Genomic DNA, 115,343 nt, shown 5'->3' on the forward strand with positions numbered 1-115,343 from the left:
TTGAAACCACTACCGTCCTGAAAGATGCCGCTTCGGCTTCGATCTATGGAGCACGGGCCGCTTCGGGTGTGATTGTCATCACCACCAAGAAAGGTCAACGTCGGGCTCAGAAGCTGAGCGTGAGCTATGATGGTCTGTACGGCGCTACCGATCCCGGTAAGAGCTTACCGATCCTGAACCCCCAGGAGCAGGCCGACTGGACCTGGCAGGCCCGTAAGAATGACATCTACCAGGGCACCTACCCTTCCAACGATTTCAAAGGCTTAGCCGGTGGTCAGTATGGCGAAGGGGCTACACCCGTATTACCTGATTACCTGCTGGTGGGTAGCCGTTCGGGTCTGTCGGCTTCACAGGTGGATCTGACCGCGGAAGCCGCCAAGTACAACGTCAACTCGGCTAACGGCGCTATTTATAACGTCATTCCGTCGAACAAGGCAGGCACCAACTGGTACAAGGAGATCACCCGGGTTGCTCCCCTGATGCGCCATAACATCGGTTTCTCGGGTGGTACCGAATCGAGCCGGTTCTATGTGGCTCTGGGTATGCAGCAACAAGCTGGTATCATTACCTATAATGACTACTCCCGTTATACCCTGCGGGCCAATACCGAATTTGACGTTACCAAGAAGCTCCGCTTTGGCGAAAACTTCCAATTGGCCTATGTGAAAACGAAAGGTCTCTTAGGTGGTGTTGGTAGCATTCTGGGTAACTCGACCAACAACAACTCGTCCTCGTCGTCGGACGAAAACGAAGTGTTGTCGGCTTATCGGATGCCACCGATTATTCCGGTGTATAACTCCTTCGGAGGCTATGCGGGTACCGCTGCGCCGGGCTTCAACAACCCACGTAACCCAGTTGCCGATCGTCAGGCACGGGCTAATGATGCCGCCTTCCAGATTTTCGGTACCGGTAATGCCTACCTGGAGTATGATGTGATTCCATCGCTGACCCTGCGCAGCAGCCTTGGTGGTACTTACTTCACCAACTACTTCAATAGCTACGGTCGGGTACAGTACGAAAACTCGGAAAACAACACGACCTACACCTATAGTGAAGGCGCTGGCTACGGTCTGGCCTGGACGTTTACCAACACGGCTCACTTCAAGCAGAAGTTTGGCATTCATGACATCGACGTACTGGCTGGTATCGAAGCCTTGAATACAGGCGCCGGACGGAATATCAACGGCTCGGGTCAGAACCCCTTCTCGACCGATCCCAACTACGTGACCATCAGCACCACCACCCCAGGAGCAACCCGTGGAGTAGGCAGTGGTTACAGCTTAGGTAACAAGTTCTACTCGCTGTTTGCTCAGGCTCGGTACACCTTCAATGACAAGTACATCATTACGGGCGTCGTGCGTCGGGATGGTTCCTCGCAGTTTGCGGCCGCTGACCGCTACGGGGTATTCCCCGCCGTGTCGGCTGCCTGGCGTCTGTCCTCGGAAGAGTTCATGAAGAACCTGCCCTGGGTATCGGATCTGAAAGTTCGCGGTGGTTACGGTATCATGGGTAACTCCAACTTCCTGAGCGCAACCAACCAGTATAGCCTCTACGCAGGGGGTGCGGGTCAGGGTTACGACATCAATGGAACCAACAACTCGATTGCGGCTGGTTTCTATCGTAGCCAGATCGGGAACCCCGCTGCCAAGTGGGAATCGAACGTGACCAGCAACATCGGTATCGACGGAGCCTTCTTCAACAACAAACTCGAAGTGGTGCTTGATTTCTGGCGCCGGGATACTAAAGACCTGCTCTATCAACTGGCCCTACCCGGCGTAGTCGGTGTGCGGTCGGGGGCTCCCTTTAAGAACCTGGCCAGCATGCGTAACGAAGGGATCGACATCTTAGTGACCAACCGGGGTAACATCAGCAGCGATCTGAGCTATGAAGTAACAGCCATTGCCGGTTTGCTCAACAACAAGATCACGGCCATTGACCCGCTGGTTCCTTACTTCTACGGTGGGGGTACCCGTCTGAGCGGTAACGTGGTTCGTAACGAGCCCGGTCATGACCTGTCCTCGTTCTACGGCTACAAAGTGATTGGCCTGTTCAATAGCAAGGAAGAAGTAGCCGCTGCCCCAACGCAGGAAGGCGCGGGTCCTGGCCGTTTCCGCTATGCTGATACGGATGGTAACGGTAAAATCGATGCCAACGACCGGCAGTATCTGGGCAGCCCCATTCCGAAGATGACGGGTAGTATCACCCTGACCTTGAAGTACAAAGGCTTCGATCTGAACACCAACCTGTACACCTCCCTGGGCAACAGTATCTTCAACAACCAGCGCTGGTTTACCGACTTCTATCCTTCGTTTACGGGGGCTGCCATGGGCGCTCGGGTGAAAGATTCGTGGTTACCAAGTCATACCAACACGACGGTGCCCATTTTCGAGAGTGCGTCCAACTTCAGCACCAACACCCAGCCTAACTCCTACTACGTAGAGAACGGCTCGTATGCTCGGATGCAGTACCTGACCCTGGGGTATACACTCCCATCGACGATCCTCAACAAGATCAACATGAACCGGCTGCGTATATCGTTGTCCGCTACGAACCTGTTCACCATCACCAAGTACACTGGTATGGACCCAGGTGTAGGTGGCTCGGCTGATACTAACTTCGGTATCGACGTAGGTAACTACCCGGTACAACGTGGCTATAACGTAGGCTTAAGCTTCGGTTTCTAATAGGCTATGGAAGAAGGTTAGTCAAATTCTATTACTTATTCTATAATTTGGCTAACCTTCTAAAGACTCACCTTGATATCTTTTTAAGGCTCAAAAGCACAATGAAAACACTGATTACCAAAGGCACGCTGACCGCCACTCTGCTGATGGCCGTCTCCTTCGCCTGTACTGACAAATTCCTGGAAGTGCCCGCTACCGGACAGCTTTCCGGTGCCCAGCTTACTACCAAAGCGGGTCTGGATGGACTGCTGATGGGCGCCTACGCCCAGCTCAACGCCCGGGGCTTCTCCCAATCGGCCTCTTCCTTCAACTGGGTACGAGGTAGCGTATCGGGGGGTGAAGCCAACAAAGGCTCCAACTCGGGCGACTTTAACGCCCTGACTCCCTACGAGACCTACCAGCTGCTGCCCTCCAGTGGCGAGGTCAACGCCAAGTGGAATGCCATGTACGAAGGCGTAGCTCGTTGTAACTCCGTGCTCCGCTCACTGGCCACAGCCGGTTCCGATGTAACGGCGGCTCAAAAAACAGGCCTTCAGGCGGAAGCCCGCTTCCTTCGTGGGCACTATTATTTCGAGCTCAAGCGCAACTTCAACATGGTGCCCTTCATCGATGAGACCGTCGACTATGGCACCGGCATCGAGAAAGTAGCTAACAACGCAGACATCTGGCCCAAGATCGAAGCCGATTTCAAGTTTGCTCAGGACAACCTGCCTGCTACTCAGTCGTCGGTGGGCCGGGCCAACAAGTGGGCGGCTATGTCGTATTTGGCCAAGACGTACCTCTACGAGAAGAAGTATGCCGAAGCCAAGGCCCTGTTTGATCAGGTTATCGCCAGTGGCGTCACCAGCAATGGCTTGAAATACAAATTGCTGGACAGCTACTCGGACAACTTCAATGCGGCCAAGGACAACGGCTCGGAGTCAGTATTCGCCATCCAGGCGGCTGCTAATGCTGGTAGCTCGGACAACGCCAACCCCGATCTGGTCCTGAACTTCCCTTACAACACGGGTTCCAACGGTCCAGCCGGTTGCTGCGGTTTCTTTGCGCCTAGCTTCGAGTTAGCCAACTCTTTCCGGGTGGATGCCAAAGGCCTGCCCCTGCTGGATGGTTCGTATAACACGGGTGCTAACCAGCTCAAAACCGATCAGGGTATTGCCTCGAGTGCCGCCTTCACCCCCGATGCAGGTCCGGTGGATCCTCGTCTGGATTGGTCGCTTGGTCGTCGGGGCATCCAATACCTGGACTGGCAGCCTCACCCCGGTCTGGACTGGATTCGTGACCAGAGCTTTGCGGGCCCTTACTCACCCAAGAAGTTCGTCTTCTACAAGTCGCAGGATAAAGTGCTGACCGATGGTAGCTCGTGGACGGATGGTTACTCGGCCATCAACTACAACATCATCCGCTTTGCTGATGTGCTGCTGATGGCGGCTGAGTGTGAAGTCGAAGTAGGTAGTTTAGCTACTGCGTTGAATTACGTCAACCTGGTTCGCACGCGGGCGGCTAACCCAGCGGGTTTTGTTACCCAGGGTGGCAAACCAGCGGCTAACTACGTAATCAGTAACTACACCTCGTTTGCCGACAAGGCGACGGCTCGGGCAGCGGTACAGTTCGAGCGGAAGCTGGAGTTATCAGGCGAAGGCCACCGGTTCTATGATCTGGTTCGCTGGGGCACGGCGGGTACAGTACTGCCTGCGTTCCTGGCTTACGAAGGCAAGCTGTTGCCAACGGCTTACTCGGGGGCTAAGTTCACGGCGGGCAGAGATGAGTATCAGCCTATTCCACAGACCCAGATCGACTATCAGGGTAAGGATGTGCTGACACAAAATCCTGGCTACTAAGCCTAAAAATACAATGAAGCAAAAAGGCCACTCGATTTCGAGTGGCCTTTTTGTATGTAAACATTATGCTGTAGTAAAAGTTGTTTTTAGACAACAAAACAAACTAACGTTATGGCTAATCATAAAACCACAGACCAACCAGGCTCCAATGATAAGCAGCCCAATCGGGAACGGACGCGTAACCAGCAGGCACATGACACAAGCGGTCAACGCCCAAACATGGAACAAGAGATGTCGAATGAAAACAAGAGCAAGCAGGGTCCTGAAAACAAGCACACGAATCAGGACATGAACAAAGCTGAACTTGCTGATGAACGGGGAGGCCACGGCCATTCAGGCCATAGTAACAGCCGCAATGGAAGCCGTAAATAATGATGAATGATGAATGATTCTACAAAAAATTGTTCATCATTCATCATTCATCATCCTTCTTGAACCCACTTATACTCTCTTCTGTTATCTCTATGGATATATACTAATAACCTGTAGCTTACAGCATTCTTATTGCTGAACAAACTGATTAAATGCTTTACCCGAATACCTTAGAGGTTAAACTAGGTTTTGATACGATCCGTGAACGACTCAAGGAAGCCTGTGTGAGCCCATTAGGCCAGGACTATGTTGAAAAGATTCGCTTCACGGATAATGTCCAACTGATTGATAAACTGCTCCGCCAGACGACTGAATTCAAACATATTGTTCAGTACGAACCTGATTTCCCCAATAGCAACTATATCGATGTCCGGGCGCATTTGGGCCGCGCCCGAGTAGAAGGATTAGCCCTGACCGAAGCCGAATTTTTCGATTTAAAATTGGCTCTTCGGACTGTGCAGGAGTGCTTACGCTTCTTATCCCGGCATGGAGATGCCCGGCAGAGTGATTCCAGCCGGAATGAAAACGGCAGTTTCCCATTTTTGCGTGAATTAGCTGGCCCTGTTAGTCTTGACAAGAGACTAACCGATTCGCTTGAACGGGTTATCGACGACCGGGGAAATGTTCGGGATTCGGCTTCACCAGAACTGGCCAGCATCCGTCGGCGGATTATTGGTGAACAGGCAAATCTTCGCAAACGTCTGGACAGTATTCTGCGGCAGGCCAGGCAGGCTGGCTGGATACCAGACGATCTTTCTTTAACTGTACGGGGTGGGCGTCTGGTCATTCCAATTGCTGCCGAACACAAGCGTAAGATCAAAGGCTTTGTACACGACGAGTCCCAAACAGGACAAACCGTATTTCTGGAGCCTGCCGAAGTCTTCGACGCCAACAACGAAATCCGCGAACTTGAGTACGAAGAACGTCGAGAGATTTACCGGATTTTATTGGCCCTCACCGATCAGATTCGCCCGCACCTGGACGACTTACGGAAAGCAGTTAACTTTCTGGCACAAATCGATTTCATTCGGGCAAAGGCCAAATTAGCGATTCAACTGGATGCTTCCATGCCCAAATTGCTGGAGCGTCCTTTTGTTAACTGGACGAATGCCCGGCATCCGTTACTCTACCTGTCGTTTATGAAGCAGGGCAAACCGGTGGTTCCACTGAAGGTTCGACTGGACGAAAAGGCCCGGATTCTCATTATTTCGGGTCCAAATGCCGGTGGGAAATCGGTAGCTTTGAAAACGATTGGCCTATTGCAATACATGCTCCAGTGTGGATTGCTTGTTCCGATAGATGATTATTCTGAAATGGGTGTTTTTCAGAATCTGTTTATTGATATTGGCGACGAACAATCGCTGGAAAACGACCTTAGTACGTATTCGTCGCACCTAACCTCCATGAAGCAATTTCTGATTGGAGCCAATAAACGGACGCTATTTCTGATCGATGAATTTGGTACCGGTACAGAACCTGGTCTGGGAGGAGCCATTGCAGAGTCTATTCTGGAAGACCTGGCCAAGTCAGGCGCGTATGGTGTTATCAATACGCACTATACCAATCTAAAAGTCCTGGCCGATAAAACGCCGGGACTGGTTAATGGCGCCATGCGCTTTGATGGCGAACACCTCGAACCAATGTATCAGCTGGAAATCGGTCGGCCGGGTTCATCCTTTGCGTTTGAGATCGCGCAGAAAATCGGCTTGCCCAAAGGCGTAATTGATCGAGCGAAAGAAAAGTTGGGTACGCAACAGGTAAACTTTGAGAAACTGCTGAAAGAGCTGGATATCGAAAAGCGGGTTTTCTCGGAAAAAAATCTGGAAATCAGCATCAATCAGCGTAAACTGGCTCAGCAACTTGCCGAATATACAGCTCTAAAAACCCGGCTCGACAACGAACAGAAGAAGATCGTTAATGACGCTAAGCTAAAAGCAAAAACGCTGGTGCAGGAAGCCAACCAGCGGATTGAAAACACCATTCGGGAAATCAAAGAGAACAAGGCTGAACGAACAGCAACGAAACAGGTTCGACAGGAATTAGAGCACTTTGAGCAAAAAGAACTCAAACCTGAACCCATAATTGCGGAGACATCTAAACCGCTTGAAGAAGAATTCGAGATAGACAACGGTGCCATCGTCGTGGGCAGTTATGTCCGAATTGTGGGGCAAAATGCGGTTGGCGAAGTGATCTCGCTTCGGGGTAAAGATGCCGAAATCCGAATTGGCGACCTGAAATCGACCGTGAAGCTCAATCGGCTTGAAAAAGTCAGCCGAAAAACGTTTAAAGACGCTACCGAAGTTCGCGACGACCGGCCACGTAGCCAGGGCGTTGACATGAATGAGAAGATGCAGAATTTCAGCTTTAACCTCGACATTCGGGGTAAACGTGGCGAAGAAGCGTTAGGGGAAGTTGATCGTTTTGTCGACGATGCGCTCATGCTGGGCTATCCCGAATTGCGGATCGTTCATGGCAAAGGCGACGGTATTCTGCGAACACTCGTTCGGAATCACCTGCGGGGCTATAAGCAGGTTGCCCGAATGGAAGACGAACACGCCGACCGAGGTGGTGCGGGCGTGACCATTGTGAAAATGAAATAAAGGCATATACTTGTCAGGTGTGGTCAGATGTAGTCAAGAATAGTCAAATGTTGTTCCTATGCCTGACTATTTTAGACTACATCTGACCACATTTGGCTACACTTGACTATACATATGAAAGCCGTAATTTTTGACATGGATGGCGTGCTGGTCGATACCAACCCACACCATCACATAGCCTGGCGCGAGTACTACGAACGAAACGGTAAAACCCTGAGCGATGCCGATTTCGTTCAATACGTTTCTGGCAAGCACAACAAAGACATTGTCGCCCATTTATTCGCCAATCAACCGCTCACTATAGAGGAAGTCATCCGGCTGAGCAATGAGAAAGAAGCACTATTTCGGGAGCTCTATAAGTCAGTCATTACACCGGTTCCGGGTCTAGTATCTTTCCTGGAATCACTTAAATCAGCCGGTATTCGGATGGCAGTAGCCACATCGGCCCCCGTTGAAAATCTTAATTTTGTCGTCGATACGCTGAACATTCGGTCGTACTTCGATGCGCTACTCAATGAGAGCATGGTCAGTCACCCCAAACCCGATCCGGAAATTTACCAGAAAGCGATGGCTATGCTTGGTGTGGAACCGGCCGAGAGTGTCATTTTTGAGGATTCGATGACCGGCATTCAGGCGGCTAAGGCGTCAGGTGCTGCGGTGGTCGGTATGGCAACAACGCAAACACCCGACGAGTTACGTCCATTCGTTGACGATACGGCATATGACTTCACCGAACTGACGCTTGACCGTATTCAGCGGCTAGTTAATGTTTTTTAACAGCATTGCCTTCAACCATTGTACTAGGGCAGTTAGGTTGAAAAAGCTTATCTCATGGCTGGAATCTATTCCATTCCACATTTTGTATAAGGCTTTGAAAAGAAATTAGCTTTTTTTATATTTGCATCGACAGTACACGCCACGCTACCCATAAGAACAGCGTCCCAGGGCGTGTCTTTTGCTTTTATAGATGCCTCGTAATCATACTATTGTACATTGCGAGGCTTATTTTATGAAGTATATTTATGTATAATAAAGGCGCTCTCACAATAGATCAGCAGATTAATCAATTAGTAGAGCGTGGTTTAAAAATAACAGAACAGGATAACGCCCCTCATTTACTTAGCCAAATAAGTTACTACAGGCTGGCTGGCTACTGATGGCCAATGCAGGAAGATAAAGTAACTCATAAGTTTAAGCCAAATAGCCGCTTCTCTGACGTAATTGCATTATATAACTTCGATAGAAAACTACGAGTACTCCTCTTTGATATAATAGAGAAGATAGAAATTAGCTTAAGGACAAAATTGATATATCATCTGTCGAATGATGAAGATCCTTGGTGGTTTCAAAATACAAGTTTATTCCAGGATACCCGCGAGCTTGTTAAGTTTTTATTTATTCTTGACGAAGAAATAGAACGTTCAAAGGATATATTCATTAAAGAACACAAGAAAAGGCATAAAGACGACTTACGGTACCCTCCAGCCTGGAAAACTCTTGAACTAACAAGCTTTGGCAGTTTATCAAGGCTATATGGTAACCTGAAGAATAACATCAAAGCTAAAGATACAATCGCCAAGGAATTAGGCACAGTTAATCATACCTATTTACCTAGCTGGCTTCAATCGATTGCTCAAATCAGGAACTTCTGTGCGCATCACAGCAGACTATGGAATAGAAACTTACCAGGCAAACCTAAACTATTACCTAATCCACCTTATCAATGGGTTAACGATGTGCCAAAAGAAAATGAATTCCATATGCTATACGTACATTTATGCTGTATGAAGTATCTTTTAAACATAATCGATCCCGAAAATAAATTCAAAGAGAGATTGATAAGCCTATTATCAGAGTATCCAAACGTTGACCCTAAAGCGCTGGGATTAAAACCTGATTGGGAAAATGAACCATTATGGAATACCATAAAATGACTTACTAACCTGTCACTAGTAATGGGCTTTAGACGATATTTAGTAATCCAACTTAATGTTTTTTAACAGCATTGAACAGAATCAATCTGTATTTTTGTGAAATCCCGCCTTTGAAAACGGTTTGTCAGTCGGGTAGGATGGCTCATGACTACAGGGGCAGACCATTAAACCAAGTTTGATCAGTACAGTCAAAACCAAACACGTATTAATCGGTTCACGATGCTTAAACAATTCCTTTTTTGTCTTTGTCTGGTTTTGCTGATCAGTAAATCAAATACCGTACGGGCGCAGGGGAAATACGTTATTGGAACGGTCGTTGATCAAACAACCAGAAAGGCGGTCGATAAGGTATTTGTGGTCAATCAACGCACTCGTCAACGGGCTCGTACCAACGCTTCCGGGCGATTCTTTCTGACAGCACAACCCGGCGATTCATTGATTCTGACCAGCCAGCTTTATAATCGAATCGGAATTCGATATGATGGTTCCGACAACCCAACGCTGATTGCCAAAGCCCTCCCTCCTATGCCCTATCGTGTGGTGGATCTGGATGAGGTAACCGTAACCGGGAAGCGCTATGAAGAGGTAAAGCGCGAAATCAAAGAATTATTGGAAGAGCCAGAGGCTACCAAAAAAGTTAGTGGTGAACAGGCATTTGACCGGATTGCCGATGGCGCTGGGGTTACGCTGCTCTATGAAGTATTCGGTAAACGCCCAAAATCGGACCGGAAGGCGTACTACATTATGCAGCAGGACCGTCGACATGAACTGGCTGTTGAGCGGTTCCGGCTACTGGTTGAACAATCGACCAACCTAAAAGCCGACGAAATTGACCGTTTCTACGACTTCTGCGACCTCGACGAAGATTTTCTCCTCAAAGCCGAAGACTACGACCTGATCAACACAATTCAGCAGCTCCGAAATCGCTATCGTCAGGGAGTAAATCGTCCGAGTCGGCTGGCCCCTGACCCTAATCAGTCGACACCGAAACCTCGTCCGTAATCAAAACTGTTACGGCATCTCCCACCTGGATTGTTCCACCTAGAATAACTCGCGCGGTTAATCCACCATGACCGCGCATGGCATTGTATCCGCCAGGGCCCAGAGCCGTTTCCATTTTTGAGCAGGGATGGCACTGACCAGTAATCTCCAAAATAACATCGCCAATCTGAATCTGATGGTCTTTAAGGGCCGTCAGATTCAGGCCCGAAACAACCAAGTTCCGACGCAGAAGAGCCGGATCGACCTGATCATGTCCCGTCAGCGACGCCACAACGGGTAAGTACTCGGCTTGAATAAGCGTCACATGCCGGTTGCCACTGCGACCGCTATAATGATCGCCTATCAGGCCTTTCTTCTCTAAAACTTCCACTGAATCAACCACATTCATAAACGCATCCCGTTCGGGTCGAAGGCCAATCCATTCTACCCGGCCCGAACGGGGAAATGTATTGAGTAATTCTTTGATAGTCTGCATTGTAAACCGGGATTTAGCTGATTTTACTGATAAACTATGATTTTTAAATTCAGTTCTAATATAGAACCTGTTTAAACTTTTCCTTTTACAGAAAAATTAGGTGTGAATTTGTCATTCCGACCGTAGGGAGGGATCTCAACATCCCTATAAGGTAAACTTGAGATTCCTCCCTACGGTCGGAATGACAAATTCACACACTTATTGGTCGAACAACATAAGTTTAAACAGTCTCATAAAGGGCTAATCATAGTCAGTCACTAGAATCATAAAAATCCTGGTTCGGATTACCGCCCGAACTTCAGCGTCGTGCCGATTCGGAAACCAAGGCCCTGGTATTTAGCATCCTGCCATTGCGAGATGACCTCTACCCGGAAAAACGGGAACACCTGCGGAATCAGTCCATCCAGGCCATACCCTACTTCGGTGTAATTCTTCGATGCGGGCGTGTAGAGGTAATGTACGAACAGGTTTTCTTTCAAACCGATGAGCCTGACCAGCGTTAACTGCGTGATAAAGAACTTTCTAAATTCAGCCAGCACATGCGCTTCGGCAAAGCGCTTGCCAGTGCTGTATTGATAATAGGGCAGCAATCGATAGGTTGAGACCACATCGCCCTGCTGGAAGAAAAATTCGTTACCGGCAAAGTGCTTGAAATCTGGAAAATACACCTGCCGATCATTCAGAAAACTACCAGCGCTCAACTGATAATTCAGTCGGCTGCGGATGCCCGTTTCGAACGAATGGCTGATGGTAGCCTGTAGAAAATCATAGTCAGCATCGGCCATGCCTTTCCGGTAATTCAGGGTGAGTAAGGGCGCATCGTTGTCGCGTCGGGCAATACGTCGTCCATTGCGGATGATGTACTCCGTTGACCCTAAACGGGCCGAAGCAGCTAAATTTAAGACTAGTGCATTATGCGTCGGAAACGTCGTGCTGGCAACTTCGGCATTGTCGGGGCGGTTCGATGTATAAGCACGCGTACGCCAATCGATCCATGGTTTGAGGTCTTCCCGGTAATTAGCCAATTCAGTTCGTCGGGCGTATTCCAGACTTCCCGTTAGCTTCAGCCGGTCGTGAAACGGCGAGGCATTGACGGTCAGATTCAGGTAATCTTTCTGGTAAAGCTTGATGAAATTCTGCTCGAACAGCAGCGTCGTCAGCGAATTCAGAAAGGGGCTGATCGGATTATCAGGATTGAACTGATACAGGTACCGACCTCCCGAAACCCCTATTTTTGTATTCTTATACTGGTAGCCCAATTGGCCGTACCCAACGAATTGTTTCCGACCAAACTGGTAACGACCTGTCCCGCCCAGTGTCCACTCCCCAAGCGGAATCTTCACAAACCGATTCACGGAGTCAACTTTAGGGCTATACCGCAGGTTCAGCGCTCCTTCAATGGTATAGCCTTCTACGGTATTGTATTCAATCCGTTCAATGGGGCTGGTATAAGCCAGCGAGGTTCGTTTAGCCAAACGCCAGGTATGCCCGAACAAAATGTGATCGACGCCAAACTTTTTGGGCGACTTTTTCTTGTTAATGCTGTCCTGCCGGACACTGTCGGCTTTTAGCTCAACTTTGGTTTTGATCTGACGAATCAGGCCCAGACTATCGGCTTTATTGTAACTTTTGATTTCAGCCGTTGTGAGCGGAACCGATCGCAGCGAGTCCCAGAACGTATTCGACCGTTTACGTGCCAGCGAATCCACAACCATCGAATCGTTTCGGACAACGGCTACATCTTCTTTACGTTTTTTTCGGGCCTCCTTTTCCTGTTTTTCGTACTCTTTCACCATTTGCCGAAGGTTTTTAGTCGAAAACTCCTTCTGCTTTTTTACCAGATCATCTAACTGAGCGCCTTTAATTTCTCCTTTTGATAGTGTTTGGGCAGGTGGTGCTTTCTTTTCGTCGGCCACTTCAATATCCTCCACAAAGGCCGGATTGACCACGAACTCGCTGAATGTAAGATTCCTGATGTAATACCCTTCAGCCTTGACGCCTAGATACGAACCTTTACCACTATACCGCTGATTGACAGGCATCCAAACGCCCTGTACGGGACTGCATATGTGCCGAATCGTAAACGAGATGCCTATGTTATTGACCGTTTCCAACTGTAGACTATGAATGGCCCAGGTGTTTTCAAGAATATAAATAGTACCCCGAAATACGCCCTCGCCATACTGACGCGGAATGACTTGAATTTTGCTTACTTCAACCGGCGTACCACCCGGTCCGGTCTCTCGAAATGTTCCTTTATACTCGAACTTGTAATAGGCAAACGCCTTGGGCGATAAGGGCGATACGGTCTCTGCAATAACCGGATCGTAAAAACTGGCGTTAAAGAACCGGCTCGGGTTCAAAAAATCACCCTGCGAATTTCGATTAGCAATAATTCGTTGTCGGTAGGTATTGGGCTGGGTAAAGATTACTTCAGAAACCGTTTCGTTCAGCAAAGGTACGCCCACTTTAAAATTGGCCTCGCGTTCGGCTTCTTTGAGTTGCTTCTTGAACGCCATCTCGGCCAGGTTCGGTAAATCCGTGACAGTGATCGACGATTTGGTGTATACCCTAGCCTTAAATCGCTGAACCTGAAGCTGATGAAATCGGCTTTTGGCAATAGCCCGACGCATAATGGTATAGGCAGGGTCTTCGTTGCCCGCTTTGGTCTGCACTTCCGCCAGTCGCAACGCCTGTTCTTCAAGGGTTGCATCCAGCGTGGTGAACCCCGTGCTGACCTCCGTCGATTTTTGAATGGTCTGAAAACCCAGATACTGAAATACGATGTCATACTTGCCGGGAGCCAGCGCAATTTCGTACCGGCCTTCGGCATTGGTGATGGTCCCGCTGGGCCGGGCCGACGTTTCGGTTCCTTTCACGATTACAGCCGCAAAGGGCAACACCTCTCCCTGCTGGTTTTTGACGGTTCCCCGCAAGCCCGTACTACCGCTTTGCGCCAGCGCAATTAGTGAATAGCTAAGAAAAAGTAAACTGAGTAGGACTGATTTCATAAAGTAAGGCTGCATTCTGTAACGAATATACTAAACTAGTGAATGGGAACTTTAGCCAGGTAATTTGGAAGGTCTACTAGCTATTATCGTATGCTGAAGATGCGTATATAAATCAATGGGTTGCCTGATCCGATTGTTAAAAAACTTTAACTCTTTACGTATCTTGCCCGTAAACTGCTATCAACCTGAATACTATGTCAAAACCAGTACGCTTCCTCGTCAACTTACTCTACCTTAATCTAACGCTCATTACCTCGGTTGCTATTGCCCAGCCTTCGCCTTCCAGCGTTTTGCCCGAACGCGAGCGGGCGCGGGTCATCGACGAAATTCTGGACGATCGCTTCGCCAATCTCCTCCCTCAATTGATGCGCCGGGAGGGTATCGATATGTGGATCATTATCTCCCGCGAATATAACGAAGACCCGGTGTTGCGAACCATGTTACCCAGCACCTGGCTATCGGCCCGCCGACGAACGATCATGGTCTTCTTTGATAATGGTAAAGAACGGTCCGCCGATGCGGTGGAGAAACTGGCCATTGCCCGTTATGATGTAGGTAACCTGCTCAAAGGGGCGTGGGACATTGACGTTCGGCCCAACCAATGGGAAGCGCTGACGAAAGTGATTGAAGAACGAAAGCCCAAAAAGATCGGCCTGAACATGTCGCCCAACTATGCCCATGCTGATGGTCTTTCGTTTACAGAACACGACGAATTTCTGAAAAAGCTCCCCGCCGAGTATCAGAAGCGAATCGTATCGGCGGAAAAACTGGCTGTTGGCTGGCTCGAAACCCGTACCGAAAAAGAAATGGCGATTTATCCGCTCATTTGTCGGCTATCGCACCAGATTATTCAGGAAGGCTTTTCGGAGCAGGTCATTCAGCCGGGCGTAACCACTACCGAGGATGTAGTCTGGTGGTTTCGTCAGCGCATTACGAATCTGGGTCTGGACACCTGGTTTCACCCAACCGTCGACATTCAACGTGCCGACTCGCAGGATTTTAACCACCTCCGCACCTTCTCGAAACGGGCCGACAAGCAGGTGATCATGCCCGGCGATTTACTTCATGTTGACTTTGGCATCACCTACCTGCGCCTGAACACCGACCAGCAACAGCATGCCTACGTACTGCGCCCCGGCGAAACTGACGTTCCTGAATCCATTAAGGCCGCTTTCAAACAGGGCAATCGGCTACAGGACATTCTGACTGAGCAGTTTAAGCTGGGAAAAACCGGCAACCAGATGCTGCTGGCGGCACTGGAGCAGTCGAAGAAAGAAGGCATTAACGGCACTATCTATACGCATCCGATTGGTGTTCATGGGCACGCGGCAGGCCCGACGATTGGCTTGTGGGACCAGCAGAAAGGTGTTCCCGGCCCCGGTGATTACCCCTTGCTGGCCAACACCGCCTACTCCATCGAGCTGAATGCCGCTGTCGAAATTCCTGAATGGAAAAAAGTGGTACGCATCATGCTCGAAGAAGACGGCTTTTTCGACGGGCAAACGTTCCGTTACATCGACGGCCGCCAAACCGAAATCTATACCATTCCCAGGAAATTAGGCTATGTGAAGTAGACTAACTAGAGTGGAAACATCATGATTATACCACAGAAATAGCGTTAAAATTGACAGAAAAGTATTTTAACTAACACAGTCATGGGACTCATAAAAGAACCTCTTGATGTAGATTTTGTAGTTGCCCCCAAGCCGTTGACTCAAGCAGAAGAAAAAGTTATCAACGACTTCATCCGCGCTGACAAAGAAAAACGTAAAGAACTCAAGTAACAACAGACTAGGAAACGAAAGATAAAACAACCTGCCTGAAAACGATATAAATCACGAAGATCTGTTTGGTAATGTCATAACTAAACTGCCGACATTGGACCAGTCGAAGAAGGAGGGAATCAACGGCACTATCTATAGCATCCGATTGGTGTTCATGGAACCGTTGCCGGACCCACCATTTGTCTATGGGGTCAGCAGTAATACAAACAATCTGATAAATGCTAAAGAACTTTCGTACATTCAAGAAGTATGCATAATAGGCATTTGCGAGAGATGATTGACAAAGGAGAATTCTTATTAATGAACAACTCAATAAAGAACAATATTGAGCTTTCCTACAACGAACTTAAAATCGAGCTGACTCCAAACCCTAAGAATGAAGAGAGATTAAGGAAACTAAAATCATTGCTTAAATTGACTGCGGAGACATCCAGTCTTATAATAGACGGCCCCGCAGAACAAGGCAAACTACTAGAAATTGCCATTGATATTAAAAACCTACTATCCATTGCGCTTGGGAGAAGAGTGACATTCGACCGACAGATATATTGGAATGGACAGGCCAGTAATCTGGAAGAAAGAGAAATGAGTAAAAACGAAAATAAAGGAGAACAAATAATTCCAGACTTCGAAATTGCTAAATACTTATCGACAACCTTGCCTATCTGGACCAATTTAAGTAAGATTGAAAAGGACGATATTTTCACTATCACCGACTACTTAAATCAAACTCGACATGGCTTTATCGAAGACCGAATTTTGAGGGTTGTACAAGCTTGGGAATGTTCTGCATACAATTGGACTCAGGAGCCGGCCTTACCCGAAGATCTTGTTGACTTAAAAGAAAAAATAAAGGCCGTATATCGCATTTGGAAGGATGAGAATAATTACAACGACATTAATGGAGAATTAGGAACACGATTGACGGCTCCGCTTGATCAAGAAAAATTAATGTTGCGACTTCAGAGACTTCTAAAAGACAGCGGATTAAATACCAATAAAATCAAATTAGACCTCAAAACATTGAAGAATTTGCGAGACCAAGTTGCTCATACGGGACGAATAAAAATTAAGGGAGAAGAGGCAATTAATTACCTACAACCTGGAGTTAAGGGACTTCAATTAATTATTCTAAAACGACTTGGGTTTGATGGCAAAGTAAGAGGGGAGAAAGATGGTTGGGCTACAATTGAAGATATAAAGGACTATTTTGTGTAAATTCCTACTATGTACAAAATGGCTTTTGAGTTAAGTGAACTGATATGCCAACTTGAAATTTTGTGCTTCTAAACCCGCCACATCGCTAAGCCATTTCCCGTTAGTGGCAAGTGTAACAGAAGACAATAACATATAAAAACAATGCAAGACACATTATTTGACTTTATTTCAAAATACATTACTGTAACAGAAGATGAGAAGAATGCAATCCTTTCTTTGGACCTATTTCACTCGGTAAAGAAAGGGACGATTTTACTCAAAGAAGGACAAAAATCGAAAGATAGTTACTTTGCCCTGAAAGGTTGTATTCGAACCTATTATGTACTAGATGGCGAAGAAAAAACGACTGCTTTCTACACAGAAATGGAGGCTTTAACACCTCCTTGTGTCATCAGTAAAACTCAGTCCGACTATTATATAAGTTGTGTAGAAGACAGTATACTTCTAATTTCAAATACGGATATGGAAGCAGAGGTAAACAGCAAATTTCCAAAGTTTGATACCATGTGTAGAATCCTATCGGAAGAACTGTTAGCCAAACAACGAATTGACTTTGACGAGTTTAAAACGTCTTCCCCCGAACAACGCTACCTGAACTTACTACAAAACAGACCAGACCTTATCCAACGTATTCCACAGCATCAATTAGCGAGCTACTTAGGTATCAAACCCCAATCGTTAAGCAGATTAAGAGCCAGGATTGTAGAGAAAAGTAAGGGATAGGGTTCATTTCTTAACTTAAGTGAACGAATGATGGTATCCCGCGAATCTTCCTTTGCATTATCATTTAACAACAAATTGATATGCAAAAGAAAATTCTATCGTTCGCTTTGACCTTACTACTAGCAAGCAGCTTACAAGTTAACGCGCAAAGTGCCCGACAAGACAGTACGTACAAACGATGGTTCGTTGGGAGTACACTCTGGCTGTTAGGAAATTGTGACCAAAAAGATAACCCTGAGTATATACAATTAAATGTTGGATACAGGATAACGCCTAAAGATGTTGTTTCCTTTCGGTTTAAACGATCCATTTATTCCTGGCCCATAGGTATTCCTTTTGGACCAACATTTCGTAAACCAGGAGGAGAATATTCCGGGCATGCACGCATACTTGCCCCTACAGTAGGATACCAGCGATTTTGGTATAAAGGAGTCTATACATCCGTCCAGGCGTTGAATGCTTTTGAAAAATATATGGATGAGAATAATAAAAAGATTGGTAATGGATACACGTTATATATGGACTTCTATTTGGGTTACCAGTTTAAGTTTTTTAAAAACCGGGTCTTTTTCGAGCCAGCTATTGGATGTAGTTATTGGCCTATAAGAACCAAGGTACCAGAATCATTTAAATCAGTAGAACAAAAATGGCCTAACTATTTTATTCAGCCTGGGTTCGATTTTGGATTTAATTTTTAACAATGAACCTGTTTAAACTTTCTATAATTGAGTTGGAATTGCTGTAATTTGTCATCCCGACGCAGGAGGGATCTTCGGAGAGAGCTAATGGATTAGATCATTCGAAGATCCCTCCTGCGTCGGGATGACAAAACACTCATTTTAGTCTATATAAAAAAGTTTAAACAGTCTCAATAAAATCGTTTAACGAAAGCAATTATTTGCATTAACTATGAGCTTCCTGAACTAGTACTAGATCAGGAAGTTTCTAAAGCAATACCAAAAGATAGCCAAGTTCATGTTAAAAGAACTGCTTCTACCATCAACTTCATTTCTTAACTTAAGTGAACGATTCTAGGCCTATTGCCAGTCCACTTTTGCATTATCGTTTAAGATAAATTAAAACAGACATGCAAAAGAATATTTTATGGATTGGATTAGCTTTAGTGCTGGCAAGCAGTTTACGGGTGAATGCACAATATGCCAGACACGACAGTACGTACAAACGGCGTTTCGTTGGCAGCACACTGTTTTTATTGGGTAATTTGGCTACTACAAACAGTCCCAACTTCGTTCAACTCAATGTAGGATATTGGATTACAGGGAAAGATGTAATTTCACTTGAACTAATAACCTGGAAATATGCCTGGCCACTTGGCATTAACCCATTTTTAAACCAATCATACGGAAAGCCAGAAGAGAAATTTCCTGGTTATATAAGAGACTATAGTATTGCTCTTGCTTATCAACGATTTTTTTGGAAAGGTCTTTACGCAGCCGTACACGTAATGCCTATGTGGCAAACATTTGTGATTGACGCCGGTGATAAAGTTGATAATGGTTTCCATATTTTCAACTCGTATCGAGTTGGCTATCATATTAAACTCGTTAAGGATAGGTTTTTTATACAACCATCACTTGGTATTGCTGGCCGTCCTTATCACACTAAAATACCTGATGGTTTTAACGTAAAAGATGACAAGTGGCCAAAATACACCCCTGAACCAGGGCTACATTTCGGATATAACTTTTAGTTTTAACAAATGCCCCACCATCGCCAACACGTAAACCGTTAGTGGCTTCTTACTAATCAGAGACTAGCCAACAGTAATTCCCCCTCTCTAATAGCTTTTCTAGTTGCATAATATCCTCCTTCGCCCACTTTATGCAAACTAAGGAAGCCGTTCAGAATGAGGCAGTCAGCAGCCTATACCGGAACTATGTTCTGATGATGCTGACGCTGGTATATGTCTTCAATTTTGTGGATCGGCAACTCCTTGTTATCCTTCAGGAATCGATAAAACGGGACTTGAACCTGTCCGATACGCAGCTTGGGTTGCTCTCCGGGTTCACGTTTGCTCTGTTCTATGTTACGCTGGGCATTCCCATTGCGCGTTTTGCCGATAAAACGAATCGCAGAAACACGGTGGCTGTATCGCTGGCTATCTGGAGTATCATGACGGCTTGTTCGGGTCTGGTCAGAAATTTCATTCAATTGCTACTGGCCCGAATTGGTGTGGGCATTGGAGAAGCTGGGGGTAGTCCTCCGGCCCATGCCATGATCTCCGATTACTTCCCGCCCGAAAAACGCTCCACAGCGCTCTCGATTTACTCAACCGGCATCTATTTCGGAATATTGGTTGGGTTTTTAATGGGTGGCTATTTGAACCAGCACCTTGGATGGCGCACGGCTTTTTATGTGGTGGGTATACCAGGGGTAATTTTCTCGTTGCTGTTTTATATAACCGTGAAAGAACCCCGGCGCGGGGCCACAGATATAGAGCGAACGTCGGCTATCGAGTCACCTTCGTTACGCGAGGTGGTAAAGCGGTTGTACGCGACCAAAACCTTCGTTTATCTGGCATTCGCCACGGGTCTGCACGTCTTTTGCATCTATGGGCTGAACAACTGGGCGCCCTCATTTCTGGCGAGACTCCACGGCATGAAAAACGCTGAAATAGGAGCTTTACTGGGTCCAATTTTTGGTATTGGCGGAGCGCTGGGTTCATTCGCGGGAGGGCTTCTGACCGATCGTTTTGGGAAAACGGATAAACGGCGATACCTGACGATTCCAGCGTATGCCATTATAGCCTCTATTCCGTGTGCGGCTGGTGCTGTTTTTCTACAAAATACAGCGTTTGCAATCGTCTGTTTAGGATTGACTGCCTCGCTCCAAAGTATGTATTTAGGCCCGTCGATTGCTGTATCCCATAGTCTTGTGCCCGCGTCGATGCGCTCGCTTACCTCCGCTATTCTGTTTTTTGCCCTCAACTTTATTGGGTTAGGGTTTGGTCCGCTGGTCGTTGGTATGCTTAGCGATAGCCTTATTCCGTCGCTGGGTACCGAATCTCTACGCTGGGCCATGTCGATCATTATCCCGATCAGTTTTGGATCAGTTGCGCTGTTTTTGATCTCCGCCAAAAAGCTGACAATGGATCTATCAATGACGAACTGACCGCACTAAATTAGTCTCTGATACACACCGCTTTCATGACCTGACGATTGCTGTTACTAATCCTACCCTAAAATCATGCATCGAAACCTAATCGCTTTACTAATTTTATTTGCCGTCATCAGTCGCAACAGCATAGTACAAGCCCAAGTAAAAGCAAACATTCTGACAGAAGCCCCCCCTGCAGCCGGTGGGTTCTCGGCGGATCGACTGGGCCGTCTGGATGCAGGGATGAAAGATTGGGTTAACCAGAAATGGGTGAATGGGTCGGTTGTCCTGATAGCCCGGCACGGTAAAATCGTGTTCTACAAAGCGCATGGCTACAATGATCCCGACAAAAAAGTACCGCTCGACAAAAACGGCATCTTTCGGCTTGCTTCCCAGACCAAAGCCCTTACCTGTGTAGCCGTCATGATGCTCTGGGAAGAAGGAAAATTTTCACTGGACGATCCGATTTCTAAATTCATTCCATCCTTCGCCAATGGAAAAGTACTGGCGACATTCAACCCGAAAGATACTACCTACACGACCGTTCCGGTTAAACGTCCCATTACCATCCGCGATTTGCTAACCCATACTTCGGGTCTGGGCTATCCGGCAATTGGTACTCCGGCCGAAAATGCCATTTATGCGAAACACAATATTACAGGCGGTGTGGGCGTAAGGGGTCCGAAACAATCCGACGTTATGAACCGACTGGGTAGCTTACCCCTCTTTTTTCAACCCGGTGACCAATGGAAATACAGTCTGGGAATGGATGTACTAGGCCACCTGATTGAGCGTTGGTCGGGCCTGTCGCTGGAAGACTTTTTTCTGAAGCGTATCTGTCAGCCATTGGGCATGAAAGATACGTATTTCAACGTACCGCCCGAAAAAGGCCCACGGCTGGTCAACTTTTTCTTAGGCGATTCTACCGGAACGATCCAAAAACAGGCAGCTACGTTCGGTGGCGCCCTCGACATGAATTATCCGCTACGAAAGACGGATTATTTCTCGGGCGGTGGCGGGTTATCATCCACCATTTACGACTATGCGATTTTCCTGCAAATGTTGTTGAACGGTGGCGAATACAACGGTGTTCGACTACTGGCCCGCAACACGGTACGCCTGATGACCATGAATCAAATCGGTGACCTGCATCCCAATATCGGTGACCATGCTCGTGACAATACCTTCGGCTTCGGCTTTTTAGTCGTCTCCGAAAATGGAAGCAAGTTCACGCCCAGTCAGGTTGGTACGTATGCCTGGGGTGGTGTGTTTTCAACCTCCTACTGGGTCGATCCTAAAGAAGATATGCTGGTGTTGATCTACCGACAAATGTGGGGTCCGTACGTGTCAAATACCGACAAAGCCTTTAAGCCCTTGGTTTATCAGGCAATCAATGATTAAGTCTATTACTTCACATTGACCGGCGCTCCATCGCGGATTTCCTCGCTGGCAGTCGTTACAAGTTGATCACCTTCGGTTAGGTCGCCGAAAACTTCGATTTTGTTGTCGGCATCGAGCCCTTTCTTGATCGGCACCCACTCCGCTTTCTGGTCTTTCACCCGAATCAGGAAGACACCCGTTGTTGAATTGACCAGCGCTGATTTCGGCACAATAAAGGTGTTGCTTTGAGTCGGTAGCGGCAGTGTCACTTCAGCCACCATACCCGGCAGGAGTTTTTTATCGTTGTTAATCACATCGACCTCTACCCTCTCTGATCGTAGCCGTTTATCCAATGCACCCGACAGCCGTTTGATCTTTCCGGTAAACGTACGGTTCGGAAATGTTTTGACGGTAAAACTAACTTCGCTGTTCTGATTCACATAACCCGTGTACGCTTCGGGTACGGCCACCACCAAACGCAGGCGCTTCTGCTCGGTCAGCACAAACAGCGGGAACTCCGACCCTTTCCCAGCGGGTCCTATATACGCTCCCGTACTGGCGTTACGCGCACTGATGATACCGTCGAACGGAGCCCGGATGGCCAGGTAATTCCTGAGCGTCGCCACTTCCCGATAGGCCGATTTAGCGGCTTCCAGTTGCGCCAGATCGGCATTTCGTTTGGCAAGCGCCTGATCGACATCGTTTTTCGAGACGGCACCGGAGAACTTACTGGCTTCCAGAACCCGTTCGTAGTTGGCTTTACTCGCAATAGACAGCGCTTCCTGTGCTTTCAGTCGTGAATCGGCAGAGGCCAGTTGGGCACTCAATTCAGGAGCTTCAGCCATGGCCAGTAACTGTCCTTCGCGTACCTCTGAACCCACATCCGCATTAAGCGTTTTGATAAATCCACTTACCTTGGCATAAATATCGACATCCCGATAGGCGATCAGTTCCCCGGGAATGTCCAGCGAAGAAGCCAGCTTCCCTTTCGATAACGAAAACACTTCGGTTGGGGCTGGCGCTGCTGCCGAATCAACCTCGGCCTCTTCTTTTTCAGCTTTACTTTCGGATGAATGGCACTGGGTAAACAAACTGGTCAGCAGGAGGCCACTGGCCAGGACACACAAATTACGGACTGAGGTTTGACGATGCATTTCTAGTAATTGTTACGAAACGACTCGCTGTTTCGATAGAATGGGGAAATGGGATTTCTGATGATTTGGTGGATTAGCTGGTTCGCTATCTAATTCAGTAAATCCACATTTGTGTAGTACTTACTCTCTTTGTCTTCGGGGTCGAGCGATACAGATTCAGTAGATGTTTTTTCCTGCACCCAGGCAAACGCCAGCGGCAGAATAAACAGAGCGGCAAAGGTTGACGCAATCAATCCGCCAATCACGGCCCGGCCCAGCGGAGCAGCCTGCGAACCACCTTCACCTAAGCCAGATGCCATCGGAATCATACCGACCACCATCGCCACGCTGGTCATCAGAATAGGCCGAATCCGAATGGAAGCCGCTTCCCGAGCCGACAGCAGGGCGTTACCGTTGCGCATTCGAAGCTCTTCGGCATTGGTCACCATCAGTACGGCGTTGGAGATGGATACCCCCACCGACATGATCATGCCCATGTACGATTGGAGGTTGAGCGTTGAACCGGTCAGCATCAGCAAAACCAGCGAACCGACCAGCACGGCTGGCACCGTACACAACACCACCAGCGAGACTTTGAACGACTGGAAGTTGGCGGCCAGCATCAGGAAAATTACGACAATGGCCGTCAACAGCCCCGTTTGCAGGCTGTCGAGCGTATCGATCAGTACCTGCGTTAGTCCCTGCATTTTGATGGTTAATCCACGTGGCAGTTCGCCCAGTGAGTCGATGGCTTTTTGCACGTCGCGGGCGGCAGTTCCCAGGTCAATATCGTTCAGGTTGGCCGTGACTGACAGCACCGGAATAGCCCCGATATTGTCGTTTTCTCCGTAAGCGGTGCCCTTTTGTAAAGTAGCTACATCACTCAACACCGGCCGGTTCGTATTCGGCAGCACGGGAATTTCACCCAGGTCATTGATACTGGTCATCCGGTTTTCGGGCACCTGAACCTGTACGGTGTAGGTCTGGCTTGATTTCGGGTCGATCCAGACACTTTTCTCGGTATAGCGCGAGGAAGATGTTGCGGCAATCAACGAGCGCGAAATAGCCGAAATATCGGTGCCTAGCTGGGCAGCCCGCGTCCGGTCGATGTTGACGTTGATGGTTGGGTATTTGGTGGCCTGTCCGATCTGAACATCCCGCAGGTAGCGAATCTTATTCAGCTTCGCAATGACCTTGTTGGCGTATTCTTCGTTCTGTTTTTTATTCTTTCCCGATAGTTTGACTTCAATAGGCGTTGGTGAACCCTGACTCAAAATCTTATCCGTCAGCTCAATGGGTTCGAACGACAGTTTGACATCGGGCAGAGCTTTTTTCATGCTGGCCCGGAACCGATCTTTCAGTTCGTCCAGTTCAACATCGTAGTCTTCCTTTAGGCTTACCTGCAACACCCCTTCCTGCGGCCCCGCCATGAACAGATAAATCGGGCTGGTCGAAAACTGAGCGCCGTGCATACCGACCATCGCCGAGGTGATTTCGATATTTTCCTTACCAACCATTTTCTTCAACACATCGATGGTTTTCAGCATAGTTGCTTCGGTTTTTTCGAGTCGCGTACCATCAGGATTTCGCAGACGAACCTGAAACTGATGTCCGGCCACTTTCGGCAATACGTCCCGGCCGATGTTGGTAATGAGCAACACCACAATCGCCATCGAGCCAAGAATGTAAGTCGTCACAATCACTTTTCGATAGGGCAGAATCCGTCTGATAAATCGGGTAAACCGGCTACGCAACCGTTCGAAATAGCTGATCTTACCATCGTTATCCATGTCCTCCCGTTCGGCCAGGGCCTCTTTCGACCGCAGCAGGGCTTCTTTTTCGTTATAGCCATTTCCATTGGTCGACACCACCGCATGTTTGAACTTGAACAGTTTCCGACCTTTTCGCTTCGGAGCCTTACCATTACTGACATGACCGTGTTCTTTCATCATCCAGTTGGCCAGCACCGGCACCAGCGTCTGCGCCATCAGGTAGGAGGTGATCATCGAAAAACCAATGGCCAGCGCCAGCGGTAGGAACAGTGCACCAGGGATGCCTGTCATGGTAAAGGCCGGGGCAAACACCGCCAAAATACAGAAGAGAATCAGGAGTTTTGAAAAGGCGATTTCCTTACAGGCATCCCAGATCGCCAGGGCTTTGGGTTTACCCATATCCAAATGCTGGTGAATATTCTCGATAGTTACCGTACTCTCATCGACCAGAATCCCGATAGCCAGCGACAGACCGCTCAGGGTCATGATGTTGATCGTTTGCCCAAATAACGACAGGAACAAAACCCCGGAAATGATACAGGTTGGGATGGTAATGATAACGATCAGGGCCCCGCGCACATCGCCCAGGAAAAGCAGCACCATCAGGCCCGTCAGAATAGCGCCAATGGCTCCTTCGGTCATCAGGCTCTTGACGGCATTGATCACATAAACCGACTGGTCGAAGGTATAGGTCAGCTTCACATCTTCGGGCAATAGGGCCTGGAAACGCGGCAGGGCAGCCTTCAGATTCTGCACCACCTCCCAGGTCGAGGCATCGGCTGATTTCGTAATGGGCAGATACACCGACCGTTTGCCGTTGACCAGTACATATCCTTGTGTGATGTCGGCCCCGTCTTCGATGGTAGCCACATCTTTCAGGTACAGGTTCTGCACCGTGCCGGTATAGAGCGGAATGTTGCCGAAATCTTCAATGTTTCGGACCGTGGTGTTGGCGGGTGTAAAGTAATTGTAATCCCCAACCCGAACGTTTCCGGCAGGTGTGGCGGTGTTGTTGATGCGCAGGGCCGCTACCAACTGATCGGGCGTGAGGTTGTGCGCCCGCAGGAGTTCGGGATCGGCTTTGATGACAATCGAGCGGGCATTACCACCAAATGGAGCGGGCGATACCAGCCCTGGCACCGACGTAAATCCCGACCGGATGTATACGTTGGCCAGATCCTGAAGTTCGTTATTGGTTCGTTGGGGGCTACTTAATACCAACTGCCCGACGGGCAGCGTGGACGCATCGAACCGGAGAATGAACGGGGGTTGTGAACCAGGGGGAAAACTCGCCTGCGCCCGGTTCGAATAGGCCGACACCTCCGCAGCCGCCTGTGCCATGTTGGTCCCTTCGTAGAAAGACAGCTTGAGCAGCGTAATGCCCTGAATATTTTTGGTTTCAATACTTTTTACGCCTGATACGTATAGCAACAGGTTGACGTACTGTTTCCCAAAAAACGATTCCATCTGGTCGGGCGTGTAGCCGCCAAAGGGCTGTGAAATGTAAATAACGGGCAGGTTCAGATTGGGGAAAATGTCAATCTTGATGGTGCGAACGGCCCCAATTCCAAAGTAGAACAGACTGGCAACAATCACCAGAATGGAAATGGGTTTCCGCAACGCGGCTCTAATTAAATCCATAGTCTATTAAAATCTCCTTAAATACAGGCTCGCTCTGGTTCAATCGCTGCTTTTCAGCATTTAACCGAGAACTAACTCTTATCCTGTTTGACTAAAAGTCAATTTTTTCCACAATCTATCCCATACAATGAATAGCTCTCTTAAAGGTAGTGAATTTAGTGGTGAAATTATTCGCCTGAAAAGTCCTAAGTCCGGGCTTTTCCATAAGCCAACCATCTGAATCCCAGTACGCATTCTGAGTAAAAACACTCAGCTACTATGCGCATCGTGTACCCGGAAAAGCCGGTAAAAATCAGCTTCTGCTTCCTCAAACTTTAGCCATTCGCTGTCCCTTTACGTCACTATCGCCTGGCCTGAAAACTACCCACTAGTTACGATCCATATCATGCTCAATAAATTCTTTTGGTCTCGGATTTTTCATCACATTGGCCTGTCATCTTCTTCTGCTTCCAACTAAAAATGGAGTGATGTCGATATCAGTGGTGTAGTACCAGTGATGTCGGTTACTAATAACCGCCACAGCGAGGTTTTGAGAAACCTTGCTGTGGCGGTTATTAGTAACCGACATCACATCTGCCAATGCTACTACTTTGCATTAGCGCAATACATTCAATTTATATTTTCATTATAGGCATTAAATGAAAATAATATTTTTATATTTGACTAAATCACCTAATTAAATTTTTCTATAAATGTGGTTTTTTAGGATTTCTACAAGATACTTCTTTTCTCATCACTCCTTCCCGGCACTCATCGTTCATCTACACCGCTACCCAAAACTCCGCTAATCATTTCCGCTAACAACTAACTCACTCACTGTAATGACATTTCCGAATGAAAGCTTTCTACTCAACCGCGTTTCGACTGGCGATGAAAAAGCATTCCGTAAGCTGTACGACTTTTATCGACCCGACATTTATCGCTTCGTTTATAAATTCATCAAATCCGATGAGCTATCGAACGATATATGCCAGGAAGTATTCATGAAAATATGGGAAGACCGCTGGACGATGCAGGAAGTGGGCTCCTTCAAATCGTATTTGTTCACAGTCACCAAAAATCACACCTTCAATATGCTGAAACGGGCGGCTGTGGAAGATCGAATTAAAGGGGAAGTCTTACGGAGTTATACCATCTCCAAAAACGATACGGAAGAAAATCTTCAGGCCAAAGAGTACCAGCAGTTTTTACAGCGTGTATTGGATACTTTGCCCCCACAAAGTCGGGAAGTGTTTAAGCTCTGTCGGCAGCAGGAAAAGAGTTACGAAGAAGCGGCTCACATTCTGGGCATATCGAGCAATGCCATCAAAAAGCATATGGTTCGCTCCATGAAAGTGCTCAAGTTTGCCGTCGAAAAAGATATGGGTATTGCCTTTAGCGTATTTCTGGAAGTACTGGCCCAAACCGGTGATTTGCTGTTCGTACTGGAAGTCTGAACCCACCTGTATTCAGATCATTCCGGTTGATTCTACTGCCTGCAGCCACGCATCAGTTCGGCTGGGCTACGCCCTGTCAATAGCCTGTTCACAGCCAAGTTGGGTATATCAGGAAGATACTCCTAAACCCTTAATTAACTGTGTCTTCATGGGTAACAAATCTCTTCCTTTTGCTATGCTCCTGGTGGGCTTGTCGCTCGGAACCTCCTGGGCCATTCGTGGACAGTTTGGACATGAATATGGTGCAGCCTGGGCCGGTGCTATTGGCTCGCTGAGTGTTTTGCTGGTTGCTAAACGCACCGATTGGTACGCCAGAGCGTTTGCCATCACGCTGGCAGGGGCTATTGGCTGGGGATTGGGCGGGCTCGCAAGCTACGGAATCGTGGTAGGCTATGGCCGCGACACCGAATTTATCAATGTGTTCTACGGGCTTACCATGCTGTTTGTTATTGGTGGTTTGTATGGGTTTATAGGTGGGGGATTATCTGGATTGGCCCTGACCGACTCCCCCACCAAACCAGTAAAGTGGCCTGAAGTGATTGTGGAGATGGTAGTTGGCGGGGCTTTGTTCTACTTCTTCCTGATCGAGGAATTTGACTGGCGTATGACGCCACCCCGCTCGGAAATGTGGGCGGTTTGTTTTGGAGCCGCCGTAGCGCTAACCTGGTATCTGGTACGTCACCGACACTATTCGGCTTTACGGGTCGCTGTATTCGCCGGTTTAGGTGGGGGCTTCGGTTTTACCTTCGGTAATTTTCTCCAAGTTCTCGGTCATCTGACCGAAATTAAATTCAACTTCTGGAACGTGATGGAATATTCGCTGGGCTTTTTCGGCGGACTGGGCCTGGCCTACGGTACCCTTACGTCCGAATGGGAAGCGAGCGAGCCGACTCAACCCAAACTCCAGGTCTGGTTTCCTCTATTGATGGTGATGCTGGTGATTCCGTACATCGTATGGCAACAATCGTTTGAGTTCGAACGCCTTCAGGAAATTTTCAGCAAGATCGGCGTGGCTCCTGACAGTCCCATTATTGGGTCGGTTCAACTAGTTGCCATTGGCATGGTACTCGGTATGACTGGCTGGTACTGGTTTCGTTATTACCAGGCTAAAGCCAACCCTGTCTCCTATTCACAAAATGATGTCTTTGTCCTCTTTCTGAGCTATTGGGGGCTGTATATTCTGTTTAGTTTGTTCATAACGGGGGCGTTTATTAGCGGCTATCGGATAGAGCAATACCTATACATCGCCAATTGGGTAGTAGTGGCTTTTCTGATTGGCAAAACCCAGCCCGCTTTCGCACCCAGACGTTTAGCCCCTAAACAATGGACGATCAATTTTGGGGTTGTCCTTATGTTTTTCGCGCTGCTTACGACTATACTTATCCATTCACACGGCGAATTGAAAGGCTCACACAAGCGCTTTGGTGCCCCTCCCCCTACCGAAAATCCACAGTAGTTAAACACTGCTCGTCCTCCTGTCGAAAATCCATAGTAGTTAAACCCTTTGACATTGCGACGCAGGAGCAATCTTCGGGAACAATAAGAAATGCCTTCTCCGAAGATTGCTCCTGCGTCGCAATGTCAAAATCGGCTCTCCTGCTCATCCGCGATTGTAGCACAGACCAGAAGTGGGCTAAACAAGTTGATAACTCAGCTATTTACCCGATTTCGGAAAATAACTCGCTTCAATCAGTTCTTTTACGTCTTTGAATTTCTTGTTGGGTTTCAGGTACTGCGCCAGGAAGTTATAGATTTTCATCCGGCTTTCCTTGGCACCATACGAATCGATTCGGTTGAAGGTATGACCACCAGGAGCATCCTTATAAATTTCGTATTCGAACTTCTTGCCTTCAGCTTTGAGCGACTTGATCAAATGTTCTACTTCCAGCACATTCACGTCCTCATCGTTAGTGTTGGTATGAATCAGCAGGGGCGTTTGTAGCTTATGTGCCTGCCAGGCCGGAGAGCGTTTACGGTATTCTTCCACGTTCTGATCGGCGGTTTTGCCCAGGTGATAATCAGCCGAATAGGCATCCCGATAGCTCTGGCTCTTATAACCCATCCGGGCAATCAGATCGCTAACGGGTACACCTGCATAGCCAACGGCGTAATCAGATTGATAATTGAACAGGTTGAGCAGGGTAATCATACCGCCATGACTCCAGCCGAGAATACCCACCCGTTTTTTATCGATGAAGTCATAGTTCTCGAGCATGTAATCCCGGCAGGCTTTGGTGTCCTCCACTTCCAGACCACCGTAATCGATAAGCTGGTAAAACCCCTGTCCGTAGCCCGTACTTCCGCGATAATCAGGCGCAATCACTACGTATTCCTGAGCCGTCAATTCTTTAATGATATGTGCATAAGCCGTGTTGAAATTACTATGTACACCTCCATGCGGCAGTACCAGCAGCGGGTATTTTTTCGACGGATCGATTTTGGTGGGGATGAACACGTAAGCCGAAAACCGAACAGGGTTTTTCGCGCCCTGCCCGGTCGGGTTTTTGATCACAGCCGGAGGTGGTCCGGTGATAATGATCTTATCGACCAGAACGGCATCGCCCAGCCGCTGCGACCAGGTGAGGTCGTCGATGGTTTTGTCGAGTGCATCAAACTGGTGCTGCATACTGGCCAACTGCCGTTGCAGGGCTGCCACCTGATTGCCCTGGTTACCTTCTGAGCTTTGGGCCTTCGTCGGGCCATACAGCAGTGTTCCCGCAAAAAGAGAAAGGACGAATCCAGTAACTTTTTTCATTGGTTGTAAAAAAGAGGAAGATGTAAAAGGTTTACGGTATTTGGTATTCAGTTTACGTTTTACGATGAGCCTCCCCGTGGTCTGTGAGGACACAGACCACGGTTATAGAGTTGCTTTCGGCCAGCCCACTGTAAACTGATCATACAGCATCGGAAAGGCTGCTGAACGTAAAATCGCGAATGCGTAAGGGCGGCACCATGTTGCCTCGGGTGCGCTCAGGAATGCCAATAGCTTCGAGGTTGTTGAGCATGATGACTGGGCTTTCGTTGAACCGGAAGTTTTTGACCGGGTGCTTAATCTGCCCATTGTCGATGTAGAATGTTCCGTCGCGGGTAAGGCCCGTATAGAGTAAGGTTTGCGGGTCCAGCCAGCGCGTGTACCAGAACCGAGTGACCAGAATTCCTTTCTCAGTACCTTTGATCATATCGGCCAGCGACTGAGTTCCGCCCGTCATCAGAAAGCCAGTGGGTTCGGGAAGTGGTTTAACTCCTTTTTGCTTCGCCCAGTAGGGGGAATACGACAGATTTTTGACCACTCCTTTATCGAACCAAACCACTTTTTCATGCGGATAACCATCACCCGAAAACGGCGAACTGGGTATTTGCGAATCGGTTGGATCAGAGTAGATGGTAACGCGTTCGTCCAGTAGTTTTTCACCCAGACGCGTTCCCCCACCTTTCTTACTCAGAAAACTTCGCCCTTCATCGGCTGTACGAGCGTCCATGGCCCGCACCATAAACTGAATCAGTTCGCCAGCCGCCAACGGTTCCAGAATCACGGTGTATTTACCGGGTTCCAGCGCAACGGCCTTTTGCGAAGCACGGGCTTTCTGAATGGCGATGTCGGTTAACGCGCCGGTTTTAAGTTTGCTGACATCGTTGAAATCGCCCGCAGCATAGCCCGAGCCGGTTCCGTCGGGCGTACGAATCGTCAGCGAGAAATTGGCGTTGGTGCTTTTATGATACCCGAACAGCCCTCTGGTATTGCCAATAGCATTGAACGTAGCCGAATCATCCAGAAAACCTGCCCCGCTTAACTGACTGGCCATGATGGACTTGATACTGGCTCCGGCAAGCCTGGCCCGATCAGGCGCTTTCATGGTAGCTGTGGTTTCGACAAATGCCTGCGGACTGCTGTAAGTCTGTGGCCCCGGCATAGGCATGTACTCCGGATTTTCGGGAGCCAGCCGGGCCATTTCTTCCGCCCTACGAACCGCCTTTTCGAGCGAAGCATCATCGAACTCGTTTATATCTGACGTGCCGATCCGTTTGCCCAGCACAGCCGTCACCGATACGGTCAGGTTGTTGGTGGCTCCAGCCGTAGAAACGGAGTTCCGCGCAAACCGGATATTACCCGTTCGGCCACCGTTTAGCTCCACCTTCATCTCGTCGGCCTTCGAATAGCTCAACACTTTATCAATAAGCCGCTTGGCTTCTTCCTGCGATAAAATAGCCATTTGTTTTTATGGAGTATTAGGAGCGAGGAGCGAGAATGCTGGCGCAAGCCAGAGAGTAGGCGTCAGCATTCTCGCTCCTCACTCCTAATACTATTTTTTTAAATCTTCCGTCCGGTGTTGATTACGTTTACGCCATTGAAGCGGGTGGTGGGGCAACCGTGCGAGACGGCACTGGCCTGCCCCGGCTGACCTTTACCGTCGAAGAAGGTGCCAAACAAGCGGTAGTCGTCTTTATCGCAGATGCGGGCGCAGGAATTCCAGAACTCCTGGGTGTTGGACTGATAGGCGACGTCGTCGAGCATACCCGCGATTTTGCCGTCTTTGATTTCGTAGAAGAGCTGCCCGCTGAACTGGAAATTGTACCGCTGCTGATCAATAGACGACGACCCACGACCCAGAATGTAAATGCCTTTTTCGGTGTCCTTAATCATATCGTGGATACTGTATTTGCCTTCCGATGGCTGAAGCGACACGTTTGGCATCCGCTGGAACTGAACACCGTCCCAACTTTCGGCAAAGCTGCACCCCTGCGACTCTTTTTCACCCAATAAATGCACCTGATCGCGAGTGGCCTGGAAGTTGACCAGAATGCCCTTTCTGACCAAATCCCACTTTTTACAGGGAACGCCTTCATCGTCGTAACCGACTAACCCCATCGTATTGGGCTGAATCTTATCCGCTACCAGGTTAACGATGTTGCTACCATACTGGAAGTTTTTCGACTGCAGCTTTTCCATCGTCGCAAAGCTGGTTCCGGCCAGATTGGCTTCGTAGCCAAGCACCCGGTCGAGTTCCAGCGGGTGCCCGACGGATTCGTGAATGGTCAGGCCCAGATTGGACGGGTCCAGAAGCATATCGTACTTACCAGCCGGGACCGATTTGGCCGAGAGCTTTTCCTTTGCCTGCAAAGCCGCTGCCGTAGCGTCTTCGATCATGTTATAGGCATACCGGTAAACGGTTGGCCCGTTTGGGATCACGATTTTTTCAGCTGGGTTGTCGGACAGATACTCGTATCCCATCCCAATGGGAGCACTGAGTGCATCGCGGGATTTGAAACGACCCGTTTGTCGATTCACCGCCGATACCGTAAACGTCGGCCACATCCGATGCACATCCTGATCGATATACGACCCATCGGTTGAAGCAAAATACTTCTGTTCGTTGACGAAGAAGAGGTTCGATGTGACGAACGAAGCGCCATTTTTGAGGGCGGCCCCATTCACGTCCATCAGCAGGTCGATCTTTTCCTTAACCGGAATTTCAAAAGCATTTTTCTTGATAGGCGTTTTCCAGACCTTTTCACCTACCCCTTTCTGCGGGGCCAGCACCACCGGTTCTCGCTGGATTTCGGCATTGGCTTTGGCCATATCTACAGCCATGGCGGCACATTCGGCGATGCTTTCGGGCGTCATAGTATTGGTCGACGCAAATCCCCAGGTGCCATTGGCTATGACCCGAATACCAATTCCATATGACTCCGAATTGACGATATTCTGCACCTTGTTCTCCCGCGTGAACAGGTACTGCCGCAGATACCGCCCTATACGCACGTCGGCATAGGTAGCCCCTTTGCTTTTAGACGCATTGAGTGCCACATCGGCCAGTCGCTTTTTGACCGTTACGTCCATCCCCGGATTCAGCAGTTCCTCCGCCGAAATCGGATTCCCGGCTATCAGTCCGGCAGGCAGCATGGTTGCTCCAAGCCCCATACCAGACAACTTGACAAAATCACGTCTTTTCATACGATTACTTATCGCCTGGGTGATAGATTTTTTCGGCGTGTTTGTACACGTCGTCTTTATAGAAATAGATGTCTTTGTACGTACCGTCGATATAGCCTTTCACCTGGTCGAGGTAGTGGGGCGACGATGGATCGGAGCTGGCTCCTCCTGTCAGGATGGTTTTAGCCCGGAGCTTATCGCCAAACTCAACGGCAGCTACGAAGGTATTGCCCGTAATGCCGTATCGTTTGTGTGTTTTAGCCGTTTTTCGACTCACATACGCATTCAAAGACCCCATAAAACCCGGTGTGGCCGGAACACCCCAACTGAGTTTGTCATCACTAGGCTCCGAATCGGCTATGCGCTGGAACCGATTATCCATACCCCAGGGCACCTGCCAGGTTCCAAACTCTTTTTCAAGCTCAGCCACCACCTGTGCTAAGGCTGTAACCTGCTCTTTCGACGATAAAAACTCGGTTGTCACAGCGGCCCCGTTGGTCAATGAATACTGTTCTTCAGTAGTAGCGGGTTTCGCCAGTCGGGCCATATCGAGCTGAATGATTTTTTCCAGCCAATGCACCGTCAGGGTCGTAGCGACCGAGTTGGTATCTGTCCGGAAATTCCAGGCTTTCAGTGTTTCGATGGGTTGAGCCAGTTTTGCCTTGAGCGAATCGCCTACCAAATTATAGGCAGCAATCAGACTCGGCACAAAGCGTTCGCCACTGGGCAGATAGGTATCGTACGACGCCTTGATCACATCGTCCATCGTTGCGTTTTTTAGTGGCGTCAACACCTTTACGGCATGAACGGCGCGGGGTGTATGTCCATCGGGCAGCATGTAGGACGGTAGCTTGTTTAACATGTCTGTATTCAATTCACCGGCACCGTACAATGGCGTTGAGTTACAGTTCTGTAGCCAGCCGTTGGCCGGATTGATGTAATGCGGAAGTTCGGTCAGTTCGTGTGTTCCCTGCCATTCGGTGGCCGAGGTGGTGCCATCGACCGGCCGACGCCAGTCGAGTAAAGGATTTTTCTTCGGTACAAAATTGCCGTGCCAGTAGGCGATGTTTCCTTCTTTATCCGCATAGACAATATTGCTGCCCACCATAGCCCTGGCGTTGATGGCACTGGTAAACTCCTTCATATTCCGGGCCTTCATTTTCAGCCAGTGCATGCCCAGCAGTTCGATGTTTGGCTCGTAGGTTTTGAGGGTAATCCAACGGGTTGCGGTTGCGTATACTACGGGGCCATGATGCGTGCGGTAGGTCACGAACTTCTTTGTTGCCCAGCTATCCCCTTTCTTGTAGCGGAGTTCGATCGTCGTGCTATCGACCGGTTTCCAGGCACCGTCGTAGCGATACATCCATTTCCCTTTTTTCCACTCCACATCCTCGGCATATAAATCTTTAGCATCGGATAGCGAGACGGGATGCATCCAGCCCAGAAACTCGTTGAATCCCTGAAATATGCTAAACTGACCCAAAAACGGCGCTCCGTACGAATTCAACCCTTCTTCACTGACCAGATGGATTTCGATACGGCCGTAGTACTCCGCATGGGGATTGATGAAGAGCATCGCCTTTTTGCTCTGCGTACGGGACGGAGCCAGCGCAAAGCCGTTTGAACCGTCGTTCTTGGGTGGCTCGGCGGTAAAACTTCGGCTACCGGTAGCACCCTGAGCCGCTTCTTTCAGGTAAAACGCTTTGAAATCGGCTTCGGTAACGTTACTCCCACCCATGGCCGGAACGTTGTTCATCAGGATCATCCAGGGTTCGGCACGGGTAAGCAGTTTGGGCTTTACGGCCGGATGCGTAATCAGGTAATAATTGATCCCACCCGCATAGGCATCACATAGTTTTTTGAGCCAGTCGGGCGTTTTTCTGTACAACTGAACCGCTTGTGTCGAGTCGATAAACATTCGCGTCCAAAGGTCTCTGTAGATAGCAGACTCCCCTTCCAGTTCGGCCGACCGGCCCAGCCGTCCAATCAGCGACGTTTCGACCTTCTCAAAAAACTCTTCGCACTGAATGTACATTTCGCCAAACACCGCGTCGGCATCGGTTTTGGCGTATACGTGCGGAACACCGTAAGTATCTTTGACAATCTCAATCCCCTTCGCCTGTTTTTGCAGCGCCTTTACCTCCTGCGCCGAAAACGGGGTCTGAGCCGAAACCGAACGGGCAATCAGGCCAGCAAGGATAAACAGCCAATAAATGTGTCGATGCATTTCTGTTCGATCTAATAGTTTCTTACGGATTCACCGCTCGTCCGCGATTGCATCGCGGATGACTGAGGTTCGCGTCTGTGACGCTATTGCAAGCTTATTCTTTTACCTGAAACCCCTCTCCTCTCGCGTCACAGACGCGGGCCTCACCCATCCGCGATGCAATCGCGGACGAGCCTAAGAGCCTAACTACTTGTAAATGGTAACGGACTCAAACAAACTCGGTGCTGAACGCGGGCTGTTTGGGTTTGAGTTGAGTTCGTTTTGCGAATAGATAAACCGACCGGGCAACTGGCTGCCGTTGTTTGGCTTCAATTTAACTCCTAAGCCTTCAGCACGGGTACGGCGCTCATCATTCCAGCCAAGGTGCTGACCGTAGAAGGTCACATAGCGTTCTTCCAGGATTTCGCGTAATAACGCCTTATCGGCAGCAATACCATCTTTGTTTTCAATCCCACCAACGGCAAAGTCCTCCGCAACATACGGATCATATTTGTAAGTACCGGCCACTTTATACGTTGCATGCAGGTAACCCCCGCTGTTCAGAAAACTCCGGTAGGTATTCAGGTGGGCCAGCGCAGCGTCGAAGCCTTTCCCCGAACGTAATGCCATTTCGGCCAGCGTCAGGACGTTTTCCTGATAGGTGACGAGCGGAAAACTGGCGTCGCGGGCAAAAAAGCCCCGGTTTGTTGTGGTCGTCAGCGTGTTGGGCTCAATGACGCCCGGTGCATTTACGCCATTTTCGAGGTAGTAGAATTTGAACCGGGCCGTTTCATTGGTTTTCGCATTGCCCCGGTACGTAGCTGTTTTGGCTGGATTGAGCAGTTCGGCATTATAAGCCCCTTCGGCCGTGATACTCCCGGCCCGAATGTTGGTCAGGAAGCTGTAATTCTGGTTTTCATTGGCACTGGCAACGATTCCGTGTGGCGAATACATCGAGTTGGCATAGGTGCTCACCCCGGCCTGAGCCGCTGTATAGGCTTCGTTATACTGCTTGAGATCAATATACAAGCGCGCTTTCAGCGTGTTAGCCACCTGTTTCCATTTCGTCAGATCGCCCGCAAAAAACAGGTCTTTTGTACCGACGGTCCCGATGCCTGATTCCAGATCGGCAATGCCATCGTTCAACTGAGCGATCAGCTTGGGAATCAACTCCGCTTGGGCTTCAAAACGAGGATTGGGAAACTTCGTGGTATTGGCCGTTTCGGTAAATGGCACATCGCCCCAAAGCTCCGAAGCGGTACCGATGTTCTGCGCCTGAATGATTTTGGTGATCCCGGCCATGACGCGGTTGCCCAACTGATTCGCCTTGTCCAGCGTCCGAACCGCATTTTTATTGGTCCCGGTAAAGAACAGGTTCCAGTCGTCGTCGAAATTAGCGGCCGTAATCTGATATTGTCCCCAGGTACCAAACTGCTGGAAACTTCCGAACCCGTAGCCCGTCCAGACAATGGTGAGCCGACTAGCCATGCCTTCCTGCGAAGCCATGTGGGCAACCTGTGTGCCGGTAAAAAGATATTCGGCCGACGCGTCGGTGGGGTTGTTGGGGTCCTGGTTCATATCCGACACCAGCGACTCACAGGAGGAGGAAGCCAGCCCAATCAATACGGCAAAAATGGCTTTATATCGTAGTTTCATGGAAGTGATATGTAACGCGGGTGGAAACCCGCGAAAGTTTAAGTTATAATCGCGGGTTTCCACCCGCGTTACAACCAACATTGATTAATAGTTGATTTTCAGGCTAAACACCAGCGATTTAGTACTGGGATTGTTGAAATAATCGACTCCACGGGCATTACCTACTCCCGATACGTTAGTTTCTGGATCGATGCCCACGACCTTAGTCCAGAGCACCGGATTCCGGGCCGTAACCGCGAAACTGACCGATTCAAGTTTAGTTTTCTTGCGAAAACCGGCTGAGTTGAGCTGATAGCCGAGTGTGATTTCCCGAATCCGGGTCCAGCTCCCATCGCGAACAAACTGCTCGGTCAACTGCCCCGAGTGGCCACCAATAGAGGTATAGAACGACTGGTCCAGCAGAACAGGTCCCCCGCCGTAATCTTTCACATTGCCACGCAGCGTTGTACCCGCTTTGAACAGCGTTCCGGCGTAGTTGTACATATCCTTCGACAGAGTCACTTCGTTACCCACATCGGCATAGGTTCCGAAATTGACCAGCACACCACGGGTTCCTTCGTAGAAATCACCGCCCTGAAAGGTTTCGAACAGCACATTCAGCGACAGTTTTTTGTACGAAAGATTGGTACCAAAACCACCGCGCCAATCTGGATTCGGGTCACCAACAATGCCCAGCGTGGTTCCCAATTTCGGGAAGCCGGTCGGTGTCAGGTTCATGGAACCATCTTCATTCCGTTGATATACGCCACCATAGAAAGACGAAAGCGCGTCGCCTACGTGCGCTACAGTGCTGAGAGCCCCGCCCGTAAAGGTGATGATTTCAGTACCTCCTAAGTTGGTTACCCGGTTTTTGTTACGGCTCCAGTTGGCGAATACATTCCACTGGAAGTCCGTTTTCTGAAGCACATTCAGGTTGAAGTCGACCTCCATCCCTTTGTTTTCCATACTCCCGGCATTGGTGTATTTCTGGCTAAAGCCCGTCGACCCCGCTGCCGAAACCTGCAATAACAGGTCGCGAATCTGGTTCTGGTAATACGTGTAACCAATGGTCAGCTTGTTTTTGAAAAGTCGTAGGTCAGCCCCAATTTCCCACTCCGTTTTGCGCTCGGGCAGGAGGTTTGGATCGCCCTGGGTAGCACTTTCGACATAAGCCCCACCATAGCCTGAACTGGTCAGTGCCGTGCCCCAGTCGGTAAACGAGGCCGCAATGTATGGGGTTGTGTTTCGGTAGGGTTCAGGCTGGATACCCACGATACCATACGATGCCCGCAGTTTTCCGAACGATAGCGGAGTACCCCGAAAAATGGGTAATTGGCTGAACTGCCAGGCCACATCCGCCGATGGGTAGTAGAACGTCGATTTGGAAGCGCTGCCAAAGGTTGACCCCGATTCACTGGCGAGCGATCCGTTGACAAACACCTGGTTAAAGAAGCCCAGATTGAGCGTGGAGTACAAACGCGCTGTCCGGCGATGAGATTCGGTATTGAACGGCGAGTTGTTGGCCGCTGTTGAGTTAGCGAAATTGGCGGGCGCTTCTTCCAGGATGAAGTTATTCATTGTACCACCCAGCAGGTTCGAAGAACGATCGTTGATGTTGAAGCCCAAGATCAGCGTACTGGTTATGTTCTCACCAAAATCTTTGCTGGCCCGGCCAATCACGTCCAGGTTCAGTTCTTTTTCGGAGATAATCCGTTGATCGTAGGTTCCTGCGCCTGAGTTTTCGACCGAGTTTACTGGATTGTTCGTCACCCGACGGTCACTGAACATATCGATGCCACCCCGAGCCGTAATACTGAACCAATCCTTCGGTGTAATCACCATTTCGGAGTTCATAATCAGGCGATCCACTTCCGAAAAGTTGGTCAATTCATTGATCGTCCAGAGCGGGTCATTATAGCTTGGATTGGCCGAAGCGCCCAGGTAATTCCGGTAGGCACGTTGCCGGTTCCGAATGCCAGCTGCCGTGGGTGAAGCGTAATACGTCCCTTTCCAGTAACGGCTGTCGAAATCGGGCGCTGAACGCAGCATACCCAGATAGAGCGCACTGGTGTTGTCGCCTTTCTGAATCCGGTTGGAGGTGGTTCGAATGTAGTTTGCATTGGCCGACGCCCGAACAACATCGTTGAATTGACGCAGGGCATTGAACCGGACTGAGTTGCGCTTATAATCACTTTGCCCGGCAAAAATCCCCTTCTGCCCTAAATTGCCCAGACTCAGGTAGAAATTCCCCTTGTCATTGCCTCCACTTAAGCTGATGTTGTTGTCCAGATAGGTTCCTGTACGAAACACCGCATCCCGACGAGCTTCGTTGAAGGTTTCTTTCGAATTTTTGGTAAGGATGGGGTAAAACGTTTTACCCTGATACGATTCAAAACGGGCTCCGTTCATGTTGACCGCATCGTCGCCCCCCGCCCGATTGGCAATTTTATCACCCCAGGAATACTGGGTGGTAGGGTTGTAAACGCCACCCGTTCCTTGTCCGTAGGCTTCCTGAAGCGGATGTAATACGTTCACTTTATCGAAAGAAACCGTCGAGCTGAAACTGACATTCAACTTATTATCGGTAGCGCCCCGCTTGGTGGTAATCACAATAACCCCATTGGCCGCCCGTGACCCCCAAAGGCCAGCCGCCGAAGCGCCCTTCAGGATTTGCATACTGGCAATGTCTTCCGGATTGATGTCGTTTAGCCGCGACTGTTGCGCTACGCCACCTCGTGAGTCGCCCGTGGTGTTGTTGCTCATCGGCACCCCGTCGATGATAATCAGGGGCTGGTTCGAGCCTGTAATCGTGTTCTGACCCCGAATCTGGATGTACGAACCGGCACCCGGATCGCCGGTAGAGCGTGAAATCAGAACGCCAGCCGCTTTACCCGCCAGCCCGTTGATGACCCCCGTCTCACCCGAGCGTTTGATATCTTCCGGCTTTACGGCCGATAAGGTAGAGCCCAGCCGGTCTTTTTCTTCTTTAAAACCGAGCGCCGTAACGACCACTTCGTTCAGAATTTTAGAATCAGGGGCCAGGGTTACGTTGATGGTCGTCTGACTACCTACTTTAACCTCCTGAGATACATAACCGAGAAATGAGAAGATCAGCACGCTTTCTGCCGAAGGCACATTGATGGAGTAATTACCATCGGCATCGGTTGTCGTTCCCGTTGTGGAGCCTTTAATAGCTATATTGACACCTGGTAGTGCAATTCGGTCTTCCTGAGCCATTACTTTTCCTTTGATGAGCATAGCGGCCTGTTCTGCTGAATTACCCCGACGTACTGTTTTGGTTGGCTGTACCGCTTTATCTCCTTTTTCCGCTGGCCGGGTATGGGCACCGGCTGTAGTGATCAGCGAAGCGGAGATCATCAAACACCCTAAGGTCCGTATTCTCCTTTGTAGTGATAATCCCATTGCTCTCTTTCTGGTTAATTGGTTGTATGAATTGACAAAAGCTCGGTTTACCATACCGTTGACAGGCATGGCATGGAATAGACTAGATAACAGACCGTTACCGTAAAGTGCTACCAGATCATCAGTATGATAGAAGCGGCTATTTTCAGCCACTGGTTCCAGGCTCGAAAGCCATTCGTCGATGCTGACTGAGCAGCCGTTTTCTGAATGAGCTCAGCTTCCTGCTCCATGTAGGTTTTGGCCAGCTCGTCCAACTTTCCTTCCCTGAGCAGTTCCAGAAATACCTCCAGCTCATCGTCCGTTGCCCGATTGGCGAGGTACCGTTCCAGTAAAGTTGCCATCATCGTTTGCTCATCCATAAGGTTCTCGTTAAGTACCCATAAGACAATCGAGACCCCGGACGAGGGTACCCCTCCCATTAAAAATTTTTAATCTTCGGGCATAAAAAAAATGCCGGACCCCTCAGAGCCCGGCATTTTTGAAATTGTATGGTTATAACCGATAGCTACGCCAGTCGGTTGATGCAGTTCAGATCTTCGAACGCTACTTTCAGGCGTTGCACCATGCTTTCTTCGCCTTTACGCAGCCATACACGAGGATCGTAGTACTTCTTGTTTGGCGAATCAGGTCCTTCGGGGTTACCCAACTGCGATTGCAGGTAGCCTTCTTTGGCCTGGTAGTATTTCAGAATCCCTTCCCACATCGACCACTGCATGTCGGTATCGATGTTCATTTTCACGGCACCGTAGCGGATGGCTTCGCGGATTTCTTCGCGGCTGGAACCTGAACCACCGTGGAATACGAAATTCACTGGCAGCGGGCCTGTGTTATACTTTTCCTGAATGTATTTCTGCGAGTTGTCCAGAATAATCGGCGACAGCTTCACGTTGCCGGGCTTATATACACCATGCACGTTACCGAACGCAGCCGCGATGGTGAAGTTCGGCGATATTTTGCTCAGCTCTTCATAAGCATAGGCCACTTCCGAAGGCTGGGTGTACAGCTTGGAATCATCCACGTCGGAGTTATCGACGCCGTCTTCTTCACCACCCGTTACGCCGAGTTCGATTTCCAGCGTCATGCCGATTTTGGCCATCCGCTCGAAATATTTGGCGCAGATTTCGATGTTTTCTTCAATCGGCTCTTCCGACAGGTCAAGCATGTGCGAAGAATACAGGGGCTTGCCGGTTTGATCAAAGTGTTTCTCACCAGCAGCCAGCAACCCGTCGATCCAGGGGAGCAGTTTTTTGGCGCAGTGGTCGGTATGCAGAATAACCGGAACGCCGTAGAGTTCGGCTACATGGTGAATGTGTAGCGCACCCGAAATGGAGCCCGCAATGGCCGCCTGTTGTTTGTCGTTAGGCAGGCTTTTGCCAGCATAAAAAATTCCACCGCCGTTCGAGAACTGGATGATAACCGGTGAGTTAACAGCTTTGGCTGTTTCCAAAACAGCATTTACGGAGTTAGTCCCAACGACGTTGACGGCCGGAAGGGCATAGTCGTTCTCATTGGCATGACGAAAAATTTCGGTGACACCTTCGCCGGTCACAACACCGGGGGCAAAACGGGCGGCTACTTCGCTCATAATTAGGTCTAATTTTGGATTCGTTCAAGAAATAGTTTACCGAAAGTGCGACCGGTTAACCTATTTAATTTCGAAGGGTAAAGTTGGGGATATTAGCCGAATTTTGCTACAATTGATTTACAATCAACGAACATCCGCGCCTATTAGCGCAGTACTTCAATGACTCCTTTTTTGGTAAACCCGGCCGGGTAAGTCGCATTTTTCATATCGAGCCGATACACGTACAGACCATTGCCAACGGGTTGTCCTTTAAACGTGCCATCCCAGGTCGACCATCCTGCCGAAACGGCCGTTTCGCTGATGCCTTCATATACAGGCTCTCCCCAACGATTGAAAATAGTTAACGTCATACTGGCTGTTCCTGAACTATAGATCACCAGCGTTTCATTCATCCCATCCCGATTGGGTGTAAACAGATCAGGTACATACGCTATGGGTGGTGCGGGCGGGCAGTTGGAACTGACCTGAATGGAATCGCTCACCTGACATCCAGCCGAGGAGCGAACGCTAATGGTATACCAGCCGTAGTCGTTCACGTCCAGTACCTGCTCTGTACCGATAATTCTTCCAGCCTTCGACCAGCTATAGACAACATCCGGTAAGGCTCCGGCATTCAGGGCAATGTGGTCTGCGCTGGCAAAACAGGTGTCGATCTGCCAAGTAGCTAGTTGTAGTTTCGGATAGGGATTCAGCGTCACCATCTGCGAATCGCGACTGACACACCCCGTTTTTGTGCTGCGGGCGATTAGGGTGTATTGACCATTCTGCCGGGCTAACATGGTAGCGCCATTCATTGAACGCCCATCCGGTAATTGCCAGCTAAACGTATCCCAGTCGGTATTGGGTGTCGCCCGGAGCGTAAGTGTATCTCCACAAACGGTTTGGTTTGGAGTTACGAATCGAAACGGCGACGGGCGGGTAAAGCTGGCTGATACGTCTTTTTCAGCAAAGCAGGATGCATCTTCGGCACTGGTGACCCGCACCCGGTACGTTTGTACGCCGTTCACGTTCGAGACAACCAGCGAATCCAGCCGGTCGTTGGATATATTAATGCCGGGTCCGGTCCATTGCGGTACGCCACCGGTTGCATGAGCATTGAGCCGAAATCGGCCACAGGAGTCCGGTATGATCGTCGCCGTTGGGTTGACCTCAACCAAAATGACGGCCAACTCTTCGGTAGATGTCAGGTGGATGTCGGCACATTTGCTTTCACGGACTTTCAGCAGGTAGGTGCCTGACTTGGTGGGTTTCAGGGTTGAGAATGTAGCACCTGCAACCGCTGTTCCATTCAGATACCATTGGTAAGTCAGGTAATTCGCATCCAGATTCTGAGTCTTCGACGAAAGTAGAAAATTGTTACAACCACCGAGTTTAGCCAGCTCAATGTTCACCCTAGGCAAAAGCCGGGGAATGGTATCCACATTGAACGGTAATCCAGCCAGTGCCGTTCTGCCCCCGAGGTTCACTGCCTGCGCTACCAGGTCGCAACTGGCCCCTTCCTGATTGGGTTGGTTGATCGCCATCAGATACTCTTCGCCCGGCTGAGAACCATAAATTTTACCATCGGGTCCAATTTGCAACGCCCCTACACCGGGCGACGCATTGCGTAGAGCCTGTACATTGAGCGTTGCCGTAATGACCAGATCACTAACCCGTATCTGATAGATCTTTTTACTCGATATAGTGGATAAATAAATCAGTGAATTGTCGGGCGAGAACTCAAGCCCGTAGGCGCCAACCGTGGCCGGTACTTCCAGCTTTCGGGCATTTGAGATCACTCCCGCCTGGTTGTCGAAATCGAACAGTTCCACAAATCCACCTTCCACACTGTCCGAAACAGCAACGGCCAATTTTTTACCATCGTGCGACGGTTTCATATACCCCTTACTCGCCCGATGTGGACTACCCGCCCGGTATAGCGATTGGTGTACCGATCCTACGTTATACACCTTAGGGGTAAGAATAAGGCCATTATCGTTGAGCAGATAAACCCGAAACGCATTCGTCGTTAGTTCATGGGTAATGATCCAGTGATTCAGGTTATTGCAGTGATAGATGGTCGTAATCTTTTCGGACGATGGCGACAGGAGCGGTTTATTCTTAACAGAAAGTCCCCCCAAACCACCATTCAGGCTCATATTGACGATGGCATACTGAATACCGATCGGTTGATCTGAACTGCCAACCGAAAAGACATAAAACTGCTCGGTACTATTCTGATACGGCACAATCAGCGCCGACTGCGTACTTCGGCTACTTCCACCCAGATTGACCGCACCTGGCATGATCTCATGATTTCGGTTCCAGATGATACTGCCGTCGGTGTAAAATAACAATTGCCCATTGGCATCAGACTGGGAGGCACACCCCTCCTGCACACGCAGTTGGCCATTGATTACAGCCTGCGGAGAACCACTACGAAACGTAACCCCTGCGCCATTTCCAAAATACCAGTTATTGGCATTCGCTGGCACCTGTGCTTTGGCGGTACTACTCAATAGACCATTAGCCAATAGCCCATAAACAATCAAACTGGTAAAAAGAAAAGTACGAACGCGCAGAGAGTAGTTATTCCAAGGGTTCATAGGTGTGCACAACGGATGAGTAAGAACAGCGCCGATGGCTCGCGTCACACACTAGACCACCGGGCTGCTAAGGTCGAAATACACATATGACCTATTTATTACTCAAGCCGTTGTAAATTTTAATCTCCGCTTTACGAAACCCTTGAAAAAGCAACATCAACAGCTAGCCTGGCAGACCAGGCAGTTGATGATTACCCCTGCAATCGTTGCTGGGCCTCTGCCGTGATTGGCGTAAAAAAGTTGACCAGATTACCGTCGGGATCACGAAACAGGAGCGAACGGTTTCCCCAGGGCATAGTCGTAGGTTTCTGCACCACAGAATCATCTAGAAAATCCACCAACTTTTCGTATTCAGCATCCACATCGTCAACGCGAAATTCGATGATTGCCGAGCGGTTACTGGCAGCTTCAGCCACATCCTCCCCTCCGAATAGCGCCAGAGTGCGTGTACTCCCAATTGCCAACGTAGCCGAAGGGGTACGCAACTCCGCGAAATCATCCGTATACTGTGTCACGGGCATACCCGTAACCTGCTGATAAAACTGAACAAGACGACTGAGGTCGGCGGTAATGACCCGAACCGAGGAAAAATTCATAGCGTACAGACGTTTATTGGTAGGCTACAAAGAAAATCACGCTTACTGACAGCCCTATGTCAGTAGATAAGGAGTTATTTATGGAAGTATGTAAAGCTTCCTAAAAGGCACCGGATAAAAATCGGGACAAGTTGCGTTTTCTGCCGGTATAGAAAAAAGAGCTGGGAAACCTCGTTTTTTCCACCAACTTTGAGCAGATAAACTAAGCCCTTTACATTCTTGAAAACACTCTTCTTTTGCCCGATGTGGGGCATGGAAAATCTCTCCTATACCGAAGCCGCCAAACGGGTGAAAGCCGTAGGTTACGACGGCATGGAAATTGCGGCCGGTCCCGACAAACGAAAAGAAGCCACGCAGGTCATGCGCGACCACGGACTCGAACCAATTTTAATGGCGTTTGGCGGAGGCAGTAATTTTGCTGAACACAAGAAAAAATACCACGACGACCTGCTCGACATTGCCTCGTACAAGCCCCTGTTCATCAACGTCCATACCGGTCACGATTACTTCACCTTCGAGCAAAATGTCGAGCTGATTCAAACGGCTATCGATGTCCAGAAACAAACCGGTGTTCGGATTCTGCACGAAACGCACCGGGGTCGTTTTTCCTATAGTGCTCCGGCCATTCAGTACTACCTGCTTAAACTCCCCGACTTGCGATTAACCGCCGATTACTCGCACTGGGTCAACGTAGCCGAGTCGTATCTGGCCGATCAGGCTGGTAATGTGGACCGTGCCATTGCCGTCAGCGACCATATTCACTGCCGGGTGGGTCAGCCTGAAGCCCCGCAGGTTACCGATCCAAGAGCGCCCGAATGGAAAGATGCGCTGGAAACTCATGCCAAATGGTGGGACGCTATTCGCAATCGACTTCAGCGTGCCAATGCCCCCATGCTTACCGTGACCTGTGAGTTTGGGCCAGCCCCCGGCTATCTGCCTACCCTGCCTTACTCGAACCTACCCGTTGCCAGCCAGTGGGATATCAACGTATTTATGAAGGATTACCTGAAAAAGCGCTGGCAGGTGTAGAGCACCCGAAATTTCTGTAGAACAGTATGATTTTTGCTGGTGAGATTTCAGTATTCAGTTTTGACAGTACAAGCGATACGTTGATAATTTTTTCTGTTAGCCACCTTATACCGTAAGCCCAAACCTGTAAACTGTAAGTTGTAATTCGTAAATTTGATTATATGCTTCGGACGCTCTACATAGTCACGCTGTTTTTGGTCGTTGTCTGTACCCCTGTGCTCGCGCAGTTGGCCCAGTCGCTACGGCTCGAAATTCCATCGGACCCCAACGAAGCCGAAGCGTTTGACGTCACCCCTTTGAACGACAAGGGACTTTTGGTCACTATTCGAACGGGGGCTTTTTACGACAACACCCCTGCCAACCTGAATTTCCAGAAATACGACGTCAACTTAAAGCTACTTTGGAAAGCCCAGTTCAAACAGGACTATGATTTTACGCCCGTACTCGACTGCAACACAGATCAGTACGTGTATCACCTGTTTCGCGACTACGACAGGGGCAAATTCCAGTTTCTCCGGCTTCATCTCGATGATGGCGTTATTGAAACCTTCGACGGTACCCTGCTCGATCAGTTCGATGTACAGTATTTTAAGGTATTGGGCAGCCAGGCGTACGTGGGTGGATATCGTCATGGGCGCCCGGTCGTGATGGCGTTCTCGTTCTTCGACCACTCGGCCAAAGTGCTTCCCGGCATGTACGTGAATCGGATGGAACTCAGTGGGCTCGAAATCGACGAATCCCGACGGGAGGTTAATGTGCTGGTGCATTCATTGAAACGACACTGTCAGTTCTCGATCCGAACCTATAATTACGACTGTAAACTGGTCCGTACGCTCGATTTCGACGGAGCCGAAAAAAGCCTGGTTTCGGGTAAACTGTTGCCCGTCAATGAACAGGAATCGTTGCTGGTGGGCAATTACTCTACCGATTGCACCCCCTATTCGCAGGGAATTTACGTGACCCGAATCCATCATGGCGACCATGCCGACGAAGCCAGCAAGTCGATTCAGTACATTGAGTTTTCGCAATTGCAGCACTTTTTCGATTACCTGAAACCGCAGCGGCAGCAAAAATTGCTGGCCAAAGCCAACAAAAAGAAAGAAGAAGGCAAAGATTACAAGTTTCATTATCGGCTGCTAGTCCACGACCTCCAACCGACCCCTACAGGTCTGACACTGGTATCCGAAGTCTATTATCCACAATACCGGGGCAGTACGCTAGTCTACGGGGGCATCGTTCGGGGATCGGATCGCTACGAAGGCTATCGGTACACACATGCGTTTATCTGTGGCTTCGACAAGCAGGGTAACCTCCTGTGGGACAATTGCTTCCCCATCAAAGAGCTGGTTAGCAAGGAATTAACCGAAATGGTGCAGGTGTCGCATCAGGACGACCGTATGGTACTGGCCTATCCGAACGATGGCGAAATTACGACTGAGGTGATTCAGGAAAGTAAGGTGCTGAAGGAAACCGAAAAGTTCAAGCTGAAAACGGCGGCTGAAAACGAAAAAGTAACGTTCTCAGCCCAGGACAATCTAATGGCCTGGTACGACCGGCATTTCCTGGCCTGTGGTTTTCAGAAAATAGCCCCCTCCAGAACCTCAGGCAGCCAGCGCGAAGTGTTCTATCTAAACAAATTGACGTATACCGAAGAAAATGCCGCCCAACCCGCTAAATCGACTAGTGCTAAGGCCCGAAAAAGCGACGGATCAGAACGATAATCAGGTTGAGGAGCACGCTTACCACAATACAGGTCACGATAGGAAAATAAAACCCGCCCCCATTTTTGCCCTCAATCCGAATATCGCCCGGCAGTCGGCCTAACCAACTGAGTTTATCACCAAACAGATAAACGACAACGCCAACCATCACAATGGCCGCTCCAATCAGGATGATGTATTTGCCAATGGTAGGATTCATGAGTCAACTCTTATCTCTTTCGCAGAACAGATTACCTGATAATTATAACAAATTAAGAGGCTGTTTAAACTAGCTTTTGGGCTTTACCCCCAACCCCTAACAAGAATTAACGCAAACTATGAGATTTTTGACCACGTAGCGACGGCAACGGCACTCAATTAACTACTAATCAATGACTAAATCTCATAGTTCACGACAGCTAGGTCTTTCACGTGGATATAGCCTTATACCCGCAGCGGTCCAACAGGCCGATAGGTATTTATGATCACCCCCGTAGGAGTAACCTTCGTGCTAACGAAAGCAAGTCTACACGGGTCAACACTGTCCGAAAAAAAGCGTTTTCCTCGGCCCAGCAAAACCGGGTAGACCAGCAGGACAACCTCGTCGGCCAGTCCCTGCTCAAGCAACACCGGCGTCAGCGTTGAGCTTCCCCAGACGATCAGATCAGGGCCATCCGTTGACTTGATAGCGCGAATACCCTCAATGATGTCCGTACTTAAGTTCTCAACCGGGCCCCATTCGAGGCTGTCCGGCCTATGAGTAGCTACGTATTTGGTCGCATCATTTATACTGTTGGCTATTGGGCTATTACCAGCCTTAGGCCAGTATCCGGTCCAGAGATCGTAGGTATGGCGGCCTAGCAGCAGATCGAAACGACTGCCCTGGGCCTCCATAACGGCCTCTAACCCAGCCGGACTTTGAAAAGGCATCGTCCAATTGCCATAGGCGAAGTTTTCGCTGTTTTCGTGCTGGATTATACCGTCCAACGTAACATGTGCCATAATTCGGATCGTTCTCATGTCGTTCACTATTGGTTTACTATTCACACAAAGTTAAATCAGACGAGTTAAGTGGATGGAGGGCAATCGCGACAATATGAGGGCTTTTTATGCCCATTAACAACTTCGCAAACCGGCAGTAACACGTTAAAACCGGCGAATAAGTTAACGGGATAGGGGGATGCTTTTAGACCATAGATCACGCATAACAATGTCATTTTGCAGTACCAAACTACTTACTTTATCGCCACAGGCTTTGTTGGGTCAATGCGGAGCCAAAGCAGAGCACTCACCAGCAAACAGCCCGCAATCATAAACAGGGGATAGTTGAAATTGTGCGTTTGCTTGACGATGATTCCAAACAGAATGGTAATGAAAAAGCCACCCAACTGACCAGCAAAATTCATAGCGCCCGTTACGGTTCCCGAATTACGCTGCCCGATGTCGACACAAACGGCAAAAGCTACGGGTAAGGCCAAATCTTTCATCAATACGCAGGTAGCCAGTAAATAACCAGCCCGTTCATTGTCGGTAGTCAATCCGGCCAGCAGGAAGAATAAACTTGATAAGCCCAGCCCACCCAGGCCAACAGCCCGCCGACCGATCTTAAGGCCATAGCGTTTGGTCAGGGCATCGCTCAAACCACCACCTACCAGACAACCGACTGCGCCCAGAAAATACGAAAGCGAAATGAAATTTTTGGTCTGATCTTCAGTCAGGCCACGCCCTTCCTGAAAATACACCGACGACCAGTTCGTGAAAAAATAAGAGCCGTAGAAAAATAAGTGGCACATCAGCATCAACGCCCACAGGTCTGGGTTACGGATGATGGTTGTCCAGGGAATGCGATGATCAGTATGTTTAATCCGTCGGCCCGACTCAATTTCCTGCACTTCGGCCTTACTGATACCTTTTTGTTCGGCCGGGTCATCGCGAAACAAGGTATACCAGCCAATAGCCCAAAGGACACCCACAATACCCAGCACGGCAAACGCCCATCGCCAGCCCGCATAATGGACCAACGGAATCACCAGCAACGGTGTTAAAGCTCCGCCCAATCGACCTGCCGCCCAGATAACGGACTGTGCCCGCCCTACTTCAACCGCCGGAAACCACCGGGCAATTACGATTGAGGCATTGGGATAAGCGCCCGCTTCGCCAGCCCCAAACAGAAACCGAACGATCAGCAGATAGAGAAAATTAAAGGCCGTACCGGTAAGGGCCGTAAACCCAGACCACCAGAATACCACCCGTGTCAGCACACGCCGGGGTCCGATTTTATCGCCGAGCGTACCCGTTGGAATTTCAAACAGGGCATACGACAGCGAGAAAGCGCCCAGAATCCAGCCAAACTGCTCATTGTCGAGGCCCAGATCGGCTTTGACATATTTGCTGACCACGTTCATGCAAACGCGGTCGAGGTAAGTGATGGTAGAAAGCAGAAACAAACCGGCCAATACTCGGTAACGAACCTTCATAGGGCTTAGAGGAAAGAAGTAGGGAGAGAAAGCCAAAAATACTTACGGTCTTGACTTTATCCCAATCGAAGACTGATGTACTTTTACAGCATGTCAACCGTAGCCATTGCCCCAATCACCGAAAGCCTGCCTGCTTTCCTGGATGCGCACAATTTTTCGGCCATTGCCGTCATTGTCGATAACCATACGTTTCGTTTCTGTTACCCTGAACTAAAGTCCCTACTTCCCAAACATACGCTGGTTCGGATCAAAGCCGGCGAGGAGCAGAAACACATTGCTACCTGCGAACTGATCTGGGATGCCCTCACACGCGCTAATTTCGACCGTCATGCACTGGTACTGAACCTGGGCGGGGGCGTCATTGGCGATATGGGTGGGTTTTGCGCGGCTACGTACAAGCGAGGCATTGCCTTTGCCCAGATACCCACTACCCTCCTGGCCCAGGTCGACGCCAGCGTGGGGGGCAAACTCGGCATCGATTTTAATGGATACAAAAATCACATTGGTGTATTTAAATTACCCGATGCTGTACTCATCGAGCCCCATTTCCTAACAACCCTGCCCGAGCGCGAGCTTCGTTCAGGTTTTGCGGAAATAATCAAACACTGCCTGATTGCGGACGCCGACATGTGGGACGAAATCCGTCGACGCGATCTGGACGAACAGGACTGGCCTCGACTAGTCGCTCACTCGGTAGCCGTTAAACAGCGCGTCGTGGAGCAAGACCCGACCGAGAAAGGCCTGCGTAAGATTCTGAACTTTGGCCATACCATCGGCCACGCTGTCGAAACTTACTTTCTGACCCAGCCCCGCAAGCGATTATTACACGGCGAAGCCATCGCTGTAGGCATGATTACAGAGGCTTTTATCGCTTTTCAAAAAAAAATGATCGATCAGTCGCTATTGACCGCAACCGAAGAGTACATTTTTTCCGTATATGGGAATGTTAAGCTGAACGACGAAGATATTGATCCAATTTTGGCGCTGACGTTGCAGGACAAAAAAAACCGGGGGCGGGATATTCGTATGGCCTTACTCGATGGGCCGGGAAGTTGTGCCTATGATGTGTCGGTTACAAGTGCTGAAATGCGCCGTGGACTGGATTTTTACCGGGGAATAAACAAGAATTAAAATTTGGCCCTATACTATTGTTTGCCAAACATTTACGATTATATTTGAGTTCGGTCAGAATAACCACATAGAGTCAATTCATTTTATAAAGCTTATTGATTGAAACTTTTACAAATGCCCGTATGAGAACGTACATCGGAATTCTGTTTGCAGTAGCCGCAATGGCTATGGCGGGGTGCTCATCGACCAGATTGTTTGTGGAGCACGACTATAGCTACGAGGGTCATTTTAAAAACTACGAATCATTCAATTTTCTGGAGTGCGAATTCGTCGACTCAACCCTTCTCTGTTCCGATATTCAGGATGCAATCCGGCACCAGATGGAAGCCCGTGGTTACCGGGTTAGCAACCGTAGCCCGAATCTTCTGATTTCTTATAACATCTTCCGTTCCGACCTGCGTTTCCGGGGCTATCAGCAGCCGGTTATCAAAGATTGGGTAGTTCGGGAAGATGACGACGCTACCTACAAGCGCATCGATTATAACCTGGATGAAGGCACGCTGATGATCTCGCTCATCGATGCCGAATCGTATCAGGTAATCTGGAAAGGTTATGCCTCGAAGATGATGCGCAACCAGAACTTTAAGAATAACTACTTCAAGGGCATCGTGCGGTCCATTTTCGACCAATACCCGCTCATGGCAGCCGCAAAGTAACGCGGACATCTTGTCCGCAGATTTTATTTCCAATGCGGATATTCTGTTAGCAGTACCTATTTTAGGCTACTTGCGGGCAGGATGTCCGCGTTACTTTTTCTGCTCGTTTTCGTATAGTGTTCATGCACGAACCCTATCGCCGACGCTTACCACATATCATGCCTCCGGGAGAAACTTTATTTATTACGTTTCGCCTTTATGGGACTGTGCCTTTTGCGGTACTACTCCAACTACAGCAAGAACACAGCAAACTAATTCAAGAGCATATTTCGAGTCAAGAGTCGCTGGAAATTATCAAAAAAAGGCTGGAAGGCAGATATTTTATATCCTTTGACAAGTACCTAGATCGCTGTTCAGGGCATGCTAACTGGCTACAACAGGATGAAATAGCGCAATTGGTTAAGCAAAGTTTACATTTTGGGCATAATTCAACGTATAATCTTCACGCCTACTGCATCATGCCTAATCACGTTCATGCATTGCTAACGCCACTAGAAGACGATGTGCCTTTCTATAAAATACTTCAGCGCATAAAAACGTACACCTCGGTCCGGGCGAATCGTATTCTCAATCGTGTAGGACAGCCGTTCTGGCAGGCAGAAAGTTACGACCATGTGGTACGGACTCATAAATCATTTGGCAGCATTATCAATTACATTCTTCAAAATCCAGTAAAGGCAGGATTAGTTGAAAATTGGGAGGACTGGCCTCATAGTTATTGTCGGTATGAGTAACGCGGTGGTGCGGCATTCCGACATCCGGTCCGCAGGGTATGGATATAGGCTACTATTTAGAACCTGCGGACAGGATGTCCGCGTTACTTTGTCAATTCCTTAAAAATTCCTTCCAGCGAATTTTCCTGCTGACGTAAGCCAACGAGTGTTAGGTTCTGGTCGGCTGCGAGTCGGAAAATGGTGGCTCGTAAATCAGTATTGGGCCGGGCCATGATTCGATATTGACCGGCTCCTAAGGGTTCTACCTGTTCTACTCCCGCGAGTGCGGTCAGTAAAGTAGGATTTTCCAGTTCTCCTTCAAATTCAGCCACAACAACTATACTATCGCCACCGGAGGCACTTCGGAGCTGGTTTAGCGACCCGTCAGCGACGAGTTGCCCGCGATTGATAATAATCACCCGGTCACAGATTGCTTCGACTTCCTGCATGATGTGGGTCGAGAACAGGACTGTTTTATCACGTCCGGCATCGCGAATAACCTGCCGGATTTCGGCTAGCTGGTTCGGGTCGAGGCCCGTGGTGGGTTCGTCCAGAATCAAGACAGGAGGGTTGTGCAGTAGAGCCTGGGCCAGCCCGACACGTTGACGATACCCTTTCGACAGTTGCCCAATCCGTTTGTGCTGTTCGCGGCCGAGCCCAACCAGTTCAATCATATCGGTAATTCGCCGATTCAGACCAGCGCCCCGCAGACCGTGTAGCGATCCTGCAAAACGTAGATATTCTTTTACGTAAAGGTCCAGATAGAGCGGGTTATGCTCCGGCAAATAGCCTACACTCCGGCGGACCTCCATAGGCTGTGTACGAACATCAAAGCCGTTGACCTCTACTGTTCCTTCCGTAGGTTGAATATAGCCCGTAGCAATTTTCATGGTCGTGGATTTACCGGCTCCATTTGGCCCCAGGAAACCGACGATTTCGCCGGGCTGTACGGCAAAGGAAATCTGATTGACAGCCCGTTGCTGATTGTATTCTTTGGTAAGATTCTGAACCCGAATAGACATAGTTAACTGCGCTACTACCACATCAACGAAAGCCGATGGCTAATTGGCATAGGACGAATGTACAGGTAACCGATTAAAAACCGGAAAGAATTTCTATTTTTAGCGGTTTAACGTCCATAGAACGCGTTTTCTCCCGTCTATACATGTCGATTTTTCGAAAAAAAACCGTTACACAGGCCATCGGCGATGCTGGTTCAGGCGACTCCTCGCACCTGATGAAAGTACTTGGTGTCCGTGATCTGACTTCACTGGGTATTGCTGCCATCATTGGAGCCGGTATTTTCAGTACCATTGGCCGGGCCAGTTTCAATGGAGGTCCTGCGGTATCGATGCTGTTCGTTTTTACCGCCATCGCCTGTGTATTTACGGCCCTGAGTTATGCGCAGTTTGCCAGTACGGTACCCGTAAGTGGTAGCGCCTACACCTACGCCTATGTGTCGTTCGGAGAAATTTTTGCCTGGATCATTGGCTGGGCGCTCATCCTCGAATATGCCGTGTCGAACATGGTGGTAGCCATTTCCTGGTCAGAATATTTCACGTCCATGCTATCGGGCTTTGGAATCAACTTTCCCGGCTGGCTGGCTACCGATTATGGATCAGCCCACCGAGCCTACGAAGAAGTGCAGGCCGCCCGACCAGCCGCAACGGCTCTTCCAGCCAATCTGTTAGCGCTGGCGACTGCCTACGATCAGGCTCCTTCACTGGGAGGGTTAAAAATCATCATGGACTTACCGGCCGGTATGATCACTGTGCTCATTACAGCCCTGGTGTACATTGGTATCAAAGAATCGCGAAATGCCAGTAACTTCCTTGTCCTCCTAAAACTCTGCGTGATCGGGCTGGTCATTGGTGTGGGCGTATTTTATGTAAAACCGGCCAACTGGTCGCCCTTTGCCCCGAATGGCGTAAAAGGGGTATTAAGTGGGGTGGCTTCGGTCTTTTTTGCATTTATCGGTTTCGACTCCATATCCACTACCGCCGAAGAATGCCGCGACCCCCAACGCGATTTGCCCCGTGCCATGATTTACTGCCTGGTTATCTGTACCGTTCTGTACGTGCTGATCACACTGGTCCTGACAGGTATGGTCAATTTTAAAGAACTGGGTGTCGACGATCCGCTGGCGTATGTGTTCCAAAAGTTGAATTTGAACTTTATGGCAGGGATTATTTCGGTCAGTGCAGTGGTCGCCATTACGAGTGCGCTGCTGGCTTATCAGCTAGGGCAACCCCGTATCTGGATGACCATGAGCCGCGATGGGTTACTGTGGCCGAAGTTCTCCGAAATTCATCCGAAGTTCCGAACGCCATCGTTTGCAACTATTATCACCGGCATTCTGGTAGCTGTCCCTTCATTGTTTCTGGACATGCAGTTCTTCATCGACCTGACCAGCGTGGGTACGTTCTTCGCGTTTATTCTGGTGTGTGGTGGCATTTTATACCTGGATGCCAAAGGAATCTCGGCCCAGTCGAAGTTTCGGGTACCTTATGTAAACGGCAAATACATCATTGGCATCGGTTTTCTCCTGCTATTCGGCTATGTCGTGTTTACAGGAAATCTGTTGCCAGGCATTGAAGAAAAACCATTGGTAGCTGTTTTCTGGATTACCTGGGCCGTTTTGTCGGTATTCGCTTTTCAGCGGAATTTTTCACTGTTACCCGTACTGGGCATCCTAACAAACCTCTACCTAATGACGGAATTGGGCGTAACCAACTGGCTTATTTTCGTGGTATGGCTGGTAATCGGGCTGGTGATTTACTTCTCATACGGTTTCCGGAAAAGTAAGTTAGCGAAGAAGGAGTTACTCGCTTCCTGAATGTTATCGGCCAAAGAACATAATGTGCTGTTGCGGAAGTCGGTCATCGTTTTTCAGTAACCGTAATCCGGCCGCTTTCATTTCCCTGGTGGCTTGGCTTACACTTAGTTTATGAAGTTCTTTGATGGGTACCGCTGGGTCTTCAGCCCGGTATTCAACCAATACAACGCGACCAGTTGGCTTTAGGGCCGATACGATATGCTCCATCATTTCGCGTGGATACGAAAACTCGTGATACGCATCAACCAGAATGGCCATGTCAATGCTGTGCGGCTTGAGTTTCGGATCGGATTCAGTACCCAGAACAGGTTCTACGTTAGCGGCTTTGCGTTTGGTTTTGCCCTGATTCAGGTAAGTAATCATTTCGGGTTGAATATCCACTGCGATCACTTTGCCATTAGGGACTTCAGGTGCTATCCGAAAGGTAAAAAATCCTGTTCCGGCCCCGATGTCGGCCACCACATCGGTTGGTTTCAGATCAAGGGATTTCAGAAGCAGATCCGTGCGCTCTTCACGTTCGCGCTCCGGGCGTTCGAGCCAGGCCGCTCCCAGATGCCCCATCACCTGCGCAATCTCACGGCCCTGATAGATCTTACCAATACCGTCGAGACTGGGCTTACGAATCTGATAAACCGACGTTGAATCGGCCTGTAAGGCACTAGTTGTTTGCTGTTGGGCAGATTGTTGTCCACAGGCTGCCAATGAAATAACGAGTAAAAGTCCCAGTTGCTTCATACTAATCGAATGTTATAGGCTAAAAACTATCCGTGCACCGAAACGGTTGTTCCACTAAATCAAATACCTGTCAATGAATCTCATCCTTCACTTATTGCTCGATGCGGCCGTTATTTTCGGCTTAGCTTACCTAATGCCTCAGGTCGATGTTAAAAACTTTGGAACGGCAGTCCTCATTGCGCTGATCCTTGGCCTATTGAATTTCTTTGTCGGCTGGATCATCCGGTTTCCACTTAACCTATTCACGTTTTTTCTGCTAACGGGTCTGGTCCGTGTTATCGTCACGGCCTTGCTCCTTAAACTAATCGACAACTTTATGGATAGCTTTACCATCGTCGGTTTCTGGCCTGCTCTCGTTATCGCTCTGGCAGTTGCGGTAGCCGGAACGCTCATTGATCGCTCCGCCCCTACTCCCGAAATGGTCAATTCAGGGTATGTTGTATCGGTGATGTCAAGCCTACGATTGACATAAGAAACAGTTACCAAAATAAGTGCGACCCCGATGGGGTCGCATGTTTATAGCTCATGTGCGTTTCTATAGACATTCGACCCCATCGGGGTCGCACTATCCCAAACCACAGTTAGACAAACACATTCCTTAGACAGTTCCAAAACAAAAAGCCACGTCGTTGCTGACGTGGCTTTTTGTTTAATAGGTTGAAAAACTAGTCGCTCCGACGACCGCCAAGCAGTAGGCTCGCGTAATACAGCAGCGTAGCCAGTGAACCCAGCGCAGCTACTACATACGTCATAGCCGCCCACCAAAGCGCGTCTTTGGCGAATCCGTATTCCCGTTGATTCACGACACCCCGGTTCTGAATCCAAGCCAAGGCCCGACGGCTGGCATCGAACTCAACCGGCAGGGTAATAAAGCTAAATAGCGTGGTGAGGGCAAACATAGCTACCCCAATCGCCAGCGGAATAGGTGTGGTCCGCAACAGTAAAACACCTGCCAGCAGCACCCACTGCATGTACTGCGATGATACCGTCAGGACAGGTACCATCGCTGAACGAAATTGCAGTGGTCCATACGCCAGTTTATGCTGCACAGCGTGACCGCATTCGTGTGCCGCAACAGCCGCAGCGGCTACGCTACGCCCGTAATACACGTCGGCGCTGAGGTTGACGGTTTTCTCCTGCGGATTATAATGGTCGGTCAGCATACCCTCGACCGAAACGACCCGAACATCGTAGATGCCGTTTTCGTTGAGCATTTTCTGCGCCACTTCGGCTCCGCTCAGGCCATTACTCAGACCAATTTGTGAATATTCGTTGAATTTGCTTCGTAAACGCCAGCTCACAAAGGCACTAGCGCCGAAGATGAGAATCATTATTAACCAGATCATCGATAGTTAGTCAGGTTTATGGTTCATTCTGACGGCCAACTTACTCGTCCGTCAATAGTAAAACAACAGTTTTACCTAAAAAGTATCCCGTTCCCTTACCATTTATCAGAGTATGGGGCCATTCATGGGAATGAATAATGTAAAATGAATAATGAACAATTGCTGGAAACGGCCATTATCCATTATCCATTATTCATTAGGCTAATAGCTCTGTTTGATGCGCTCGATGAGCTTGGTAGTTGAATAGCCAGGTACTAAAGCAATCGTTTCCACCCGACCACCGCGCCCCATCACGAAATCGGCCCCTACGATGGTGGCTACGGAGTAATCGTTGCCTTTGACAAGAATATCGGGCTTTACAGCTTCGATCAGTTGGAGGGGGGTATCTTCACCAAAGAGGGTTACGGCATCCACAAATTCAAGAGCGGCCATCAATCGGGCGCGGGCGTACTCATTCACCACCGGACGGAGTGGCCCTTTAATACAACTCACCGACGCATCGGTATTTAGCCCCAAAATTAGTCGATTACCCAAGCTTCGGGCCTTTTCCAGGTAATCTATATGGCCTAAATGAACAATGTCGAAGCAGCCGTTCGTAAATACAATTTGCTGGCCTTGAGTTCGCCATTGGTCGGCCTGCTGAATGGCCTGTTCACGCGTAAGAATTTTCGATTCGGTCATATAAGGTTACTGCTCCAGTTTAAGGGCTTTGGGGTCGTCGAGTACGTCGGGCAAATCAGTTGTTTTATTCCGTCGAAGCAAGACAACGAGTAAGGCCAGAATTCCCAGAATAATGATCATCACGGCCGAAACGCCATGAATGAACGTCGCCAGTATCTGCCCATCCTGACTGGTTAAACCGTATAATAGTGCTACCTGACCGACCAGTAAGTGGAACGAACCAATCCCCCCCGGTGTAGGAGCCGCCATCCCCAGCGAACCAACAACCAGAATTGTTAATCCGGCCAGCATACTGAGTCCGGCTGTGGCAGGCATAGCAAAGAATAAGGTATACGACATCAGGTAATACATCGTCCAGATGAGTAGGGTATGAAGTACAAACGCTCCTGGCCGACGTAATTTTCGAACACTCAGCAATCCCTCCAGCAACCCTTTCAGAAATCCACTAACCTTCTGATACAAAGGATGTCTGCCTAACGCTTCGCGGTAACGATTGAACAAAAACCAGACTAATAAAGCTCCGCCTAGAGCGACTGCTCCTCCTAATAACAATAGGCTCGATCCACTTGACCCTTTCGGAAGTTTACCCCCCAGAAACTCCATAAAGAATTGGCTTAGGCGATCAAATTCTAATATAAATGTTGCGCCCAGCAACAGGATCAGCATGAGTAGATCGAATAATCGCTCGGCCACTACCGTACCAAAGCTTACATTGACAGGCACAGCCGACAGTCGATACAACGTGCCACAACGGACTACTTCGCCGGCACGCGGCAGGGCCATATTGGCCAGATACCCGGTCAGTACGCTCACGGTAGCCTCCAGTGAAGTCGGGCGCTGCGGTACAACAGGTTCCAATAAGACACGCCAGCGTTCGGCCCGGCTCCAGTGTGCTATAATCGTAAACAACCCGGATAACAATACCCACCGATAGTCAGCTGCGCTTATTTTTTGCCACAGATCACCAACATCCAGATGACTTTGTTGAAACGTAAACCAGAGAAGTCCCCCGGCAATGGCCAGCGAGATCAGGTATTTGAGTATATTTTTGAGATTCATGCGAATGTAACGCGGCAGGAAAGCCGCTTATGTAGTCTTTCAATGCGGTTTCCCAACCGCGTTACATAAAAAACTCCGCTACAAAGTAACGGAGTTTCCCTCAAACGAGTGGTAATAGCTTAGCAAATGGATAGAACCCGTCCACTCAATACACGGCCATTTCGGGTTCAATATCCCGCGCCCAGGCATTGATTCCTCCGTCGAGGTTATACAAATTGGTCAGACCATCCTGTGCGTAGAGGTATTGCGCCACATTCGCCGAACGGATGCCGTGATGGCAATAAATGACGACAGGCCGGTCTGTTGGGATGCGTTTGCGGTTGTTCGGGATCATACCAACAGGAATCAATACTGCTCCTTCCAGATGGCAAAGGTCATATTCAGGGCGCTCCCGCACATCAAGGAGGAATATATCCTCACCCAGTGCTAATCGATTGGCAAGTTCCTCAACCGACATTTTTTGCGGCCCCGATGCACCAGGATTTGATCGGGTGCTGGCCGAGGTTAGTCCCTGTCGGGCTAGCTCATCGGCTTCAGCCCGTCGTTTGGTTTTAATTTTCTGCTGATTCATCGACAGCAGGTCGATCATCAATAACTGTTCAGTAAGTGGCTCACCGATACCCGTAATGAGCTTGATTACTTCATTGGCCTGATACGTACCAATCACACCCGGCAATACGCCCAGAACGCCCGTCACATTACAGTTTGGAATCTCAATTTCGTTAGGGTAATCGGGAAACAGGCACCGGTAGGTGGGCCCTCGCTTTCCATCACCAAGATTGGCATTCAGAACGGCAACCTGTCCTTCAAAACGGTGAATCGCTCCGTAGACAAATGGTTTACCTAAGGTTACGCACACATCATTGACCAGGTAACGTACTTTAAAGTTGTCGGTACAATCGACCACAACATCATACGCTTCAATAATTGACCGGGCATTGCTAATGTCCAATGCCATCGTATAGGTATCGAACCGAAGTTCAGGGTTGAGCCGATTCAGATGGCTCACGGCAATTTTAGCTTTGGGTTTGCCAATCTCATCGGTCGTATACAGCACCTGTCGTTGTAGATTGCTCAGGTCGACTACATCCGGGTCTATTACACCGATTCGCCCTACGCCGGCAGCCGTCAGATACAGCAATACCGGACAACCAAGGCCACCAGCGCCAACGACAAGTACACGGGCATTCTTAAGTTTAAGCTGACCAGCAGATCCGAGTTCGGGTAAATTTAAATGTTTCTGATAACGTTGTTGTTCGGCAGGCACTAGCGTTGTTGTTTCCATAGTCGTACAATATACAACTTAAATCGTTAAGGGCGTTGCTTTAAACCAACAGATTTAGTGTACTGAAAATTGCATAGCCAGAAGCCCCCGAACAAAATATTTTTAGGCATCGGTTTTTAAAATGTTTCGAGTTTCAGGTTTAAGTAAGATCATGGTAGTAAACCTGAAACATGGTACTCGAAACGTTACCATTGTATGCCCTTTTTTAGTACTATTGCCCCGTAAAATCCAAATGTTTCTCAACTATGTATACGTATTTTTCGATGGCAGGTGGCATTTCGGCCAGCCTGTTAGCCTTCACCCTGACGTTCAATGCAAATCCAGTCAACACAGCACCTATAAACCCAGCGGGTACCTATGAGTCACCAGCGAAAAAAGGTCCCTGGGAAACTCTATTTGATGGAAAGACTTTAAAGGGTTGGCATAATTACCTGAAAACCGGTCAGTCTGTATCGGATAAATGGACGGTCGACGATGGGGCTATTCATTTGACAGCTGGTGGCGCTGGCGATCTGGTAACCGATAAAGAATACGGCAATTTTGAGCTGGAAATCGAGTGGAAAATTGCCGAAGGCGGCAATAGCGGTATCATTTATCACGTGCACGAAGACCCAAAATTCAAAGCGACCTACCAAACCGGACCCGAAATGCAGGTATTGGACAACGAACGTCACCCTGACGCCAAACAGGGTCGTGATGGAAACCGCACAGCAGGATCACTGTATGACCTACAAAAACCCGTTACGCCCAATGCTGCAAAACCGGCTGGTGAATGGAATAAAGCCCGGCTGGTGGTTAACAATGGCAAAGCCGAACAATACCTGAACGGAAAGAAAACGGCGGAGTATCCAACCAGCGGTCCCGAATGGGACAAAATGGTATCGGAGAGTAAATTCAAGGGCTGGGAAGGCTTTGGCAAGTATTCGACCGGCCATATCGCCCTGCAAGACCATGGCAACAAGGTCTGGTATCGCAACATCCGAATTCGCGAATTATAATTTTGAATGATAGAATGATTGAATGATAGAATGGCTTAGCCAACTACGCTTCTATTCAATCATTCTATCACTCTATCATTCAATTATTCTATCACTATGCAACGCCGAACGGCTCTCAAAACCTTAACGGGCACAGCGCTGACGCTCCCTGCCCTGACCAATTCGTTAGCTCAGCCAATGACCGCATCCGAACAAGCGCCTACCGTGTTAAAAGGCAATATCAATCACGCCGTTTGCAAATGGTGTTACGGCAAAATTCCGCTCGAAGATTTTTGTAAAGCCGCTAAAGAAATGGGCATTACAGGTATCGACTTACTTGATCCCGATCAGTGGGCGGTTGCCAAAAAATACGGCCTGACTTGCTCAATGCCGCAGGGAGCGGGTAAAGGCATTACCCAGGGTTTCAACGATCCTAAACTCCACGACGAACTGGTAGCTAGCTACGAAGCCATTTTCCCGAAACTGAAAGAAGCCGGGCTTGACCGGGTCATCTGTTTTTCGGGAAACCGGCGGGGCATGAGTGATGCCGAAGGTATGGAAAACTGCGCGGTAGGACTGAAACGCCTGATGCCCAGTGCCCAGAAATATGGTGTAACGATGATTATGGAGCTGCTCAACAGCAAAGTAGACCATAAAGATTACATGTGCGACCACAGTGCCTGGGGCGTTGAGCTTTGTAAAAAAGTAGGCTCAGAAAACTTTAAACTGCTGTACGACATCTACCACATGCAGATCATGGAGGGCGATATTATCCGTACTATCCGCAACAATCACCAGTACTTTGGTCATTACCATACGGGTGGCAATCCTGGCCGTAACGAAATCGACCAGACGCAGGAACTCTACTATCCAGCGATCATGAAGGCCATTGTCGACACCGGTTATAAAGGTTTTGTGGCACAGGAGTTCATCCCCAAACGCGACCCGCTCACCAGCCTGAAAGAAGCCGTCATTCTGTGTGATGTGTAATTTAAAGTAATAGGAGCGAGGAGTGAGTAGTAGGAGAAATGATGCTTCAGCAACTCCTACTACTCACTCCTCGCTCCTATTACTTTAAAAGAACATAATTCTTATACTCCCCTACCCGCCAGCCGGTTAGCTTTTCGATGAAGGTTAGGAAACGTACCCGGAGTGTGTAGTGTTTCCGACTGGTGTCGAATGTAAAATTCCAGTTCAGGCGGTCGACACGGGGCTGCATCACGGCTGGATGCTTTCCCTTAAAAAGGGCTAAGGAGTCAATTTCGCTATAGTCGAAATTTTCCTGCGAGGCTTCTACCTCCGCAATTTTTCCGGGGTCGGTATGCCAGAAGTGATTGGCGTAGCGGAGACGGTTTTTCTGTAAGTCGGGGGGTTTCACCCAGCCGTAATGGTAAATGTAAGCGTCAATCAACTTTACCTTCAGCTTCTGATTATCGCGCGTACGGAATCCCTGTGCATCCTTGTACGACACCACATTACCCGTGTTTCGAACCACTCGTATTTCGCGCCGATACCAGCGTCGGGAATCGCCCACGTAACTATACGAGCCGAAGAAGTGTACGTACTTAAACAACAAACCGTCCACGCTTTTGTCGGCCAGATAACGCTGCATGGCCTCCCGAACGGCCGGAATGGACTCTTCGTGCAACACCTCATCGCCCTGAATATAAAAGGCCCAGTCGACATCGGGCGATACAGCCGCCAGTGCTTTGTCGGTTTCCTGCGCCATTACCCGCCCGCCAGCTCGTGCTTTCTCATCCCAGACTGTCTGAACAATGCGGATTTTATCGGACGGAATGGATTGAATTAGCTTTAGGGTATCATCGTCTGACTCACCAACGGCAACGACAAACTCATCGCAGAGTGGCAAAACCGACGTAATGGCTTCGACTATCGGGTAATCGAATAAAATGGCGTTACGGATAAAACTGAATCCGGCTACTTTCATGAAAACAGATCAATTGACTACGAGCCGGTAAAGATAAGGTTGTTCTAAGGCGTTTCGCTTCCTGCTCCCCAAAAGATGGCGTTTCGAAGGATTTTAACGTAAGCGTCATTTTTGAACAGATCGGGGTGGTGCCCCATAAAGATATAGACATTCCGCGCTTTCATTCGCTCGTTCGACCAGATTACCGGATGATCACCGCCCATTTTTATGTTCGAGTCGGGTGAGTAAGTTGATTCATCAACAGTGGCCAGAACCTTCACATTTGGTCGCGGATTTTTGGTATAGGTATACCACTCTTCTTTCTCGATCTCAAATGTAGCGGGTAGCCCCTTCATACAGGGGTGACTCGTTGCTTCGATATGCACAGTCGCTCTGGCAAAACCAGGAATGTAATTTTTGTACCGGATACCGCCCATAAATTCCGAAAACCAGGGCCACATCGCGTATCCGTCGAACTCACCCAGCAATGATGCATGATGAAGACCAACCCAGCCTCCGCCTTTGCCTTCGGTAATGTATTTCTGAAAAGCCTCCTTGGCTGTATCCGTCCACATATACGGCGGATAATTCAATTGTAGAAAGAGCTGATAGTTAGCCAGAAAAGCATCGTTGATCGGCTCGGTGTTTTCAATATAATCGATGGTGAAATTACCTTCTGCAGCCTGTTGGGCGAGCCACTTTTTCGCTTCAGCCACAAACGGAGCATGAACACCGCCATCTTTCTCGGCAATAGCTACGACTCGAAAGCGAGGTTTGTCACCCTGGCCCCATGCTGAGAAACTGAGACTAAATAGAAGACTGAGGAAGCTAATAAACGTAGATGCCTGTATGACTGGGCGACTAATCATGAGTAACTGAAAGGGATGGAGAAGATGGCTGTTCGACTAAATGGTATGATTCTAAAGGTATAGAATTGCGTAAGCTACCGTTGAACAAGGTGCCTTTCACAGCTTACCAGTCCGCATACCGGAACTGGCCTGAAGGCAGAAAATAATAGTAAAAGATCAGAAACAGCAGAAGTAGATACCAGACAGCGGTCAGGAATCCAGCCGTCTTTACCCCAACGTATTTTCGTAAGAACTGATACATAGTCTTAGTGTACGAACAGTTGAGCCAGCGTTTGCCCAACAGCCTGCCAATTATCTTTCTGAATAATGATGCAGGTGAAACAGAAATAATGGAACGTAGCCAGCACCCCCAGCCAATGCCTGGCACTTGCCCAACTAACAGTCGAAGAGGCTGGGCCCGATGGCCGTTTGAACTGACGCCAGATCAGCACACCTAGTCCCTGCAAAACTCCCCACACTACATATTGGCTGGACCATTCATGCCATAAACCCAATACCAACATGGCCCCCAACGTAGCCAGAACGGGTTGCCGGGTCAGGCTGAGCAAGGGCGTAAATACATAATCCCGGCACCAGCTCGACAGCGAAATATGGTATCGTTTCCAGAATTCGTTCAGATTGGAAGCCAGAAAAGGCGACTGGAAATTTTCGGGCACCCGGATACCCACCAGCAGTGAAAGCCCAATGGCTATATCCGAAAAACCCGCAAACTGAACATAAGCATTGGTCGCAAAACGAACAACGGACAGGTACGTAGCTAATGCGGGGTGATGAGGTTGAAGTTGGGGGATTAAATGTCCTAGCTTAGTCGTTATCAGCATATTCCCGATGAGCACAATCTTTGCGTAGCCGTACAGAATTCGCTCCAGACCTGTCGAAAATAAGGCCGAATCCCAGCGTCGACGTCGGCTATCGCGATAGAAATCGGGAAACCGATTGATGGGGCCAATCAAGAGCGTTGGCAAAAAAAACAGATAGGTTAAATAATCGGCATAGGAATGAACGGGCAACGTTTGCTTGTAGCGCTCAATCGCGTAATGAATCTGTCGGAAGGTATAGTAGGATAATCCCAGCGGAACACCAACTGAGGTTTGCCATCCCTGCTGAACCGGCCATTCGGATTTAAAAACCACCCAGACGGCGATTGACTGGCAAATTGCTAACACGACACGCCAGGCCGGTGTTAACCCGCTTAGCCGAAATATTCCATAACTCAAGCTGGCCGTTAGAAACAAACTAATTGCCGACAAGGGAGAGGCAACCAGCATAAAGCCAGCTGTAAGTACCGATACCGCCGGTAATTGCCAGCGACTGGGCAAAAGCCAGGCCATTGGAACCAGGCCCACAGCACAAAACGCTATAATCCAGTTGAGTTCAGTCATTTTACGGTAGGTACTGATGCCTGGCAGATTTTGTCGGCTAACCAGGCTGAATAAACGGGGTTGCCTATATGATTCAGATGAGCCTGATCCACAAAATACCGAAAAGGCATGGATCGATTAAAGTGCCAGTACGCCATCTGATAGTGTTGCTGATAATACGTAATCAGTTGGCGTACCAACGGAGCCCGATCTTCACCATGAATAACGGATTCTAAAACTGCCGGGCGTGGCAGGTGCAACAGTACAAGCCGAGTGCCCCGTTGACCGAGCCGCTGTAAAGAACCATACAAAGTAGGCAGTTCTGTTTGAGTGCGTATATCCCGATGCCTGATTTCGGCAAGCGTAGTCGCCAGGTCGGTCGTATCAATCTGATTCAGTAGATGCTGCTCGCGTGGAAAACCCTGAAATAATTTTGGTTTAGAATGAGGGGGTACCCAGCCTATTCGAATTTTTATGGCTTCAACTTGGATCAATAGGTGTCGATTAACAGCATTAACCACATTTTCTACCTGACTGGGGTTTAGAAAATAGGGTAACCGAAACAGTAGTAAATTTTCTTCAATACACAGAACGTCAGGCGGATAACGTTCCAGAAGTTGGAAGATAGGGGAATCTTCAGTAAAAGCATGTATGTTGACGGCTTCCCGAAACAGTTTTACAACCCGTACTCGTTTGCTGCAACGACGCTCGAAAAACTCGGTGTCAGCCACGCCGTACTCGACCAGCGAAGTACCCAGCACAACGACACGAGTAACTGAATCCGAACGCATAGCCCATTCCCGCCGGAGAAGCGTCTCGGCATCCTCCATAAATTGCCGACTCAACTGTTTCTCCGACCGAACCGCCATCATGAACAACAGACCCAGGCTGAGTAACGCAACGACTCCCGTAACCATCCAGACCCACAACGGGGGCGTTGCAGCAGGAGACAAACGATTAACGGGAATTGGTTTTGCAACCGGCAATACATTCGGCATTTTTATATTATTCATGACTATACGGATGGCTCCCTTCGGTTATGCCATCTGAAGAATCGATCCGGTCCAGCTTGTTTTTATACCAGCATTGAGCAAAATGACTGCCAGTCTGTTAACCAACAGCGATAGAATTCTCAGCATTGAAGATGGCTTTTACAGTAAGGCTATATCCTGTCGAGTTTGGTTATGGCGTGTTGGTGTGTAAACAGATTTGATCGGCAAGCCAGGCCGAATATACGGATGTCCCCAGATGGTTCAAATGGGCGTAATCGATATAGTAACAAAAAGGCATGGAATAAGGATATCGCCAGTAATCCACTTGACAGCATTCTCGGTAATTAGCAATAAGACGGGCTAATAATGGTGCCCGCGTTTCTCCCTGAATAACCGTTTCCAGCGGGTAAGGTCTGGGAATATTGAGCAGAACAACCTGCGTGCCTTGTTGATGCAGTCGCTGTAAGGATGCGGATAAGGCAGGAAGTTCGGTTTCTGTCCGTACGGGGCGACTGCGAATATCGGCTAGTGGTTGCGACAGGTGTAGGGTATCTTTCTGGTTGGACTGAAAATGGGACGGATGAAAGCCCTGAAAGCTAGGGGCTGTTTGTCGGGCCAGGCCAAGCCGGACTTTCAACGCCTGTAACTGTCGCATAAAGTGCCGGTTTATCCACTCCACAAAGTGATTATGGGGCGTAGGCTTTTCGTCATGGGCCAATCGAAACAATACCATATTTTCTTCCAGACAAAGCACATCGGGTGGGTAGCGTTCGATGAGTTGCACAACGGGTGATTCATTCATAAAATCCTCCATGTTGGCACTGTAAAGAAATAGCTTGACGACACGAATCGGCTGGGGGCATCTGCCGTTGAAAAAAGCGGTATCGGCAATACCACTCTCCACCTGCGAACTACCTAGCACAACTACCCGTGTGATGGAGTCCGCACGAGCCGCCCACTCTTTTTGCAAGACAGTTTCAACCCGATGAGTGAACTGATCAGCACCCTGACGCTCAGACCAGAAAGCCAGGGCTATCAGCAACGAAAAAACTACTAGCGCAGCGACACCCGTGAGCAGCCAGACCCACAAAGGGGAAGGCTGACGATTAGCGGGTACTGACTTTTCGACGGGCAATAGATTCAGCATTTTGCAGACTGTTCATTACCATAATTTCGGCGGTATCAAACTCTACACCCAGCGTTTTTTCGAGTCGGATCACAAAGTCCAGATGCGCCATCGAATCCCAACCGGCAATCGTTCGGGATGTATCGGTTGGCTTTAGTGCGGAAATGGGTACTTTAAATGCCTGCGATGCGGCATCCATCACCAGCTTGGCGTAATCGGGGCCGAAGGTAGCTGCCCGATTACCGAGCTGATGAACTACGTCACGCATCGCGCTGAGCTGGACTTTGCCCGATGGTCCTTTCGGCAGGCTATCGAACTGATAAATGGCGCTGGGAATTTTTCGCTCTTCCAGATGGTCCCGGCAAAAGGCAGTCAACATCAATTCAGTCAGCTCACTGCCTGATCTGGGGACAACACAACTAATCAGCCGTTCACCAAAAACCTCATCGGTAATGCCAAAACTTATACTTTCTACAACGTCGGGATGGGTATTCAGAATTTCGGTCACTTCTTCGGGATGAATATTGACGCCACCCGATACAATGATGTTTTTCAATCGTCCCGTGATCTGGTAGAAACCGTCGGTACTACGAGTCGCTATGTCGCCCGTACGGAGCCAGCCCTGTTGTAGGACAGCCGCTGTAGCTGCTTCGTTATGCAGATAGCCTTTCATCACATTATTACCCCGGAGCAATAACTCACCCGCTTCGCCATCCGGCACCTCCCGACCAGCTTCATCCACAATACGGGCGTCCATATCGACCGGCTTTCCAACCGTCCCAATTCGATAACCGCCGTCGGATGGACCGCTGAACAAGCCCCCGGCTACAGTTTCGGTCAGGCCATAAACGTTCACGATTCGGACGCCATAGCGTTCGGAGAAGGCCCGCCACAGGGCTTCTTCCAGATGCGATGACACCGAAATGATAAACTGAAAGTCGCTGGTCCGGAAACTATCTTCATAGCCATCGGCAAACCGCTGAATCAGCGCCAACATCGTCGGAACGGCCACAAAATGTGTAATCCGGTATTTGTAAACAGCATCCAGCAATTCGCCAATCCGATTGATTTCGAAGGCAAACGGACGAACGCATACCGATGCCTGATAAGCCGCCAGAACCGGCCCCTGAATGATGCCATCGGCGTGGTACAGTAGCAGGTTATTCAATATTCGTGACTCGGAAGTCAGGCCGTACACCTGGCTGAGCGTGTGCAAATGACTGAACAAGCCCTGATGCGTGATCTGGACTCCTTTCATGTCGGAGGTTGTTCCCGACGTAAACAGAATGTAGGCTACCGTTTCTGGGTCAATCTGGCGGGGTAAAGCGCCAACAGGTAAAGCCTGAAGCAAAGTCGGGTAGGTGCCCGAATCGGTAGCTGGAGTCGACTGCCCTAACAGTTTCCGAAAAAGCTGTCCTTTTTTAGGCTGTTCCGGTTTGACAGATACCGCTAGTGGCAATACGCTGGCCGTGGGCACCCGGTCAAAAAAGTCGGCATCGGCGATAACTCCTTTGGGCTGTGCCATCTGGAGAATCGATTCGGTACGGCTGGTTTTTGTCTCGGGGTCAAGCAAAATGGCCGTCAGTCCATTGGCCAGCAGCGCCATAAATGTCAAAATGGTTTCCTGTTCATCAGCAATGGAGACAACAATGCGGTCACCTTCTGCCAACCCATACTGCTGGAATAGCGTAGCGGCTTTTCGGATGCGTTCGCTCAGTTGGGCATAGGTGATTCGGTAGTTGGTGGTTTCGACAAACAAGGCCGATGCATGAGAGGGGTCGGCCAATTGGGTAAACAGCGTTACGGTATCAAGGTAAGGATTAAGTACAGTCATTCCTGGTGGAGTAAGGCGAGTAAGGTTTGTTTGGCAGTTTTGCCGCCAGTTGTACGCGGTAGGGTTTCTAACATTCGAAAAATAGCTGGCAGTTTACGGGAGCCGACGCGTTCCAGCAGGTACGTTCTTACATCGGCAACCAGATCGGCGGCAACCCAATCGGGTCTGACGGTAAAAAAGGCGGCCATTGATTCCGTATCGTGTCGAAGGAACGAACATACAGCCGCGTCGCTAACAGCCGGATGCGTAAGTAACTGCGCTTCAATTTCTGACAAATACACAAGTTCACTATAGGCATTTTTGATGCGTTCATGTTGGCGACCGCCGAGCGTCAGGCTTCCATTGGTATTAACAATAGCCCGATCACCCGTATAAAGCCAGCCATCGACAATGGGTGATTCGGCAGCTACTGGACCGATATAGTTACCAGTCATAGTATTTTCACTATAAATCCGCAGTTCACCAATCTGGCCAGTGGGTACAGGCTGATGTTGCTCATCCACTACCTGCGCCAGACAGCCAACCGGCCAGCCAATTGTGTCCTGATCTACGTGACCCTGGCCCGGTCGTTCGGCCAGACAGATACCAGCCGTTTCGGTTAAGCCATAGTAATTGACGAGAGGCCGATTAAACGCTTTATGAAACGCCTGGCGCAAATCCGTTGAGAGGGCGCTGCCGGTACTCATCACGAGCCGAAGGGAATGTAAGTTTGAAGCTACCCGCCGATCATACTGTACCCATTGCCGTAACAGCGAAGGGTTTGTCGCAACTAAGGTAGCCTGCCCTGCGGCTATAGCTTTAGCCAAACCTTCACCTGACTGTCTATGAACCAGGGAAGGAATAACGACCGCAGCGCCAACTTCGGCAACGGCACTAGTCACGTTGCGAAGTCCACTCATAGCATCGAGATTACCAGTTGCCAGAAAGCGATCGGTTTTATCCCAGCCGAACGTTTCGGTCATCAGTCGGCCACTACGACAAAGTTGGCCATGCGTCAGAGGGACACCTTTAGGCTGACCAGTTGAGCCTGACGTAAATAAAATAGCCGCTACATTCTCAGCATGGCAGTCAATAGGATCTACTTGTGCATAATCCTGAGCAATCCAATCCATAAACCATTGGGTAGTTGAAGGAGGCTCGTTGGGAGAGTCGGTATCCAGCCAGATGATGGGTATTGAAGAATTTTCGATAAACGGATAATCGGCTGTGGTGACGACAAGCGATGGCTGAACGGAATCGATAATCGCTGCCAGAACCTCGGCTACAACCTCGGAACTTACAGGAACGATGATTAGACCCAATTGCCAGCAGGCCCAACTCAGCAGAATACTTTCGACATGCAGAGGGGCTACAATCAATACCCGATCACCCGGCTGCCGTCCGTCGTTATACAGTTTAGCCCGTATCTGACTGATAATCTGGTCGGCATCGGCATAGCTAAACGTACTATCATCATCCAGATTGATCAGAGCCGGCAGATGGCTATACAAGTTGATTGCCCGTTGCCAGAGGGTAGGCAACGTTTGCTCGGTATAAGAAACCTCATACGTCTGGAAGCTAAGGTAATGTTGCAGCCGTGCACCTGATGCACTGATGTAGGCTAACTGAATCAGATCTCGCTGGGCCAGTTCATCAACTAATGGTTGAAGTTGATCAACAGACTCACCCAGACGAGCTGCGATGTCGGCAATGGTCAATTGTCGGGAAGCCCAGTACAGTAAAAGTAGGGCTCGTTCCGAAAGGACATAGCCATTCGATTCCCGAATCAATTCGCTGTAGACCGGGTGCCGTTCCAGCAGATGGCCAACAATGCCCGAAAGGTGATCCGGCCGACATTGAATAAGTCCTGAGCCATAGTCGATACAAACCAGTGGATTTACCAGAACCCGTCCTGTAGACCAATTGGGTTCTTCATGGAAGCGAAATGGCGTTAGAGACTGACTACTCCAGTCACCTGGCAAAACCGCGATCAGGGCATTGTAAGCGGCTGTATCGGGTGTGCTTTGTATAGCCAGGCAAGTACCCGCTGGAGCGAGTCGATTGAACTGAAACAGATCAGGTTCTGAAAAAACGAAAGCTCGTCGATTTCCCAGCTGCTTGATCTGAGCAATCTGTTCTTCATACGTACGCCCGGTTCGCAATTGACCACCTCGTTTGAAATAAGGCACCGGTTCTGCATTGGCTAAGTGTACATGGGGAAAAATCAACGCCCCATCGGCCTGTAGAATGCGCGTCAACTCACTAAGAAAACCAGACAACTCATATCGATGCAGTACATCCATGCCCACAACCAGAGCCGCGCTCTGATCGGGCAATGGGAGCGGTTGATGCAAATCGTGAAAGAGGATCTCTACGTTCGTAGGCGCTTCCACCCCTGAAAACCAGAACGCATACCCTTTATGACCCAACACATCACGATCACCTTCCCAGATGGTCAGGATTTTCTGTTCAGGAAAGAGTCCGGCCAGCAGGGAGGTAAACCAGCCCGACCGATCCCACAGATTCAGAATTGTATCGCCGGGTTTTAAGCCCTTTTTCAGCAAATGAATAAATAAAAAAAAGGCTTTTGTGGCTTCATTGAACGGTTGAAACGCACTGTAGGCATCCACCAAAGGGCGCCGACTTTTGCGACGAACGAACTCCTCGTAAACGTTTAACTCTTCTTTGTTCATGTAGGTTGACGATCACCGAATCAGGCTCAAAGGTCCATGTTCCTGCAACTGTTTGACTTTTTGACCGTGCTTCAGGTTGTAAAAGATATGCCAGGCATAGACCCCAATTTCACAGATTTCGCCCCGGTAACGGCCGTCCCACTGGAAAGGAGCCTGGTTAGTCCTGAAAATGACTTCGCCCCAGCGGTTATAAATCGCCATTGAAGTAATCGTAATGTCACCACACCCATAGGCCAGAAACACATCATTCCGACCGTCGCCGTTGGGCGAGAAACTATTGGGGGCATACAGCAGGCAATCACAGGCACCGTAGTCGATCTCAATAGAATCGGTCACAGTGGCACAGTCATTTTTAACGCGCCCCCAATATACGCCCGAAGTCGCTACGGTCCGATCGTCGGTGGAAAAACCATCGAGCCAGCTGAATTTTCCGTCCGATACTGTTGGTTTAATGGTGAAGGATTCAGCACCACAAAGTTCCTTATCGGGCCCAAGGTCAAGTGTAGGTGGACGAATGAAGCGCACATTAATGGTGTCGGTGGCCACGCACTGAGCTTGTTGGACCCGAATGCTATAGGCCCCCTGCTGTTTGACGGTAAATGTGGTTTGTGTTGAACCGTCCTGCCAGCGATACCTTGACGCCGAGTCGTACGGGACTTTCAGCGTCAGGGTTTGGGCATTGCAGATTGTCGTATCGTTACCCAGATCGAAATCGAGCGCATAATTGATCGTGATGGAATCCTTTAAAGTTCGGCAGGCCGTAACGGCCGTAACTGCGTATTTACCAGGCTTTGTGACCTGAAACGTAGCTTTGGTGCTCCCATCCTGCCAGCGGTAGTCGATAGCACCGGGCGTAGTGGCATCAAGCAGGTAGGTATCTTTTCGGCTGCACAGCGTACTGTCGCGACCCAGCTCAAGTTTGACTTGCCTGAGCGATACATCGTCGATGAAAATATAATAATACCCCAGAAAACCCGGCTGGGTCGTAAAACTGCCAATAGTCAGGTAACGTTCGCCCCCATCGGCATTTATTACACCCGAAACGCGCTGCCATTGCAGGTTGCCTATGCTAGCTCGGGGGGTATGATCCAGTACCTGAGGCCGGGCTTTTAGCATACCGGTTGTAGTGCCCGTCAGGGGCTGGGGCGATACAAAAGCGCCAATCGTTTCGGGAATGAATTTTCCGGGCGTATTGGTCGCAATGTACATTTCGAAGTAGTAGCATTGGTTGGCCGTCAGGGGTTCGGTCAGCTCAATACCCAGGTACTCGATCCAGTCAACATCGAAAAACAAATGCGCTACGCCATTGCCCGAATGGGGCGGTAAGATCAACTGGCCGAAGTCGAAGCAGTGATGGTAGAAGTCGGGGGTAGCTTTATTGGGGTTGTACCAGGGAATAGCTTCCTCCAGCTGGTTGTCGTGATGCGGGCAATCCCGAAATGTTTCAAAGCTGCCATTCTGAACCAGATTCTGGCCAATAGCCAGGCTAGGCAAGTAAAAAACGAGCCAGACAACAGGTCGGAACAGTCCTCTCAGCATAGCCTTACTGTACGCTATCCAGGTTTAGGAAAAAAGGTATCGAATATACGATTTTTTCGGGCAATACGATTGAGAATCAGGAAAGGTTGCTTTACACGCGCTTCCCGTCGGCACTGAACGTAATGAGCTTATCGAGTCGACTTTGCCGGGTAGTTGGTTGTTTGGCCGTCATCACCCAATTGGTTACCAGCTTTCGGTAGGAAGGAGCTTGTTTCTGAAAAAACGTCCATGCTGTTTCATTGGCCCTGAATGTCTGCTCGAACTCTTCAGAAAAACTGACCTCTTTTTGCTCGTAGGCGTAGATTTTGGACTTATGTTCCTGACGCTTCGCATAAGCAGCTACCCCGGCAGGATGCATTAATCCCTGGCGCGTCAGGTCCTCAACTTTCTGGATATTGATGTCGCTCCAGATACTCGTTGGCTTGCGAGGAGTAAACCGGATGGTATAGCTATCTGCATCGTACGATTTACGAATCCCATCAATCCATCCGAAACAAAGTGCCTGATCGACCGATTCTGACCAGGTCATGCTGGGTTTACCTGACCCTACTTTGTAAAAACCAACCAGCAATTCGTTCTGCTTATCATGGTTTTCGACCAGCCACGTCCGAAAATCAGCCTGAGTTGGAAAGAACGTGGGGGTCATTGAGTTAATCCGATTGTTGTTGGCAGGCCGTCGAGGCTAATCAGATTCTTTTCCTGCATGTAATCGACAAGGCCGTCTTTCCCTTGTTTCTCCGCCCAATCGAAGTGAATATCGCGTTCACCCGTGTAGTCGAACAGTGGTACCCCAAAGCCACAGGACGTTTGTACCAGGCTAATGTCGGCTACGATGAGCTGGCGGGTGCTGGGGTAAATGGTAAAGTGCGGAGCGTATTCGGCCCATTCAGGCGTGCCAGGCAGTACGGTAGTACCTTTGCCATATAAACGGAGAATATTGGGAGCTCCCTGAAACGAACAGAACATAAAGGTAATCCGCCCGTTTTCAAGCGTATGGGCCGAGGTTTCATTGCCACTGCTGATCAGGTCCATGTAGGCGACTTTACTTTCGGACAGAACCCGGAAGCAATCGAGCCCTTTGGGCGACAGGTTGACATGCCCATCGGCACTAAGCGGGGCTGTTGCGACGAAAAAGATATGCTGCTCTTCGATAAACTTCTTATGAGCAGGCTTAATGAAATCGTGAAATTTACCCATAGCTGTAACTATCTGTTTGCTGTAGCGTGGCTGGAAAGCCGCGATTATGGAATATGAATCGCGGCTTTCCAGCCACGCTACAATCCCAATTGATTAAAATCGAACCAGCGTTTGATTCGCAAGTTAATAAATCGCTTCAGGTACATCTCGTTCAGGAACGCGTTCGACCAGTTTTCGAATCGCTCGCACTGCACACCGATGTAAAAAAAGTAGATGCTTTCGCCCAGCATAGGTAAAAGCCGTTTTTCTTCATCGCTGATGGGCGTGAGGGATTCGTACCCGCGCAGGAAGCTCTCTTTCTTTTTATAAAACTCGGCTACATCAGTTTCAGTACTGTGAATTTGCAGGATGTAATAGGCAATGTCGAAGCAAAGCAGGCCATTGCCACAGAAATCAAAATCGAACAGCGTAATGGTACTGTCTTTGGCAATGTTCAGATTGTCGAACCAGATGTCCAGATGTACTACGCCCTGGCGGGTTTGGGAATGGTCGATGGAGGCAAACTGATTGAGCAGATATTGCTGTGTCGATAGCATAAACTGCATTTCCGGCGTATCGGCGGACAGAAACGGCCTGAACTTCTCTATCGAATCGACCAGTAAAATCTCTGGGCTGTATGTTACCCGATCTAGTGTCAGATTGTGCGTCAACCGATGAAAACGAGCCATAATCTGCCCGATTTTGTAATGTAGCTCTTCCGAAAATGTTAGTAGTTTTTCACCTTCGGCAAACGAGAACAGCACACCAAAACGGATACCCTCAGGAGCATTCAACTCCTGTATATAGTTACCAGCAGCATCGATGATCGGGTAAGATACTGAAATCCCCGCATCCCTGACCAAATTCAGGAGCCGGATTTCTTCCAGGATGTCGGTTTGGGTCCGCCAGTTCAGGCTATAAATACGAAAAACTGCTTTGGTCGTTCCGTCGGTAACCAGATAGGAATGATTAACCCCTGCTTTCAGCAACTGGCAAGTGGTATCAGGACCAAACTGGTAGGTTTTCTGAAGAAACTGAGCGAGATGAACCGGAGAGAGAATAGAGGAAGAAACAGGAAAAGCATGCATGGCGCAAAGGTAGCCCAAGCAAAGCGCTTTTTCAGAGATCTATTAAGAATCGATTGATACTATCCTTTGAATCGAGCTGCATCCAGAATAGACCAGAGGTGGATGATCCAGCCGAGCATAAAAAACCAGAGAATACCCGCCAGCACAAACTGAATGATGGCAATCAGCAACCGTCCCTGCAACAATTGCCCTAATCCTGGAATAAAGAAACTACAAAGGGCCGCCAATACATTTCCGCCCGATCCTTGCCCTGCCATAGTGTTTGTTTTTAATTTTATTTTTTTGTTGCTGTTTTGTTGTTGCCTCCCGATTTTCCAAATAGTGGATTTAAATCTTTATGAAGCTGATCTTCAAAGTATTGGATTATTAGCTGATTTTTGATTTGTACATAAGAAAATGTAAAGGTTAGTTCATTCTCATCAAGCCATTTTTTTAGTTGCAATGAATACGTTTGGTCATTTCCCCAGCCGCAATGCTGTAGGAATCGACTACTCAGTTTTGTTTTTGTACAGCTACCCACATATACGTATTTGCTATCAGTACCTTTGTTGTCACGTGGGCATTTATAGTCGACTTTTTCACCTTTATTACCAAATTGACTTATCAATAATTCTGAATTATCAACTTCAAACCAGTAAATATGATGCTCTGATGTTGGTAGTTTCTTTGCAAATTGGCGGATGTATTCTTCATTTTTGATTTGAGACGTTGTTACATATTTAGATTCAATTTGCGATGGCATAACAGCATTTTGAATCTGTTCTTGTGTTTCTTTTAAATGAGTGAGCAGGTTCTGCTTTGTTATATTAAAGTCGATCATGATGATAATTTATTGATTTCTACTTTTATATGCTGGTGAATGATAGGTCCTGAAAGAGCAGGATAGACCGCCAGACTTTGTCATTCCGACCGGAGGGAGGAATCTCAATCCTGCTAACTAAGAAAGCTTGAGATTCCTCCCTCCGGTCGGAATGACAAAGTCATGATTCGATCAATAGTACTGATAAAAAGTTGTCTATCGCACAAGTAAAAAGTGTCGGGTTTGAGAACCCGACACCACGAAAAGCTCAATAAATATTAAAGGTTTACAACCCCAACACCTTCTTATTGAACGCTTCATCGGCACCGGTACCGGCGAAATCGTCGAAGGCACGTTCGGTAACGCGGATGATGTGACTTTCGATAAACGGCGCCCCTTCGGCGGCTCCCTGTTCGGGGTGTTTCAGGGCGCATTCCCATTCGAGTACCGCCCAACGATCGTAGTCGTATTGTGCCAGTTTGGAGAAAATGCCCGAGAAATCAACCTGGCCGTCGCCCAGTGAACGGAATCGGCCAGCGCGCTCTACCCATCCCTGATAGCCACCATAAACGCCCTGTTTGCCCGTTGGGTTAAACTCAGCATCTTTCACGTGATAGGCAAAAATGCGCTCGTGGTAGAAGTCAATGAATTGCAGGTAATCGAGTTGCTGCAACACAAAGTGGCTGGGGTCGTAGTTGATACCGACGCGGGGGTGATTGCCCGTTTTTTCGAGGAACATCTCGAATGTAATGCCATCGTGCAGGTCCTCGCCGGGGTGCAGCTCATACGCCAGATCGACACCAGCGTCTTCGTAAGCATCGAGGATAGGCTTCCAGCGGGTAGCAAGTTCGGTAAACCCGGTTTCGACCAGGCCCGCCGGACGTTGTGGCCACGGATAGATGAACGGCCATAGCAATGCACCCGAAAATGTTGGGCTGGCTTTCAAGCCCAGGTTTTTGCTGGCTTTGGCCGTCATGATCAACTGGTCAGTTGCCCAGGCTTGCTGTTCTTTGGGTTTACCCGCCAGTTCAGCAGGACCGAACCCGTCGAACATAGGGCCATAGGCTGGATGCACAGCGACTAACTGCCCTTGCAGGTGCGTAGCCAGTTCCGTGATTTCAAGCCCCATATCGGCCAGTTTGCCTTTCAGCTCGTCGCAATACGTCTGACTTTCCGACGCCTGTTTCAGGTCGATCACGCGAGAATCCCAGGTTGGGATCTGGATACCTTTATAGCCCAGATCGGCCATATATCTGGCAATAGAATCGAGCGAATTAAAGGGCTCTGTATCCCCTAAAAATTGGGCAAGAAATATGCCCGGACCTTTCATTGTTTTCATGGATGAATCAATTTTGAATGATAGAATGATAGAATGAGTGAATGAGTGAATGATTGTAAGAGGCAATTCTATCATTCACTCATTCACTCATTCAAAATTGTACCTTATGTGTTTTTTCGCGCTTTGGACAGAATTTTTATAATTTCTATGGCTTCCTGAATTAAGTTTTCAAGACGATTGAATGGAATAATGTTTGATTCGGTCCGGATCTCCATCCAGAAGAGCGACTCGTCCGCTTCTTCAATAGCAATACTCAATTTAGCGTAAAACTCAGCTTTGCTTCTGGCCCGGCAGGCAGCTCTATAATTCGCTCCTGCTGACGAAGCTGAGCGGAGAAATTATTTGCCTAGAATCTGGGCTTCTTCGGTTTTAGGTAAAGCCTGAAAGACGCGAACACTGCGAAGAACAAACTCTTTTGTTCTCCTTTTAAAGTCTTCGATGAACTCTTGCTTCTCCGATGAATAGGGTTGCCCGTCCATTATTCAATCATTCTATCATTCACTCATTCAAAATTAAATTTCCACCCACGCCTGCTTGCGATTGCTCTCCAGGATTTTCTCGCAGATGAGTAATTCGCGGTAGCCGTCGGCGAAGGTTGGGAAGGTTGGGTTTTCGGGCATTTTACCAGCCGCAACGGCTTCGTAGACCTCTTTAAACAACTGTTTCGACGTGTCGGGGAAACCTTCGTTGTGACCGCCGGGGAATGAAATCACCGACCGTGCTTCGGGGTGAGCCAGTGATGGGTCGCGCATGAAGGCTTCGTTGGCGCCGTCGCGGTTCCCGATCCACATTTCGTTGGGAGCTTCCGAATTCCAGGCATAGGTTTTCTTCGATCCGGCAATTTCGAGTTTCATCTGGTTCTTACGCCCGGCCGATACCTGCGATACCGTGATGCTGCCTTTGTTGCCATTGTCGAAACGCAGCAATACGTTCGCATGGTCCTCGGTATTGATGGGTACGTCGGCGTAATCTTCGGGCTTCAGCATTTTACCCGAATACGTCTCAACAGGTTTCAACGGCTTCTTCCGCACTTTATGGATGGTGTTGAAGTCGGCCATGACGGCTACCGTTTTCAGACCCGTGATGTATTCCAGACTGTCCATCAGGTGCGACCCGATGTCGGCAATGGCTCGCGAATCGCCCGATTTGTCGGGTTCGAGCCGCCAGTTGTAGTCGGTATCGTAGAAAAGCCAGTCCTGTAGGTACGAGCCGATTACCGAATACACATCGCCCAGATCGTCCTGCTCGCGCATCACTTTCATCTGACGAACGAGTGGGTAATAGCGCAGGTTGAAGTGAACGGCATTGACCAGACCAGTCTCTTTCGCCAGGGCAACCAATTCCTCGGCTTCGTGCAGGTCTTTGGCCAGCGGTTTTTCGCAAACAACGTGTTTACCGGCCAGCAAAGCGGCTTTCGACTGCGAGTAGTGCAGGAAGTTGGGCGTACAGATATGAACGACTTTGATGTCGTCCATCTTTAGTAGTTCCTCGAAGGTGCAGGAACGTTCGATTCCCAGTTGATCCGCTTTCTGACGAGCCAGTTCGGGTGTTACTTCGCAAAGGGCCAGGACATTTGTGTTCGGCAGGCGACGCAGCGCTTCGATATGTGCGGGGCCGATGAATCCGGTGCCAACGACACCAATATTGATTTTTTGCATGAGGGGTTTAAAGAGCGAAAGAGCGGTTTAAAGAGCGAAAGAGCGAAAGAGTGCAAGAGCGTTTTCCACCACTGTCACTCTTTCACTTATTCGCTCTTTCACTCTTTATGTCAGTCGCTCGCTGATTTACGGGATTTAGAAAAAATTTTTAAGAGTTGATAACCTTCGTTCACTAAGCCGGTCAGGCGGTGCTCGGGTACTAGTTCAGTGAAAACAAGCGTTTCGAGCCAAAAGAGTGATTCGTCTAATTCTTCAATAGTGACGCTAAGTTTGGCAAAATATTCTTTCTGACTTCTACCCCTCCGAACGGCCCGAAAGTTGGCAGCAGCCGAAGACGATGAGCGAACAAGCTGATGACCGAAATGTTGAGCATCATATTCTTTTGAAAGCGTGCGATATACCTTTATACAACGAAGCATAAATAATTTCAGCCGTTTTTCAAGATCATCCAGAAACTGACTTTTGGAATGGCCAGAGTAGTCCGCCCAAGCCTCCTGAAAAAGGCTTTCCATTTCTGGCAGAGCCTCGCTGTCGTAAATCGCACTTTCACTCATTCGCTCTTTAGAACTCAATTAACAAACTTCGTCCACTTGGTAGTGTCATCCTGGCTAGAGGCAATCACCGTGTCGATGAAGGCCAGACCACGGACGCCATCGGCTACTGAGGGGAAGTCGTAAATTGGGTCAGGGCTGCGGCCTTCCATATGTGCTTTCACGGCATAGGCGAAGTTGCGGTACAGGTTGGCGAATGCTTCGAAGAACCCTTCGGGGTGGCCCGATGGAAGCCGCCAGTGTGCTTTGGCTGCGGCCGACAGGTCACCTACGTTCGGTCGGATAATCCGCTGGCCTTCCTGCGTTTTGTATTTGAGCGTGTTGGGTTCCATCTGGTGCCATTCGAGGCCACCGAGTTCGCCATATACGAAAATTTTCAGGGCATTCTCTTCGCCATTGGCAATCTGACTGGCGTGCAGAACCCCTTTAGCACCACCCTCAAAACGTAACAGTACGTTCCCATCGTCGTCGAGCAAACGGCCTGGAACGAAGGTGCTCAAATCAGCGCAGAGTTCAGCGATTTTCAGGCCCGTAACATATTCGGCCAGGTTTTCGGCATGGGTACCAATATCGCCCATACAGCCAGCCGCTCCAGATTTCGACGGATCGGTACGCCATATGGCCTGTTTGTAGTTGTTGTCTTCTTCTTTTTTCGACAGCCATCCCTGTGGGTATTCGACCACCACTTTCCGAATTTTGCCCAGTTTCCCGTTCCGTACCATGTCGCGGGCTTCTTTCACCATCGGATATCCCGTGTAATTGTGGGTCAGTCCAAACACGAGTCTCGACTTTTCAACGATTCCGGCCAGCACGTTGGCTTCTTCCAGGTTGAGGGTCATAGGTTTGTCGCACATGACATGGAAACCGTTTTCGAGCGCCATCTTAGCTGGCGGAAAGTGCATGTGGTTAGGCGTTACGATGGAAATGAAATCCATACGCTCACCTTCGGGCAGCGCTTTTTCTTTTTGGATCATTTCCTCATAGGAGGAGTAGACCCGGTCTTCAGGTAGGTACAACGCATGACCAGTCGCTTTCGATTTGTCGGGTGATGAACTGAAGCAGCCGCAAACCAGTTCGATTTCGTTGTCCAGGCTGGCGGCCCGGCGGTGAACAGCACCAATGAAGGCATCGAGCCCTCCGCCAACCATACCCATTCGCAATTTTCTGTGCATTGGTAATGAAGTTGAGAGTAAACAGGGTAAAAAAGCGGTTTACAGGGGCCGGTTTACTATAGTTTGCTATAAGTTTCAGGTTGTAAGTTTCACGTTAGATCCAGTAAACCTGAAACTTGCAGCCTAAAACCATTGAACGTCTTTGTCAACGCCCCGTTTTTCGCGGCTGGAAATTAGCGGATTTCTCTTATTTTTCGGAAATTTTGCACAAAAACGGTCGAAGAGCGGGGAGTTTATCTGTTCATTCGCCTTTTGTTCGTTAATTAACTTAAACTCACTAAATCCTCTCTTGTAGAAAATGAATCAAACCGTTAACCAATCGCGACTGTTTCTTGCCAGTTGCTTCGCACTGATCACAACTGCCTTTTCCTTTAGTATTCGGGCAGGTATTCTGCCTCAGTTAGGTACCGAACTTGGACTCTCGGCTGAGCAGCTAGGTTTTATCAATTCCATGTGGTTCTTCGGCTTTCCGATCGCTATGATTGTGGGTGGGCTGGTTTATTATTCAGTAGGTCCCAAGCTCATTATGAATGTTGCTTTTTTGTGCCATACGCTGGGGATTCTATTGACGATCTACGCAGGTAGCTATTCGACGTTGCTGATTTCGACGTTGCTGATCGGTATTGGGAATGGCTGTACGGAAGCGGCCTGTAACCCAATGATTGCCGACATGTTTACGGGCGCTCAGATGAACAAGATGCTCAATCGCTTCCACATGTGGTTCCCCGGTGGTATTGTGATTGGTAGCCTGCTGTCTAAATTCATGACCGATGCCGGCCTGTCGTGGCAGACGCAGGTTTGGGTCATTATGATCCCTACCGTGGTGTATGCATTCCTGTTCTTCGGCCAAGCGTTCCCAACCTCTAAGGAAGTACAGGCGACGTCGTTGAGCAGTAATTTCCAGGCCATGCTTACCCCGCTTTTCCTATTCATGTTTGTTTGCATGGCCTTCACTGCCATTTCGGAGTTTGGCCCACAGCAGTGGGTGGGTCTGATCATGAGCAAGAGCGGAGCTACGCCGATGTACATTCTGGCACTCACCACCGGCCTGATGGCGATTGGTCGCTATTTTGGTGGGCCAATCATTCATCGACTCAATCAAACGGGTGTACTGCTGGGTGGTGCCGTTTTCGCAACCATCGGCATTTACTTATTCAGTACGCAAACGGGTTCTATGGCCTACGTAGCCGCCATTTTCTTCGCCATCGGTGTGTGTTATTTCTGGCCAACCATGATTGGATTTGTCGCCGAAAATATTCCGGCCAGTGGAGCCCTGGGCATGTCCATTATTGGGGGGGTAGGTATGTTCTCGACTTCCATCTGGCAACCCATCATTGGTGGCTGGATTGATGCGTCTAAGGTTGAAAAAGCAGCAACTGGCTTGTCGGGCGATGCTTTAGAACTGGCAGCTGGCCAGGCAACGTTGGCCAAAATGACCATGTTCCCAATCTTCCTGGTTGTCGCATTTGTCGTATTGTGGTTCTGGATGCGGAATCGCAAACCCGGCCCCGGCCATGTCGATGAAAAACTCGTAGCCGAGCAGCCACAGCTATAAGTAGTTGATTAGTCAATTTGTTGACTGGTTAAGTCGTAGTTAAAACAGGAAGTCCCTGCTTCTAAAACTTATGAAGTAGCAGGGACTTTCTGTTTTCCTTTAACAGGGATTGAGCTCATCGTTTTCGTCGGACTACCGTGATTACGATTGGGACGCATTTGGGCTGACAGTTGTTGTTCACGGTAAACATTGTGGTGCTCGGGTCACTCAGCCCGGCTGTATTGCTGGCTCGCCCAACGAGCGTATGTAGGCCATCGGCAAAGGAAATTGTACACGCCCATGCACCATTTTGAGCGGCTGTCGTGGTGCAGAGCTGCGTTCCACCTTCACTAATCGTAACACTGGCTCCTGCCGTGGCTGTACCACTAACCGCAACGGTTGTTGTTGTAACGGTGGTATTCGTGACCGGACTTACAATAGCAATGGTCGGTAAGGTAGCACAATTGGCACTGCCCACAGCATAATTCCCTTTCCAGGCGTTGTACAGCATTCCATTGGCTACAAAGCCGAGGGCCGTCAGGTCATTCCCAACATTGATCGGCTGGGTAGGTGGATTGGGTTGAAACGGGTCGTTGCTGGCCCATAACTCAATAGGACCTGAGCAGGCACCACTGTTTGTAAAGGTGAACAGAATGACCTCCTGTGTAGAACTGTAGGGAATCATGGGGACACTCGGCGTAAGTCCGAAAATAAAATAATCATAACCAGGATTTTGGGCTGGATGACGCACCGTCGTATTGTTGCTCCAGATTCCGTTACTGCTTTGCACATTGGTTACCGTAAAACTATTAGTTGGCGTTACAATCGTTACCTGTCCACTGTTGGTCATGCGATTGGCGCCAGAAAGACTTACAGTACTTGTCAACGAAACCTGATAGGTGACTTTATCAGGTAATAGCTTAACTGCATAATAAATGCCGTCCTGAGCCAGACAAGCGGTTGAGCTTCCGGTTCCGATCAGCACAAACAGGAGAAACCCTGCATACAGCCATAAACGTGTAGAACTAGTCATAAGAAGTTTGGGGTCATTACTAAACAATAGCATATCCTGTATACCTGACAGGAATATGCCATAAGGTTTCTATGTGTTGAGTAACTTAATTATCTCTATTTCAGGAGCCAACCCGTAAGCTGGCTCCTGAAATAAAATTACGGAATTTGTTCCTGAACGATATAGGTAATATCGTACGTAACATCCAGTGCCGAATAAAGGATTACGGTTGAGAATATGGTCTGCAAATCATTTTCCGGTCCCTGATACCTGATCTCGCCATCCAGGTTTACATCACCTGTTTGATAGCGTTGTACAATGTAGGTCGGCAATGAGAGCAGGTTGCCACTTTCCAGAAGTACCTGGCTGAATACACCGCTAAGATCATTGTTATTACCCTGATAAATGACCCGGCGCTTGCCATTGACCAAGTCTACCCCATTCGTATTACCCGGCCATAATACCTGCTTGCTATTGATGATCCGCTGCGCATTGGTGCCGTAGGTTTGCATGGCCAGTGCTGTAAAGTCGACCGTAACCACCGTACTGCTCAACGCCAGGGTATTTAAAGTAGCTACCCCCAGGTGATTTCGATGACGAATGACTACGTAATAATTGCCAGCTCCGACACTGAACGAGAGCGGAGAAGTGCCATCGGCATCAACCACATCACCATCCCGCTGAACAAGTGCGGATTGCGTAGCAATGACCGTAGAGGCACTTGACGGACTCCGTAGTTCAACAAATACCCAGTCGACTATGGCGTTGGCTCCAGTTGTGCTGAGTACGGCTGAGGTGGTTGACTCATTGCCGCCCCCTCCCACATGGGTGAATCCATTACCAACCAGCGGTATTGACGAGTATGGCTGAATAAGCGGCAACAGATTTTTCTCACGCAGATTATCACGCATTAATCCGGTTGTGGCATCGTAGGCTCCGCCCAGGAAAACCTTAGGCCGGATCACAACCAGTGGATCGGTCACCGTAATGGTTGTGCTGGCGGTGACACTCTCCGGACTAGCACAGTTGACGGGTTGATTGCTATTCGTGGCTGTATACGATAGCGTATACGAACCCGCTATGGCAAATGTCAGTGAAGCCGTCGACGTACCTGTACCATTGCTGAGCGGACTGATACCGGAAGTTGGACTGACCGACCAGGTCAATACCCCTGGTGAACCTCCCTGTGCGGTAATGATAACGCTTTCACCAATATTGAGCGATATAGAGGAAGGAGTCAGCGTCAGTGCCGAAGGTGTTGTACAGGGCGGAGCCACAACCGTGAAACTGGTTACGGCCGATGCTGATCCGCCAATGGTAGTGACCAGAGCTGTTACGCTTACCGTACCGGGCGTTAAGGTCAACGAGGTACACGACCAGCTTCCGGCACCCGATACCGATACAACGCAGGGGACATTACCCGGAGCGACAACCGTTACACTACTGTTGGGTGTGGCGGTTCCACTCACAACCGGGTAAAGGTAAGTGGTTGAATTAGCTGCGGGGGTATTGATCACAATGGTGGGTGGTGCCACCGCCGTAAAGGTCGTCGTTGTGGTTGCCGTTCCACCGATATTACTGGCTATGGCGGTTAAGGTGACCGGACCTTCCGTCAGTACCAGCGAACTACACGACCAGCTAGTGCCAACTACGGTTGGGTTACAGGTCTGCCCACCGGGTGCCAGCAAGGTAACCGATGCCCCTGCTGTGACCGTTCCACTGACTAGTGGCGTCAGCGTTGTCAGGCTGTTGGGGGCTGGTACCTGAATGGCAATGGTAGGCGGATTGATGGCCGTAAAGGTGGTCGTCGTCGTTGTGGTCCCGCCAATATTACTGGCAACAGCCGTTAAGGTAACTGGACCCGCCGTTAGGGTTAATGAATTACAGGACCAACTGGTGCCAACTACTGTAGGTATGCAGGACTGGCCGCCAGGAGCCAGCAACGTGACCGATGCGCCTGCCGTGACCGTTCCACTGACCAGGGGCGTAAGACTGGTGAGGCTATTGGGAGCCGGTACGTCAATAGCAATGGTGGGCGGAGCTACTGCTATAAACGTTGTGGTGGCCGTAGCACTACCAACCTCATTGACGGCCACGGCCGTTAGGGTAACTGGGCCAGCCGGTAGTGTCAGCGAGTTACAGGACCAGTTGCCACTTCCATCAACCGTTGGTGTGCAGAATTGTCCGCCAGGTGCTAAGATCGTCACGCTAGCCCCTGTGGTAACGGTACCACTCACGGTTGGCGACAGATTGGTCTGGCTGCTGGCAGTGGGCGAATTGATTGCAACCGTCGGCATGACATGAACAAGCACTGTCGTTGAGCAGCTTCCCGTCGCTTCGGCCGAAGTAACGGTAAGCGATCGTACTCCTCGTGGACTGCTACCATCGTAGCTGAACGGCAGCGTGAACGACGTTTGACCACTCAGGATCGTTTGTGTACTGACTCCCGTGATTCCACTACCGGTTACTGATACAGATGTGGTTCCGGCCAGGTTGACGGTTAATGGGAACGTGAGGGTACCTGACGAAGGAAAGCCCACGATGAGCGTACCGCTGACCGTCGAGGTGGCACAGTTTCCGAAGGCGAAAGCACCGGGACATTGGTAAGCCATGCCTGCGGGGAAGCTGACGGATGTATTGTAGACGGTACACGTCTGTCCAAACTCAGCAAAGCCGTAGTAGATATTGGTCGATGACCCAACAGAGCCCAAGGCACCAGCCCGAATCTCAATCTCGTCAAATTCTTTAGTTGCCTGGAATCGTACTTTGTACTTATTGGCCGATAAAACCGACACATTCAGGAGCGCGTTCGTACCCACCGATTCCTGAATAACACCACCTTTGTACGTCACCACCGTTAGCGAATTGATGAGCGTAACCTGTACCAGCGAGGTGTTTTCTACGACAAATCCGGCAAAATCGCCAGCGGGCGCCATACGACTCAGCTTCGCTCGTACATAGCCATACCCCGATACCCCAACAGTCGTAGTAATGGTTGCGTTATTACTCAGACTGGCATCGCCAACAGCCGACACACTGGTGATTGAACAGCCAACGCAGGCAGCACTAGCGAATCCACTCGATGAAACGCCCACGGTTGTATTGTTTGGAGCTGATGTGGGGTCAACTTTTGTGCAAACCTGGTAGGTAAAACTGGCTGTGCCCGCACCTGGATCAGATGGCCGGAAATTGATCGTCCCATTGGCATTGGCCGTAGCGGTGCCATTTCCCGGTTGAGAAACAATAGTAACCGTCGTTGGGTCGATAATTCCTGAACCCGTGGGAATATCATTCGCTAGCACACTAAATGATTGAGGACAGGCTGTTTGCGACAAAACATCCGTACACAGATTAGCCGGAAAAGCGATGCTAAATGTCAGTGATTGGTACTGTGGTTTTGGTTTGGCAAACCCATAGTAAACATCCGTCGACCCCAATAAAGCAAGCCCTGCTTTTACACTTAAAGCCACTTCGTCAAAATTCGACACAGTCGTCGGGAAGCTAATTTCAAAGCGTGAGCTGTTCAGAATCTGGATATTCGCTAAGCTACTGACAGTATAGCTCTCAACGGGTGAGCCGCTCAGATATGTCTGGATAACCAATGTAGGTAATGTCGAAACCGACAACAGACCACTATTTCCAATGACAAACCCTGCCAGATCTCCTTTTAAAGCAGTACCGTTCAGTTTCGCCCGCACTGTATAAGTCCCGTTAAGCGCTAATGTCTGATCGATTGTGGCAAAGTCGTTCGTACTGGCGGATGTGAGGTTACTCAGATTGTTTCCACTACACAAGGCACAACCCAGGTTGCCACTGCCCTGAGCGTTAGACGAGGTAATGTACGATGTTGACGAAACCGAAGCGGCCTGTAACGTAAAGGTAGCGGTTCCGGCGGCTGAGGTCGAGGGCTGGAATCGGATGGTTCCATCACTATTTACGTACACATAGCCTGTAGCGGGTTGAGAAAGAACCTGAACCGTCGATCCGTCCACTGTCCGGGGAGCTGTTGCCGTAAACGAAGACAGAAAATTCAGCGTTTGCCCGCAAGAAGCTAACGTAGTCAGAACCGAATAACTGGCCGTTGTTGTAGCAGTTCCACCAATATTGCTGGCTGTAGCTGTCAAGGTAACGGGACCTGCCGGTAAGGCAAATGAACTACATGACCAGGCTCCAGTGCTGGCATTTGCCGTTGTTACGCAGGATTGACTGTTCGGACCCAACAGAGTTACGCTGGCACTTGGGGTAGCGGTACCACTCACGGTTGGCGAGTTGCTGATCTGCGTACCGGGAGTTGGACTTTGAATAGCAATAGTGGGCGGTACAATAGCCGTAAAGGTGGTGGTCGTAGAGGTTTTCCCGCCAACATTCCCGGCTATAGCCGTTAAGGTAACCGGACCAGCCGGAACAGTGATGGAGCTGCACGACCAGTTTCCGCTGCCATCGGCGGTTGTTACGCATGACGAGCCATTGGGACTGCTAACCGTCACACTAGCTCCGGGCGTTGCCGTTCCGCTTACTATCGGCGACTGATTAGTCTGTGCGTTTAGCGCCGGAGTTGTAATGGCAATAGTAGGCGGAGCTACCGCCGTAAAGCTAACGGTAGCCGTATTGCTTGGCCCTACACTATTCCGGGCAACAGCCGTTAAGGTAACCGGGCCTGCTGTCAGAGCGAGTGAATTACACGACCAGTTTCCGGTTCCGCCGTCGCTCACTACACACGACTGCCCACCTGGCGCTGTCAGCGTCACGCTGGAGTTGGCTGTTACTGTGCCACTTACTGTAGGCGTGAGATTAGTTAAACTATTGGCCGACGGGCTCAGAATGGCTACTACCGGCAGCAATGAACAGTTGGCTCCCCCCACCCCATAATTGCCCAGCCAGGCATTGCTGACTCCGGCCAGCGTGAACCCTAACCCCGTAAGGTCGTTTCCGACATTGATCGGCTGAACAGGCGGATTCGATTTGAATGGATCGGTACTTTCCCATACCTCAATGGCGCCCGCACAGGAACCTGTGTTCCGAAATGTAAATAAAATGGTTTCGGTGTTAGCCGTATACGGGATGGATACGCCATTGTTGGTCAGGCCAAAAATAAAGTAGTCTTTACTGGTATTTTGCGAAGGAACCCGAACAGTCGTATTGTTTGCCCATGTCCCATTGACCGACGATAGTGAGTTGACCGTGAAGCTATTGGCGGGAGCTACAATGGTTACCTGAGCACTGTTTGTCTGCTGATCAGCACCTGTAAAACTCACTGTACTGGATAGCGATACCTGATACGTGATTCCGTCCGACAGTAGTTTGACTGAATAACGAATTCCGGTCTGACTCCAGGCTGTTGTGGAAATCGTCAGTAATAAACCGACTGGCCACAGATAGAAGAAACGTTTGAGTAAAATTGTGGACATAAATAATTGGTTAAAAAATAGTTAATAGAGGTAATTGGGTTAGAGCCAGACGACTGCTAACCAGAATGAATCAAACGGCGATCTATTGTACGCTATGCCAACTGGATACTATTGGCACCGAGCAGGTCGCAGCACATAAATAGAATTTTAAAAAGCAATCTTGACTTATGGGGTAGAGCTGCCAAAACAGGTGCTATAAACGCTGTTTTAGGTGGCATAACGAGCTAATCAATATTGGATTATTTTAAGAAATAAAAAGGGACCTGTAGAGTGCTTCTGAGTGCGTTCTCAGTTAAAAAGGGCCTGGAATAGTTGGATAGGTATAAGTAAAATCACTTACTACGCAACTTCGCATAGTATATGCTTGAAGCGATAATAAGACACTTTATAGACTAGTTATATGATAGAGTTTAATATAACTAATATGAATTAATAGAAACAAAAACTATACCTAAACCATATTATCGATCATGTAATACAATCATATATCTCTAATTTATACAAACACGATCCTTTATATACACCAATAGTTTATTTAAGAGAACTTACTGATTAGTATTGTAGAAGGTGTTTTTATGCCACAAAAATTATACCGAATCCATGCTATATTTACTCAATTTTTACACTTACTTAATCAGATGTACATGGTAACATTTAATATATACAGACTAATGTTATATTAAAAATAGATTAATGCTGGGCAAGTTATTAAACCTTCAAGGATGGTCGATTGTCAAATGTATGACCTAGGCTAACCCTTTATTTACTTTTATGTCGTGGCTCTACTTGATGCGTATACGAAACCCTTAACATCTGCTCAGGTAGCTTACCTGCTCCGACGGACTACATTCGGCCCTACGCCTGATCAGCTTAAGACGCTTACGGGCCAAACAGCCGCACAAATCGTCGCCAAACTCCTGGCCGATCAGCCTACCCCCGCTCCCCCACTCGACCTCGCCACCAGTAAGACGTTTACCGACCAGCCCTTCGATCAGACGAATGCCGGTAAACTGGAAGGCTACGTGAAACTTTGGTGGGCGAATCTGATGCTCAATCAGCCGGTATCGCTGCTCGAAAAAATGACGCTGTTCTGGTCGAATCACTTCGTCACCAACGACTCGACGGTGAACGATTATCGGTATATGTATCGGTATAATACGCTGCTGAGGCAATATGCTCTGGGGAATTTTAAGGCGTTTGCCGTTGCAATTACGCAGGACCCGGCTATGCTGCGGTTTCTGAACGGCAATCAGAACGTAGCAGGTACACCAAACGAAAATTATGCCCGTGAACTTCAGGAGCTATTCACCATTGGCCGAAACGGAGGCTATACAGAAGATGATGTCCGGACGGCCGCCAAAGCCCTGACGGGTTGGGCTGATACTGGTTACCGCGATGCATCGACCGCAACGATTGGGAGTACGTTTCGAGCAAATCGACACGATACGACCGACAAAACCTTTTCGGCAACGTATCAGAACACGGTCATTAAAGGGCGCTCGGGAACAAATGCAGGTATCGACGAGCTGAATGACCTGCTCGATATGATTCTGAAGAATGTCGAAACGCCCCGGTATATCTGCCGTCGGATCTACCGCTGGTTTGTCAATTTCGATATTACACCTGATGTCGAGACGAATGTAATTGTTCCGCTTGCCGATTTGTTTCGAAAGGCTAATTTCGAATTAAAACCCGTCATGTCGACCTTGTTGCAGAGTCAGCATTTTTATGATTCGGCGTTGCAGGGAGCGATGATCAAATCACCGGTCGATCTGGTGATTGGGACATTTCGGTTCTGGGGGTTACAGGCCCCCGACCCGACGCAAAACATAACGGGGTATTACCAGATTGCCAATTATAGCTACGCTCGGGTGAAGGAGCAGCAACAGGATTTGTTGAATCCTCCTACCGTCTTTGGCTGGACGGCCTACTACCAGACCGATTATTACCAGCAATGGATCAACTCGACAACCCTCGGCCTGCGCGGTTTTTTCGGAGATGCGCTTACGACCAACGCCCTAAAACTAAACGGTAAAGGCGTCATTGACGTACTGGCCTACGCCAAAACGCTCTCGGACCCAACTGACCCAGCTAAGCTGGTGAACGACATGACCGCGCAACTAATAGCGGTGCCACTAGACCAGGCTCAGAAAGACTTTCTGACCGATACGGTTTTGCTAAATAACTTACCTCGTTACGAGTGGACGGCAGAATGGAACGACTATAGCAAAGCCCCGAACGATGCGGCCAAAAAACAGGCTGTCCAACTGAAATTGACCACGTTTCTGCAATATATCTTCCGAATGGCCGAGTACCAGATTCAATGATAGAATGCCTCAATGATAGAATGATTGAATAACTAGCAAGTGAACCTGTTCAATCATTCTATCATTGAAGCATTCAAAATTAATTCCCTATGAAGCGTCGTAATTTTCTTCAGTTTGCAGCTTCGTCGCTGCTGCCGGTCATGATCGATGGCTTCGGGGCCCGAGCGTTTGCCCGATCATCATCGTTTATCAATTCATTAGTGAATCTGGCAGCCCAGACCGACCGGGTGCTGGTGATCATTCAGTTGCAGGGCGGGAATGATGGACTGAATATGGTGCTACCGCTCGATCAGATGAGTGTGTACACCTCAGCCAATTTCCGGAAGAATATCGCTATACCTGAAGATAAAGCTCTTCGACTGAAAAATTATCCCGGAACGGGCCTTCATCCGGCCATGACCGGTATGCATCAGTTGTTCAACGACGGCAAACTGAGTATTGTGCAGGGTGTATCGTACCCAACACCTGACTTCTCCCACTTTAGGGCCAGCGACATCTGGATGACGGCCGTCGATTCGACCCAAACCGCCGATTCAGGTTGGGCAGGTCGGTATCTGGATAAACGCTTCCCCAATTTTCCGGCCAATTACCCAAATACACAAATGCCTGACCCGCCAGCCATTCAGATTGGCTATGTGACGGCGACAACCTTGCTTGGCCCGTCCGATTCGATGGCGATTGTCTTGCAGGACCCCGACACCTTTGCCCGGCTGGTAGGCGACAAACCGAATGCACCGGGTACCAATTTGACAGGTTATGCAGGTCAGCAAATCGAGTTTATTCGACAACAGCAGGCAAGTTCGGTGAGTTATGCCGGGCAGATCAAAACGGCGGCTGGAAAAGGAAAAAACCTGGCTACGTACCCGACCGGCAATGCACTGGCCGAGCAGTTAAAAATAATTGCCCGGCTGATTCACGGGGGGCTCCAGACGAAAGTGTATTATGTCACATTGGGTGGTTTCGACAACCATGCCGCTCAGGTAGTGGCCACCGATACGACAACGGGCACACACGCCAATCTGTTAAAAACACTATCCGACGCCATGCTGGCGTTCCAGACCGATCTGGCGCAATTGAAACTGGAAGATCGGGTGGTGGGTATGACATTCTCGGAATTTGGTCGACGGGCTATTTCGAACAGCAGTTACGGTACCGACCACGGCACATCGGCTCCTATGTTTGTATTTGGCACGGCCATTAAGTCGCCGATGGTGGGCAAGAATCCAAACCTTAGCGATCTGGACAATAACAACCTCAAAATGCAAACCGATTTCCGGCAGGTGTATGCGGCCATTCTGACCGACTGGTTTGGCACCGATGCCACAACCGAAACGGCTTCGTTGTTCAGGGATTTTCCGGTGGCTACAGTATTTCGTGCGCCCGCCGTTGTGACAGGGACCGAGCCACTTAGCGATGGAACGAAATTATACCCAAACCCCGCTTCGACACAAGTAGTATTGGAGTCTGACTGGCTAGCTCAGGGTGTCAAATCACTGCAAATGGTGAATATGCAGGGCCGCTTTATATCCGTCGATGCGGAACGGCCAACAGCCAAATCGCTTCAGGTAAATGTGAGCAACCTACCAATAGGTGACTATATTCTACGCGTTGAAACCACCCAGGGAACAATGACGAAGCGCGTGATGATAGTACGGTAGTTTACTCCTGACGTCGGATATAATCCCGCACTTCATCCATAAAGCGGTCGGCTTTAAACAGCACAATCAATAATTTGATGAGGGTTGCGGTCGTAAGGCCCCAAAACAGGAAGGCAAGGAAATTCCACAGATATAAAGTAAAATCGGGTTTAAGCATATTTGTATAGGTAAGTTTGGATACAGACGATTAATGGAAGAAACAGTAACGTATCTTGCATTGCTATAACGCTCATTCAGTCCCTCCTGCCATGCTTCGTCGACCCATTCCATTCCTGCTCGTTCTTTGTCTGCTATCGAAGACATTTGCTCAGACTCCTCCTTCGTTTATTTCCGATAGCCTGGATGCATACATCAAACGGGGAATGGCCGACTGGCAGATTCCGGGCCTGGCTATTGCCATTGTGAAAGATGGGAAAGTCGTGGTTTCGAAAGGGTATGGCGTGCGGGAGGTCGGCAAGTCGGAACCAGTCGATGAGAACACGCTCTTTTTCATCGCATCCAATACCAAACTGTTTACGGGAACGGCTATAGCGAAGCTGGAGGATGAAAAGAAGCTGTCGCTGAACGATAACGTGACGAAGTACCTGCCCGATTATAAACTATACGACCCCGCTGTCAATCAACTCGTTACGATTCGGGACATACTTAGCCATCGACTGGGTACCAAGACATTTCAGGGCGACTTTACGTTCTGGAATAGCAATCTCAGTCGTGCCGAAGTAGTCCGCCGAATGCGTCTGCTTAAACCCGAAGGGCAGTTCCGGCAGGACTACGGCTATTGCAACTCCGGTTTTGTAACGGCAGGCGAGGTTTTGGCGAAAGTTACGGGCCAGCCATGGGAGCAGTATGTCGAAAGTAACATCATGAAGCCGCTGGGTATGACCAATACCTATACACTTACCACCGGTGCCGAAAACCGGCCAAACATAGCCCGACCCTACACGACAAGCTTTGGCCCATTACGACGCTTACCGTACGACTATATCGACAACCTGGCTCCGGCGGGTAGTCTGGTTTCCTGCGTAAAAGATATCAGCAAGTGGCTTATGATGCAGTTGGATAGTGGTCGATTTGAAGGAAAACGCATCTTACCCTGGTCGGTAATTCAGAAAACCCGCGACGGCAACACCATCCTGACGACGCGCAAATCGGGCGTTTTTCCAACGCATGTGCGTACGTATGGTCTGGGTGTGCTCATGACCGACTATGCGAGTCGGCAGGTGTACTGGCATACCGGGGGCGCGTTTGGCTTTGTTACCAATACCTGTTTTGTTCCCGAAGAAAAACTGGCGATTACGATTTTAACCAATCAGGATAATCAGAACTTTTTCGAAGCCCTTCGCTACCAGATTCTGGATGCCTATCTGGGCGTACCCTATACAAACCGAAGTAATTTTTCCCTGCCCGGTGCCCGATCTGAAGCGAAAAAGCAGGCTGATGAATTGCAGGTAATGGCCAATCGGGTTGCGAAAAAGACCAAACCGGCGTTACCATTGTCGGCTTATACCGGGGTCTACCGCAACCCGATCTATGGCACCGTATCGATCAAAACCGAGGGCGATGGACTGAAAGTTTCCTTTGAACATCACCCCAACTTAACGGCCCGGCTCGATTACATGGACGATAATACCTTCCGGCTGATGTACTCGAATCAGGCATATGGAATTTTCCCGGCGAAATTTACGGTCAAGGGCAATACTGTTTCGGGTGTTGATATCAAAGCCAGCGATTTCGTAGAATTTGACTCGTATTTGTTTACGAAGTAGTGGATCGTAAAGCTTTTGTTGTTCACTTTTTCAGCTTCTTAAAATCGTCCAGCGTACCCCGGATGGTTGATGCAAATTTGCTGTGCTGAAGCATAGGGTCGTTTTTGCGATCGATTAGTTTGCAGCGGAAAGTAACTTCATAGGGCGTGTTTTTTTTGTCGAACAGCATTCTGGGCAGTACACTTAGGGTTTTGCCGGGTCGTGCTGTGACCGGGAAAATAACGGGAGTGGTGGCCTGCGGTTTGATCAGGATCGGTTCCGGCTGATCGCCTTCCGCGATTTGTTTGCCGTTGATCGTAACTGTGTAGTGGGCATCGGTAATGTTGAGCGGGAATCTGTTCTTATTGGTTATAGCTACTTTAGCGGCAACATCCGTCCGTTTTAGCCCCAGTGGCCCAAAGTCAATGTCCTCAATCTTAATCTTTGGTATGAAAAAAGTAGGGAACCGCCGTTCTATGGTTGTGGTAAATGTCTTTTCACCCAGGATCGGAATATCGAGTGCGAAGGATGAATTTACTTTATAGAGCGTACTGTCAATCCCCTTGCGTTCAAGCGTTTTCAAAACGTTCATTTCTGTTTTGAGCATTAGCTTCGCGGGTAGTTTGATCAGTGTACTATCGCCCGCATTAATCTGGATGGGCTTTTTGTAAGAGTCTTTTACCACGGGAGTATTGGCAATAAAAACCGTGTAGTCTAGCTGACTTGCTTTGAAGCCAACCGGCAGCGGGTTATCGATGAGCATATACATGTTCAGGTCGACGGCCTCATCGCTTATGTTGGTGATATCGAAACGAGTCAATTCTAACCGAGGTTTCAGTGTGTTGTCGTAAGGCCCTTTTTCGGAGGCTGCTTCATGCCTTAATCGGGTGTACCATATATAGCCTCCGGCCACTACGAGCAGTAAAATGACCAACGCAATTATCCATCCTTTTTTCATAACGTGTCGCCTTATCGAAAGTACGTCTATCAACCGTTATGCATCTGTAGTGTTTGTAGATTGTTACCTAAGTTAGTGAAAGAGCGAAAGAGCGAAACCTGCCGGAGAAACGCTCTTTCATTCGTTCGCGCTTTCGCTTAGCTACTTGTCGTAATTGCCCTATTATCTGTCGCTTTGCCCCTCCTGCCATGGAGACCATAGGCCGTATCTTTGTCTAGTAGTTCACCAGATAAACCAGTAAACAACATGCAGAAAATCACCACATTCCTGACGTTTAATGATCAGGCTGAGGAGGCAGCCCGGCTGTACACCTCGCTCTTCAACAATTCAACGATTACCAGCATCTCGCATTACGGTGAAGGTGCTCCTGCTCCGGCCGGTAGCGTGATGTCGGTTACATTCCAACTGGATGGACAGGAGTTTTCCGCTTTAAATGGCGGCTCGTATTTCAAGTTTGCCGAAGGCATTTCACTCTTTGTAAACTGCGAAACACAGGAGGAAGTCGATCTGTATTGGGAAAAGCTCTCCGAGGGTGGAGAGAAAGGCCCCTGTGGCTGGCTGAAAGACAAGTTTGGGGTATCGTGGCAAATTGTTCCGTCAAAATTAGGCCAGCTATTAGGTGACAAAGACCCGGAAAAATCGAAGCGGGTGATGCAGGCCATGCTAAAAATGAACAAGCTCGACATTGCTATGCTGGAACAGGCTTATCAAGGGGAATGAACTTGATCAAGTAAGCGTAAGTAAAGTAAACCGCAAAGCCACCATAGACGCGAGTTTATATACCTCGCGTCTATGGTGGCTTTGCGGTTTACGTACATTCAGATCATAAGGGACAACTAAACTTTTTGACTCCTACGCGGTCTTATTGAAAAGTTAATTACACCCAAAGCCATGCGTACGCTACTGTTTGGCATTCTCTTATTGGCTACTGCCTGTCGTCGTCCGTCTACGCAGTTTGCCGCCATGCTCACGCCCATCCGGCCACCTGCCGATTACAGCCGTTACCTTAAAAGTGGTGATGAATTGGTCGCGTTGGGCACTGATCCGGCCTGGTCGTTGACCATCAATCCGTCGAAAGGAACGCTCTTTTTAAAATCGGAGAAAGATAGTCTGACAACTTCTGTTCCCGAACGCCAGGCGGATTCAGATGGCGTGCTTCGGTACAATGCTCCCTTAGGGGCTGGTAGCCTTACTATCATTTTTCGGCCCGACAGTTGCGTGGATGCCAAAACTGGTCAGTTGTATGACTACCGGGTTCAGGTTGATAATCATGGGAAACATTACATAGGATGTGGGGTATCACTCCAAAAGCTGGCTTTACTACAGGATATTTGGGTTCTTACAGAGTTTCAGGGACAATCGATCAAGGCCGATGCATCGCGACGGGAAGTTCCACGGCTGGAAATCTCGCTGACCGAAGGTCGAGTAACGGGTACAACCGGTTGCAATCGACTGAGCGGGACTATCAAGGCAGATACTCGCCAGATTATCTTTGGACCACTAGTAACTACTAAAATGGCCTGTATGGGAGCTGCCGGAGATCTGGAAGGCCCATTTCTGACTGCACTGAATGCCCCCTTCAGCTACCAGATTGGATCGGGAAAACTGACCTTGTTGCAAAATGGCAAGCCCACAATGGTTTTTAAGAAAGTAGATTAGTGTCAAACTGACCTTTATTATCAGCGAATGCCTGCTCCATTAGCATTCGCTTTTTTATTATTTTTGTTTTTACTGGTTAAAAGACAATCTAATCCTCTAAAAGTTACCCTTTGGGCAACGAATCGTAGTTTCCAATCAGCCTGCTTAAAACATTAAAACCTATGAAAAACTTACGGTTTCCCTCCCGCGCACTTATACTGGCGGGCGTGCTGACAACCGCCATTGCCCAGTTGCCTACGGCTACCTGGGCACAAACGACTGCTCGACGGGCGGTGGCTGCTAAACCGGCTACAGCATCGGCTGAGGCTCCCATTGCCCTAAACCGGGTACTGGTGTTTTCGAAGACGAAAGGGTTCCGTCACTCGTCGATTCCTGCGGGCAAAACGGCGATTATGAAACTTGGTCAGGAAAATGGCTTTGCGGTTGATACTACCGAAGATGCCTCCAAGTTTACCGAAGCCAACCTGAAAAAATACGGTGCCGTGATCTGGCTCAGCACAACGGGTAACGTACTCGACGATGCCCAACAGGCTGCTTTTGAACGCTATATTCAGGCGGGTGGTGGTTTTGTGGGCATCCACGCTGCCGCCGACACCGAGTACGACTGGCCCTGGTACAATCAACTGGTGGGCGCTTACTTCCTGAGCCACCCCAAGCAGCAAAATGCTGAAATCGAGATTGTTGACAAAAGTCACCCGGCTACCAAAATGCTGCCCGACCGCTGGAAACGCTGGGACGAATGGTACAACTACAAAAGCATTCAGGGCGATCTGAAAGTATTGGGAAAGCTGGACGAAAAAACCTACGAGGGCGGTAAAAACGGCGATAATCACCCGTTCATCTGGCATCACGATTTCCAGGGCGGTAAAGCGTTCTATACGGGTGGCGGCCACACCGACGAATCGTACGTCGACCCAATGTTTCTTCAGCACATTCTGGGCGGTATCAAGTCGGTGATGGCGTCGAGCCTGAAATTCGGCCAGGCCAAAACGATGCCTTTCCCGGAAGAAAACCGATTTGAACAGCAAGTGCTGGTTCAGGGAATGGACGAGCCAACAGAACTAGCCGTACTCGACAACGGGAAGGTATTGTATACCCAGCGTAAAGGCGAACTGACGGTCTACGATCCGCAAAAAAAAAAGACTAAAGTAGTTGCCAACTTCCCGGTTTTCAACAAGTTTGAGTACGGCCTGATGGGGCTGAACATCGACCCGAACTTCAAGCAGAACAAGTGGATTTACGTGTACTACTCCCCCTTGACTGGCGCGACAGTAGCTGATACCGCTCAGCATCTGTCGCGTTTTGTGTATGACGATGTCCGGGATACCGTTCTGCTGAATACCGAAAAAGTGCTGCTTACCATTCCGGTAAAGCGCGACGGCTGCTGTCATACGGGCGGTTCGATTGCCTGGGATCGCAAAGGGAATCTATACCTGTCGACGGGCGATGATACCAACCCATTTAACTCAGAGGGCTATGCACCGATTGACGAACGGCCCGGTCGGAAAGGATGGGACGCCCGGTTGACCTCCAGCAACACGAATGATTTACGTGGCAAAATTATCCGTATTCACCCCGAAGCCGACGGAACCTATACCATTCCCGAAGGCAACCTGTTTCCGAAAGGCAATCCAAAAGCCCGACCCGAAATTTACGTGATGGGGAATCGGAACCCGTACCGGATTTCGGTCGATCAGCGGACGGGCTACCTGTACTGGGGCGAAGTTGGTCCTGACGCCGGTAACAACAGTGAAAAATACGGTCCTCGTGGTCACGACGAAATGAACCAGGCGCGTCAGGCCGGATATTTTGGCTGGCCGCTGTTTGTGGCCGATAACCGCCCGTACCACTCCCGCAGTTTCGCCGATAGTACAACCGGTCCCCTGTTTGATCCGCAACACCCCATCAACGACTCGCCGAATAATACAGGCTTACGAGAGTTGCCACCTGCCCAGAAAGCCTATATCTATTACCCTTATGCCGATTCGCCGGAGTTTGGTGAAATAGTCGGTAAAGGTGGCCGGAACGCGATGGGTGGACCAGTCTACTACTACGACGATTATCCAGAAACAGCCGTGAAATTCCCGCGCCACTACGACGGTAAATTCTTTGCCTACGACTGGATTCGTGATTGGATTCATCCCGTGACCATGAAGCCAAACGGCGATTTCGTGAAGATGGAAACCTTTATGCCGAGCACGAAATTTTCGCACATCATCGATATGCAATTCGCCAACGATGGTTCGCTCTATACGATTGAATATGGTCAGAAATGGTTTGGCGCGAATGCCGATGCGCGGTTGGCGCGGATTACGTACAACGCGGGCAATCGGAAGCCAATCGCTGTAGCCAGTGCCAATAAGCAAGTAGGCGCAGCTCCGCTGACGGTGAAGTTCGATGCGGCTAAGTCGATGGATTACGATGGCGATGCACTCAAGTATGAATGGTCATTTGGCAAAAATATGCCGAAACAGACTGCCGCTTCGCCAACCGTAACGTTTAGCAAGCCGGGCGTTTATCCTGCTACGCTGAAAGTGACCGATGCCGCCGGTAATGTGTCGACCCAGACGATGGACATTAAAGTAGGAAACGACGAGCCTAAAGTTGAGGTAGCATTGGCTAGTAACAAAACCTTCTATTTCCCCAACAAGCCGGTGAAATACGCGGTGAAGGTCATGGACAAAGAAGATGGCTCTTTACAGAAAGGCATCAGTCCCGACGATGTGACCATGACGATTGACTATCTCGAAGGGTTCGACAAAACGATGCTGGCACAGGGCCACCAGGCTAATACGGGTTCCTCAACAGGCAAACGATTGATTGAGTTGAGCGATTGCAAAGCCTGCCATACTATCGATCAGAAGTCGATTGGACCCGCTTACATCGATGTAGCGAAAAAATACAAAGGCACGGGTTCTGAGAGCAAACTGATCCGTAAGGTAATCACTGGTGGCGGTGGCGTATGGGGCGAACAGGCCATGAGCGCTCACCCACAACTGAAAGAAAGCGAAGTAGCCGATATGATTGGGTACATCCTCTCGCTGGCTGATGAAAAAGCCGCCAACCGCAAACCAATTGCCGGTGACTACGTGCCCGTAGCGCAGAAAAAGGATGGCTCGTATATTCTGACCGCCACGTATACCGACCGGGGCAATGGCGTGATTGGTCCGTTGACCGGGTCGACCTCTGTGGCGCTTCGTTCGCCATCGGTGAAAGCCGTAACGGCCGATGCTAAACGGGACATTTTCCAGTTCGACATGCCGAAGGTTGGTCCAGCCGCTATTGGTACCAAATCGGGAAGCTACATTGCCTTTAACGACATCGACCTGACGGGTATTGAGGGAATTTCGCCAACGGTATTTGCGTCGACTACCCAGACTGTTGGTGGCAAGCTCGAAGCGCGGATCAATTCTCCAACGGGGCCACTGCTGGGCGAGGTAGACGTGAAACCCGGAACAGCCGGCCCTGTTAACCTTCCATTCCGTCAGCCGGTGCAGGGCATGCATAAACTCTATCTGGTGTTTGTAAATCCAGAAGCGGGTCAGAAGGCCCTGTTTGCCCTCGACAAAGTACAGTTCGATACACAGGGTATGTAAGAAGGCTGTTCATTTTCGGTTTAAACCAGAAGCCCCAATCAACGTTGATCGGGGCTTCTGCATTCAGGAGAGTTTGATCATCACTGACCGCTTACGCAAAAAACCACGGATATATGTTGATCTTTTCTTAATTATGGCTTAATCAGGTGGTTGTAGATCTGATTTAACTCAACGAAACAAGGACAGGAATGAATGTGGCGAAGCTCCTCCTTTCGTTCATAGCCGTACTGATGGCTTGCAAAGTCTGGGCACAAAGCCCTGTAAACGCTACCGGCAATCTGGTATCGGGTGGTCGAACACGAACCTTTACCTATTACTTACCCACAACATTTCCTAAAGATAATCTGCCGCTTATAATTGCCTTTCATGGCGATGGCGGAACGGGCGCCGGGTTTCAGACCTATGCAGGATTGGACGCGGTGGCCAATTCCCAGAATTTTATTGTCGTTTATCCCGATGCGGTGACGGTAGGAGGCAGCATTCAATTTAATAAATATGCCGACACGGCACCCGGCTTCGGATCAGCGGGCGATGCTGGTGGTCCCAGTCCGGCCGATCCAAATGCGCCAGATGATGTCCTGTTTACGTCTGATCTGATTGATTATTTTGCCCAGACGTACCGAATCAACAGGAATCGGGTTTACGTAACAGGGCATTCGGGTGGAGGGTATATGTGCTATTTCCTCAGTATGGCATTAGCTAATAAAATTGCTGCTTTTGCGCCCGTAGCAGCCAGCTTATGGGTGAATAACAGTTATTCGAATGCATACTTCTCGGCAGGTACCTACAAACCCGTTCCTGTTCTGCACATCCATAGCGCGGGCGACCCGACCGTAACGTCCCCCATTGTGCCTTATCCGAAAACACCGGCTTATGCCTGGCCGCTGTCGAATTATGCGGGCATGAACTGTAACAACTGGGGTTCATACACAACGACGGCTTTTAACCCCAATGTCGATTCACTGACGTTTTGTAGCTCGGGTAAAAAAGTAGTTTTGCTCATGACCAAAGACGCTACGCATGGCTGGAGCACTCAATTCAACGTAGCACAGACAATCTGGAACTTCACTAAAAGTTATCAGCTGGGTAGCTTTCCGGAAGTCGATAATCACATTAAAGTTGATCAGTTTGGGTATTTGCCACTGGCGAAAAAAATTGCCGTGATCAGTAACCCACAAACAGGCTATAATGCGAGTGAGCCGTTTACGCCATCGGGTACCTACCAGCTTCGGAATGCAGCCAATGATGCCGTTGTATTCACGGGATCGCCCACCTCATGGAGTGCAGGCGCTACGCATACGCAATCGGGCGATAAAGTCTGGTGGTTCGATTTCTCGACTGTACAAACGCCCGGAACCTACTATGTGTATGACGTGGGGCAAAACAAACGATCCTACTCATTCGACATCGGCAATGCTGTCTATCAAACTGTCTTGAAGCAAGCCACGCGGGTCTTTTTCTATCAACGCAGTGGCTTTGCTAAACAAACGCCCTACGCTCAAAGCCCGTGGACGGATGGGGTGGCTTTTCTGGGTGCACAACAGGATACCGATTGTCGGCTGGTAAGCAACACATCGGCGGCTACGTCGAAAGATTTGCGCGGTGGCTGGTTTGATGCCGGTGATTACAACAAATATGTTCCGTTTACGTACGGCCCACTGGTCGACATGCTGTTGGCTTATCAGGAGAATCCACCCGTCTGGACGGATGATTTTAACATCCCTGAATCGGATAATGGCGTACCAGACTTGCTCGATGAGGTGAAATGGGAACTCGATTGGCTCCTGCGTATGCAGCAGACGGATGGATCACTGCTGCATAAAGTATCGGTTACTGATTTTAGTGCGACCTCGCCACCCAGTGCTGATACGCACATCCGTCGGTATGGAGCCGCTAGTACGGATGCTACGGCTACCGGAGCGGCTGTTTTCGCCCTGGCAGCTATCCAGTTCAAATCGCTGAGCAATCCGACTATGCAGGCTTATGGTAGTACCCTTCAGACAGCGGCTATCAATGCCTTTAACTGGGCCAATAGCAATCCGTCGGTTCTGTTCAGCAATGCCGGTTTTCAGAGTGCCGCGGCTGCCTATACCGATAACGACCGACTGGCTCGGCGGGTAGCGGCTGCGGCTTTTCTGTACGTACTCACCGGCGATACTATTTACAAAACATTTTTCGATGCCAATTACAATCAGGTGCATTTGATGCAGTGGAGTTTTGCCTATCCGTTTGAGGCTACCTATCAGGATGCTTTGCTCTATTATACGCGTGCTGCCGGGGCAACAACCAGTGTCAAAAATGCTATTTTATCAACCTATACCGGGAGTTTGAAAACAGGCAATTCTGATAATTTACCTGCCTTTCTGAATCAGTCAGATGCGTATCGGGCCTTCCTGAAAAATGAAAATTATACCTGGGGAAGCAACGAAACCAAGTCGCATCAGGGGAATATGTTCTTTACGATGAACATCTATAACCAGGATGCCACCAACAAGGCCAACTACCGGGATGCGGGCATGGGATTTATTCATTATCTGCATGGCGTCAACCCGACGGCTTACAGTTATTTGACCAATATGGGGCCCTATGGAGGGGAGTTTTCGGCGCCCACCATGTACCATTCCTGGTTTGGCGATGGAACAGTTTTCGATTTAAATCCACCGCCGGGCTATCTGATGGGTGGCGCCAATCCAACCTACGCGCCCGATGCGGCCTATTCGGGACCGGTAATCAGTCCTCCACAGAACCAGCCCGTTCAGAAGTCATATAAAGCCTGGAACACAAGCTATCCCGAAAATTCCTGGCAGCTTAACGAACCAGCCATTTACTCGCAGGGCGCTTACATCCGGCTTCTGTCGCAGGCAAGCTGTTATACCGATGTAGTGGCGAGTATAAAATCGGGCAATTGGAACGACCCGACCACCTGGGCTTGTGGACGCATCCCAACCCTTACTGACCGAGCACAGATTCAGGCGGGTCATGTTGTGACAGTCGATGCTACGGTGCAGGCCAAAACACTTGACTTGAAGGGAAAAGTCAACTTTATAAATAGCGGTAAACTCAACCTAGGGAATTGATCTGATTCTAATCGACTACCGTAATAATATGGAAAAATTCGGAATCAGATTCCGAATTTTTCCATATTATTACGGTATGGTAAATCGCATAGCAGAGGCCAAACTTCAAAAGCTGGCCAATACATTTAAGGTCGTTGCACTTACAGGTCCTCGACAATCTGGTAAAACAACACTTGCCAAAAAGCTTTTTCAGAATAAGCCCTATATATCCTTAGAAAACCCCGATGCACGACAGTTTGCTTTACAGGACCCTCGGGGGTTTTTAAATTCTTATCCGCAAGGTGCTATTCTGGACGAAGTGCAGCGAACACCGGATTTGTTCTCGTATTTACAGGAAGTTATAGACGGCTCGGCGCAGAAGGGCATGTTCATTTTAACAGGGTCGAATAATTTTTTACTTCAACAGTCAATTTCTCAGACACTAGCCGGCCGAGTTGCCCACTTGTTCCTACTTCCATTTTCGGTCGAAGAACTTACCGAAGCTAAATGGCTGCCTGAATCAGATAATACACTCATGTTAACCGGATTTTACCCGCCTGTTTACGATCAATATATCCCTAGCTCCGACTGGAGCCTAAATTATATTAGAACGTACATCGAAAAAGATGTACGCCAAATCAAAAACATAACTGATCTCCTTGTATTTGAGCGGTTTATGGCTCTACTGGCAGGCCGTAATGGCCAAGAGCTTAATATGAGCGCATTAGCTATTGAAACAGGGGTAGATATGAAAACCATTCAAGCCTGGATTGGCGTTTTGGAGAGTAGTTTTATTATTTACCTATTACGACCGCATTACAAAAACTTCAACAAAACAATTGTGAAGCGACCTAAACTGTATTTCTACGATACAGCAGTTGTGTGTTCACTCTTACGAATTACCCGTGAGGAACATCTACTAACTCATCCTTTACGAGGAGCAATTTTTGAAGGAATGGTAATTTCTGAATTAGTCAAACAACGAACCAATGCAGGCCTACCTGTAAATCTATACTATTGGCGGGACAAAGCCGGACACGAAATCGATGTGATTATTGATGAAACCGAAAAGCTGATTCCTGTTGAGATTAAGTCAGGGCAGACTGTTTTGGCAGAGTTTTTCAGAAATTTAACGTATTGGACCTCATTAAGTAGTGAGCGTGAATCATTTATTTTGTATGCGGGTAATCAATTACAGAAACGAAGTAATGGCGTTACTGTTACAAACTGGCGGAATTACATTATCGGAGAGCTTTAGCAATCTTTTATTGGGCTAAGGCCGTCATTAAATAGCCATTAAGACCTGGCATTATCCAATATAATCGCCGTATTTTATAACTACGTAGTCCCTATTCCACCACATTTTCATGCAACGACGTGCGATCTACTGCATTATTATACTAAACTTACTTCATTTATTGGTAAATGGCCAATCCTTTACCTCATCGAATCTGCCCATCGTTATCATTACTACAGGTGGCAAAACCATCGTCGATGATCCAAAAATAGTCGCTGATTTAGCCATAATCGATAACGGCACGGGTAAGCGCAATACCCTTACCGATACGCCCACGTTTACCAGCAAAATTGGTATTGAACTACGGGGCTCAACGTCCCAGAATTTTCCAAAAAAACCGTACGGATTTGAATTGCGGGATGCGTCGGGGCAAAGCTCCGTCAATGCGCCGATCCTGGGTATGCCTTCCGAATCGGATTGGGTACTCAACGCCATGTATAACGATAAATCGCTGATTCGGGAGCCGCTCACTTACGATCTTAACCGGCAACTGAGCACCTATTACACTCCTCGCTATCGGTTTTGCGAAGTGGTGCTGGATGGGAATTACAATGGCGTGTATATGCTGATGGAAAAGATTAAACGGAATAAAAACCGGGTAAATATCAGCAGCATTAAAACGACCGATAACACAGGCGATGCCGTAACAGGCGGCTATATTTTCAAAATTGATAAATACACCGGCTCCGACTCTCGTGACTGGAATTCACCTTATAAAACCAATAACATCGCTATTCCGATTCAAATTGACAAACCCAAGATCGATGAAATAACTGAGCCACAATACCAGTATGCCAAACAGTTTGTTACCGATTTTGAGAATACACTAGCCGGGGCTAAATACCAGGATTCAGCAGTTGGCTATCGAAAATACATTCACGACGATTCGTTTGTCGATTATATGATTATGACCGAAGTGGCTCATAATCTGGATGGCTTCCGGCTGAGTGTTTTTTTTTATAAAGATCGGGACTCCAAAGACGGACGGATGGTGATGGGACCGATCTGGGACTATAATCTCGCATACGGGAACGCTAACTACTGCAATGGAAACTCGTATCAGGGCTGGTCGTATGCCTATGATAAAGTTTGCGAAAACGACCCCTATCAGGCTCCCTTCTGGTGGTACCGACTGGTCAGTGACCCTCGCTTTTCAACGGCAGTACGAACCAAATATCAGAACCTTCGGAAGGAACTTCTCAAAACCGAACGAGTGCAGGCTTATATCGACTCGGTTGCTAACGGGCTGGCCGAATCACAGGGCCGCAACTTCCAGCGCTGGCCTATACTGGGCGTGTACGTATGGCCCAACAGTTTTGTCGGGAAAACCTATCAGGAAGAAATCAACTTTCTGAAAACCTGGGTTAAAAACCGTTTGGAATGGATGGATAATGCTATCCTGACGCTGGGTATGCAACCATTAGCCGTGGAGCCAATACCTGAATTTAGCGTAACAATTCAGCCTAATCCATCGGCAGGCGATGTAACTGTCCGATATCGATTGCAACAACGGGCTAATGTTCTGTTGACCATAACGGATGCTAACGGCCGAATGATACGGCAGTTTATCCGACCAGACCAATCCATAGGTGAGCACCAGGAAACATTACCGACTCAATTGCTACCTTCAGCACCGGGTGAGTATATTTTACAATTAACCACTGATGGTCATATGGTTAGCCAAAAGATGCTGCGCTTTTAATAGCGTTGATCACATTCTGGTCAATAAATTCTGATAACTTTCGGTTGCTCCTATAGTTGTAGTAAGCAGAATCAAATGCTCAACAAAGCTATGGAAATGCAGCAACGATTGGATGGGAAGAAGGTAGCGATTCTGCTGACCGATGGATTTGAACAGGTGGAAATGACAGAACCCCGTAAAGCCTTACAGGATGCCGGTGCCATCACGCACCTGATTGCTCCCAAGGGCGGAGACGTAAAAGGCTGGGATGAAACAGAATGGGGTGATACCTTTCCGGTTGATTTGCCACTAGCCGCAGCCGACCCGGCTCAGTACGATGCGCTGATGTTGCCAGGTGGTGTTATGAATCCCGATCATTTGCGGATGGAGCCGAAGGCCGTTCAGTTTGTCCGTCACTTTTTTGAGAATCAAAAGCCGGTTGCGGCTATCTGCCATGCGCCGATCATGCTTATTGAAGCAGGTGTTGTAAACGGCCGGAAACTCACGTCGTATCCGTCGATTCAAACCGATCTGAAAAATGCTGGGGCCAACTGGGTCGATCAGGAAGTAGTGACCGACCAAGGCCTGGTAACCAGCAGAAAGCCTGATGATATACCGGCTTTCAATCGGAAAATGATTGAAGAGATTCGGGAAGGGAAACATACCCGACAGCATGCCTAATTTGGTAAAAAGGCTGGTTCGATTGGGCCAGCCTTTTTATTTTGGAGCCAGGAAAGTGATCGACAATGGCCGAATACTGGTACTGTCTCCTTTACTAATCTGGCCAAATAGTCTGGCAACGACAATACACAATAGCTACTAGCCTCTAAAACTCGATACCTTCTTCGGTTAATAGAGCCGCCAGATTCAGTACAACATCGTCCAGGACAGGCACACTAGCATCCCAGTTTTGCGTGAGCCATGGCGACGTTCGGGTCGCTACGAAAATCTTTTGGGGATAGGTTGTAATCCAGATCACTGTCTCGACGCCAAAATCCAGCAGTCGTTCGGTTTTCTCATACACATAGCCAGACTCCTTTCCTTCAAACTCTTCCGGTTCGATACGGACATCGATTTCAATCGCCACTTTGGGCGGTACATTAAAATATTTGTCGGTCAAGACCAACCCCTTTGCTTTATCGAAAATAGCTATATCGTTAGAGAGGTTACTACCTTTATCGAGATGAATACCGGATTCGTTTGTCGCTAGCAAATACCGCTTTCGATCAATGTGCATGAATAAGAATCCATGTATTAGTGAAACAAGCATAGCTTGTAATGAACTACTTCCCATAATTTCGGCGGGTTTTTTCTTACCGGACAATACTTCCCGGTAACCCCGACGATAAAGCGGGCGCCCATTGAGCGTTTCATAAATCAGGTAAGCTGGCACACCTGACTTTCTCCGCTTTTTAGGAATGGCAGTAACGGCTACGGTCATGACTTTTGTTGATTTGTCCGAATAACAATACTACACATTTTATCTGTTAGAACGATACAATCATAGAACTGTTCCTTACTACAGTGCGCCCCCGATGGGGTCGAAGGTTTATAGCGTTGGTAATTTTCTATAAACTTTCGACCCCATCGGGGGCGCACCTATAACCTGTACATCAATAAACGATATACAGGCTATGGTAGTTACTTTGGTTGTATCAGAACAGTTTTACAATCCGCGAAAGCCCCGCTGAAATAAGTAGTACGCCAGCGACCAATCCCAATCCGTAGTACAAGCCAAACGAATCTGCTACGAAGCCTATCACGGGTGGGCCAGCCAGAAAACCAATGAAACTGAACGTAGCAAACGTGGCCAAACCGGCGGCTGGTGGAATACCTGGCACGCGCATGGAAGCGCTGTAGAGAATCGGAGCACCTAACGAACAACCAACGCCCAATAGGGCAAAACCGGCTAATGCCGTTGTCGGATAAGGTAGCGCAATGGCAATCACCAAACCAAGTGCCCCCAATAGGCCACCGATCTGTAACCAGCGTTTGGCACCAATTCGAGGAATAATTCCATCGCCCAGAAACCGAAAGCTGGTCATCGTGAGCGAAAAGGCACCGAAACCTAAAGCCGCAATCTGGCTACTGGCCCCTAATGTTTCGTGCAGGTACACAGCACTCCAGTCTAGGGCTACACCCTCGCCCATTGCTACCGCCAGACCAATAAAGATCATCAATAACAAATCCAGATTAGGAATCACAAACGATGCGCCCGCCTTCTCACCCGATTCATTCCGACTACTCGATGGAATTGTATGCAGCACCGGCTGAAACAGAAACGTAGCGATCAAGATAAGCCCGGCCATAATGGCCATATGCACTGACGGCGATACATGTAGAGCTATTACCGTACCGGCAATGCCCGAACCCAACAACCCACCCAGGCTCCACATGCCATGACACGACGACATAATGGAAATTCCCTTCGAGCGCTCCACATTTGTAGCCGACGTATTCATAGCCACATTAAGCAGCGCACTAGTCAGCCCCAGAAAGAATAAGCCTAGCGCCAGGATTCCCATAGTTGGAGCATTGATGGGAATACAGACGGCCAGTGTTAAGCCCACTGCCGACCAGAAACAGGCTTTGGCTTCCCCTAATCGGGAAATAATGAGCCCAGTTAGGGGATTCATGATGATGAGCCCGATCGGCATGGCAAAGAGCGTCAGGCCGAGTTCGGCATCGGACAGGTGTAGTTTTTCTTTGACGTGTGGAATATGCGCTACCCAGCTTCCAAACAGCAGGCTATCCGAGGCAAAGACCAAACCCACAATCAGTGCCTGCCGGTTGAGGAAAAACGTCTGCAGGTTCTGAACGAAAAGATTACGTTGAAGTCGATTGACTGTAACAGTTGTATTCATAATGCAAAAATAGCCGGGGTGTACCGGCTATTTTAACGATCCATTGTCCGTTTCTAATGCTGTATTATCATTTTATCAGCACTACTTAGTCAATCATTGTCAACGACGTATTATTTTTAAGGTGTCCAGCCATTGCTTTGCGTAGTTTTTCGACCTTTGGCAGTGAAACGGCACGGATATAAGGCTGGTCGGGATGCAGGGCAAAGTAGTTCTGATGGTAGGTCTCGGCAGGGTAGAAAACCGAAAACGGCACAACCTCTGTTACCACCGGATTTGGGTAGTGTTTCGATTCGTTGGTTCGTTTGATGGCTGCCAGAATTTCGGCTTTCTCTTCGGGTGTCCGGTAGAAAGCGATTGACCGATAATCACGTCCTACATCGGGGCCTTGTCGATTGAGCGTCGTAGGATCATGACCAGCAAAAAAGGCATCGAGCAGTTGAGAATAACTAATGACTTTGGGATCATAATACACCTGTACCGTTTCGGCATGGCCGGTTTGATCCGTACAAACCTGTTCGTAGGTTGGATTTTTGACGGAGCCACCCGCATAGCCCGACATTACCTCCCGAACGCCTTTAAGCTGGTTCATACCTTCTTCCATGGCCCAGAAGCAGCCACCGGCGAAATTAGCAACCGCTTCGCCCGGCTTCAGAGCAGGTAGTTTGGCAGGGGTATAATCTTTCGACTGACCCAGCGCACAGCCTGCCAGTAGCAGACTCAGTGCATAGACAACTATTGATTTCATAGGGTTTTCTGATAGCAGTATGTTGATATATAAACGTTTAAAATCGATCTCCGGTTTCATGGGCATGGGGCAAAGGGGGAAGGGCGTAGGGTTTTCTACATTTATCCCATGCCCTTACCCCTTTACCCAACGCCTATGAAACTCCAGTTTGAAAAAATCGAACCCGAAGCGGGTAGTTCGTTCCGGGTTATCCACAGCACCGAGCCCGAAACCTGCCGGGTGTACTGGCATTACCACCCCGAATACGAAATCGTATATCTTCCATTTGGCAGTGGTCAGCGCCGAGTGGGTACAAATGTTTCAGGCTACGAAGCGGGCGAATTAATCTTTATAGGTCCCGATTTACCGCATCTGAATTTCAGTTACGGCAAAGAAGGGCTATACGAAGAAATCGTGGTGCAGTTGCGGGAAGATTTCATGGGCGAATCTTTTTTGGAAAGGCCAGAGCTGACATCCGTAAAACGCTTATTCGAACGCGCCCATCTGGGGCTGACATTTGGTACCCAGGCTAAGGAACAGATTGGCCCCTGGCTGAAAGCACTGCCTGGCCTGCCCTCGTTTGATCGGTTTCTGATGTTGCTAAAAATTTTGCAATACCTGGCCGAAACTACGGACGTAGAACCCTTACACGCCAATGGCGTTCGATTCGATCTGAACCCGAAAGAGCAGGAACGCATCAACCGAATCTGCCAATACGTAGAACAAAATTATACTGAACCAATTGACATACAGGCCGTAGCCGACCTCGCTAACCTGACCATCCCCGCGTTTAGCCGCTATTTCAAGCGAATGACCCACCTAACTTTCACCGATTTTGTAAACGAGTATCGGGTGAATCAAGCCCGGCGACTACTGCACTCCGCCCGTTCCATTGCCGATGTCGGTTTTACCGTGGGTTTCAATAATCTCTCCCACTTCAACAAAACTTTCCGGTCCGTTACCGGACAAACGCCAAGTGCCTACCGGAAGGCTTTCGTAGGATAAAAAAAACTCCCCGGCTGGTCTTAGCCGGGGAGTTCGTACTCTGCTAACTCATTTAAAAACCTATGCAAATTCGGTCTGGCTATCTGGCAGTTAGCACGCCGATAGTCAGTTACTTATGTTAAACACCTGGGTAGCCTGGATTTTGTGGCCGCAGGTTCGGGTTGTTTAGCATTTCCTGCTTAGGCAGAGGGAGCAACAGATGTTTCTCCTGCAATGGCTGATTCGAACTCAGGTTAATGTGTCCAACGAAGTTGTCGAAACCATTAGTTTTCTCGTTGTAAACTTTCCGCAGCCGAACCATATCGAACCAGGTGATTTGTTCGTAGGCCAGTTCGTGCCACCGCTCCCGCCAAACGGCTTCCCGGAAGGTAGCCTGCGTGTACTCACCCAGAGCGGGTGTGGTCAGTTGAGCCCGGTCCCGAATCCGTTTGAAGGCATCATAAGCAGCCTGAGTAGGCCCACCTACTTCGTTTTGTGCTTCGGCATACAGCAATAGCGTCTCAGCATAGCGAATCTGCGGTACGTTCAGGTTATTCTGACGAGTCCCTGCAACCCCGGAAGTACCGTTGGCTGTCCGGTTGAAGTGCTTAAATACATAAGGAGCACCCAGGCTGAACGGCGTACCGTTGCCGTTGGTATAGTAGGTCGTGTAGAAATAGCCCTCCTGATCCTTAGCCCGCAGATCACCTTTTTCGTACGAATTGTAGAACGAAGCCGTTGGCACCGAACTACCCGTACCACCAGGACCATTATAGGTTACCGGCTTAAAGTTCGGGTAGAAGTTATCCATCGGGTTACCTGCCACTACCGTATTATACTGAATCATAAAGAGATGCTCAAGCTGATTTTTCTTGGATTCTGTGTGCACATCGTTATAATTCGTAAACAGGTTGATTGTAGCAGGGTTTGCATTGGCATAGGTGATCACCTCAAAGGCTTTATCAGCAGCCAGTTTGTAGTAGGCTGCTCCTTTGTTAAGTGGGAAACCGGCCATCGTCAGATATACCTTCGACAATTGCGTTTTTACAGCCGCCTGATTAACCCGTCCGTTCGTTACATCCATCCAGGGTAATCCGGCAGCTTCAGCGGCAATTAAATCTTCGACAATCAGCTTATACACATCCTCTACTTTAGACCGTGTTGGGAGGAAATCGGCCGAAGCAGCTGTTTGCGGCTTGGTGATCAGCGGAATATCACCCCATAACTGAACAGTCGTAAAGTAGGCCGAAGCCCGAAGGAACCGCGCTTCACCGAGGATTCTGGCCTTCTGTGCGGCATCCATTGGCGTAATACCTGGTACCTTATCGAGAACCTGGTTCGCCTGAGCAATTACCTTATACAGACCGTTCCAGTAGTTAACGACGTGTGCCGTGTTGCCATCGTGTACGAGCCCGTATAGGTTGTTCAGATCGGAGTTTTGAGCCGTTTCTGTGGTCGACGTACCCGTGAGAGCTTCCACTAACTGCCAGTTGCTGGAGAAGATACCAGCCCCACCACCCATAAACCGGAGGTTATCGTATACAGAAGCGATAGCCGCTTCGGCATGGTCAGGGATCGTATAAAAACTATCGGGAGTTAGGTTCGACGGGGCCTGTTCTTTCAGGAAGTCCGTACAGCCGACAGGTCCGATAATCATCATACCGCCCAACAAAACTTTACTTATATTTTTTACGAGTGTATGTCTCATAACTTAATGAGGTATCAATCAATGAATTTGAAAAGAGTTTATTCTTGGCATTCACTTCGTCGGTCCGCCGGTGCAGTTATTTCTAGTCATTGATCATCATCGGTTCTTACCCAAATGACGATCAATGACTAAAAATGACCCCCTGATTTACAGCCCAATCTGAAGCCCTACCAGATAAGTGGTTGGCTTTGGATAGTTATGCCAGATTTCACCCTGTGAGAAAGCGCTGCTGGTAGAACCCTGGTTGGTCGGCGTTACTTCCGGATCTCCAATGATTGGATCTTCTACCAACAGGAAGAAGTTTTGTGCCGATGCATACAGA

The 115,343-nt window shown here is 49.0% G+C and carries 88 protein-coding genes and 1 pseudogene (1 of these 89 running past the window's edge); 38 read left to right on the forward strand and 51 right to left on the reverse strand.

The window, feature by feature from the left end; all coding sequences use genetic code 11:
* From ACYVFD_RS32525 to ACYVFD_RS32555, 7 genes are all read left to right on the forward strand, one after another.
* The coding region (locus ACYVFD_RS32525) for a SusC/RagA family TonB-linked outer membrane protein (RefSeq protein ID WP_461094701.1) at positions 1-2,684 on the forward strand (2,684 nt) is incomplete at its 5' end.
* Between the two features lie 101 nt (positions 2,685-2,785).
* Positions 2,786-4,522 (forward strand): RagB/SusD family nutrient uptake outer membrane protein, encoded by a 1,737-nt coding sequence (locus ACYVFD_RS32530; RefSeq protein WP_461094702.1) that lies wholly within the window; start codon positions 2,786-2,788, stop codon positions 4,520-4,522.
* 111 nt (positions 4,523-4,633) lie between these two features.
* Positions 4,634-4,894 (forward strand): hypothetical protein, encoded by a 261-nt coding sequence (locus ACYVFD_RS32535; protein ID WP_461094703.1) that lies wholly within the window; start codon positions 4,634-4,636, stop codon positions 4,892-4,894.
* A 152-nt stretch (positions 4,895-5,046) separates the two neighbouring features.
* A complete protein-coding gene (locus ACYVFD_RS32540; protein ID WP_461094704.1) occupies positions 5,047-7,494 on the forward strand; it encodes an endonuclease MutS2 in 2,448 nt (815 codons plus the stop codon).
* Positions 7,495-7,608: 114 nt separating this feature from the next.
* A complete protein-coding gene (locus ACYVFD_RS32545) occupies positions 7,609-8,271 on the forward strand; it encodes an HAD family hydrolase (protein WP_461094705.1) in 663 nt (220 codons plus the stop codon).
* A gap of 386 nt (positions 8,272-8,657) precedes the next feature.
* Positions 8,658-9,428 carry an Abi family protein gene (locus ACYVFD_RS32550; protein ID WP_461094706.1) on the forward strand — a complete coding sequence of 257 codons (771 nt, stop codon included), beginning with the start codon at positions 8,658-8,660 and terminating at the stop codon, positions 9,426-9,428.
* Positions 9,429-9,647: 219 nt separating this feature from the next.
* Entirely contained in the window at positions 9,648-10,430 is a 783-nt protein-coding gene (locus ACYVFD_RS32555) for a hypothetical protein (RefSeq protein WP_461094707.1), read from the forward strand.
* Here the strand turns inward: ACYVFD_RS32555 and ACYVFD_RS32560 are convergent.
* Both ACYVFD_RS32560 and ACYVFD_RS32565 read right to left on the reverse strand, forming a co-directional pair.
* Positions 10,399-10,905: an MOSC domain-containing protein gene (locus ACYVFD_RS32560; RefSeq protein WP_461094708.1), complete on the reverse strand. Its 507-nt coding sequence runs from the start codon at positions 10,903-10,905 to the stop codon at positions 10,399-10,401. The two genes, ACYVFD_RS32555 and ACYVFD_RS32560, sit on opposite strands and share 32 nt — an antisense overlap.
* A gap of 284 nt (positions 10,906-11,189) precedes the next feature.
* A complete protein-coding gene (locus tag ACYVFD_RS32565) occupies positions 11,190-13,916 on the reverse strand; it encodes a DUF5686 and carboxypeptidase regulatory-like domain-containing protein (protein WP_461094709.1) in 2,727 nt (908 codons plus the stop codon).
* Between the two features lie 194 nt (positions 13,917-14,110).
* On the opposite strand from ACYVFD_RS32565, the gene ACYVFD_RS32570 reads away from it, so the two are divergent.
* The 8 genes from ACYVFD_RS32570 to ACYVFD_RS32605 all read left to right on the forward strand — a co-directional run bounded on the left by ACYVFD_RS32570 (position 14,111) and on the right by ACYVFD_RS32605 (position 22,159).
* Positions 14,111-15,490 carry a M24 family metallopeptidase gene (locus ACYVFD_RS32570; protein ID WP_461094710.1) on the forward strand — a complete coding sequence of 460 codons (1,380 nt, stop codon included), beginning with the start codon at positions 14,111-14,113 and terminating at the stop codon, positions 15,488-15,490.
* Positions 15,491-15,571: 81 nt separating this feature from the next.
* The gene (locus ACYVFD_RS32575; RefSeq protein ID WP_461094711.1) at positions 15,572-15,700 is read left to right on the forward strand and encodes a hypothetical protein; all 129 of its coding nucleotides are present in this window, start codon (positions 15,572-15,574) and stop codon (positions 15,698-15,700) included.
* Positions 15,701-15,973: 273 nt separating this feature from the next.
* Positions 15,974-16,918, forward strand: a complete 945-nt coding sequence (locus ACYVFD_RS32580; RefSeq protein ID WP_461094712.1) for a hypothetical protein — start codon at positions 15,974-15,976, stop codon at positions 16,916-16,918.
* Positions 16,919-17,059: 141 nt separating this feature from the next.
* On the forward strand, positions 17,060-17,641 hold the full coding sequence (locus tag ACYVFD_RS32585) for a Crp/Fnr family transcriptional regulator (protein WP_461094713.1): 582 nt from the start codon (positions 17,060-17,062) through the stop codon (positions 17,639-17,641).
* A gap of 80 nt (positions 17,642-17,721) precedes the next feature.
* Complete coding sequence (locus ACYVFD_RS32590; protein ID WP_461094714.1) at positions 17,722-18,339, forward strand: hypothetical protein; 618 nt, start codon at positions 17,722-17,724, stop codon at positions 18,337-18,339.
* A gap of 389 nt (positions 18,340-18,728) precedes the next feature.
* Entirely contained in the window at positions 18,729-19,352 is a 624-nt protein-coding gene (locus ACYVFD_RS32595; protein ID WP_461094715.1) for a hypothetical protein, read from the forward strand.
* 110 nt (positions 19,353-19,462) lie between these two features.
* Positions 19,463-20,773 carry a spinster family MFS transporter gene (locus tag ACYVFD_RS32600; protein ID WP_461094815.1) on the forward strand — a complete coding sequence of 437 codons (1,311 nt, stop codon included), beginning with the start codon at positions 19,463-19,465 and terminating at the stop codon, positions 20,771-20,773.
* 75 nt (positions 20,774-20,848) lie between these two features.
* Complete coding sequence (locus ACYVFD_RS32605) at positions 20,849-22,159, forward strand: serine hydrolase domain-containing protein (RefSeq protein ID WP_461094716.1); 1,311 nt, start codon at positions 20,849-20,851, stop codon at positions 22,157-22,159.
* Positions 22,160-22,164: 5 nt separating this feature from the next.
* Here ACYVFD_RS32605 and ACYVFD_RS32610 read toward each other — a convergent pair whose 3' ends face one another.
* Both ACYVFD_RS32610 and ACYVFD_RS32615 read right to left on the reverse strand, forming a co-directional pair.
* Positions 22,165-23,292, reverse strand: a complete 1,128-nt coding sequence (locus ACYVFD_RS32610) for an efflux RND transporter periplasmic adaptor subunit (protein ID WP_461094717.1) — start codon at positions 23,290-23,292, stop codon at positions 22,165-22,167.
* An 89-nt stretch (positions 23,293-23,381) separates the two neighbouring features.
* Complete coding sequence (locus tag ACYVFD_RS32615; protein ID WP_461094718.1) at positions 23,382-26,684, reverse strand: efflux RND transporter permease subunit; 3,303 nt, start codon at positions 26,682-26,684, stop codon at positions 23,382-23,384.
* An 821-nt stretch (positions 26,685-27,505) separates the two neighbouring features.
* Between ACYVFD_RS32615 and ACYVFD_RS32620 the strand changes: the two genes are divergently transcribed.
* Entirely contained in the window at positions 27,506-28,120 is a 615-nt protein-coding gene (locus ACYVFD_RS32620; RefSeq protein ID WP_461094719.1) for an RNA polymerase sigma factor, read from the forward strand.
* Positions 28,121-28,268: 148 nt separating this feature from the next.
* Complete coding sequence (locus tag ACYVFD_RS32625; RefSeq protein ID WP_461094720.1) at positions 28,269-29,576, forward strand: photosystem II biosynthesis protein; 1,308 nt, start codon at positions 28,269-28,271, stop codon at positions 29,574-29,576.
* 198 nt (positions 29,577-29,774) lie between these two features.
* On the opposite strand, the gene ACYVFD_RS32630 is transcribed toward ACYVFD_RS32625, so the two are convergent.
* The 10 genes from ACYVFD_RS32630 to ACYVFD_RS32675 form a co-directional block, all read right to left on the reverse strand.
* Positions 29,775-30,875, reverse strand: coding sequence for an alpha/beta fold hydrolase (locus ACYVFD_RS32630; RefSeq protein WP_461094721.1), 1,101 nt, complete (start codon positions 30,873-30,875; stop codon positions 29,775-29,777).
* A 139-nt stretch (positions 30,876-31,014) separates the two neighbouring features.
* A complete protein-coding gene (locus ACYVFD_RS32635; protein ID WP_461094722.1) occupies positions 31,015-32,331 on the reverse strand; it encodes a TldD/PmbA family protein in 1,317 nt (438 codons plus the stop codon).
* Positions 32,332-32,429: 98 nt separating this feature from the next.
* Positions 32,430-34,073: a TldD/PmbA family protein gene (locus tag ACYVFD_RS32640; RefSeq protein WP_461094723.1), complete on the reverse strand. Its 1,644-nt coding sequence runs from the start codon at positions 34,071-34,073 to the stop codon at positions 32,430-32,432.
* 4 nt (positions 34,074-34,077) lie between these two features.
* Positions 34,078-36,279 carry a penicillin acylase family protein gene (locus tag ACYVFD_RS32645; protein WP_461094724.1) on the reverse strand — a complete coding sequence of 734 codons (2,202 nt, stop codon included), beginning with the start codon at positions 36,277-36,279 and terminating at the stop codon, positions 34,078-34,080.
* Positions 36,280-36,465: 186 nt separating this feature from the next.
* A complete protein-coding gene (locus ACYVFD_RS32650; RefSeq protein WP_461094725.1) occupies positions 36,466-37,914 on the reverse strand; it encodes a SusD/RagB family nutrient-binding outer membrane lipoprotein in 1,449 nt (482 codons plus the stop codon).
* An 84-nt stretch (positions 37,915-37,998) separates the two neighbouring features.
* Entirely contained in the window at positions 37,999-41,271 is a 3,273-nt protein-coding gene (locus ACYVFD_RS32655) for a SusC/RagA family TonB-linked outer membrane protein (RefSeq protein WP_461094817.1), read from the reverse strand.
* A 155-nt stretch (positions 41,272-41,426) separates the two neighbouring features.
* Positions 41,427-41,675 (reverse strand): hypothetical protein, encoded by a 249-nt coding sequence (locus ACYVFD_RS32660; protein ID WP_461094726.1) that lies wholly within the window; start codon positions 41,673-41,675, stop codon positions 41,427-41,429.
* A gap of 146 nt (positions 41,676-41,821) precedes the next feature.
* Positions 41,822-42,901 (reverse strand): class II fructose-bisphosphate aldolase, encoded by a 1,080-nt coding sequence (gene fbaA / locus ACYVFD_RS32665; RefSeq protein ID WP_461094727.1) that lies wholly within the window; start codon positions 42,899-42,901, stop codon positions 41,822-41,824.
* Positions 42,902-43,044: 143 nt separating this feature from the next.
* Positions 43,045-45,486: a T9SS type B sorting domain-containing protein gene (locus ACYVFD_RS32670; protein ID WP_461094728.1), complete on the reverse strand. Its 2,442-nt coding sequence runs from the start codon at positions 45,484-45,486 to the stop codon at positions 43,045-43,047.
* 191 nt (positions 45,487-45,677) lie between these two features.
* A complete protein-coding gene (locus ACYVFD_RS32675) occupies positions 45,678-46,082 on the reverse strand; it encodes a VOC family protein (RefSeq protein ID WP_461094729.1) in 405 nt (134 codons plus the stop codon).
* 219 nt (positions 46,083-46,301) lie between these two features.
* Between ACYVFD_RS32675 and ACYVFD_RS32680 the strand changes: the two genes are divergently transcribed.
* Both ACYVFD_RS32680 and ACYVFD_RS32685 read left to right on the forward strand, forming a co-directional pair.
* On the forward strand, positions 46,302-47,111 hold the full coding sequence (locus ACYVFD_RS32680; RefSeq protein WP_461094730.1) for a sugar phosphate isomerase/epimerase family protein: 810 nt from the start codon (positions 46,302-46,304) through the stop codon (positions 47,109-47,111).
* A gap of 161 nt (positions 47,112-47,272) precedes the next feature.
* Positions 47,273-48,832 (forward strand): hypothetical protein, encoded by a 1,560-nt coding sequence (locus ACYVFD_RS32685; protein ID WP_461094731.1) that lies wholly within the window; start codon positions 47,273-47,275, stop codon positions 48,830-48,832.
* On the opposite strand, the gene ACYVFD_RS32690 is transcribed toward ACYVFD_RS32685, so the two are convergent.
* The 3 genes from ACYVFD_RS32690 to ACYVFD_RS32700 form a co-directional block, all read right to left on the reverse strand.
* Positions 48,798-49,031 carry a DUF2905 domain-containing protein gene (locus ACYVFD_RS32690; protein ID WP_461094732.1) on the reverse strand — a complete coding sequence of 78 codons (234 nt, stop codon included), beginning with the start codon at positions 49,029-49,031 and terminating at the stop codon, positions 48,798-48,800. The genes ACYVFD_RS32685 and ACYVFD_RS32690 overlap by 35 nt on opposite strands.
* Positions 49,032-49,255: 224 nt before the next feature.
* Positions 49,256-49,831 carry a dihydrofolate reductase family protein gene (locus tag ACYVFD_RS32695; RefSeq protein ID WP_461094733.1) on the reverse strand — a complete coding sequence of 192 codons (576 nt, stop codon included), beginning with the start codon at positions 49,829-49,831 and terminating at the stop codon, positions 49,256-49,258.
* A 215-nt stretch (positions 49,832-50,046) separates the two neighbouring features.
* Positions 50,047-51,288 carry an MFS transporter gene (locus ACYVFD_RS32700; protein ID WP_461094734.1) on the reverse strand — a complete coding sequence of 414 codons (1,242 nt, stop codon included), beginning with the start codon at positions 51,286-51,288 and terminating at the stop codon, positions 50,047-50,049.
* Positions 51,289-51,378: 90 nt separating this feature from the next.
* On the opposite strand from ACYVFD_RS32700, the gene aroB reads away from it, so the two are divergent.
* From aroB to ACYVFD_RS32715, 3 genes are all read left to right on the forward strand, one after another.
* Entirely contained in the window at positions 51,379-52,419 is a 1,041-nt protein-coding gene (gene aroB / locus ACYVFD_RS32705) for a 3-dehydroquinate synthase (protein ID WP_461094735.1), read from the forward strand.
* A 122-nt stretch (positions 52,420-52,541) separates the two neighbouring features.
* Positions 52,542-53,075: a DUF4136 domain-containing protein gene (locus ACYVFD_RS32710; RefSeq protein ID WP_461094736.1), complete on the forward strand. Its 534-nt coding sequence runs from the start codon at positions 52,542-52,544 to the stop codon at positions 53,073-53,075.
* A 158-nt stretch (positions 53,076-53,233) separates the two neighbouring features.
* Positions 53,234-53,809, forward strand: a complete 576-nt coding sequence (locus ACYVFD_RS32715) for an REP-associated tyrosine transposase (protein ID WP_461094737.1) — start codon at positions 53,234-53,236, stop codon at positions 53,807-53,809.
* Positions 53,810-53,892: 83 nt separating this feature from the next.
* Here ACYVFD_RS32715 and gldA read toward each other — a convergent pair whose 3' ends face one another.
* Positions 53,893-54,810 (reverse strand): gliding motility-associated ABC transporter ATP-binding subunit GldA, encoded by a 918-nt coding sequence (gene gldA, locus ACYVFD_RS32720; RefSeq protein WP_461094738.1) that lies wholly within the window; start codon positions 54,808-54,810, stop codon positions 53,893-53,895.
* A 143-nt stretch (positions 54,811-54,953) separates the two neighbouring features.
* Between gldA and ACYVFD_RS32725 the strand changes: the two genes are divergently transcribed.
* Positions 54,954-56,624 carry an amino acid permease gene (locus tag ACYVFD_RS32725; RefSeq protein WP_461094740.1) on the forward strand — a complete coding sequence of 557 codons (1,671 nt, stop codon included), beginning with the start codon at positions 54,954-54,956 and terminating at the stop codon, positions 56,622-56,624.
* A gap of 3 nt (positions 56,625-56,627) precedes the next feature.
* On the opposite strand, the gene ACYVFD_RS32730 is transcribed toward ACYVFD_RS32725, so the two are convergent.
* The gene (locus ACYVFD_RS32730; RefSeq protein ID WP_461094741.1) at positions 56,628-57,359 is read right to left on the reverse strand and encodes a class I SAM-dependent methyltransferase; all 732 of its coding nucleotides are present in this window, start codon (positions 57,357-57,359) and stop codon (positions 56,628-56,630) included.
* A 73-nt stretch (positions 57,360-57,432) separates the two neighbouring features.
* On the opposite strand from ACYVFD_RS32730, the gene ACYVFD_RS32735 reads away from it, so the two are divergent.
* Positions 57,433-57,831: a phage holin family protein gene (locus ACYVFD_RS32735; RefSeq protein WP_461094743.1), complete on the forward strand. Its 399-nt coding sequence runs from the start codon at positions 57,433-57,435 to the stop codon at positions 57,829-57,831.
* Between the two features lie 193 nt (positions 57,832-58,024).
* Here the strand turns inward: ACYVFD_RS32735 and ACYVFD_RS32740 are convergent, their stop codons facing one another.
* The 4 genes from ACYVFD_RS32740 to moeB form a co-directional block, all read right to left on the reverse strand.
* Positions 58,025-58,690: a zinc metallopeptidase gene (locus ACYVFD_RS32740; RefSeq protein WP_080058160.1), complete on the reverse strand. Its 666-nt coding sequence runs from the start codon at positions 58,688-58,690 to the stop codon at positions 58,025-58,027.
* 216 nt (positions 58,691-58,906) lie between these two features.
* The gene (gene rfaE2 / locus ACYVFD_RS32745) at positions 58,907-59,386 is read right to left on the reverse strand and encodes a D-glycero-beta-D-manno-heptose 1-phosphate adenylyltransferase (protein WP_461094745.1); all 480 of its coding nucleotides are present in this window, start codon (positions 59,384-59,386) and stop codon (positions 58,907-58,909) included.
* Between the two features lie 6 nt (positions 59,387-59,392).
* Entirely contained in the window at positions 59,393-60,445 is a 1,053-nt protein-coding gene (locus ACYVFD_RS32750) for a lysylphosphatidylglycerol synthase transmembrane domain-containing protein (RefSeq protein WP_461094746.1), read from the reverse strand.
* Between the two features lie 145 nt (positions 60,446-60,590).
* Positions 60,591-61,730 carry a molybdopterin-synthase adenylyltransferase MoeB gene (gene moeB / locus ACYVFD_RS32755; protein ID WP_461094748.1) on the reverse strand — a complete coding sequence of 380 codons (1,140 nt, stop codon included), beginning with the start codon at positions 61,728-61,730 and terminating at the stop codon, positions 60,591-60,593.
* A 245-nt stretch (positions 61,731-61,975) separates the two neighbouring features.
* On the opposite strand from moeB, the gene ACYVFD_RS32760 reads away from it, so the two are divergent.
* Together ACYVFD_RS32760 and ACYVFD_RS32765 are read left to right on the forward strand one after the other, a co-directional pair.
* Positions 61,976-62,728: a 3-keto-disaccharide hydrolase gene (locus ACYVFD_RS32760; protein ID WP_461094749.1), complete on the forward strand. Its 753-nt coding sequence runs from the start codon at positions 61,976-61,978 to the stop codon at positions 62,726-62,728.
* A gap of 96 nt (positions 62,729-62,824) precedes the next feature.
* Positions 62,825-63,697 (forward strand): hydroxypyruvate isomerase family protein, encoded by an 873-nt coding sequence (locus ACYVFD_RS32765; protein WP_461094750.1) that lies wholly within the window; start codon positions 62,825-62,827, stop codon positions 63,695-63,697.
* A 79-nt stretch (positions 63,698-63,776) separates the two neighbouring features.
* On the opposite strand, the gene ACYVFD_RS32770 is transcribed toward ACYVFD_RS32765, so the two are convergent.
* The 19 genes and pseudogenes from ACYVFD_RS32770 to ACYVFD_RS32860 form a co-directional block, all read right to left on the reverse strand.
* Complete coding sequence (locus ACYVFD_RS32770; RefSeq protein ID WP_461094752.1) at positions 63,777-64,655, reverse strand: glycosyltransferase family protein; 879 nt, start codon at positions 64,653-64,655, stop codon at positions 63,777-63,779.
* 44 nt (positions 64,656-64,699) lie between these two features.
* The gene (locus tag ACYVFD_RS32775) at positions 64,700-65,503 is read right to left on the reverse strand and encodes a ThuA domain-containing protein (RefSeq protein ID WP_461094753.1); all 804 of its coding nucleotides are present in this window, start codon (positions 65,501-65,503) and stop codon (positions 64,700-64,702) included.
* 103 nt (positions 65,504-65,606) lie between these two features.
* A complete protein-coding gene (locus ACYVFD_RS32780) occupies positions 65,607-65,744 on the reverse strand; it encodes a hypothetical protein (RefSeq protein WP_461094754.1) in 138 nt (45 codons plus the stop codon).
* Between the two features lie 4 nt (positions 65,745-65,748).
* Positions 65,749-66,885, reverse strand: a complete 1,137-nt coding sequence (locus ACYVFD_RS32785; RefSeq protein WP_461094756.1) for an MBOAT family O-acyltransferase — start codon at positions 66,883-66,885, stop codon at positions 65,749-65,751.
* Positions 66,882-67,877: a hypothetical protein gene (locus ACYVFD_RS32790; protein WP_461094757.1), complete on the reverse strand. Its 996-nt coding sequence runs from the start codon at positions 67,875-67,877 to the stop codon at positions 66,882-66,884. The genes ACYVFD_RS32785 and ACYVFD_RS32790 overlap by 4 nt, the downstream gene beginning before the upstream one ends.
* Positions 67,878-68,046: 169 nt before the next feature.
* Complete coding sequence (locus ACYVFD_RS32795; protein ID WP_461094759.1) at positions 68,047-69,003, reverse strand: hypothetical protein; 957 nt, start codon at positions 69,001-69,003, stop codon at positions 68,047-68,049.
* Positions 68,963-70,816, reverse strand: coding sequence for an AMP-binding protein (locus ACYVFD_RS32800; RefSeq protein ID WP_461094760.1), 1,854 nt, complete (start codon positions 70,814-70,816; stop codon positions 68,963-68,965). The genes ACYVFD_RS32795 and ACYVFD_RS32800 overlap by 41 nt, the downstream gene beginning before the upstream one ends.
* Positions 70,813-73,488, reverse strand: a complete 2,676-nt coding sequence (locus ACYVFD_RS32805) for an AMP-binding protein (RefSeq protein WP_461094762.1) — start codon at positions 73,486-73,488, stop codon at positions 70,813-70,815. The genes ACYVFD_RS32800 and ACYVFD_RS32805 overlap by 4 nt, the downstream gene beginning before the upstream one ends.
* Before the next feature lie 12 nt (positions 73,489-73,500).
* A complete protein-coding gene (locus ACYVFD_RS32810; RefSeq protein ID WP_461094763.1) occupies positions 73,501-75,027 on the reverse strand; it encodes a T9SS type B sorting domain-containing protein in 1,527 nt (508 codons plus the stop codon).
* Positions 75,028-75,118: 91 nt separating this feature from the next.
* Complete coding sequence (locus ACYVFD_RS32815) at positions 75,119-75,673, reverse strand: YdeI/OmpD-associated family protein (RefSeq protein ID WP_461094764.1); 555 nt, start codon at positions 75,671-75,673, stop codon at positions 75,119-75,121.
* Positions 75,670-76,224: a pyridoxamine 5'-phosphate oxidase family protein gene (locus ACYVFD_RS32820; protein ID WP_461094765.1), complete on the reverse strand. Its 555-nt coding sequence runs from the start codon at positions 76,222-76,224 to the stop codon at positions 75,670-75,672. Before ACYVFD_RS32820 ends, ACYVFD_RS32815 begins: the two co-directional genes overlap by 4 nt.
* Before the next feature lie 77 nt (positions 76,225-76,301).
* Positions 76,302-77,291, reverse strand: coding sequence for a phosphotransferase (locus ACYVFD_RS32825; protein ID WP_461094767.1), 990 nt, complete (start codon positions 77,289-77,291; stop codon positions 76,302-76,304).
* A gap of 59 nt (positions 77,292-77,350) precedes the next feature.
* On the reverse strand, positions 77,351-77,548 hold the full coding sequence (locus tag ACYVFD_RS32830) for a hypothetical protein (protein ID WP_080054753.1): 198 nt from the start codon (positions 77,546-77,548) through the stop codon (positions 77,351-77,353).
* A gap of 17 nt (positions 77,549-77,565) precedes the next feature.
* Complete coding sequence (locus ACYVFD_RS32835; protein WP_461094769.1) at positions 77,566-78,111, reverse strand: hypothetical protein; 546 nt, start codon at positions 78,109-78,111, stop codon at positions 77,566-77,568.
* Between the two features lie 265 nt (positions 78,112-78,376).
* Positions 78,377-79,429, reverse strand: coding sequence for a sugar phosphate isomerase/epimerase family protein (locus ACYVFD_RS32840; RefSeq protein WP_461094770.1), 1,053 nt, complete (start codon positions 79,427-79,429; stop codon positions 78,377-78,379).
* 104 nt (positions 79,430-79,533) lie between these two features.
* Positions 79,534-79,752: pseudogene (locus tag ACYVFD_RS32845) on the reverse strand (four helix bundle protein); the annotation flags it as partial.
* A gap of 189 nt (positions 79,753-79,941) precedes the next feature.
* Positions 79,942-81,087 (reverse strand): Gfo/Idh/MocA family protein, encoded by a 1,146-nt coding sequence (locus ACYVFD_RS32850; RefSeq protein ID WP_461094772.1) that lies wholly within the window; start codon positions 81,085-81,087, stop codon positions 79,942-79,944.
* Between the two features lie 110 nt (positions 81,088-81,197).
* The gene (locus ACYVFD_RS32855) at positions 81,198-81,641 is read right to left on the reverse strand and encodes a four helix bundle protein (protein WP_461094773.1); all 444 of its coding nucleotides are present in this window, start codon (positions 81,639-81,641) and stop codon (positions 81,198-81,200) included.
* 14 nt (positions 81,642-81,655) lie between these two features.
* Entirely contained in the window at positions 81,656-82,792 is a 1,137-nt protein-coding gene (locus tag ACYVFD_RS32860; protein WP_461094819.1) for a Gfo/Idh/MocA family protein, read from the reverse strand.
* Positions 82,793-83,108: 316 nt separating this feature from the next.
* Here ACYVFD_RS32860 and ACYVFD_RS32865 point away from each other — a divergent pair, with 316 nt between their 5' ends.
* Complete coding sequence (locus ACYVFD_RS32865; RefSeq protein WP_461094774.1) at positions 83,109-84,365, forward strand: MFS transporter; 1,257 nt, start codon at positions 83,109-83,111, stop codon at positions 84,363-84,365.
* A 115-nt stretch (positions 84,366-84,480) separates the two neighbouring features.
* Here ACYVFD_RS32865 and ACYVFD_RS32870 read toward each other — a convergent pair whose 3' ends face one another.
* Together ACYVFD_RS32870 and ACYVFD_RS32875 are read right to left on the reverse strand one after the other, a co-directional pair.
* On the reverse strand, positions 84,481-85,377 hold the full coding sequence (locus tag ACYVFD_RS32870) for an Ig-like domain-containing protein (protein ID WP_461094776.1): 897 nt from the start codon (positions 85,375-85,377) through the stop codon (positions 84,481-84,483).
* A gap of 137 nt (positions 85,378-85,514) precedes the next feature.
* Complete coding sequence (locus ACYVFD_RS32875; protein WP_461094777.1) at positions 85,515-90,764, reverse strand: beta strand repeat-containing protein; 5,250 nt, start codon at positions 90,762-90,764, stop codon at positions 85,515-85,517.
* Between the two features lie 776 nt (positions 90,765-91,540).
* On the opposite strand from ACYVFD_RS32875, the gene ACYVFD_RS32880 reads away from it, so the two are divergent.
* Both ACYVFD_RS32880 and ACYVFD_RS32885 read left to right on the forward strand, forming a co-directional pair.
* Positions 91,541-93,091 carry a DUF1800 domain-containing protein gene (locus ACYVFD_RS32880; RefSeq protein WP_461094778.1) on the forward strand — a complete coding sequence of 517 codons (1,551 nt, stop codon included), beginning with the start codon at positions 91,541-91,543 and terminating at the stop codon, positions 93,089-93,091.
* A gap of 89 nt (positions 93,092-93,180) precedes the next feature.
* Positions 93,181-94,749 carry a DUF1501 domain-containing protein gene (locus ACYVFD_RS32885; protein ID WP_461094779.1) on the forward strand — a complete coding sequence of 523 codons (1,569 nt, stop codon included), beginning with the start codon at positions 93,181-93,183 and terminating at the stop codon, positions 94,747-94,749.
* Position 94,750: 1 nt separating this feature from the next.
* On the opposite strand, the gene ACYVFD_RS32890 is transcribed toward ACYVFD_RS32885, so the two are convergent.
* Positions 94,751-94,906, reverse strand: coding sequence for a hypothetical protein (locus ACYVFD_RS32890; RefSeq protein WP_461094780.1), 156 nt, complete (start codon positions 94,904-94,906; stop codon positions 94,751-94,753).
* Positions 94,907-94,997: 91 nt separating this feature from the next.
* On the opposite strand from ACYVFD_RS32890, the gene ACYVFD_RS32895 reads away from it, so the two are divergent.
* Positions 94,998-96,515 (forward strand): serine hydrolase, encoded by a 1,518-nt coding sequence (locus ACYVFD_RS32895; protein WP_461094781.1) that lies wholly within the window; start codon positions 94,998-95,000, stop codon positions 96,513-96,515.
* Between the two features lie 22 nt (positions 96,516-96,537).
* On the opposite strand, the gene ACYVFD_RS32900 is transcribed toward ACYVFD_RS32895, so the two are convergent.
* Positions 96,538-97,452, reverse strand: a complete 915-nt coding sequence (locus ACYVFD_RS32900; RefSeq protein WP_461094782.1) for an LEA/WHy family protein — start codon at positions 97,450-97,452, stop codon at positions 96,538-96,540.
* A gap of 246 nt (positions 97,453-97,698) precedes the next feature.
* Here ACYVFD_RS32900 and ACYVFD_RS32905 point away from each other — a divergent pair, with 246 nt between their 5' ends.
* From ACYVFD_RS32905 to ACYVFD_RS32935, 7 genes are all read left to right on the forward strand, one after another.
* Positions 97,699-98,172, forward strand: coding sequence for a VOC family protein (locus ACYVFD_RS32905; protein ID WP_461094783.1), 474 nt, complete (start codon positions 97,699-97,701; stop codon positions 98,170-98,172).
* Positions 98,173-98,343: 171 nt separating this feature from the next.
* The gene (locus ACYVFD_RS32910) at positions 98,344-99,111 is read left to right on the forward strand and encodes an META domain-containing protein (RefSeq protein ID WP_461094784.1); all 768 of its coding nucleotides are present in this window, start codon (positions 98,344-98,346) and stop codon (positions 99,109-99,111) included.
* A gap of 161 nt (positions 99,112-99,272) precedes the next feature.
* On the forward strand, positions 99,273-102,707 hold the full coding sequence (locus tag ACYVFD_RS32915; RefSeq protein ID WP_461094785.1) for a ThuA domain-containing protein: 3,435 nt from the start codon (positions 99,273-99,275) through the stop codon (positions 102,705-102,707).
* Positions 102,708-102,901: 194 nt separating this feature from the next.
* On the forward strand, positions 102,902-105,784 hold the full coding sequence (locus tag ACYVFD_RS32920) for a glycoside hydrolase family 9 protein (RefSeq protein ID WP_461094786.1): 2,883 nt from the start codon (positions 102,902-102,904) through the stop codon (positions 105,782-105,784).
* Between the two features lie 28 nt (positions 105,785-105,812).
* The gene (locus ACYVFD_RS32925) at positions 105,813-107,021 is read left to right on the forward strand and encodes an ATP-binding protein (protein WP_461094787.1); all 1,209 of its coding nucleotides are present in this window, start codon (positions 105,813-105,815) and stop codon (positions 107,019-107,021) included.
* A gap of 109 nt (positions 107,022-107,130) precedes the next feature.
* A complete protein-coding gene (locus tag ACYVFD_RS32930) occupies positions 107,131-108,762 on the forward strand; it encodes a CotH kinase family protein (protein ID WP_461094788.1) in 1,632 nt (543 codons plus the stop codon).
* Positions 108,763-108,852: 90 nt separating this feature from the next.
* Positions 108,853-109,422, forward strand: a complete 570-nt coding sequence (locus ACYVFD_RS32935) for a type 1 glutamine amidotransferase domain-containing protein (protein WP_461094820.1) — start codon at positions 108,853-108,855, stop codon at positions 109,420-109,422.
* Positions 109,423-109,567: 145 nt separating this feature from the next.
* On the opposite strand, the gene ACYVFD_RS32940 is transcribed toward ACYVFD_RS32935, so the two are convergent.
* The 3 genes from ACYVFD_RS32940 to msrA all read right to left on the reverse strand — a co-directional run bounded on the left by ACYVFD_RS32940 (position 109,568) and on the right by msrA (position 112,350).
* Entirely contained in the window at positions 109,568-110,182 is a 615-nt protein-coding gene (locus tag ACYVFD_RS32940) for a Uma2 family endonuclease (protein WP_461094790.1), read from the reverse strand.
* Between the two features lie 214 nt (positions 110,183-110,396).
* Positions 110,397-111,605, reverse strand: a complete 1,209-nt coding sequence (locus tag ACYVFD_RS32945; protein ID WP_461094791.1) for an MFS transporter — start codon at positions 111,603-111,605, stop codon at positions 110,397-110,399.
* An 85-nt stretch (positions 111,606-111,690) separates the two neighbouring features.
* Complete coding sequence (gene msrA / locus ACYVFD_RS32950) at positions 111,691-112,350, reverse strand: peptide-methionine (S)-S-oxide reductase MsrA (RefSeq protein WP_461094792.1); 660 nt, start codon at positions 112,348-112,350, stop codon at positions 111,691-111,693.
* Positions 112,351-112,485: 135 nt separating this feature from the next.
* Here msrA and ACYVFD_RS32955 point away from each other — a divergent pair, with 135 nt between their 5' ends.
* Positions 112,486-113,334 carry a helix-turn-helix domain-containing protein gene (locus ACYVFD_RS32955; RefSeq protein ID WP_461094793.1) on the forward strand — a complete coding sequence of 283 codons (849 nt, stop codon included), beginning with the start codon at positions 112,486-112,488 and terminating at the stop codon, positions 113,332-113,334.
* Between the two features lie 118 nt (positions 113,335-113,452).
* Here ACYVFD_RS32955 and ACYVFD_RS32960 read toward each other — a convergent pair whose 3' ends face one another.
* Together ACYVFD_RS32960 and ACYVFD_RS32965 are read right to left on the reverse strand one after the other, a co-directional pair.
* Positions 113,453-115,021, reverse strand: coding sequence for a RagB/SusD family nutrient uptake outer membrane protein (locus ACYVFD_RS32960; protein WP_461094794.1), 1,569 nt, complete (start codon positions 115,019-115,021; stop codon positions 113,453-113,455).
* A 147-nt stretch (positions 115,022-115,168) separates the two neighbouring features.
* Positions 115,169-115,343, reverse strand: the end of a protein-coding gene (locus ACYVFD_RS32965; protein ID WP_461094795.1) for a SusC/RagA family TonB-linked outer membrane protein. The gene runs 3,056 nt beyond the window's last position; only the last 175 of its 3,231 coding nucleotides appear in the window; the start codon falls outside the window, past its right edge; its stop codon occupies positions 115,169-115,171.

The sequence above is a fragment of the Spirosoma gilvum genome (assembly GCF_054776815.1).

Coding starts and splice junctions, on each gene's coding strand:
- ACYVFD_RS32725 (WP_461094740.1), top strand. CDS start 54,954: ATGTCGATTTTTCGAAAAAAAACCGTTACACAGGCCATCGGCGATGCT.
- ACYVFD_RS32905 (WP_461094783.1), top strand. CDS start 97,699: ATGCAGAAAATCACCACATTCCTGACGTTTAATGATCAGGCTGAGGAG.
- ACYVFD_RS32620 (WP_461094719.1), top strand. CDS start 27,506: ATGACATTTCCGAATGAAAGCTTTCTACTCAACCGCGTTTCGACTGGC.
- ACYVFD_RS32815 (WP_461094764.1), bottom strand. CDS start 75,673: ATGACCCCCACGTTCTTTCCAACTCAGGCTGATTTTCGGACGTGGCTG.
- ACYVFD_RS32930 (WP_461094788.1), top strand. CDS start 107,131: ATGCAACGACGTGCGATCTACTGCATTATTATACTAAACTTACTTCAT.
- ACYVFD_RS32785 (WP_461094756.1), bottom strand. CDS start 66,885: ATGACTGAACTCAACTGGATTATAGCGTTTTGTGCTGTGGGCCTGGTT.
- ACYVFD_RS32740 (WP_080058160.1), bottom strand. CDS start 58,690: ATGATTCTCATCTTCGGCGCTAGTGCCTTTGTGAGCTGGCGTTTACGA.
- ACYVFD_RS32670 (WP_461094728.1), bottom strand. CDS start 45,486: ATGAACCCTTGGAATAACTACTCTCTGCGCGTTCGTACTTTTCTTTTT.
- ACYVFD_RS32695 (WP_461094733.1), bottom strand. CDS start 49,831: ATGAGAACGATCCGAATTATGGCACATGTTACGTTGGACGGTATAATC.
- gldA (WP_461094738.1), bottom strand. CDS start 54,810: ATGTCTATTCGGGTTCAGAATCTTACCAAAGAATACAATCAGCAACGG.
- ACYVFD_RS32795 (WP_461094759.1), bottom strand. CDS start 69,003: ATGCTGAATCTATTGCCCGTCGAAAAGTCAGTACCCGCTAATCGTCAG.
- ACYVFD_RS32735 (WP_461094743.1), top strand. CDS start 57,433: ATGAATCTCATCCTTCACTTATTGCTCGATGCGGCCGTTATTTTCGGC.
- ACYVFD_RS32955 (WP_461094793.1), top strand. CDS start 112,486: ATGAAACTCCAGTTTGAAAAAATCGAACCCGAAGCGGGTAGTTCGTTC.
- ACYVFD_RS32825 (WP_461094767.1), bottom strand. CDS start 77,291: ATGCATGCTTTTCCTGTTTCTTCCTCTATTCTCTCTCCGGTTCATCTC.
- ACYVFD_RS32935 (WP_461094820.1), top strand. CDS start 108,853: ATGGAAATGCAGCAACGATTGGATGGGAAGAAGGTAGCGATTCTGCTG.
- ACYVFD_RS32635 (WP_461094722.1), bottom strand. CDS start 32,331: ATGGCTATTTTATCGCAGGAAGAAGCCAAGCGGCTTATTGATAAAGTG.
- ACYVFD_RS32820 (WP_461094765.1), bottom strand. CDS start 76,224: ATGGGTAAATTTCACGATTTCATTAAGCCTGCTCATAAGAAGTTTATC.
- ACYVFD_RS32570 (WP_461094710.1), top strand. CDS start 14,111: ATGTCAAAACCAGTACGCTTCCTCGTCAACTTACTCTACCTTAATCTA.
- ACYVFD_RS32650 (WP_461094725.1), bottom strand. CDS start 37,914: ATGAAACTACGATATAAAGCCATTTTTGCCGTATTGATTGGGCTGGCT.
- ACYVFD_RS32910 (WP_461094784.1), top strand. CDS start 98,344: ATGCGTACGCTACTGTTTGGCATTCTCTTATTGGCTACTGCCTGTCGT.
- ACYVFD_RS32580 (WP_461094712.1), top strand. CDS start 15,974: ATGATTGACAAAGGAGAATTCTTATTAATGAACAACTCAATAAAGAAC.
- moeB (WP_461094748.1), bottom strand. CDS start 61,730: ATGGAAACAACAACGCTAGTGCCTGCCGAACAACAACGTTATCAGAAA.
- ACYVFD_RS32775 (WP_461094753.1), bottom strand. CDS start 65,503: ATGATTAGTCGCCCAGTCATACAGGCATCTACGTTTATTAGCTTCCTC.
- ACYVFD_RS32890 (WP_461094780.1), bottom strand. CDS start 94,906: ATGCTTAAACCCGATTTTACTTTATATCTGTGGAATTTCCTTGCCTTC.
- ACYVFD_RS32770 (WP_461094752.1), bottom strand. CDS start 64,655: ATGAAAGTAGCCGGATTCAGTTTTATCCGTAACGCCATTTTATTCGAT.
- ACYVFD_RS32840 (WP_461094770.1), bottom strand. CDS start 79,429: ATGAAAACAATGAAAGGTCCGGGCATATTTCTTGCCCAATTTTTAGGG.
- msrA (WP_461094792.1), bottom strand. CDS start 112,350: ATGAAATCAATAGTTGTCTATGCACTGAGTCTGCTACTGGCAGGCTGT.
- ACYVFD_RS32830 (WP_080054753.1), bottom strand. CDS start 77,548: ATGGCAGGGCAAGGATCGGGCGGAAATGTATTGGCGGCCCTTTGTAGT.
- ACYVFD_RS32715 (WP_461094737.1), top strand. CDS start 53,234: ATGCCTCCGGGAGAAACTTTATTTATTACGTTTCGCCTTTATGGGACT.
- ACYVFD_RS32645 (WP_461094724.1), bottom strand. CDS start 36,279: ATGCATCGACACATTTATTGGCTGTTTATCCTTGCTGGCCTGATTGCC.
- ACYVFD_RS32900 (WP_461094782.1), bottom strand. CDS start 97,452: ATGAAAAAAGGATGGATAATTGCGTTGGTCATTTTACTGCTCGTAGTG.
- ACYVFD_RS32655 (WP_461094817.1), bottom strand. CDS start 41,271: ATGATCTCCGCTTCGCTGATCACTACAGCCGGTGCCCATACCCGGCCA.
- ACYVFD_RS32765 (WP_461094750.1), top strand. CDS start 62,825: ATGCAACGCCGAACGGCTCTCAAAACCTTAACGGGCACAGCGCTGACG.
- ACYVFD_RS32685 (WP_461094731.1), top strand. CDS start 47,273: ATGCTTCGGACGCTCTACATAGTCACGCTGTTTTTGGTCGTTGTCTGT.
- ACYVFD_RS32780 (WP_461094754.1), bottom strand. CDS start 65,744: ATGTATCAGTTCTTACGAAAATACGTTGGGGTAAAGACGGCTGGATTC.
- ACYVFD_RS32530 (WP_461094702.1), top strand. CDS start 2,786: ATGAAAACACTGATTACCAAAGGCACGCTGACCGCCACTCTGCTGATG.
- ACYVFD_RS32540 (WP_461094704.1), top strand. CDS start 5,047: ATGCTTTACCCGAATACCTTAGAGGTTAAACTAGGTTTTGATACGATC.
- ACYVFD_RS32885 (WP_461094779.1), top strand. CDS start 93,181: ATGAAGCGTCGTAATTTTCTTCAGTTTGCAGCTTCGTCGCTGCTGCCG.
- ACYVFD_RS32575 (WP_461094711.1), top strand. CDS start 15,572: ATGGGACTCATAAAAGAACCTCTTGATGTAGATTTTGTAGTTGCCCCC.
- ACYVFD_RS32640 (WP_461094723.1), bottom strand. CDS start 34,073: ATGAAAAGACGTGATTTTGTCAAGTTGTCTGGTATGGGGCTTGGAGCA.
- ACYVFD_RS32850 (WP_461094772.1), bottom strand. CDS start 81,087: ATGCAAAAAATCAATATTGGTGTCGTTGGCACCGGATTCATCGGCCCC.
- ACYVFD_RS32625 (WP_461094720.1), top strand. CDS start 28,269: ATGGGTAACAAATCTCTTCCTTTTGCTATGCTCCTGGTGGGCTTGTCG.
- ACYVFD_RS32590 (WP_461094714.1), top strand. CDS start 17,722: ATGCAAAAGAAAATTCTATCGTTCGCTTTGACCTTACTACTAGCAAGC.
- ACYVFD_RS32605 (WP_461094716.1), top strand. CDS start 20,849: ATGCATCGAAACCTAATCGCTTTACTAATTTTATTTGCCGTCATCAGT.
- aroB (WP_461094735.1), top strand. CDS start 51,379: ATGTCAACCGTAGCCATTGCCCCAATCACCGAAAGCCTGCCTGCTTTC.
- ACYVFD_RS32560 (WP_461094708.1), bottom strand. CDS start 10,905: ATGCAGACTATCAAAGAATTACTCAATACATTTCCCCGTTCGGGCCGG.
- ACYVFD_RS32660 (WP_461094726.1), bottom strand. CDS start 41,675: ATGGATGAGCAAACGATGATGGCAACTTTACTGGAACGGTACCTCGCC.
- ACYVFD_RS32800 (WP_461094760.1), bottom strand. CDS start 70,816: ATGACTGTACTTAATCCTTACCTTGATACCGTAACGCTGTTTACCCAA.
- ACYVFD_RS32945 (WP_461094791.1), bottom strand. CDS start 111,605: ATGAATACAACTGTTACAGTCAATCGACTTCAACGTAATCTTTTCGTT.
- ACYVFD_RS32535 (WP_461094703.1), top strand. CDS start 4,634: ATGGCTAATCATAAAACCACAGACCAACCAGGCTCCAATGATAAGCAG.
- ACYVFD_RS32610 (WP_461094717.1), bottom strand. CDS start 23,292: ATGCATCGTCAAACCTCAGTCCGTAATTTGTGTGTCCTGGCCAGTGGC.
- ACYVFD_RS32710 (WP_461094736.1), top strand. CDS start 52,542: ATGAGAACGTACATCGGAATTCTGTTTGCAGTAGCCGCAATGGCTATG.
- ACYVFD_RS32865 (WP_461094774.1), top strand. CDS start 83,109: ATGAATCAAACCGTTAACCAATCGCGACTGTTTCTTGCCAGTTGCTTC.
- ACYVFD_RS32835 (WP_461094769.1), bottom strand. CDS start 78,111: ATGATCGACTTTAATATAACAAAGCAGAACCTGCTCACTCATTTAAAA.
- ACYVFD_RS32730 (WP_461094741.1), bottom strand. CDS start 57,359: ATGAAGCAACTGGGACTTTTACTCGTTATTTCATTGGCAGCCTGTGGA.
- ACYVFD_RS32790 (WP_461094757.1), bottom strand. CDS start 67,877: ATGAATAATATAAAAATGCCGAATGTATTGCCGGTTGCAAAACCAATT.
- ACYVFD_RS32595 (WP_461094715.1), top strand. CDS start 18,729: ATGCAAAAGAATATTTTATGGATTGGATTAGCTTTAGTGCTGGCAAGC.
- rfaE2 (WP_461094745.1), bottom strand. CDS start 59,386: ATGACCGAATCGAAAATTCTTACGCGTGAACAGGCCATTCAGCAGGCC.
- ACYVFD_RS32630 (WP_461094721.1), bottom strand. CDS start 30,875: ATGAAAAAAGTTACTGGATTCGTCCTTTCTCTTTTTGCGGGAACACTG.
- ACYVFD_RS32550 (WP_461094706.1), top strand. CDS start 8,658: ATGCAGGAAGATAAAGTAACTCATAAGTTTAAGCCAAATAGCCGCTTC.
- ACYVFD_RS32760 (WP_461094749.1), top strand. CDS start 61,976: ATGTATACGTATTTTTCGATGGCAGGTGGCATTTCGGCCAGCCTGTTA.
- fbaA (WP_461094727.1), bottom strand. CDS start 42,901: ATGAGCGAAGTAGCCGCCCGTTTTGCCCCCGGTGTTGTGACCGGCGAA.
- ACYVFD_RS32750 (WP_461094746.1), bottom strand. CDS start 60,445: ATGAATCTCAAAAATATACTCAAATACCTGATCTCGCTGGCCATTGCC.
- ACYVFD_RS32810 (WP_461094763.1), bottom strand. CDS start 75,027: ATGCTGAGAGGACTGTTCCGACCTGTTGTCTGGCTCGTTTTTTACTTG.
- ACYVFD_RS32585 (WP_461094713.1), top strand. CDS start 17,060: ATGCAAGACACATTATTTGACTTTATTTCAAAATACATTACTGTAACA.
- ACYVFD_RS32915 (WP_461094785.1), top strand. CDS start 99,273: ATGAAAAACTTACGGTTTCCCTCCCGCGCACTTATACTGGCGGGCGTG.
- ACYVFD_RS32895 (WP_461094781.1), top strand. CDS start 94,998: ATGCTTCGTCGACCCATTCCATTCCTGCTCGTTCTTTGTCTGCTATCG.
- ACYVFD_RS32925 (WP_461094787.1), top strand. CDS start 105,813: ATGGAAAAATTCGGAATCAGATTCCGAATTTTTCCATATTATTACGGT.
- ACYVFD_RS32545 (WP_461094705.1), top strand. CDS start 7,609: ATGAAAGCCGTAATTTTTGACATGGATGGCGTGCTGGTCGATACCAAC.
- ACYVFD_RS32690 (WP_461094732.1), bottom strand. CDS start 49,031: ATGAATCCTACCATTGGCAAATACATCATCCTGATTGGAGCGGCCATT.
- ACYVFD_RS32855 (WP_461094773.1), bottom strand. CDS start 81,641: ATGAGTGAAAGTGCGATTTACGACAGCGAGGCTCTGCCAGAAATGGAA.
- ACYVFD_RS32615 (WP_461094718.1), bottom strand. CDS start 26,684: ATGGATTTAATTAGAGCCGCGTTGCGGAAACCCATTTCCATTCTGGTG.
- ACYVFD_RS32565 (WP_461094709.1), bottom strand. CDS start 13,916: ATGAAATCAGTCCTACTCAGTTTACTTTTTCTTAGCTATTCACTAATT.
- ACYVFD_RS32940 (WP_461094790.1), bottom strand. CDS start 110,182: ATGACCGTAGCCGTTACTGCCATTCCTAAAAAGCGGAGAAAGTCAGGT.
- ACYVFD_RS32875 (WP_461094777.1), bottom strand. CDS start 90,764: ATGTCCACAATTTTACTCAAACGTTTCTTCTATCTGTGGCCAGTCGGT.
- ACYVFD_RS32870 (WP_461094776.1), bottom strand. CDS start 85,377: ATGACTAGTTCTACACGTTTATGGCTGTATGCAGGGTTTCTCCTGTTT.
- ACYVFD_RS32700 (WP_461094734.1), bottom strand. CDS start 51,288: ATGAAGGTTCGTTACCGAGTATTGGCCGGTTTGTTTCTGCTTTCTACC.
- ACYVFD_RS32805 (WP_461094762.1), bottom strand. CDS start 73,488: ATGAACAAAGAAGAGTTAAACGTTTACGAGGAGTTCGTTCGTCGCAAA.
- ACYVFD_RS32860 (WP_461094819.1), bottom strand. CDS start 82,792: ATGGGTATGGTTGGCGGAGGGCTCGATGCCTTCATTGGTGCTGTTCAC.
- ACYVFD_RS32555 (WP_461094707.1), top strand. CDS start 9,648: ATGCTTAAACAATTCCTTTTTTGTCTTTGTCTGGTTTTGCTGATCAGT.
- ACYVFD_RS32675 (WP_461094729.1), bottom strand. CDS start 46,082: ATGAATTTTTCCTCGGTTCGGGTCATTACCGCCGACCTCAGTCGTCTT.
- ACYVFD_RS32960 (WP_461094794.1), bottom strand. CDS start 115,021: ATGAGACATACACTCGTAAAAAATATAAGTAAAGTTTTGTTGGGCGGT.